This is a genomic window from Autumnicola patrickiae (genome assembly GCF_031846525.1).
GTDB classification, from domain to species: domain Bacteria; phylum Bacteroidota; class Bacteroidia; order Flavobacteriales; family Flavobacteriaceae; genus Autumnicola; species Autumnicola patrickiae.
In genome coordinates this window covers 1-115,343 of sequence record NZ_JAVRHM010000015.1, presented here as the reverse complement: position 1 = coordinate 115,343, position 115,343 = coordinate 1, and the positions used below count along the sequence as shown (strand labels likewise).

110 protein-coding genes and 2 tRNA genes (1 of these 112 running past the window's edge) are annotated in these 115,343 nt (G+C 38.4%); 72 read left to right on the top strand and 40 right to left on the bottom strand.

The window, feature by feature from the left end; all coding sequences use genetic code 11:
* Both RM549_RS13450 and RM549_RS13445 read left to right on the top strand, forming a co-directional pair.
* Positions 1 to 814, top strand: the 3' portion of a protein-coding gene (locus tag RM549_RS13450) for a DEAD/DEAH box helicase (protein WP_311685672.1). It extends 1,706 nt beyond the left edge of the window; 814 of the gene's 2,520 nt are visible here — the last part of the coding sequence; its start codon lies beyond the left edge, outside the window; its stop codon occupies positions 812 to 814.
* Between the two features lie 11 nt (positions 815 to 825).
* Positions 826 to 910, top strand: a tRNA-Phe gene (locus RM549_RS13445).
* Between the two features lie 474 nt (positions 911 to 1,384).
* Here the strand turns inward: RM549_RS13445 and RM549_RS13440 are convergent.
* Positions 1,385 to 1,466 (bottom strand) — tRNA-Leu (locus tag RM549_RS13440).
* A gap of 292 nt (positions 1,467 to 1,758) precedes the next feature.
* Between RM549_RS13440 and RM549_RS13435 the strand changes: the two genes are divergently transcribed.
* From RM549_RS13435 to mgtE, 14 genes are all read left to right on the top strand, one after another.
* Positions 1,759 to 2,232 carry a UpxY family transcription antiterminator gene (locus tag RM549_RS13435; protein ID WP_311685671.1) on the top strand — a complete coding sequence of 158 codons (474 nt, stop codon included), beginning with the start codon at positions 1,759 to 1,761 and terminating at the stop codon, positions 2,230 to 2,232.
* Between the two features lie 171 nt (positions 2,233 to 2,403).
* A complete protein-coding gene (cysC, locus tag RM549_RS13430) occupies positions 2,404 to 3,429 on the top strand; it encodes an adenylyl-sulfate kinase (protein WP_311685670.1) in 1,026 nt (341 codons plus the stop codon).
* 25 nt (positions 3,430 to 3,454) lie between these two features.
* Complete coding sequence (gene cysQ, locus RM549_RS13425; protein ID WP_311685669.1) at positions 3,455 to 4,264, top strand: 3'(2'),5'-bisphosphate nucleotidase CysQ; 810 nt, start codon at positions 3,455 to 3,457, stop codon at positions 4,262 to 4,264.
* 281 nt (positions 4,265 to 4,545) lie between these two features.
* A complete protein-coding gene (locus RM549_RS13420; RefSeq protein ID WP_311685667.1) occupies positions 4,546 to 6,300 on the top strand; it encodes an asparagine synthase-related protein in 1,755 nt (584 codons plus the stop codon).
* A 345-nt stretch (positions 6,301 to 6,645) separates the two neighbouring features.
* Entirely contained in the window at positions 6,646 to 7,587 is a 942-nt protein-coding gene (locus RM549_RS13415; protein WP_311685665.1) for a ribose-phosphate pyrophosphokinase, read from the top strand.
* A gap of 544 nt (positions 7,588 to 8,131) precedes the next feature.
* Positions 8,132 to 8,791 (top strand): 50S ribosomal protein L25/general stress protein Ctc, encoded by a 660-nt coding sequence (locus tag RM549_RS13410; protein WP_311685663.1) that lies wholly within the window; start codon positions 8,132 to 8,134, stop codon positions 8,789 to 8,791.
* 402 nt (positions 8,792 to 9,193) lie between these two features.
* Positions 9,194 to 9,820: an aminoacyl-tRNA hydrolase gene (gene pth, locus RM549_RS13405; protein WP_311685661.1), complete on the top strand. Its 627-nt coding sequence runs from the start codon at positions 9,194 to 9,196 to the stop codon at positions 9,818 to 9,820.
* Between the two features lie 7 nt (positions 9,821 to 9,827).
* Positions 9,828 to 10,766 carry a bifunctional riboflavin kinase/FAD synthetase gene (locus tag RM549_RS13400; RefSeq protein WP_311685659.1) on the top strand — a complete coding sequence of 313 codons (939 nt, stop codon included), beginning with the start codon at positions 9,828 to 9,830 and terminating at the stop codon, positions 10,764 to 10,766.
* Positions 10,756 to 12,078, top strand: a complete 1,323-nt coding sequence (locus RM549_RS13395; protein WP_311685657.1) for an HTTM domain-containing protein — start codon at positions 10,756 to 10,758, stop codon at positions 12,076 to 12,078. Before RM549_RS13400 ends, RM549_RS13395 begins: the two co-directional genes overlap by 11 nt.
* Positions 12,079 to 12,150: 72 nt before the next feature.
* On the top strand, positions 12,151 to 13,422 hold the full coding sequence (gene serS, locus RM549_RS13390; RefSeq protein WP_311685656.1) for a serine--tRNA ligase: 1,272 nt from the start codon (positions 12,151 to 12,153) through the stop codon (positions 13,420 to 13,422).
* A gap of 150 nt (positions 13,423 to 13,572) precedes the next feature.
* On the top strand, positions 13,573 to 15,453 hold the full coding sequence (locus RM549_RS13385; protein WP_311685654.1) for a tetratricopeptide repeat protein: 1,881 nt from the start codon (positions 13,573 to 13,575) through the stop codon (positions 15,451 to 15,453).
* A 33-nt stretch (positions 15,454 to 15,486) separates the two neighbouring features.
* Complete coding sequence (locus RM549_RS13380; RefSeq protein WP_311685652.1) at positions 15,487 to 15,795, top strand: DUF4286 family protein; 309 nt, start codon at positions 15,487 to 15,489, stop codon at positions 15,793 to 15,795.
* A gap of 42 nt (positions 15,796 to 15,837) precedes the next feature.
* Positions 15,838 to 16,671, top strand: a complete 834-nt coding sequence (rsmA, locus tag RM549_RS13375; RefSeq protein WP_311685650.1) for a 16S rRNA (adenine(1518)-N(6)/adenine(1519)-N(6))-dimethyltransferase RsmA — start codon at positions 15,838 to 15,840, stop codon at positions 16,669 to 16,671.
* Entirely contained in the window at positions 16,655 to 18,007 is a 1,353-nt protein-coding gene (mgtE, locus tag RM549_RS13370; protein ID WP_311685648.1) for a magnesium transporter, read from the top strand. The genes rsmA and mgtE overlap by 17 nt, the downstream gene beginning before the upstream one ends.
* 206 nt (positions 18,008 to 18,213) lie before the next feature.
* On the opposite strand, the gene RM549_RS13365 is transcribed toward mgtE, so the two are convergent.
* Entirely contained in the window at positions 18,214 to 18,345 is a 132-nt protein-coding gene (locus RM549_RS13365; protein WP_311685646.1) for a hypothetical protein, read from the bottom strand.
* Between the two features lie 150 nt (positions 18,346 to 18,495).
* On the opposite strand from RM549_RS13365, the gene RM549_RS13360 reads away from it, so the two are divergent.
* Positions 18,496 to 19,488 (top strand): 2-hydroxyacid dehydrogenase, encoded by a 993-nt coding sequence (locus RM549_RS13360; protein ID WP_311685644.1) that lies wholly within the window; start codon positions 18,496 to 18,498, stop codon positions 19,486 to 19,488.
* A gap of 237 nt (positions 19,489 to 19,725) precedes the next feature.
* On the opposite strand, the gene RM549_RS13355 is transcribed toward RM549_RS13360, so the two are convergent.
* From RM549_RS13355 to RM549_RS13330, 6 genes are all read right to left on the bottom strand, one after another.
* Positions 19,726 to 20,376, bottom strand: coding sequence for an SDR family oxidoreductase (locus RM549_RS13355; RefSeq protein ID WP_311685643.1), 651 nt, complete (start codon positions 20,374 to 20,376; stop codon positions 19,726 to 19,728).
* 101 nt (positions 20,377 to 20,477) lie between these two features.
* Complete coding sequence (locus RM549_RS13350) at positions 20,478 to 22,280, bottom strand: GNAT family N-acyltransferase (protein ID WP_311685641.1); 1,803 nt, start codon at positions 22,278 to 22,280, stop codon at positions 20,478 to 20,480.
* A 46-nt stretch (positions 22,281 to 22,326) separates the two neighbouring features.
* Positions 22,327 to 23,577, bottom strand: coding sequence for an aspartate kinase (locus tag RM549_RS13345; protein WP_311685639.1), 1,251 nt, complete (start codon positions 23,575 to 23,577; stop codon positions 22,327 to 22,329).
* On the bottom strand, positions 23,574 to 24,053 hold the full coding sequence (locus RM549_RS13340; protein ID WP_311685637.1) for a GNAT family N-acetyltransferase: 480 nt from the start codon (positions 24,051 to 24,053) through the stop codon (positions 23,574 to 23,576). The genes RM549_RS13345 and RM549_RS13340 overlap by 4 nt, the downstream gene beginning before the upstream one ends.
* A 60-nt stretch (positions 24,054 to 24,113) precedes the next feature.
* Positions 24,114 to 24,602, bottom strand: coding sequence for a GNAT family N-acetyltransferase (locus RM549_RS13335; protein WP_311685635.1), 489 nt, complete (start codon positions 24,600 to 24,602; stop codon positions 24,114 to 24,116).
* Positions 24,603 to 24,767: 165 nt separating this feature from the next.
* Positions 24,768 to 25,193 carry a TerB family tellurite resistance protein gene (locus RM549_RS13330; protein WP_311685633.1) on the bottom strand — a complete coding sequence of 142 codons (426 nt, stop codon included), beginning with the start codon at positions 25,191 to 25,193 and terminating at the stop codon, positions 24,768 to 24,770.
* Positions 25,194 to 25,333: 140 nt separating this feature from the next.
* On the opposite strand from RM549_RS13330, the gene RM549_RS13325 reads away from it, so the two are divergent.
* The 4 genes from RM549_RS13325 (at position 25,334) to RM549_RS13310 (ending at position 31,302) form a co-directional block, all read left to right on the top strand.
* Complete coding sequence (locus RM549_RS13325; RefSeq protein WP_311685631.1) at positions 25,334 to 26,362, top strand: ligase-associated DNA damage response exonuclease; 1,029 nt, start codon at positions 25,334 to 25,336, stop codon at positions 26,360 to 26,362.
* 18 nt (positions 26,363 to 26,380) lie between these two features.
* Positions 26,381 to 27,973 (top strand): ATP-dependent DNA ligase, encoded by a 1,593-nt coding sequence (locus RM549_RS13320; RefSeq protein ID WP_311685629.1) that lies wholly within the window; start codon positions 26,381 to 26,383, stop codon positions 27,971 to 27,973.
* Between the two features lie 184 nt (positions 27,974 to 28,157).
* Positions 28,158 to 28,523 (top strand): endonuclease domain-containing protein, encoded by a 366-nt coding sequence (locus RM549_RS13315; protein ID WP_311685627.1) that lies wholly within the window; start codon positions 28,158 to 28,160, stop codon positions 28,521 to 28,523.
* A 310-nt stretch (positions 28,524 to 28,833) separates the two neighbouring features.
* Positions 28,834 to 31,302, top strand: a complete 2,469-nt coding sequence (locus tag RM549_RS13310) for a ligase-associated DNA damage response DEXH box helicase (RefSeq protein ID WP_311685625.1) — start codon at positions 28,834 to 28,836, stop codon at positions 31,300 to 31,302.
* Here the strand turns inward: RM549_RS13310 and RM549_RS13305 are convergent, their stop codons facing one another.
* A complete protein-coding gene (locus tag RM549_RS13305; RefSeq protein ID WP_311685623.1) occupies positions 31,303 to 31,818 on the bottom strand; it encodes a DUF1440 domain-containing protein in 516 nt (171 codons plus the stop codon).
* 104 nt (positions 31,819 to 31,922) lie between these two features.
* On the opposite strand from RM549_RS13305, the gene RM549_RS13300 reads away from it, so the two are divergent.
* On the top strand, positions 31,923 to 32,702 hold the full coding sequence (locus RM549_RS13300) for an amidohydrolase (protein WP_311685621.1): 780 nt from the start codon (positions 31,923 to 31,925) through the stop codon (positions 32,700 to 32,702).
* Here the strand turns inward: RM549_RS13300 and RM549_RS13295 are convergent.
* Both RM549_RS13295 and RM549_RS13290 read right to left on the bottom strand, forming a co-directional pair.
* Positions 32,689 to 34,302: an Ig-like domain-containing domain gene (locus tag RM549_RS13295; protein ID WP_311685619.1), complete on the bottom strand. Its 1,614-nt coding sequence runs from the start codon at positions 34,300 to 34,302 to the stop codon at positions 32,689 to 32,691. The two genes, RM549_RS13300 and RM549_RS13295, sit on opposite strands and share 14 nt — an antisense overlap.
* Positions 34,303 to 34,359: 57 nt before the next feature.
* Positions 34,360 to 35,040: a ComF family protein gene (locus RM549_RS13290; RefSeq protein ID WP_311685617.1), complete on the bottom strand. Its 681-nt coding sequence runs from the start codon at positions 35,038 to 35,040 to the stop codon at positions 34,360 to 34,362.
* A 60-nt stretch (positions 35,041 to 35,100) separates the two neighbouring features.
* Between RM549_RS13290 and RM549_RS13285 the strand changes: the two genes are divergently transcribed.
* The 6 genes from RM549_RS13285 (at position 35,101) to RM549_RS13260 (ending at position 43,723) form a co-directional block, all read left to right on the top strand.
* On the top strand, positions 35,101 to 35,985 hold the full coding sequence (locus tag RM549_RS13285; protein WP_311685616.1) for a DUF8428 domain-containing protein: 885 nt from the start codon (positions 35,101 to 35,103) through the stop codon (positions 35,983 to 35,985).
* Positions 35,986 to 36,045: 60 nt separating this feature from the next.
* Positions 36,046 to 37,584: a glycine--tRNA ligase gene (locus RM549_RS13280; protein ID WP_311685614.1), complete on the top strand. Its 1,539-nt coding sequence runs from the start codon at positions 36,046 to 36,048 to the stop codon at positions 37,582 to 37,584.
* A 161-nt stretch (positions 37,585 to 37,745) separates the two neighbouring features.
* On the top strand, positions 37,746 to 40,709 hold the full coding sequence (locus RM549_RS13275) for a GEVED domain-containing protein (protein ID WP_311685612.1): 2,964 nt from the start codon (positions 37,746 to 37,748) through the stop codon (positions 40,707 to 40,709).
* 136 nt (positions 40,710 to 40,845) lie between these two features.
* Positions 40,846 to 41,607: an exodeoxyribonuclease III gene (locus RM549_RS13270; protein WP_311685611.1), complete on the top strand. Its 762-nt coding sequence runs from the start codon at positions 40,846 to 40,848 to the stop codon at positions 41,605 to 41,607.
* 11 nt (positions 41,608 to 41,618) lie between these two features.
* On the top strand, positions 41,619 to 42,572 hold the full coding sequence (locus RM549_RS13265; RefSeq protein WP_311685609.1) for an OmpA/MotB family protein: 954 nt from the start codon (positions 41,619 to 41,621) through the stop codon (positions 42,570 to 42,572).
* A 119-nt stretch (positions 42,573 to 42,691) separates the two neighbouring features.
* The gene (locus RM549_RS13260) at positions 42,692 to 43,723 is read left to right on the top strand and encodes an NADP(H)-dependent aldo-keto reductase (protein WP_311685607.1); all 1,032 of its coding nucleotides are present in this window, start codon (positions 42,692 to 42,694) and stop codon (positions 43,721 to 43,723) included.
* Here the strand turns inward: RM549_RS13260 and RM549_RS13255 are convergent.
* The 6 genes from RM549_RS13255 to panC are packed head-to-tail and all read right to left on the bottom strand — an operon-like array spanning position 43,720 to position 49,643.
* Positions 43,720 to 44,850 carry a peptidoglycan DD-metalloendopeptidase family protein gene (locus RM549_RS13255; protein WP_311685605.1) on the bottom strand — a complete coding sequence of 377 codons (1,131 nt, stop codon included), beginning with the start codon at positions 44,848 to 44,850 and terminating at the stop codon, positions 43,720 to 43,722. The two genes, RM549_RS13260 and RM549_RS13255, sit on opposite strands and share 4 nt — an antisense overlap.
* A gap of 43 nt (positions 44,851 to 44,893) precedes the next feature.
* Entirely contained in the window at positions 44,894 to 46,258 is a 1,365-nt protein-coding gene (radA, locus tag RM549_RS13250) for a DNA repair protein RadA (RefSeq protein ID WP_311685603.1), read from the bottom strand.
* A gap of 18 nt (positions 46,259 to 46,276) precedes the next feature.
* Positions 46,277 to 47,425 carry an alpha/beta hydrolase gene (locus RM549_RS13245; RefSeq protein ID WP_311685601.1) on the bottom strand — a complete coding sequence of 383 codons (1,149 nt, stop codon included), beginning with the start codon at positions 47,423 to 47,425 and terminating at the stop codon, positions 46,277 to 46,279.
* Positions 47,426 to 47,460: 35 nt separating this feature from the next.
* Positions 47,461 to 48,426, bottom strand: coding sequence for a lysylphosphatidylglycerol synthase transmembrane domain-containing protein (locus RM549_RS13240; protein ID WP_311685599.1), 966 nt, complete (start codon positions 48,424 to 48,426; stop codon positions 47,461 to 47,463).
* A 4-nt stretch (positions 48,427 to 48,430) separates the two neighbouring features.
* Complete coding sequence (panD, locus tag RM549_RS13235; protein WP_311685597.1) at positions 48,431 to 48,781, bottom strand: aspartate 1-decarboxylase; 351 nt, start codon at positions 48,779 to 48,781, stop codon at positions 48,431 to 48,433.
* A gap of 10 nt (positions 48,782 to 48,791) precedes the next feature.
* Positions 48,792 to 49,643: a pantoate--beta-alanine ligase gene (gene panC, locus RM549_RS13230; RefSeq protein ID WP_311685595.1), complete on the bottom strand. Its 852-nt coding sequence runs from the start codon at positions 49,641 to 49,643 to the stop codon at positions 48,792 to 48,794.
* A 110-nt stretch (positions 49,644 to 49,753) separates the two neighbouring features.
* Here panC and RM549_RS13225 point away from each other — a divergent pair, with 110 nt between their 5' ends.
* From RM549_RS13225 to mnhG, 14 genes are all read left to right on the top strand, one after another.
* On the top strand, positions 49,754 to 50,566 hold the full coding sequence (locus RM549_RS13225; RefSeq protein ID WP_311685594.1) for a glycogen/starch synthase: 813 nt from the start codon (positions 49,754 to 49,756) through the stop codon (positions 50,564 to 50,566).
* Positions 50,567 to 50,576: 10 nt separating this feature from the next.
* Positions 50,577 to 52,127, top strand: coding sequence for a BamH family beta-barrel-assembly machinery protein (gene bamH / locus RM549_RS13220; RefSeq protein ID WP_311685592.1), 1,551 nt, complete (start codon positions 50,577 to 50,579; stop codon positions 52,125 to 52,127).
* Between the two features lie 5 nt (positions 52,128 to 52,132).
* Positions 52,133 to 53,980: a glutamine--fructose-6-phosphate transaminase (isomerizing) gene (glmS, locus tag RM549_RS13215; protein ID WP_311685590.1), complete on the top strand. Its 1,848-nt coding sequence runs from the start codon at positions 52,133 to 52,135 to the stop codon at positions 53,978 to 53,980.
* Between the two features lie 398 nt (positions 53,981 to 54,378).
* Positions 54,379 to 55,452, top strand: coding sequence for an MBOAT family O-acyltransferase (locus RM549_RS13210; protein ID WP_349254674.1), 1,074 nt, complete (start codon positions 54,379 to 54,381; stop codon positions 55,450 to 55,452).
* Positions 55,453 to 56,466, top strand: coding sequence for an alginate O-acetyltransferase AlgX-related protein (locus tag RM549_RS13205; protein WP_311685586.1), 1,014 nt, complete (start codon positions 55,453 to 55,455; stop codon positions 56,464 to 56,466).
* A gap of 350 nt (positions 56,467 to 56,816) precedes the next feature.
* The gene (atpD, locus tag RM549_RS13200) at positions 56,817 to 58,328 is read left to right on the top strand and encodes a F0F1 ATP synthase subunit beta (RefSeq protein ID WP_311685584.1); all 1,512 of its coding nucleotides are present in this window, start codon (positions 56,817 to 56,819) and stop codon (positions 58,326 to 58,328) included.
* A gap of 73 nt (positions 58,329 to 58,401) precedes the next feature.
* A complete protein-coding gene (locus RM549_RS13195) occupies positions 58,402 to 58,686 on the top strand; it encodes a F0F1 ATP synthase subunit delta/epsilon (protein ID WP_311685582.1) in 285 nt (94 codons plus the stop codon).
* 690 nt (positions 58,687 to 59,376) lie between these two features.
* Positions 59,377 to 61,686 (top strand): putative monovalent cation/H+ antiporter subunit A, encoded by a 2,310-nt coding sequence (locus tag RM549_RS13190; RefSeq protein WP_311685580.1) that lies wholly within the window; start codon positions 59,377 to 59,379, stop codon positions 61,684 to 61,686.
* 31 nt (positions 61,687 to 61,717) lie between these two features.
* Positions 61,718 to 62,131, top strand: coding sequence for a Na+/H+ antiporter subunit B (locus RM549_RS13185; protein WP_311685578.1), 414 nt, complete (start codon positions 61,718 to 61,720; stop codon positions 62,129 to 62,131).
* Positions 62,132 to 62,485: a Na+/H+ antiporter subunit C gene (locus RM549_RS13180; RefSeq protein WP_311685577.1), complete on the top strand. Its 354-nt coding sequence runs from the start codon at positions 62,132 to 62,134 to the stop codon at positions 62,483 to 62,485.
* On the top strand, positions 62,482 to 64,005 hold the full coding sequence (locus RM549_RS13175; protein ID WP_311685575.1) for a proton-conducting transporter transmembrane domain-containing protein: 1,524 nt from the start codon (positions 62,482 to 62,484) through the stop codon (positions 64,003 to 64,005). Before RM549_RS13180 ends, RM549_RS13175 begins: the two co-directional genes overlap by 4 nt.
* Positions 64,005 to 64,487 (top strand): Na+/H+ antiporter subunit E, encoded by a 483-nt coding sequence (locus tag RM549_RS13170; protein WP_311685573.1) that lies wholly within the window; start codon positions 64,005 to 64,007, stop codon positions 64,485 to 64,487. Before RM549_RS13175 ends, RM549_RS13170 begins: the two co-directional genes overlap by 1 nt.
* On the top strand, positions 64,484 to 64,759 hold the full coding sequence (locus RM549_RS13165) for a cation:proton antiporter (RefSeq protein ID WP_311685571.1): 276 nt from the start codon (positions 64,484 to 64,486) through the stop codon (positions 64,757 to 64,759). The genes RM549_RS13170 and RM549_RS13165 overlap by 4 nt, the downstream gene beginning before the upstream one ends.
* Positions 64,756 to 65,166 (top strand): monovalent cation/H(+) antiporter subunit G, encoded by a 411-nt coding sequence (mnhG, locus tag RM549_RS13160; protein ID WP_311685569.1) that lies wholly within the window; start codon positions 64,756 to 64,758, stop codon positions 65,164 to 65,166. Before RM549_RS13165 ends, mnhG begins: the two co-directional genes overlap by 4 nt.
* On the opposite strand, the gene RM549_RS13155 is transcribed toward mnhG, so the two are convergent.
* Complete coding sequence (locus RM549_RS13155; protein WP_311685567.1) at positions 65,161 to 65,604, bottom strand: MgtC/SapB family protein; 444 nt, start codon at positions 65,602 to 65,604, stop codon at positions 65,161 to 65,163. The two genes, mnhG and RM549_RS13155, sit on opposite strands and share 6 nt — an antisense overlap.
* A 35-nt stretch (positions 65,605 to 65,639) precedes the next feature.
* Between RM549_RS13155 and RM549_RS13150 the strand changes: the two genes are divergently transcribed.
* The 8 genes from RM549_RS13150 (at position 65,640) to RM549_RS13115 (ending at position 73,677) form a co-directional block, all read left to right on the top strand.
* Positions 65,640 to 66,785: an aminotransferase class I/II-fold pyridoxal phosphate-dependent enzyme gene (locus RM549_RS13150; RefSeq protein WP_311685565.1), complete on the top strand. Its 1,146-nt coding sequence runs from the start codon at positions 65,640 to 65,642 to the stop codon at positions 66,783 to 66,785.
* A complete protein-coding gene (gene bioD, locus RM549_RS13145; RefSeq protein ID WP_311685564.1) occupies positions 66,782 to 67,396 on the top strand; it encodes a dethiobiotin synthase in 615 nt (204 codons plus the stop codon). Before RM549_RS13150 ends, bioD begins: the two co-directional genes overlap by 4 nt.
* A gap of 59 nt (positions 67,397 to 67,455) precedes the next feature.
* Positions 67,456 to 68,757, top strand: coding sequence for an adenosylmethionine--8-amino-7-oxononanoate transaminase (bioA, locus tag RM549_RS13140; protein WP_311685563.1), 1,302 nt, complete (start codon positions 67,456 to 67,458; stop codon positions 68,755 to 68,757).
* An 81-nt stretch (positions 68,758 to 68,838) separates the two neighbouring features.
* Positions 68,839 to 69,426, top strand: a complete 588-nt coding sequence (locus RM549_RS13135) for an SET domain-containing protein (RefSeq protein ID WP_311685562.1) — start codon at positions 68,839 to 68,841, stop codon at positions 69,424 to 69,426.
* A gap of 76 nt (positions 69,427 to 69,502) precedes the next feature.
* Positions 69,503 to 70,657, top strand: coding sequence for a beta-ketoacyl synthase N-terminal-like domain-containing protein (locus RM549_RS13130; protein ID WP_311685560.1), 1,155 nt, complete (start codon positions 69,503 to 69,505; stop codon positions 70,655 to 70,657).
* Positions 70,658 to 70,817: 160 nt separating this feature from the next.
* Complete coding sequence (gene bioB / locus RM549_RS13125) at positions 70,818 to 71,909, top strand: biotin synthase BioB (RefSeq protein WP_311685559.1); 1,092 nt, start codon at positions 70,818 to 70,820, stop codon at positions 71,907 to 71,909.
* Between the two features lie 303 nt (positions 71,910 to 72,212).
* Positions 72,213 to 73,088 (top strand): cupin-like domain-containing protein, encoded by an 876-nt coding sequence (locus RM549_RS13120; protein WP_311685557.1) that lies wholly within the window; start codon positions 72,213 to 72,215, stop codon positions 73,086 to 73,088.
* A 175-nt stretch (positions 73,089 to 73,263) separates the two neighbouring features.
* Positions 73,264 to 73,677 (top strand): ester cyclase, encoded by a 414-nt coding sequence (locus RM549_RS13115; RefSeq protein ID WP_311685554.1) that lies wholly within the window; start codon positions 73,264 to 73,266, stop codon positions 73,675 to 73,677.
* Between the two features lie 11 nt (positions 73,678 to 73,688).
* On the opposite strand, the gene RM549_RS13110 is transcribed toward RM549_RS13115, so the two are convergent.
* From RM549_RS13110 to RM549_RS13100, 3 genes are all read right to left on the bottom strand, one after another.
* The gene (locus RM549_RS13110) at positions 73,689 to 74,114 is read right to left on the bottom strand and encodes a regulatory protein RecX (protein WP_311685676.1); all 426 of its coding nucleotides are present in this window, start codon (positions 74,112 to 74,114) and stop codon (positions 73,689 to 73,691) included.
* 203 nt (positions 74,115 to 74,317) lie between these two features.
* Positions 74,318 to 75,859, bottom strand: a complete 1,542-nt coding sequence (locus tag RM549_RS13105) for an Rne/Rng family ribonuclease (RefSeq protein WP_311685553.1) — start codon at positions 75,857 to 75,859, stop codon at positions 74,318 to 74,320.
* 300 nt (positions 75,860 to 76,159) lie between these two features.
* Complete coding sequence (locus RM549_RS13100; RefSeq protein WP_311483323.1) at positions 76,160 to 76,453, bottom strand: HU family DNA-binding protein; 294 nt, start codon at positions 76,451 to 76,453, stop codon at positions 76,160 to 76,162.
* Positions 76,454 to 76,588: 135 nt separating this feature from the next.
* On the opposite strand from RM549_RS13100, the gene mutY reads away from it, so the two are divergent.
* From mutY to gldD, 4 genes are all read left to right on the top strand, one after another.
* Complete coding sequence (gene mutY / locus RM549_RS13095; RefSeq protein WP_311685550.1) at positions 76,589 to 77,635, top strand: A/G-specific adenine glycosylase; 1,047 nt, start codon at positions 76,589 to 76,591, stop codon at positions 77,633 to 77,635.
* A 103-nt stretch (positions 77,636 to 77,738) separates the two neighbouring features.
* Entirely contained in the window at positions 77,739 to 78,203 is a 465-nt protein-coding gene (locus RM549_RS13090) for a single-stranded DNA-binding protein (protein ID WP_311685548.1), read from the top strand.
* A gap of 22 nt (positions 78,204 to 78,225) precedes the next feature.
* Positions 78,226 to 79,548, top strand: a complete 1,323-nt coding sequence (locus RM549_RS13085; RefSeq protein WP_311685546.1) for a gliding motility-associated protein GldE — start codon at positions 78,226 to 78,228, stop codon at positions 79,546 to 79,548.
* Positions 79,545 to 80,108, top strand: a complete 564-nt coding sequence (gldD, locus tag RM549_RS13080) for a gliding motility lipoprotein GldD (RefSeq protein ID WP_311685544.1) — start codon at positions 79,545 to 79,547, stop codon at positions 80,106 to 80,108. Before RM549_RS13085 ends, gldD begins: the two co-directional genes overlap by 4 nt.
* A 535-nt stretch (positions 80,109 to 80,643) precedes the next feature.
* Here gldD and RM549_RS13075 read toward each other — a convergent pair.
* Both RM549_RS13075 and RM549_RS13070 read right to left on the bottom strand, forming a co-directional pair.
* On the bottom strand, positions 80,644 to 82,704 hold the full coding sequence (locus RM549_RS13075; RefSeq protein ID WP_311685541.1) for a M16 family metallopeptidase: 2,061 nt from the start codon (positions 82,702 to 82,704) through the stop codon (positions 80,644 to 80,646).
* An 18-nt stretch (positions 82,705 to 82,722) separates the two neighbouring features.
* Positions 82,723 to 84,048 carry a M16 family metallopeptidase gene (locus tag RM549_RS13070; protein WP_311685539.1) on the bottom strand — a complete coding sequence of 442 codons (1,326 nt, stop codon included), beginning with the start codon at positions 84,046 to 84,048 and terminating at the stop codon, positions 82,723 to 82,725.
* 180 nt (positions 84,049 to 84,228) lie between these two features.
* Here RM549_RS13070 and RM549_RS13065 point away from each other — a divergent pair, with 180 nt between their 5' ends.
* The 3 genes from RM549_RS13065 (at position 84,229) to rpmA (ending at position 85,588) form a co-directional block, all read left to right on the top strand.
* The gene (locus RM549_RS13065) at positions 84,229 to 84,693 is read left to right on the top strand and encodes a DUF4199 domain-containing protein (protein ID WP_311685537.1); all 465 of its coding nucleotides are present in this window, start codon (positions 84,229 to 84,231) and stop codon (positions 84,691 to 84,693) included.
* Between the two features lie 107 nt (positions 84,694 to 84,800).
* Complete coding sequence (gene rplU, locus RM549_RS13060; protein WP_311685535.1) at positions 84,801 to 85,298, top strand: 50S ribosomal protein L21; 498 nt, start codon at positions 84,801 to 84,803, stop codon at positions 85,296 to 85,298.
* A 29-nt stretch (positions 85,299 to 85,327) separates the two neighbouring features.
* Entirely contained in the window at positions 85,328 to 85,588 is a 261-nt protein-coding gene (gene rpmA, locus RM549_RS13055) for a 50S ribosomal protein L27 (RefSeq protein WP_311685533.1), read from the top strand.
* Positions 85,589 to 85,950: 362 nt separating this feature from the next.
* Here rpmA and RM549_RS13050 read toward each other — a convergent pair whose 3' ends face one another.
* Entirely contained in the window at positions 85,951 to 86,472 is a 522-nt protein-coding gene (locus tag RM549_RS13050; protein ID WP_311685532.1) for a ferritin, read from the bottom strand.
* Between the two features lie 201 nt (positions 86,473 to 86,673).
* Between RM549_RS13050 and RM549_RS13045 the strand changes: the two genes are divergently transcribed.
* Positions 86,674 to 86,880, top strand: coding sequence for a hypothetical protein (locus RM549_RS13045; protein ID WP_311685531.1), 207 nt, complete (start codon positions 86,674 to 86,676; stop codon positions 86,878 to 86,880).
* Between the two features lie 48 nt (positions 86,881 to 86,928).
* Here the strand turns inward: RM549_RS13045 and RM549_RS13040 are convergent, their stop codons facing one another.
* Positions 86,929 to 87,399, bottom strand: a complete 471-nt coding sequence (locus RM549_RS13040) for an Lrp/AsnC ligand binding domain-containing protein (protein WP_311498613.1) — start codon at positions 87,397 to 87,399, stop codon at positions 86,929 to 86,931.
* Between the two features lie 275 nt (positions 87,400 to 87,674).
* Between RM549_RS13040 and RM549_RS13035 the strand changes: the two genes are divergently transcribed.
* Complete coding sequence (locus tag RM549_RS13035) at positions 87,675 to 88,076, top strand: DUF423 domain-containing protein (protein ID WP_311685530.1); 402 nt, start codon at positions 87,675 to 87,677, stop codon at positions 88,074 to 88,076.
* A 154-nt stretch (positions 88,077 to 88,230) separates the two neighbouring features.
* Here the strand turns inward: RM549_RS13035 and RM549_RS13030 are convergent, their stop codons facing one another.
* Entirely contained in the window at positions 88,231 to 88,977 is a 747-nt protein-coding gene (locus tag RM549_RS13030; protein ID WP_311685528.1) for a uroporphyrinogen-III synthase, read from the bottom strand.
* A gap of 15 nt (positions 88,978 to 88,992) precedes the next feature.
* Entirely contained in the window at positions 88,993 to 89,661 is a 669-nt protein-coding gene (locus RM549_RS13025; RefSeq protein WP_311685527.1) for a DUF4271 domain-containing protein, read from the bottom strand.
* A gap of 104 nt (positions 89,662 to 89,765) precedes the next feature.
* Here RM549_RS13025 and RM549_RS13020 point away from each other — a divergent pair, with 104 nt between their 5' ends.
* From RM549_RS13020 to RM549_RS13010, 3 genes are read left to right on the top strand one after another with little or no spacing between them, the layout of a single operon-like run.
* Positions 89,766 to 90,497: a polyprenol monophosphomannose synthase gene (locus tag RM549_RS13020; RefSeq protein WP_311685525.1), complete on the top strand. Its 732-nt coding sequence runs from the start codon at positions 89,766 to 89,768 to the stop codon at positions 90,495 to 90,497.
* Positions 90,497 to 91,840 carry a dihydroorotase gene (locus tag RM549_RS13015; RefSeq protein ID WP_311685523.1) on the top strand — a complete coding sequence of 448 codons (1,344 nt, stop codon included), beginning with the start codon at positions 90,497 to 90,499 and terminating at the stop codon, positions 91,838 to 91,840. The genes RM549_RS13020 and RM549_RS13015 overlap by 1 nt, the downstream gene beginning before the upstream one ends.
* A 1-nt stretch (position 91,841) precedes the next feature.
* Positions 91,842 to 92,357: a DUF4296 domain-containing protein gene (locus RM549_RS13010; RefSeq protein ID WP_311685521.1), complete on the top strand. Its 516-nt coding sequence runs from the start codon at positions 91,842 to 91,844 to the stop codon at positions 92,355 to 92,357.
* Between the two features lie 7 nt (positions 92,358 to 92,364).
* Here the strand turns inward: RM549_RS13010 and RM549_RS13005 are convergent, their stop codons facing one another.
* The gene (locus RM549_RS13005; protein ID WP_311685519.1) at positions 92,365 to 93,375 is read right to left on the bottom strand and encodes an NAD-dependent epimerase/dehydratase family protein; all 1,011 of its coding nucleotides are present in this window, start codon (positions 93,373 to 93,375) and stop codon (positions 92,365 to 92,367) included.
* A gap of 79 nt (positions 93,376 to 93,454) precedes the next feature.
* On the opposite strand from RM549_RS13005, the gene tyrS reads away from it, so the two are divergent.
* On the top strand, positions 93,455 to 94,750 hold the full coding sequence (gene tyrS / locus RM549_RS13000; protein ID WP_311685517.1) for a tyrosine--tRNA ligase: 1,296 nt from the start codon (positions 93,455 to 93,457) through the stop codon (positions 94,748 to 94,750).
* Positions 94,751 to 95,010: 260 nt separating this feature from the next.
* Here tyrS and RM549_RS12995 read toward each other — a convergent pair whose 3' ends face one another.
* The 4 genes from RM549_RS12995 to RM549_RS12980 all read right to left on the bottom strand — a co-directional run bounded on the left by RM549_RS12995 (position 95,011) and on the right by RM549_RS12980 (position 100,882).
* Positions 95,011 to 95,988, bottom strand: a complete 978-nt coding sequence (locus RM549_RS12995; RefSeq protein ID WP_311685515.1) for a LuxE/PaaK family acyltransferase — start codon at positions 95,986 to 95,988, stop codon at positions 95,011 to 95,013.
* A gap of 72 nt (positions 95,989 to 96,060) precedes the next feature.
* Positions 96,061 to 96,399, bottom strand: a complete 339-nt coding sequence (locus RM549_RS12990) for a T9SS type A sorting domain-containing protein (RefSeq protein WP_311685513.1) — start codon at positions 96,397 to 96,399, stop codon at positions 96,061 to 96,063.
* A gap of 219 nt (positions 96,400 to 96,618) precedes the next feature.
* Positions 96,619 to 99,450, bottom strand: coding sequence for a TonB-dependent receptor (locus RM549_RS12985; protein WP_311685511.1), 2,832 nt, complete (start codon positions 99,448 to 99,450; stop codon positions 96,619 to 96,621).
* A 100-nt stretch (positions 99,451 to 99,550) separates the two neighbouring features.
* Positions 99,551 to 100,882, bottom strand: a complete 1,332-nt coding sequence (locus RM549_RS12980) for a hypothetical protein (protein ID WP_311685509.1) — start codon at positions 100,880 to 100,882, stop codon at positions 99,551 to 99,553.
* A gap of 313 nt (positions 100,883 to 101,195) precedes the next feature.
* Here RM549_RS12980 and RM549_RS12975 point away from each other — a divergent pair, with 313 nt between their 5' ends.
* Both RM549_RS12975 and RM549_RS12970 read left to right on the top strand, forming a co-directional pair.
* Entirely contained in the window at positions 101,196 to 101,879 is a 684-nt protein-coding gene (locus RM549_RS12975; protein WP_311685507.1) for a response regulator transcription factor, read from the top strand.
* Positions 101,879 to 102,958 carry a sensor histidine kinase gene (locus tag RM549_RS12970; protein ID WP_311685505.1) on the top strand — a complete coding sequence of 360 codons (1,080 nt, stop codon included), beginning with the start codon at positions 101,879 to 101,881 and terminating at the stop codon, positions 102,956 to 102,958. Before RM549_RS12975 ends, RM549_RS12970 begins: the two co-directional genes overlap by 1 nt.
* On the opposite strand, the gene RM549_RS12965 is transcribed toward RM549_RS12970, so the two are convergent.
* Positions 102,905 to 103,954, bottom strand: coding sequence for a glycosyltransferase (locus tag RM549_RS12965; RefSeq protein WP_311685503.1), 1,050 nt, complete (start codon positions 103,952 to 103,954; stop codon positions 102,905 to 102,907). The genes RM549_RS12970 and RM549_RS12965 overlap by 54 nt on opposite strands.
* A 68-nt stretch (positions 103,955 to 104,022) precedes the next feature.
* On the opposite strand from RM549_RS12965, the gene trmB reads away from it, so the two are divergent.
* The 6 genes from trmB (at position 104,023) to RM549_RS12935 (ending at position 107,768) form a co-directional block, all read left to right on the top strand.
* A complete protein-coding gene (trmB, locus tag RM549_RS12960) occupies positions 104,023 to 104,694 on the top strand; it encodes a tRNA (guanosine(46)-N7)-methyltransferase TrmB (RefSeq protein ID WP_311685501.1) in 672 nt (223 codons plus the stop codon).
* 2 nt (positions 104,695 to 104,696) lie between these two features.
* Positions 104,697 to 105,320, top strand: a complete 624-nt coding sequence (locus RM549_RS12955) for a LysE family translocator (RefSeq protein ID WP_311685499.1) — start codon at positions 104,697 to 104,699, stop codon at positions 105,318 to 105,320.
* A complete protein-coding gene (locus RM549_RS12950) occupies positions 105,317 to 105,658 on the top strand; it encodes an MGMT family protein (protein ID WP_311685497.1) in 342 nt (113 codons plus the stop codon). The genes RM549_RS12955 and RM549_RS12950 overlap by 4 nt, the downstream gene beginning before the upstream one ends.
* Before the next feature lie 201 nt (positions 105,659 to 105,859).
* Positions 105,860 to 106,996 (top strand): Mrp/NBP35 family ATP-binding protein, encoded by a 1,137-nt coding sequence (locus RM549_RS12945; RefSeq protein ID WP_311685495.1) that lies wholly within the window; start codon positions 105,860 to 105,862, stop codon positions 106,994 to 106,996.
* Complete coding sequence (locus RM549_RS12940) at positions 106,997 to 107,239, top strand: NifU family protein (protein ID WP_311685493.1); 243 nt, start codon at positions 106,997 to 106,999, stop codon at positions 107,237 to 107,239.
* Positions 107,240 to 107,432: 193 nt separating this feature from the next.
* A complete protein-coding gene (locus RM549_RS12935; protein WP_311482706.1) occupies positions 107,433 to 107,768 on the top strand; it encodes a 2Fe-2S iron-sulfur cluster-binding protein in 336 nt (111 codons plus the stop codon).
* A 240-nt stretch (positions 107,769 to 108,008) separates the two neighbouring features.
* Here the strand turns inward: RM549_RS12935 and RM549_RS12930 are convergent, their stop codons facing one another.
* From RM549_RS12930 to rplM, 7 genes are all read right to left on the bottom strand, one after another.
* Positions 108,009 to 108,803: a DUF3050 domain-containing protein gene (locus tag RM549_RS12930; protein WP_311685491.1), complete on the bottom strand. Its 795-nt coding sequence runs from the start codon at positions 108,801 to 108,803 to the stop codon at positions 108,009 to 108,011.
* A gap of 428 nt (positions 108,804 to 109,231) precedes the next feature.
* Positions 109,232 to 110,407: an acyl-CoA dehydrogenase family protein gene (locus RM549_RS12925; RefSeq protein WP_311685489.1), complete on the bottom strand. Its 1,176-nt coding sequence runs from the start codon at positions 110,405 to 110,407 to the stop codon at positions 109,232 to 109,234.
* A 134-nt stretch (positions 110,408 to 110,541) separates the two neighbouring features.
* A complete protein-coding gene (locus RM549_RS12920; RefSeq protein ID WP_311685487.1) occupies positions 110,542 to 111,288 on the bottom strand; it encodes a tRNA1(Val) (adenine(37)-N6)-methyltransferase in 747 nt (248 codons plus the stop codon).
* A gap of 164 nt (positions 111,289 to 111,452) precedes the next feature.
* On the bottom strand, positions 111,453 to 112,280 hold the full coding sequence (tsf, locus tag RM549_RS12915; protein WP_311685485.1) for a translation elongation factor Ts: 828 nt from the start codon (positions 112,278 to 112,280) through the stop codon (positions 111,453 to 111,455).
* A 91-nt stretch (positions 112,281 to 112,371) separates the two neighbouring features.
* Complete coding sequence (rpsB, locus tag RM549_RS12910; RefSeq protein ID WP_311685483.1) at positions 112,372 to 113,283, bottom strand: 30S ribosomal protein S2; 912 nt, start codon at positions 113,281 to 113,283, stop codon at positions 112,372 to 112,374.
* A gap of 185 nt (positions 113,284 to 113,468) precedes the next feature.
* Positions 113,469 to 113,855, bottom strand: a complete 387-nt coding sequence (gene rpsI / locus RM549_RS12905; RefSeq protein ID WP_311685481.1) for a 30S ribosomal protein S9 — start codon at positions 113,853 to 113,855, stop codon at positions 113,469 to 113,471.
* Entirely contained in the window at positions 113,855 to 114,310 is a 456-nt protein-coding gene (rplM, locus tag RM549_RS12900; protein ID WP_311498586.1) for a 50S ribosomal protein L13, read from the bottom strand. Before rplM ends, rpsI begins: the two co-directional genes overlap by 1 nt.
* A 340-nt stretch (positions 114,311 to 114,650) precedes the next feature.
* Between rplM and RM549_RS12895 the strand changes: the two genes are divergently transcribed.
* Positions 114,651 to 115,271, top strand: coding sequence for a DUF5004 domain-containing protein (locus tag RM549_RS12895; protein ID WP_311685479.1), 621 nt, complete (start codon positions 114,651 to 114,653; stop codon positions 115,269 to 115,271).
* Positions 115,272 to 115,343 lie beyond the last annotated feature (72 nt).

The window sequence follows — 115,343 nt, the reverse complement described above, 5'->3', positions numbered from 1 at the left end:
AGGTGCATCAAAGTTAATTCTAGATAAAATAGTAGATACTGTAGAATTAACCGACAAGCAGAAGGGCTGGTATTTTGAAAAAGCAGCTAATTATCTTCACTTAGATAATGCACCAAAATCAAATGACCTTCAAATTAAAGCAGCACAAACAACTTCCCATATGCTGCAATCAAAAAATGGACATAGTTATACGAAAATTATGGCTAGTGAAGAGCAGGCATCTCAAGTTTTAAATTTTATCAAGCAATTTGAGACTTCCCAAGACTTTAAAATGTATTTTGAAACCTTATTGGAAAATCTTCAATTTAGTCAAGATATACCTCATACGAAATTTGAGAATGCCTTTGCTGAAATTGGTAGGCTTATAGGTTTTTATACTCAGGAACCCGAAGCGGAATTTGGAAATGGCCCTGATGTACTATGGGTGATGACTGGAAATCATTACCTCGTTTTAGAAGCCAAGTCTAGAGCCATACACGATGAAATCACCAGAGATAATATTAATCAATTGTTAGGTTCAGGTGAATGGTTTAAAAAACTCTATGGGGGTGCTGCAAATTTTAATTTGGTTACCATTCAACCTCCAAATATAAAAGGATGGAATGTAAATACTAGTGAAAATACACGAGTGATTGATGAAGAATCATTAAATTTATTAAAAGATAATCTTAGAAGATTTGTTGACGGAATCAATAATTCAGGTTTCACGGCAACTAGTACTAAAGAAATAGCTAACTTATTGGGCACACACAATTTAACAACAAACGGTTTTTTGAAAAGTTTCTTAAAACCTGTAATTTCTAAAAAGGGATAATCTTTTAAAATATAGGTGGTCGAGTGGTCTAAGGCACCTGATTGAAGATCAGGCGTACGGGGAACTGTACCGGGAGTTCGAATCTCCCTCTATCCGCAAATACGTAAGTATTATAGCCCGCAGCTTCTGTTGCGGGCTTGTTGGTTAATTCAAGACCGTAAAATATTGAAAAAACCGTTTTTTATTTAATCCTTAGGAATAATTATGACTCACCTTTTGGGTTTTATAACATTTTTGGAAAAGGAATGTTTCAGATGAATTATTAAACAGAATTATCTTTTTGTAAGATAATTAGACCTGTTCTTCCTACAATTTTGCATAAACACAACAATTAGGGATGATCCGCTCTTTGCCCGATATGGAGCTTTTTCTGCAGAATGCAGGGAAATGTGCTAAAAGGGGGATTATGAATACCAGATCTTACTACACAAAGGCTGTGAAAATAGCATTTATTAGCTTTTAATAGCAAAACAGATCAAACTTAAAGCCAAGAAGAAAAATAGCAAAATGTTGTACCTATGTTGTACCAAGTCATAAAAAAAGCCGAGATTTTCATCTCAGCTTTTTTCGTACCGAAGGAGGGACTCGAACCCTCACGCCTTATCAGCAAAGGATTTTGAATCCTTCGTGTCTACCATTCCACCACTTCGGCATATCATTTTGCGCCTTTCTAAATTTGGATTTTGAATCCAGCGCGTCTACCAATTCCGCCACTCGAGCAAAATGGATCGCAAAAGTAAATAAAATTGATGTAATTATCGAATTTTTAAATTTTTTTCTACTATTATTCTTGTTTTTAAATGTCCTCTTATAAAAGTATCATAAAAAAATAACAGCTTGTAAAAATCCCTGTGCTTTATCTATAAATTGTACTAGCTTTGTTAATAATAAATTCTAAATCCCTTCTTCGCCCTACTACTGAAGGATCAAATTAGACATCGCTTATGCAGTGGTACGTTTTGTATACAAAACCAAAATGGGAATTAAAAGTTTTTGAAAACCTCCAGAAGAAAAACATACGGGCTTATTGCCCCACGATTACAGAGGTAAAGCAATGGAGCGACCGGAAGAAAAAAATCACAGTTCCTCTTTTCAGATCCTATTTATTCGTTCATCTTGCTGAGAAAGATCGTAACAATGTTTTCGATGTACCGGGAGTGGTCCGTTACCTTTATTGGCTGGGAAAACCAGCTATTGTTCGCGATGCGGAAATTGATACGATACGTGACTGGCTGGATGATGAGAAAGTAGATGAAGTAAAGGTTGAAGCAATTTCTGTTGGTGATAATGTGAAAATTTCCCAGGGAGCTTTTAAGGATCAGGAGGCTTTCATTAAAGAAATCGGAAAAAAATATATGAGGTTGCTACTTCCTTCTATGGGTTGCATCGTTACCGCAAAAATTTCAGATGTTGTATAGAGTCTGGTTTTACTAAATGCTTTGCTCATGTTCGGATATTAAGTAATTCCGTATAAAAGCATGAGATTTCCCTAGAATAATTATTTTTGGTGCTTGTGCAGAGTCTCAAATCTGCACCGGTAGAAAAGCTTTACCCAAATCTTAATCATTATTAATCCGTAGCTGGACGAATTGAAAGAAGTCTCACATAAGCGGCATATCGCTAAGGCCATTACCTGGAGGTGTATTGGTACCCTCGATACCATTCTCCTTTCCTGGTTTATTACCGGCGATCCATTTATGGGTCTGCAAATTGGTCTGGCCGAAGTCCTCACAAAAATGCTGCTGTACTATTTCCATGAGCGGCTATGGATTAGGATAAACCTGGGGAAACAAGTAATTAGCCAGTGGCGGCATATTCTTAAAACTATCAGTTGGAGAGTTGTGGGAACTCTGGATACTATGCTTCTGGCCTGGCTTATTTCAGGAAATCCGGTGGTGGGTCTTCAAGTGGGAATGGTAGAGGTAGTGACGAAAATGCTTCTTTATTATTTACATGAAAGAGTCTGGTATAAAGTTGATTATGGGATTAAAGACAGGAGCACCAAAGAACATGTTTTAGCCCAAGATAACCTCCTCCCGCAAGAATATAGCGTATCTCAAAAATATAGATCTCAACTCAAAAGGCACCAACCATTGGTGGTCTGGTTTAGCGGTCTCTCTGGTTCTGGAAAATCGACTCTTGCCAATTTGGTGGAAAAAAAATTAGCTGAAAAAGGAATTCATACCTATTCTCTGGACGGCGACAACATTCGCACAGGATTAAATAAAGACCTCGTGTTTACTTCAGAAGAAAGATCTGAGAATATTCGTAGAATAGCTGAAGTAGCCAAGCTATTTATCGATTCTGGAACTGTCGTTATTGCCGCTTTTATCACTCCTTTGAAGTCTGATAGGGAAATTATTAAACAAATAGTTGGCGAAAGGTTCGTGGGAATTTTCGTAAAAACTTCCCTTCAGGAATGTGAAAGGAGAGATGTAAAAGGTCTTTATAAAAAAGCCCGTTCCGGAGAAATTAAAAATTTTACAGGTATCGATGCGCCTTATGAAGAACCCGTTGACTTTGATATTACCATAGATACAGAGAACTGTACTGCTCAAGAAGCAGTAGAGCAAATTATATGTGTAGTTGAGAGAAGGATTGTAAGCAGGAAATAACGTCAATAATTAATAGTAAAATAATATGACCAAACTTTTAGAAACAGCAATCCAGGCTTCTATCGAGGCGGGAAAGCGTATTATGGAAATTTATAAAAATGAGGATTTCGAGATCGTGGCAAAAGAAGATGATTCCCCGCTAACCAAGGCAGATTTGGCTTCGCATAATATCATAATGAGTTATCTGGAGCAACTGGAAATCCCAATCCTTTCAGAAGAAGGTAAGGATCTTTCTTACAAGAATCGTAAAGATTGGTCGAAGTTATGGATAGTAGATCCTATAGATGGTACAAAAGAATTTATTAAAAGGAATGGCGAATTTACTGTAAATATTGCGCTGGTAGAAGATCAAAAACCTGTATTGGGAGTGATTTACGTCCCCGCTTTAGAAGAACTTTATTTTGCTGCAAAAGGAGTTGGCTCTTATAAAGTAGATAAAATAACGGAATTTTCGGGAGTGCAGGAGTTGCTGAAAACTGCCATTAAACTTCCTATAACTTTTGAAAGGGGAAATTATACTGTTGTGGCAAGTAAATCTCATCTTTCTTCTGAAACAAAAGAATATATAAATTCTTTGGAAAATGAACATGGAAAAGTAGATACTATCTCTGTGGGTAGTTCTCTGAAGTTGTGCATGGTGGCAGAAGGCAAAGCCGACTGTTATCCGCGTTTTGCACCTACAATGGAATGGGACACCGCGGCAGGCCAGGCAATCTGTACCTATGCAGGAAAAAAGGTAATTGATTACGAGACAAAAGAAGAAATGCTTTATAACCGCGAAAATCTGCTAAATAACTGGTTTCTGGTTGTGGATGAAGATAATTTGAAGGTTTAAAAGTTTCTCGTGAATGGTGAAGAGGCAGAGTTCAGTTCAATATTCATTATTTGCTTCTCTCGTAGTTGTGGCTTTAAAGAATTAAGAAGGAAAAGTGTCATAAAGTATTATGAACTTCTTTAAGGTCGATAATTGGCATTTCTGGCATAGGATTTATGCAGGGGAGAGGGAAGGGTGGAGAAGTTTTTCAGCGTAAATCTGCAAAGTCCAATCACAAAATTAAATTTGTTTCCGAACTTTTAAATTCTAAACTTTTTACTCTTTAACTATTAAAAAAAGCCATGTCCGATTTTATTTTTTCTAAAAAGTCTTTTCTAAAAGATCAGCTAGCGCTGGAGATAAAAAAGATTCTGACGGAGGAAAAACTTGAGATAACAGAATTCCACGGAAGTTGGGGGTCTTTGGCAGTTAGTAAGAATCTGTACAACGGATTCTTGCCTATTGAGACAGAGGAGCATATTTTTGTTGTTTTAGGAGGTCCCGTGCTTAATTTTACTGCCAATTCTTTTATTTCTTCAGAAAATGGAAACAAAGGTACTAGGCAAGTTTATGATCGGTGGCAGAAAGGAAAAATTAAATGGGATGAGGATCTAAGCGGTGCGTTTGCCCTCCTGATTGTCGATAAGGGCAGAGGAGAACTTTTATGTGTAACCGATTTATTATCATTCATTCCGGTTTATCTTTTTAAGGATAAAAATGATCTGTTTCTTTCTTCCCACGTGGATGTGCTAGCAAATGTTGCGGATAGGCAGATGGATATTGATGTTGTATCCCGCGCAGACTTTATTCTTACCGGGGTGGTAACTTTTCCGTTTACTATGTATACCTCAATTAAACAATTATTGCCCGCCACGGTTTACGTCCACAAAGAAGATGAAGAAACTTTTAACTCTAAAACTTACTGGATCCCCACCGAAACAAACTTTTATACTTCTGTTGAAACGGCCGCGACAGATGTCAGGGAGAGTATAGAACGATATATAGAAATAGTTTGTGATAAAACAATAGAAGTGGCACAATTTATAAGTGGTGGCGAAGATTCCAGATTAGTTGCGGCACTTTTACCAGAGAATATAAAGCGGGATGCCTTTGTTTTTCTGGACTCGATGAACCGGGAAGGAATTTTGGCTCAAAAAGCTGCTAAAATTTATGGTGCAAATTTTAAGTTGGCAAGCCGTACTAAAAATCATTATCTTCAAATTCTTCCTGCTGCTTCCCGACTTGTGGGCAGCGGGGCCGAATATATGCATGCCCATTCCTATGGATTTCATCAAAGTTGTCAACTGAAGAAATATAATGCAGTGTTCGGCGGCCTTTTTGCTGATGCTTTTCTGAAAGGTGCACGAATACCAAAAGAACCAAAAACCCGATTTGGAGCCAGGGTAAAACAACAAAATCCACAATTAAAAAAGGTTCAACATAAGCTTTTTTCGACTGAAGTTTTAGAGGAAGTAAATAAACGACGGAAGACGCATATTGACCTAATAGAGAAAATGCGACCCCAATCTGCTACGGAATGGTTTAATTTCTGGCCAATATCAATGCATGAGAGTGCGCCCAATATCCATGCGAACCGAAGACTTTTTAGAAGCTATGAACCTTTTACCTCTGGTGAAATAGTAAAAATTTCGGCTCGTATCCCTCAGGAATGGAAACTGAACCGGCTGCTCTTTCATAGAGTAGCAAAACCCTTATTAAAGCCTTCTAAATGGCTGATGCACAATACTGGCAGGTTACCTTATTTCCCAGACATGATTAATCGGTTTATAGCGCTTCCTTTAAGATATATGAGGAAATTGAGAGAAACAAGGGAATTTCGTCGCAGGAATCACGGTCCCTGGGCGCAGTGGGACGTTCTCGCACAGAGTAATGAATGGAGGAAAATGATCGAGAAATATTCAGAGGGATTGGAAAAAATAAACGAAAACTTTAAAGGAAAAAGTGCCGAAGAGATATACCGGCATTTCAATGTGTCCCAAAAATTCAGGCTACTACAGGTAACGGAGGGAATTTCGTCTGCGAAATCCAAACCTTGAACTTTTTTTCAAATGTCTACAACGACTAATTCGGTTCGGACTATATTTTGTTTATTTATACGTAAAAAGGAAAAGATATTCCTGTTTTTCTTCTGCATAAATCTGGGGAATTAGCGGGAGATTTTCTAATTTCAAAAAGGAAATAGTTAAGAAGAGAAAAGAGTAAAGTAGACTAGGCTAATATCTTTTAAGCATGTCTACCGTCTACCGTCTACCGTCTACCGTCTACCGTCTGCTAATTTTTAAAAAGAACACAAAACAGCCACCGCATATCAATAGAAATTATTCCTAAATTTGCAGCGCTTACAATTTCAACTATATTTACTCTCAAAATAATTATCCACTATGTCTACCGTAGTAACTGACGCGAAATTCTTTAATTGTACGCAAAGCAGGGAACTCGCCGAAAAAATTGCAGCTGCTTATGGCAGCAAACTTGGGAATGTGATTACCTCTACTTACAGCGACGGGGAGTTTCAGCCTTCTTTTGAAGAATCTGTACGTGGTGCCAGGGTATTTATTATTGGCTCGACCCATCCTGGTGCAGACCATCTTATGGAGATGCTTTTAATGCTGGATGCTGCAAAACGTGCCTCTGCGCGTCATATTACAGCGGTAATGCCATATTTTGGATGGGCAAGACAGGATAGAAAAGATAAACCGCGTGTACCTATCGCGGCGAAAATGATTGCCAGTATTCTCGAAACCGCAGGAGCTACCCGAATAATTACGATGGACCTGCATGCAGATCAGATCCAGGGCTTCTTCGAAAAACCTGTAGATCATCTTTTTGCTTCCACTGTATTTTTACCGTATCTCAGAAATCTGAATCTAAGTAATCTTACCATAGCATCTCCCGATATGGGAGGTTCAAAGAGAGCTTATGCCTATTCAAAAGCCTTAGAAAGTGATGTGGTTATTTGCTATAAGCAACGTGGAAAAGCCAATGTTGTTTCCCATATGGAACTAATAGGTAATGTGGAAGGAAGAAATGTTGTGCTGGTGGATGATATGGTAGATACTGCCGGAACCCTTACCAAAGCTGCTGACCTCATGATGGAACGCGGTGCAATTAGTGTCCGGGCAATCTGTACCCATCCCGTACTTTCGGGAGAAGCTTATGAGCGGGTTGAAAATTCGAAATTGCAGGAATTAATTGTAACCGACTCAATTCCGCTGAAAAAGGAAAGCAGAAAAATTAAAGTCGTTAGCTGCGCCGATTTATTTGCTGATGTAATGAACAGAGTGCATAATAACAGGTCTATCAGCTCTAAATTTATAATGTAGATATTGAGTTGAAAGTTGAAAAGTCTGAAAGTTCAAAGCGTAAAAGCTTTTAAAACGGAGATTGGCGTAGAGGAAGGTCTGTTTAAGTTAAAGAGTTAAAAAGGGAAGGAGTTAAATAAAAGGGAAAATCTTTAAACCGCTGTACCGGATTTCGAATTTTGAACGTTCTGCGGGATCAGAGGTGAGAAGCTAAACCTGAAACTTTAAACTTTTCAATCAACTGCAAACTCTGAACAACAAACTTCCTAGCGTCTGCGCGATCAGCGGGACTTCAAACCTAAAACCTGAAACTTTTCTTCTCCAAATCCCAAGCTCCGTACAAATAAACTGACAACCGGTAAACCACAACTGCGGAATAATGAACTTCCCACTCTCCTCTTCCCACTTTAAATACAACCCAGAACAGGCAACAGAGATCTAAACTCCCAACTCCGAAACACCAAACACCAAACAATCCACAACTGAAAGACCTCCAAACTTTTAAACAATAACTTTTTATAGAAGCGAAAAAAAATTTACTTTTGCAGCCTAAAAATTAATAATAATGAAGTCAATTACGATCAACGGATCTAAAAGAGAAAGCGTAGGCAAGAAATCAACGAAGGCCTTACGTAATGCTGGACAGGTTCCTTGCGTATTGTATGGTGGGGGGCAGGAGCCTTTACACTTTGCTGCCGAGGAAATTGCATTCCAGAATCTAATTTACACTCCAGATGTTCACACAGTGGAAATTCAATTAGAAGGCGGTAAGAAGTATAACGCTGTATTGCAGGATATTCAGTTTCATCCTGTAACAGATGCTATCCTTCACATGGATTTTTATGAAATCTTTGAAGACACTCCAATTACTATGGAAATTCCAATCCACACTGTAGGAATTCCGCGTGGGGTTAAAAATGGTGGGGTTTTACGTTATAACCTACGTCGTCTGAAAGTTAAAGGGCTTCCTGGAGACTTACCAGATTTTATCGAAGCAGATGTTACCAAACTTAAGATTGGACAGAAGCTTTATGTTACTGCTGTTGAAAGTGATGATTTTAAAATTCAGCACCCAGATAACACAGTAATTTGTCAGGTTAGAACTTCACGTAATATCGTTGAAGATCTTGAAGACGAAGAAGATGAAGACGAAGTAGCAGCAGATGAAGTACCAGCTACTGAAGTAGATGATGCAGCCGGAGCTGAAGGAGATAGCAAAGAATAAATAGCTGATTCTCAAAATAAATTAAAGCATTCCTGTTTCGGTTTTTCCGGAATTCGGAATGCTTTTTTTATTGAAATAAGTTAACATTTTAAAGGTTTTAAAGCGCAAAGTCAAAGAGTTAAAGAGCGAAAGAGTAATGGAGTGAAAATGTTAAATTTGGTTTTAATAAAATCGGCTTCAGTAAAAGGATGTTTCATCCGGCTTAGTTAGAAAGGCTTTAACTTTCCTCTCTCCATAATAAGAGCATTCAAAAATGCCAAATATCGATTTCCAGTATAAAGAAAAAAGAGTTAAAGAGGAAAATTTCACATTCCAATCGTGCTCAATCACCAAATCATCAAATCTTTAAATTGTTTCCACTTTCCACTTCATTTTTAATTTTATCTTTACCAAAAAGAGCATATGTTGTCTTTCTTCGGAAGAATATTAAGTAAAAGAAAGCCTCAGGAAGAAATTGATCCCATGAAGAAATTTTTAATAGCTGGTCTCGGAAATATAGGCAGCGAATATGAAAATACAAGACATAACATAGGCTTTAAAATTGTAGATTATCTTGCTTCACAGGAGGAAATCTCCTTTTCTACAGACCGGCTGGGAGATATCGCTCAATTTAAATTTAAAGGCCGCACTTTTATTCTATTGAAACCCAGCACTTACATGAATCTTAGCGGAAAGGCTGTGAATTACTGGATGACGAAGGAAAAAATTCTTCCGGAAAATCTGCTGGTTGTGACAGACGATCTCAACCTCGCTTTTGGAACATTGCGTTTAAAAACAAAAGGTAGTGACGGCGGCCATAACGGATTAAAAGATATCCAGAACGTCCTTAATACCACAAAGTACAACAGGTTTAGATTCGGAATAAGTGATGAATTTTCTAAAGGAAAACAGATCGACTATGTGCTGGGGGAATGGACAGACGAGGAAAAGAGAAACCTTCCGGAGAGGTTGAAAAAATCTGCAGAACTTATAAAATCTTTTGGAACTGCCGGTGTTTCAAATACAATGAATAATTTTAACGGAAAATAAGCCGACTTTGAAAGAACATCAGGGAGCACATGCCTTTACCAGTGAGCGCCAGACCACTGTAACAATAGGGACTTTTGACGGAGTGCATGCAGGGCATCAAAAAATTATTGAACGGCTCGTAAATACAGCAAAAGCTAATAACCTGGAATCTGCTATCCTTACTTTTTTTCCGCATCCAAGGATGGTGCTGCAAAAGGAAAGCGGACTTAAATTAATTAATACCATTGCTGAAAGGAAGCAAATGCTGGAGACTACAGGCGTTGATCATTTGATTATTCATCCGTTTACGCACCAGTTTTCCCGGCTTTCCGCTCTGGAATTTGTTCGTGAAATTCTTGTGAACAAGCTAAAAGCAAAAAAGGTAATCATTGGTTACGATCATCGTTTTGGAAGGAATCGTACTGCAGATATTCACAACTTGAAGGAATTTGGGGAGCAATTCGGTTTCGAAGTCGAGGAGATTAGCAAACAGGAAGTGGAAGCTGTAGCGGTCAGTTCTACAAAGATTAGAAATGCGCTGTACGAAGGAAGGGTGGAAAGGGCAAATAATTACCTTCAGCATCCATTTACCTTAACCGGAAATGTGGTAAAAGGCCGCGGACTCGGTAAGGACTTTGGTTTCCCTACTGCAAATCTCGAAATTAAGGAAGATTATAAATTGATTCCCAAAAACGGAGTTTACGTTGTGAAATCTGAAATTGATGGAAAAGTTTACTTTGGAATGATGAATATAGGAACCAATCCTACCGTTGGCGGGGAAGATCAGACTATAGAAACATACTTTTTTAAACTGGATCAGGATCTTTACGGTAAAAAGCTTCAGATTCAACTGTTGGTCCGTATCCGGGACGAGAAAAAATTTGATTCTGTAGATTCACTAAAAATTGCGATGAAGCAGGATCAGGCTTTTTCCAGGCAGTATATACGTGATAACTATGCTGAATAGGTGGCTTTTTAAACACATAGATAATTCTGCTCTTGTAGTTTTCAGGATTCTTTTTGGATTGCTAATCACCCTTGAAGCCTGGGGTGCAATATTCTCCGGCTGGATCCAAAGAACTCTAATAGATCCACCAAAATTTACTTTTAATTTTATTGGCTTCGAATTTTTACAGCCGTTACCTGGCGATCTTATGCTCTGGTATTACGGTTTAATGGGGCTGTTCGGTGTTTTTGTGATGCTGGGTTTTAAATACCGGCTAAGCATATTTTGTTACGGGCTTATGTGGGCGGGAGTGTACCTCATGCAAAAATCTTCCTATAATAATCATTACTATCTGCTAATGTTGTTGTGCATGATTATGCTTTTTTTACCTGCACACCGGCATATTTCCCTGGATGCTATCCGGAATCCCTCGCTCAGGAAAATTTCGATGCCGCGCTGGGTTTGGATATTTATAGTACTACAATTGTGGATTGTTTACACCTACGCTTCTGTCGCCAAATTTTATCCCGACTGGCTGGATGGTACGGTGCCGGATATTCTAATGAAGAGTAAGCAGGATTACTGGCTGGTGGGCGATTTTCTACAACAGCAATGGATAAGGCCGGTAATCACATGGTTTGGACTTATATTCGATCTGTTAATAATTCCGTTGCTGTTATGGCGAAAGACGCGGGTACCGGCTTTTTTGCTGGCAATTTTTTTCCACCTTTTCAACAGTGTAATTTTTCAGATTGGAATTTTTCCTTACCTCTCGCTGGCTTTTATACTTTTCTTTTTCCCTACGGAAAAAATCAACAAATGGTTCCTTCGGAAAAAAAAGCCGCACTACGACAAAGGAGAAATCATTGTTCCATCTTATAACAAGGCGATAATTGGCATTTTGGCGTGCTGGTTTATAATTCAGATTTCTTTGCCGCTAAGACATTGGTTTTTTCAGGATAATGTGCTGTGGACAGAAGAAGGACATCGTTTGAGCTGGAGGATGATGCTGCGTTCCAAAAGCGGAAGCAGTCGGTTTAAACTTGTTGAAAAAGGCACTTCAGATACGCTTATTGTTAATAAATTCGATTATTTAAGCAAAAAACAACGGCGGGCAATCAATTCTAAGCCCGATATGCTCTGGCAGTTTGCACAGCGGCTTGAAGAAGAATATGCAGAGCAGGGAAAGGAAATAGAAATTTACATTGATGCTAAAGTAAGCGTTAATGGTCGAACCGCAAGGCGACTTATCGATCCAAAAGTGGATATGGCTAAGGCAGAATGGAGCCATTTTAGCCATAATGACTGGATTTTACCTTCAGATTTAGACTAGAACTTTTAAGCGCTTTTGTTACATTTGCTCCTTCAAAAATAATTAACCGGCACTTCTAAAAATAACGGCCTTATGTTACAAATCAGCACTATCAGAGAGCAGAAAGATGTTTTTATAGCAGCTTTAAAAAAGAGAAATTTTGATGCTCAGGGTATTTTTGACGAGCTTTTGCAGCTGGACGATATGCGCCGTTCTACCCAAACAAAACTGGACAAAACTTTAGCCGAATCTAATAAACTATCTAAAGAAATTGGAAATCTTTTCAAGAATGGGGAAAAGCAAAAGGCTAATTTATTAAAAGAGAAGACCGGAAGATTAAAAGAGAATTCTAAAAATTATTCAGAGTTGCTTGCCAATACGATTATTGAAATGGAAAAGCACCTGTACACGATTCCCAATATTCCGCATGAATCTGTTCCCGCGGGAACTTCCGAAGAAGATAATGAAGAGGTTTTTAAAGAAGGGGATATTCCGGTTTTAGCTGAAGGTTCTTTGCCGCACTGGGAACTGGCAAAAAAATACGATATTATAGATTTTGAACTGGGGAACAAAATTGCCGGTGCTGGTTTTCCTGTGTATAAAGGAAAAGGAGCAAGATTGCAACGCGCCCTCATCACGTATTTCCTGGATAAAGCTGTGGAAGCTGGTTATACTGAATATCAGTTGCCGTTAATGGTAAATGAAGCTTCTGGTTATGGTACAGGACAGTTACCCGATAAAGAGGGCCAGATGTACCATATTGCTGAAGATGATCTGTATATGATCCCGACTGCAGAAGTGCCTATGACCAACATGTTTAGGGATAATCTGCTAACCGAAAAGGATTTTCCTATCAGTTGCACCGGTTATACGCCGTGTTTTAGAAGGGAAGCAGGGTCTTACGGAGCACACGTACGCGGATTAAACCGTTTGCACCAATTTGATAAGGTAGAGCTGGTAAGACTTGAAAAACCTCAGGATTCCTATGCTGCCCTGGACGGAATGGTAGAACACGTGAAAGATATTCTTAAGGACCTGAAACTGCCTTATCGTATTCTGCGACTTTGTGGCGGTGATCTTGGTTTTACTGCCGCCCTCACTTATGATTTTGAAGTGTTCTCGACTGCACAGGATCGTTGGCTGGAGATTAGCTCTGTGTCCAATTTTGAAACTTTTCAGGCGAACCGATTGAAGTTGCGCTATAAAGACAAGGATAATAACAAAGAGCTGGTACATACCTTAAACGGAAGTGCATTAGCCTTACCACGAGTGCTTGCCGGAATTCTGGAAAATTATCAGACTCCGGAAGGTATTAAAGTTCCTGAAGTACTCGTTCCATACACGGGGTTTACGGTAATAGATTAGTTGCGCTGTCTAATTTAGTAAAGGTCGAAAATTGCCAATTTTCAGCCTTTTTTAGGTAAAAAATTAAGAAAAGTAGAATATATTACCCTCGTAGCGCTTTTTATTTTTTATCAGGCTTACCTGAAATTTAATTTCTGTTGAAGCAGTAGAATGAAGAACTCGGTATGGATTTGTTCCTGCAGATTTTATAAAAGATCTACGTCTATAAAATCATCATTAAACAGCACAAATCCTTATATTTACGCTATGCGTTATGTGCTTTCCTTTTGCCTGTTTTTGTTCGTCAATTTTTCGCTGTATTCCCAGTCAGAGCAATTGGCAATGAACTATTTTGACCAAGGGGAATATGAAAAAGCTCTGAAAACTTACCAGCAGCTTTTAAAGGAAAATCCTGCTAATCCGATGTTTTTTGAAGGAGTAGTATCTTCTTACCAGCAACTTGAAAATTTTGAAGCAGCAGAAAAGCTTTTGTACGATAAGCTTAATAATTCAGCGAATAATCCGAATGTGCTAATAGAGCTGGGACATAATTTTGAACTGAAAGGAAATGAATCCAAAGCTAATCAATTTTATGAGGAAGCTTTGGGGGCCATAGAAGGTAGGCCCAATTATGCTTATTCTATATCCCGCGGATTTGAAAAATACAATCTGCTGGATTTCGCTTCCAAAGCCTATGTAAGAGCGATGGAACTTAATCCGGAAATGAATTTTAACCTTCAGCTTGCCAGATTATATGGAGAGCAGGGTAAAACTGAAGAAATGTTCCGGAATTACCTGGATCTTATAGATGCCGATCCTAAGTTTTTTCCGGTGGCCAACAGGGAATTTAATCGATTTATTTCTGAAGATGCTTCTTCAGAAGCCAATACGATCTTTAGAAAATTACTACTGAAGAAGCTTCAGGAAAATCCCTCTTTGATCTATAACGAAATTTTGAGCTGGCTTTTTGTTCAGCAAAAGCAATATGATCGCGCATTTATTCAGGAGAAAGCTATGTATCGCCGGGGAGATGGCGGGTTGCAAGGCATCATAAATTTGGCAATTATCGCCCGTGATAACGAGGATTTAGAAACAGCAAAAGAAATTATTGGTTACGTAATAGAAGAATCACCTTCAGGAAATATTATTCTGCAGGGAAATCAGTTATTACTGGCTTTAAAGCTGGAAACCGCAAAACCTGAGGAGTATGAAGATCTTGATGCTGAATTTCAGCAGTTATTATCTCAATTTGGTTATAGTTTAAACACTTTGTCGCTTCAGATTGATTATGCTTCGTTCCTGGCCTTTAAAAGAAATAGAAATGAAGAAGCGGTGCAGTTGCTCAAAGACTTATCAGAAAAGGCAAATAGCGATTTTGACAAAGCTTCGGTGAAAATGACACTTGCCGATATTCTGGTGTTGGAAGAAAAATTCAATGAAGCTTTGATCTATTATTCGCAGGTGCAAAAACTGGTCAAGAATGATGAGATTTCTCAGAATGCACGTTTTAAAGTGGCAAAAACCAGCTATTACAAAGGCGATTTTGAATGGGCAAAGAATCAGCTGGATGTTTTAAAATCTTCAACTTCTCAACTAATTTCCAATGATGCGATGGAGTTGAGTTTGCTTATTGAAGATAATTCTATTGAGGATTCTACACAGGCAGCTTTAAAGCAATATGCAAGGGCAGACCTGCTGGCATTTCAGCAAAAAGATTCTGAAGCTGTAATCGTGCTGGATAGTGTGCTTACACGTCATAAAGGGGAAAAAATTGAAGACGAAGCGCTTTTAAAACAGGCAAAATTGCATGAAAAATTAGCCGACTATAAAAAGGCAGAGGCTAATTATCTACAAATTATTGAGCTTTATAATGAAGATATTCTGGCCGATAATGCTAATTTTTTCCTAGCAGAATTATATGCTAACTATCTTAATGAGCCAGAAAAGGCAAAGGATTACTATGAGCAGATAATTTTTAATTTTGCCGACAGTATTTATTTTGTGGATGCCAGGAAAAGTTTCCGCACATTACGGGGAGATCAGATCGAATAGTCCGTAATTTTCAGACTCAAATAATAGAATTCTATGTACATATATAACGTCACTGTTAATGTCCAGGAGGAAATCCATGATAAATGGGTAGACTGGATGAAAAAAGAACATATTCCGGATATGTTAAACACCGGAAAATTTTCAAAGGCTTTAATGACCAAAGTAATGGTAGAGGAGCCAATGGGGGGTATTACATATTCTGTTCAATATACTGCTGAAAATAAGGAAATGCTTCAGAAATACTACGAAGAAAATGCGGAGGAGCTAAGGGCTAAAACTAAACCTTTTGAAGGAAAATTCGTGGCTTTTAGAACAGAACTTGAGGTGATTTCTGAACAATAATCCTTCCCAAACTGCCATAAAGGAGCAGGTAAAACTACAGTTATGAAAAAGCAGAAAAAATTTAAATCCTCCTTTAAACGGGAGGAGAACCAGGATGCGGTAAGAGCTAAAAAGCATCTTGGTCAGCATTTTCTGAAAGACGAAACTATAGCTGAAAAAATTGCGGATACTCTAAGTTATTCCGGTTACAACAAAGTGCTGGAAATAGGTCCTGGAATGGGAGTGTTGACTAAATATTTGCTTCAAAAGAACGTAGAAGTTCATGTTATCGAAATAGACACCGAAAGTGTGGCTTATCTCAATGAAAATTATCCTGCTTTGCACGGCAGGATACATGAGCAGGATTTTTTGAAATACGATCTTTCTCAGGTTTTTAATCAGGAGCCGTATGCTGTAATTGGCAATTTTCCCTATAATATTTCTACACAAATTGTTTTTAAAGTGCTGGAAAATCGAGATCTGGTACCGGAATTTTCAGGAATGTTTCAGAAAGAAGTTGCAAAACGCATTTGTGAAAAAGAAGGAAATAAAACTTACGGAATTTTATCTGTACTTACTCAGGCTTTTTATGAAGCAGAATATCTTTTTACTGTACCACCTTCAGTATTTAATCCGCCGCCAAAAGTAGATAGCGGGGTACTTCGATTAAAACGCAAGGAGGATTATTCCCTTTCATGCGACGAGCGGCTGTTTTTTCGTGTGGTAAAAGCAGCTTTTAATCAGCGTCGCAAAACGTTAAGGAATAGTTTAAAAACCTTTGATTTGCCAGATAGTCTAAGGGAAGATACTATATTTGGGCAGCGTCCGGAGCAACTGAGTACAGAGGCTTTTATGGATCTGACTTTAAAAATTCAGCCCTATGCAATTTCAGGTTAGTGATGAACTTATAGAAAGAATAGAATTTCTCATCGAAAATCAAAAAGATGAGGAATTGCTGGATCTTCTGGAGGAAATCCATCACGCTGATATTGCAGAAATTATTACCGAATTAGACCTGGAGCAGGCAACCTACCTGGTTAAATTGCTGGACAGCCAGAAAACGGCCGAAGCTTTAATGGAGCTGGATATCGGCGTTCGGGAACGTATCCTGGAAACACTTTCTTCAAAAGAAATTGCCGAAGAGCTGGAGGAAATGGATACCGATGATGCTGCAGATATTATCTCTGAGCTTTCCCTCGAGCGCCAGCAAAATGTAATTGCCGAAATTCAGGATGAGCAGCATGCCGGTGATATTGTCGAGCTTTTGCGCTACGATGAGAATTCTGCCGGAGGTTTAATGGCAAAAGAGCTTGTAAAAGTAAATGAAAACTGGAGTGTGACAGGCTGTATGACCGAAATGCGTGCCCAGGCAGAGAATGTTACCCGCGTTCACTCCATTTATGTGGTGGATAATAGAAACAAATTAAAAGGTCGGCTTTCGCTTAAAGATCTTCTTACGGCATCCAATAATGCCAATATTAGTGATATTTATATTCCAAACGTAGACTATGTAAACGTGCATACCGAAGGCGAGGAAGTCGCCCGTGTTATGCAGAAATATGATTTGGAAGCCATTCCCGTGGTAGATGAAATGGGCCGCCTGGTTGGCCGCGTAACCATTGATGATATTGTAGATTTTATAAGGGAAGAGGCAGAAAGGGATTATCAAATGGCGGCTGGTATTTCTGAAGGTGTAGAAGCAGATGCAAGTATCTGGAAACTTACCCGTGCGCGTTTGCCATGGCTAATTCTTGCCCTTTTTGGTGGATTTATAAGTGTAACGGTGCTGGGAACTTTTGATGCGGCAATGCAAAAACATGCTGCACTTTTCTTTTTTGTACCGCTAATCGCGGCTATGGCGGGTAATGTGGGCGTTCAATCTTCAGCAATCGTTTTGCAGGGTCTTGCAAACCAGACTTTAAGAGGTTCACTCTTGAAACGGCTGATAAAAGAAGTTTTGCTAAGTCTTTTAAACGGATTTGTGCTGGCTACACTTCTTCTTGTAGGCGGAATTATTTTTTTGGGCTTCGATTTTCTTTTCGGGTTAACCATTGGAATTTCCCTTATTTCGGTAATTATAATAGCCTCGCTAATAGGAACATTTGTGCCTATCATTCTCGATAAATTCGGAATAGATCCCGCCATGGCCACCGGTCCTTTTATCACCACCAGTAATGATATTTTCGGGATAATTATCTTCTTTTCGATCGCGAAGGCGATATTGGAATTTTAAGAGACTCCCAAAAATTGACAAATATGGAATCTTTTATATCCTGAATTTTTTTCCTTTTCTTCAGATCTCAGGTTAAGAGGAGTTGAAGCCCGTCTTTCTTTTCTGAAAGTCCTTTAAAAACTTTTCTCTAAATTTTTTCTGAAGGGACCATTCTAAAATGGCAATTATGACCTATTATGTCACCAATGCACGAATTTATTTTCATTTCAATCTTTGGATTTCTGGTTTAGCGGATTAGAACCTTTTTTCTTTTCTGAAGGCGGTGTCTCAAAAATGGCAGTTATCGGCCATAGTTCACAATTAGTTTTAGGAGTACAATCAAAATCTAAAACACTCATGATCGAAAAATTTCTGATCTATTCCTCTCTGATTTTCTTAATTAAAATCATTCTTTAACTTTGTAATGCTTAATCTTTAATTAGAAATTTCTTCTTTTCAGGAGAGACAAAGAGAATTAACTGAGAGATCTAAATCTAAAATAACCAAAAATGATTATTCTACACGCAGATACCAATCATCCTATATTGCTTAAAAAACTTGCTGAAGCCGGGCACCACAACATCGAGGCTTACGATCAAAGCAGGGAAGAAACTTTGGAAAATCAGCATTTATATGACGGGATAGTAATAAGGAGCAGGTATACGATAGATAAAGAATTTATAGACGCAGCACCAAATTTAAAATTTATTGCCAGGGTAGGCGCCGGACTTGAAAATATAGATGTTCCTTATGCTGAAAAAAACGGAATAACGCTTTTTTCTGCGCCCGAAGGAAATATGAATGCCGTGGGAGAACATACACTGGGAATGTTACTTTCCCTTTTCAATAAGCTGAATAAAGCCGATAAAGAAGTGAAAGAGGGGCTGTGGCACCGGGAGGAAAACCGGGGGATAGAATTGGATGGTAGAACAGTGGGAATTATAGGTTATGGAAATATGGGCAAATCCTTTGCCAAAAAACTCAGGGGTTTTGATGCTGAGGTTCTTTGTTATGATATTAAGGAAAATGTAGCCGATCAAAATGCGAGGCAGGTAAGTCTGGAGGAATTTTGTGAAAAGGTAGATGTGGTTAGCCTGCATACTCCATGGACAGAGAAAACTCACCAAATGGTCAATAAAGAATTTGTTGGGAAATTCAGGAAACCATTCTGGTTTATTAATACCGCACGAGGCAAAAATGTGGTGACTGAAGATTTAGTGGCCGCTATTAAAGACGGTCGAATTCTTGGTGCCGGACTGGATGTGCTGGAATATGAAAAAGCCTCTTTTGAAAGTCTTTTTGCCAATAAGAAAAGTGTGGCAATAAGTGCAGCAGAGCCATTACCGGAAGCTATGCGGGAATTAATGTTCCTTCCAAAGGTAATACTTAGTCCGCACGTTGCCGGATGGACGGTGGAATCTCACGAGCGGCTGGCAAGTGTTATTGCTTCAAAAATCACATCGAAATTCGGAGTAGGGGAGAAACAGAAAGAAGAAGCCTGAAAATTGCCATTTTGTACCACTACCTTTTTTTATATTAATGTGGGTCAGGTTGAGCCTGTCGAAACCTCATCTCGGGTTTCAGAATTTTATTTTGAGAAGAGGAACGGGAGCTAGTCTGAAAAACATTTTTTACAAGCTCAATGTGACAGAGTTAATAAACAGTAACAAAAAAACCTCCCGGATTTTGTTAATCCGGGAGGTTTTTTTGTCTATTTCAGAATAGATCAGCGCAACTTATTAGCCTAATTTGCTCAATTCAATCATTGCAGATTTAATAGATTCTTCACCTTCAATGGCTTCAAAAGACATATTTTTCGCTAATGGATCTGCAAGACTCATCACCAATAAAAAAGCAACATCATCCCGGGAGATTTCTCCCTGCTCATTAAGCTTTTCAGCAAGTTTTACTTTGGCAAGACCCATATCATCAGTAAGAGCCCCCGGCTGTACAATAGTGTAAGGGATTCCGCCTTCTCTTAAATGATCATCTGCAGTTTTTTTAGCCTTTAGATAGTGCTCAAGATCTCCGAATTTCTCGGGAGTATCTGTGCCCATTGCGCTTAGCATCACGAATTTCTTGACATTGGCATTTTTAGCAGCATCTATAAGTTTTATTGCTCCATCCTGGTCTACTGCCGTAGTTTTTTCGGGACCGGTATGCCCACCAGATCCGGCTGCAAAAATCACTTTATCTATTCCCTGCATTGTATGGCTCACATCTTCTTCAAGATCTGCAAGTATGCTTTCTACTTCCATATCTTCAAAAATCTGCTTTTGCTCTTCTTTTCTAATTAATGCCACAGGGGAAAAATTTTCTGTATTTTTAAGTATTTCAACAATTCTTTTTCCTGTTTGGCCGTTAGCTCCGGCTATAAGTATATTTTCCATTTTTATTCAATTTTTTTGTGCCTGTTAAGGTAATAATCAAAAGGCGGGACTCCTAAGTGAAAGCCTGGAATAACATGAAATTAACAAGTCCTGAATACTTCTTATTTCTTCGAATTCAAGTCCTGTTCCAATTCCTTCTGTAGTTCTTCCATCACTGGTTTTACAGTACTTTCAGGGAGGTCTGCGATACGAATATACATCAATCCATCTACGGCATTGTTAAACAGTGGATCTACGTTAAATGCGACAACCCTTGCGTTCTGCTTAATGTACTTTTTAATTAAAACCGGAAGACGCAGACTTTCAGGCTCAATTTCATCAATTATTTTATCGAATTTATTGAGATCTGCCTGGCTGGAGTCGAAAACAAGGTCTTTATCATCATCTTTCAGCTTTACTTTAAACTCCTTTTTCGGCTTTACATATTGGGCTATAGAAGAATCGTAGTAATGGGATCTCATAAACTCGATCATCAACGATTTAGAAAAATTCGAAAATTTATTGCTGATGCTTACTCCGCCAATAAGATAATTATGTTCTGGAAAACGTAAAGTGCAATGCACAATGCCCTTCCAAAGCAGGAATAAAGGCATTGGTTTTTGTTGATATTCTTTGGTAATAAAGGCGCGGCCCATCTCTATAGACTGGCTCATCATCTCGTGCAATTCGGGCTCAAACCTAAAAAGATCCTGAAGGTAAAATCCGCTTATTCCGTATTTCTTAAATATTTCGGCACCCATTCCCATACGGTATGCCCCGGCAATCTTTTTAGCTTCATTGTCCCAAAGAAAAAGATGATAATAATAATCATCGAATTTATCCAGATCTGTAGCATTGTTTGTGCCCTCGCCAATTGCGCGAAAGGTGATTTCTCTTAAACGGCCAATTTCTTTTAAAATATTTGGAACGATTTCTTTTTTGGCCAGGAAAACTTCATAATTTTTGCTTATCAAAAGCCTTTTATCAAGTTTTCTGCAGGTTTCTACCTCGCTCTCCATTAGCGCCTCGTTTGTTTCTATCGCTATTTTCTTCGGAACTTTTGGTAGCTTCAGGGTTTTCGGGATTTTATCGAAAATGTTCTTTTTTTCAAAAACATTCGCCAGCATATAGGTTTTTCTGCGTAAAAAAGCAGTAAAAGCTTCAATATTGGTATGCTGCACCTGGTCTTCTACAGAAATAGGATTGCCAATACGAACCCTGATTTTCCTTTTTTTCTGGGAAAGCATTTCGCTGGGCAGTTTCGCGGTGCGCAGGATGTCGCTCATCGAGGCCAGCCTGTAAAAAAAAGTGCTGTTCTTGGCGTGAAAATAAATTGGAATTACCGGAACTTTTGCCTTCTGAATAAGTCGCATTGCCGAAGGTTCCCAAGGTTTGTCCACGATCATGCGCGGGTCCCGGTAAGTAGAAACTTCTCCTGCGGGAAATATTCCCAAAGGATTTCCTTCGCGTAAATGTGCGATAGCCGCTTTAATTCCGCTCACACTGGACTTAGCTTCCTTGTGGTTTTCAAAAGGATTTACAGGCATAATGTACGGCCGCAAAGGATCCAGGCGGTGCAAAAGAAAATTGGCAATAATCTTATAATCGGGACGTTGGCTGAGCAGGATTTTCATCAGTATCATTCCGTCAATTCCGCCTAGCGGATGATTGGAAATGGTGATAAAAGGGCCGGTTCTTGGGATCCTTTTCAGATCCTTTTCGGGAATATCAAAATCTATTTCAAAACCTTTAAGGATGGAGTCTATAAATTCTGTCCCTTCCAGGTTTTTCCTTTTTTCGTATTCTTTGTTAAGGCGTGAAAGCCTGGTGATTCTAAGAATAACCCATCCAAGCGAAGTACCCAGAAATCCAAGTTTCTCGAAATTCATGACTTTGGCGACTTCCCTGGAATTTACAATACCCATATCAAAAAAATTATCTTTCTAAATATAATTATTTAGATGCTGTTTCCTACTCTGCAGTAACCATCTGTACGGTATTCTGGGTAACTTGTTTTAAAAGTACTTCTTTATCTTTTTCCAAAGTTTTTACGGCTGCATCTGTAAAATGCCGAATAGTATATAACGAGACTCCGGTAGTAAAACTTACTTTATATCTTGCCTTTAAATGCTGAATAAGTTTTTCCAGATTTTTGAATTTATTGTCCACACAAACTGAAAAGCTAATTGCAGAATTCTGAATAAGATCTACCTTCATCTGATATTGGTGAAAAAGCCTGAAAATTTCACTAATGTTTTCTTCTACCATAAATGAAAAATCCAGCGAAGAAAGGGAAATCAACACCTGATTTTTCTTTACTATAAAACAAGGAATCAACGGAATAATATTTTGTCCCTTGCTCACCGCGGTCCCGGGATCATTGGGGTTTAAAAAGGATTTTACGTACAGCGGGATTTCCTTGCGCTGTAGCGGCTGCAGGGTTTTTGGATGAATTACAGATGCGCCGTAAAATGCGAGTTCAATGGCTTCTTCATAAGAAATTTGCTCCAGCAACTGCGTCTTTTGGAAAATCCTGGGATCCCCGTTTAAAACTCCGGGTACATCTTTCCAGATAATCACACTTTCGGCATTTAAGCAATAAGCGAAAATTGCAGCTGTATAATCGCTCCCCTCCCGTCCCAAAGTAGTGGTGAAATTATTAGGATCTGAAGCTATAAATCCTTGTGTGAGATTTACTTGATCTTTTTTAATTTTCTGTTTGATTTCTTCCTGGGTTTCTTCCCAGTTTACCTGAGCGTCCCGGTAAGTAGCATCGGTCTTTATTAAGGTGCGGGCATCCAGCCAGTTATTAGAAATCCCTGAAATTTTTAGAAATTCACTTACAATGGTGGTCGAGATCAATTCGCCATAACTTACTACCTGGTCGTAAACAAAATCGTACTTGCTGGATTTGTTATGAGCTAGAAAGTTTTCCAGATCGATAAAAAACTCCTCAATCTTTTTATATACTGAAGCAGTTTGATTCGGAAATAATTCTGTTACAATTTCCTGGTGATATTCCTTTACAACGGAGAGTTTAGGCCGATAATTGCCATTTTTGAGGTATGCCTCTACAACTTCTTCCAGGGAATTGGTTGTTTTTCCCATGGCAGAAATCACCACAAGTTTGCTGCTGTTTCCTGATTTTTGTAAAACGTGGTAGACGTTTTGAACTCCTTTGGCATCCTTTACAGAAGCTCCTCCAAATTTGAAAACTTTCATTTTCTTTTTTTGAGGTTTTTCCTGATTCCGGTTTCGCCCATATGCACGGTATACCAGTTTTTCTTAATGTCGGCACCGGTATTTTCGTAGAATTCGATCGCGTTTTTATTTCCTTCAGAAACTACCCATTCTACCCTTTTTACACCATTTTCATGACCGTATTCCACAACCCTCTGGTAAAGTGCTCCGCCCAGTCCGGTTCCTCTCATAGATTCCCGCACAATAAGATCTTCCAGGTGCACGGTTCTTCCTTTCCAGGTAGAAAACCTGAAATATACCAGTGCCATTCCTTCAATTTTCCCGTCTACATCTGCGACAAAACATTTAAAATTGCCATTTTCGAAGCCCTCTTTTTCGAGATCTTCTACTCCAATTTCAACTTCACCCGGGGATTTTTCGTAAGCGGCGAGTTCTTTAATTAACTCAAGAACTGCAGCCATATCTTCTTTTCGGGCTTCGCGTATTTTATAGTCCATAATTATTGGCGGTTTTACACAAAAGTAGGAATAGATTTTTAGAGAAGACAGATAATCAGCTTAGTTTCCGGCGCTTTTGCTTAAAAACTTTTTCATTCCGCCTTCGTCCATTTGCACCGTCCACCAATCCCGAAATACAGTTGCCCCGCTGCGCTCGTAGAAATCTACAGCGTTTTTATTCCAGTCCAGCACCACCCATTCTGTACGTTTTACACCTTCTTCTTCTGCAAAAGCAATTACTTTACTGTAAAGAGCGCTTCCCAGCCCTTTTCCGCGGTATTTTTCCCTCACAATTAGATCTTCGAGGTGAACCGTCTTTCCTTTCCAGGTAGAATATCTAAAATACAGCAAAGCCATTCCTTGAATTTTGCCTTCAACTTCTGCTACAAAACAGGTAAACAGCGGATTTTCACAAAAACCATCACGTTTAAGATCTTCAACATCTATAATTACTGCTTCAGGTTCTTTTTCAAAAATTGCCAGTTCGTTTATTAACTCCAGCACCTGTGGCATATCTTCTTTGGTGGCCTCGCGAACGGTAAATTTCATAAAATTTCATTTAGGTTTTCAAAAAAAAAGCAGTTCCTGAAATGCTACAGGCCGAAAATTGTCATTTTTTAGGCATGACTTTTTTTGCCACTGTAAAAGCATCAGCATCCTTATTTTCTTCCGAAGAAAAGACGATGAATTTAAATAGCACTGAAATGGTTGCTCTTATTTTTTATTCAGAAGATAATGATAATCCTCAAAATCAATTTGTCCGCTAAAAATCTGAATAGATCTTTTTATAATCCCTTCAGAAACTTGACTGGAAAAGCCCAGGCCAATAGCGTACTTTTTCAGTAAAACTGTTTCTTCTTTATCCATTTCATGATCTGCGTAGATAATCTTAAAAAGATCATGCAGCCGTTCCAGTCTTTGCTCTACACTGTTATAGGCGATAACGGGAAAAGAATTGGGATTTTCTATCACTTTCTCGTATTCCTCCTGATCGATATCCAGTTTTTTTGCGAAGCGCTTGAGCATAGCTTCTTCTTTCTGATTAATTTCTCCGTCGCTTGCCGCTAAATTTACAATAGCTGCAAAATGACTTAGGTTGCGCAAGTGCTCTCCCGAGCCGAATAAATCTGAAAATGACATCTCTAAAGTTTTTAAACAAATATAAATAAAGGCATAATTCTTTTCCTGAAAATTATTTTAAAAGCCACAGGGAACATTCGCTAATGTTTTCTTAATCGCTTTTTTTAAGCTTTCATTTTAAGTAATTTCATCATTAGCCCATGAAAAATTCAGCTACACCTTTACTTGCTTTCAATAAAAAAGGAATTTACTGTGCCGCGGCAGATGTTTATCTGGACCCCTGGAAGCCGGTGGAAAAGGCAATTATTTCCCATGGACATGCAGACCATTCCCGCTGGGGCCACAAAAAGTATATTACACATCACACCAATGTGCCAATTATCAGGCACAGGCTGGGTGATATAGAAGTTTCAGGCAAAGAATGGAACGAGACATTTACGATCAATAATGTGAAATTTTCACTGCATCCTGCGGGACATATTATTGGTTCTTCCCAAATTCGGGTGGAGCACAAGGGGGAAGTCTGGGTGTTTACCGGGGATTATAAAGTAGAAGATGATGGCGTTGCGGTTCCTTATGAATTGGTGAAATGTAACACTTTTATTACCGAATGTACTTTTGGTTTGCCTGCATTTAAGTGGCAGCCCCAGCAGGAAGTTTTCGAAGAAATTAATAACTGGTGGGAGCAAAACCGGGGTGAAGGCAGGACCTCAGTTTTATTCGGATATTCCCTCGGAAAAGCACAAAGATTGCTGAAACATCTTAACCCTGAAATTGGAAAAATTTATACCCATGGTGCGATAGAGAATATGACTGAAGTCGTGCGTCCACTTTGTGATTTTCCTGAAACTACCAGGATTACCCGCGAAACGAAAAAGGAAGAATTAAAAGGAAATATGGTGCTTGCGCCGCCAAGTGCTCATGGTTCCCCGTGGATCAAAAAGATGGTCCCGTACGTTACAGGTTCGGCCAGTGGCTGGATGACCTTTAGAGGCGCCCGAAGGAGGAGAGCTATAGATAAAGGCTTTGTACTTTCAGACCATTGCGACTGGCAGGGTTTGCTGACTTCCATTGAAGCAACAGGCTGTGAAAAAGTAATTTGCACCCATGGATATACGGATATTTTTTCACGATACCTCTGTGAAAAAGGTTACGATGCGAGGACCGAAGAAACACAGTATGAAGGCGAAGCGGGAGAACAGGAAGCTAAGAAAGAACAGGAAGATTAAGTCCGGAGAAAACCAACAATGAGACGATTTGCTGAACTTATAAAAAAACTGGATAGCACCAATAAAACCAGTCTCAAAGTAGAGGCGCTAACAGAATATTTTAAAGCGGCTCCAGACAAGGACAAGGTTTGGGCAATTGCGATTCTATCCCATCGCCGGCCGCCACGGCCAGTGAATACTACGCTCATGCGAAGCTGGGCCTCAGAATTGGCAAATATCCCGCTCTGGCTTTTTGAAGAATCCTATCATATTGTAGGTGACCTGGCAGAAACTATTGCGCTTGTGATTCCGCCGGCAGAAGATCCTTCAGAAAAAAGTCTGAATCAGTATCTGCAGGAAATTATAGATCTAAAACCAAAGTCTGAGATAGAAAAGAAAGAATATCTTTTTACAAATTGGCTCGCTCTCAATTACTACGAGCGCTTTGTTTTTACCAAATTAATAACAGGTAGTTTCAGGATTGGAGTGAGTCAGAAGTTGATGACACGAGCATTGGCCAAAGCCACAGAAATAGATGAAGATATTCTTGCCTATAAATTAATGGGAAACTGGGAGCCGGCAACGACCTCTTTCACAAAATTAATTCTTGAAGAAAATGAGGAAGATTACCTCTCAAAACCATATCCGTTTTACCTGGCGTATGCCATAGAAGGTGAACCTGGGGATTTGGGCGATGTCTCAGAATGGAGTGCAGAGCATAAATGGGACGGCATCCGTTCGCAGGCCATTGTTAGAAATGGCGAATTGTTCGTGTGGAGCCGGGGCGAAGAACTGGTTACCGATAAGTACCCGGAATTCCAGGCAATGGTCGAAAAAATTCCTGACGGAACCGTGATAGATGCCGAAATCCTTCCTTATTCTGAAGGGGGAATCGGCACTTTTAATGATTTACAAACCCGAATTGGCCGAAAGACTGTTTCCAAAAACCTGCTGAAGAAAACTCCGGTGATCCTGAAGGCTTACGATATTTTGGAGTGGCAAGGAAAGGATATACGAAAATTGCCATTTTCGGAACGTCGCTTTATTTTGGAAAAACTCTATGCTGAAGTTGCTGCGGAAGATTTTCCGTTGCATTTATCTGAAACCATAAACTTCAACACCTGGAAAGAAGCCGCCGCCGAAAGGGAAAGAGCCAGGGAAGAAAAATCTGAAGGATTAATGCTAAAGCGGCTTGATTCACCATACCTGGTGGGCAGAAAAAAAGGAGATTGGTGGAAATGGAAGGTCGATCCGCTTACAATAGATGCTGTGCTCACTTACGCAATGCGTGGCCATGGTCGCAGGAGTAATCTTTTTACAGATTATACTTTTGCGCTTTGGGACAGGGAGAAAGAAGAACTGGTAACTTTTGCAAAAGCATATTCGGGGTTAACAGATGCTGAATTCCGCAAACTGGATGCGTGGATTAAGAAAAATACGCTGGAACGTTTTGGCCCGGTGCGAAGTGTAACTCCGCATCACGTCTTCGAAATTGCTTTTGAAGGGATAGCAGAATCTAAAAGGCATAAAAGCGGAGTTGCAACAAGATTTCCAAGGATGCTGAGGTGGCGAACCGATAAAAAAATTGAAGAAGCAAACACTCTGGAAGATTTGAAGGCATTAATTCCCTGACCTGCTGCAGGGGATAATGAATAATTTTAGGAAGAAGTAAAGACCACCCCGTCCTTCGGCCACCCTTCCTTGAAAAGGAGGGGAGCTATTTAGCAGAATCCCAAAAAGCTCCTTCCCTTTTTTCAAGGGAAGGTGGATTAATCAGCGGGAGCTGATTAGGACGGAAAGTTTTAAAACCACAATTATGAAACAACCAATCCACAACAAAAAGTACCTGGAAACCTTCAGGAAAACGTTGAGGAATAATTCAACTGCTGCCGAATCATTCTTGTGGAAGCAGTTGCAGAACAGAAAACTGGACGGCAGAAAATTCCGAAGGCAACATAGCATTCATAAGTATATTGTAGATTTTTACTGTGCAGAAGAAAAATTAATAATTGAACTGGATGGACAAATCCATAACAACGCAGCTGCAGAAGAAAAGGATATTAAAAGAACAGAAATATTAGAAAGCCTGGGGTTTACAGTTATCCGATTTGAAAATAAAATGGTATTTGATTTTTTGCCTTCTGTGTTGCAGGAGATAAAGGATAATTTTAGGAGGGAATAAAAACCACCCCGACCTTCGGCCACCCCTCCTTGAAAAGGAGGGGAGCTATAAAAAAAGCTCCTTGTTTTGTAGGTAATAGGTAAAGTGGGATAATTAGCGGGAGCTTGATTGTAATGGAAACTTTGAAGGTACTTTAGAAAAGAAATGACCATCCCTCCATGAAAAGGAGGAGCTATAAAAAATCTGAAGGTAAACAGGATTATCAGCTGAAAGCTGATTTGGTAGGAGAATCAAAAAGAGCTCCTTCCCTTTTTTCAAGGGAAGGTGAATTAATCAGCGGGAGCTGATTAAGACGGAAGGGTTAAAAAACATGAATAAAACTCAACTCATAAAATTAGCAGAATCCTGGTTTTCCAAACAGAACTGGAGAGCTTTTCCTTTTCAGAAACAAACATGGAATGCCTATCTCAAGGGCGAAAATGGACTTTTAAATGCCCCCACCGGGAGCGGAAAAACCTATGCGCTTTGGATTCCGATCGTCCTGGAATACATAAAGAAGAATCCCGACTACAAAGAGAAGCACAAAAAAGGGCTGAAAGCGATCTGGATAACTCCGCTACGTGCTCTTTCTGTAGAAATTGAGCAGTCGGCGCAGCGCTTTGCTGAAGAAATGGGAACAAATTTTACTGTGGGTATTAGAACCGGTGATACTCCGCAAAAAATAAGGGCAGCACAAAAAAGGTCGATGCCAGATCTGCTCATTACCACCCCTGAGAGTCTGCAGTTGCTCCTTTCCTCCAAAAATTACGGCAAAATTTTTAAAAATTTAAATGCTGTGGTTGTAGATGAGTGGCATGAACTGCTGGGCACAAAGAGAGGAGTGCAGGTAGAATTAGCCCTTTCCCGCTTAAAAACCGTTTCTAAGCAACTGAAAATCTGGGGAATTTCAGCAACTATAGGAAACCTTCAGCAGGCACGGGAAGTTTTGTTGGGACCAGAATCTGAAGCTTTCAAAAATTCCATATTAATAAAAGCGAACCTGGATAAAAAGATCACAGTAAGATCTGTAATTCCGGAGAAAATGGAAAAATTCCCCTGGCGCGGACATTTGGGACTTCATCTAATTGATGAGGTGGTGCCGATTATCAAAAACTCACGTACCACGCTCCTTTTCACAAATACAAGATCACAATGTGAAATCTGGTTTCAGAAACTAATCAATAAATATCCCGAATTTGCAGGAGATGTGGCGATGCACCATGGGAGTATTAACAGGGAAACCAGGTTGTGGGTCGAGCAGGCAATTAGAAATGAAAGTCTAAAGGCCGTGGTTTGTACTTCCAGCCTGGATTTGGGTGTAGATTTTGCTCCGGTAGAAACCATAGTACAGATTGGCGGGCCTAAAGGAGTCGCAAGATTCCTGCAAAGGGCGGGTAGAAGTGGTCACCAGCCGGGAAAGGAAAGTGTTATTTATTTTTTGCCTACACACGCGATAGAACTTATTGAAGCTTCAGCTTTGCAAAAGGCGGCAAAGAAGACAGCGGTGGAAGATCGTATTCCGTACCTGCTCAGTTTTGATGTGCTGGTGCAGTACCTTACCACTCTGGCCGTGTCTGACGGATTCCTTCCGAAGGATATTTATCCTGAAATAAAATCCACTTTTTGCTTCCAGTCCATTACTGAAGATGAATGGCGCTGGATCCTGAATTTTATTACCAAAGGAAGTCAGAGCCTGCAGGCTTACGACGAATATAAAAAAGTTGAAATTGAAGAGGATGGCAAATTTAAGGTAAGCGATAGAGGTGTTGCCATGCGACACCGTTTGCAGATAGGCACCATTGTTAGCGATGCGATGCTTAGCGTAAAATACGTTACGGGTGGATATATAGGAACTATTGAAGAGTGGTTTATATCTAAACTTAATCCTGGCGATGTTTTCACGTTTGCCGGCAGAAATCTGGAACTGGTGCGGATTAAAAGCATGCAGGTACAGGTAAAGAGATCCAGCAAAAAAACTTCAAAAATCCCTAGCTGGATGGGTGGAAGGATGACATTTTCAGCACAAATGAGTGAATTGCTCCGGCAGGAAATGTATGAAGCCGCGGCTTCAGTTTCACAAGGGACAGATTCCGTAGAGCTTAAGGCGTTAAAACCGATCCTGGAAAGACAGCAGAAAGAATCTATTGTACCCGATAATGGTCAATTTTTAATAGAGACTTTTAAAACAAGAGAGGGCTATCACGCTATTTTTTACCCTTTTGAAGGTCGCTTTGTTCATGAAGCGCTGGCCAGTTTGCTGGCCTACAGGATCAGTCTTTTATCACCCATTTCATTTTCTATCGCTTATAATGACTATGGTTTTGAGCTGCTTTCTGATCAGGAAATAAACATGCAGCAAGTTTTGGATAATGACCTTTTTTCTGCGGAATTTCTTATGGATGATCTTTATAAGAGCTTAAATGCTACCGAAATGGCACGAAGAAAATTCCGTGATATCGCTGTTATAGCAGGATTGGTTTTTGCGGGTTATCCTAACAAAATGATTAAAAATAAGCATCTTCAGTCCAGCTCTCAGCTTCTTTTTAGTGTTTTTAAAGATTATGAAGATGATAATCTACTTTATCAACAATCCTTCAGGGAAACTTTTGAACATCAACTTGAAGAAGGCAGGTTGAGGTTGGCTTTGGAGAGGATAGCTTCTCAGAAGGTTATATGGAAAAATTGCGAAAAACCCACACCGTTCTCCTTTCCAATTATTACAGACCGGCTTCGGGAAAAGTTATCTTCAGAAAAAGTAGAAGACAGGATCAGGAAAATGCTGAAGCAGCTGGAGAAATAATTATTCTTTTAATTTTTTATTTACATAATCCCTGACCAATTCTGTAGTTACACCAAAAAGAACATGCGCAAAAAGCTCGTTTGCCTGTAAGCGAAGGGGGATTTCTGTAGGACTCTCCTTTAATCCAAGTAGCGGAAAAGATGTTTCGTGAGTGGATGCCCAAGTAGAGCTACCGAGAATTACACCATCCCTAATGTTTAATTTATCTTTTTTCTTTTTTCCGTAGCCATAAGCCGCGCCAATACTTACCCCAACAGGGAAATTTACGAGTTGTTCTGCCAGGGCTTCATTATGTACACTTATTGGACTTCCTGTAATTTTAGTGGAAAGCTCATCCACAATTTTAATTTGTGCAGATCGCTGCTCAACCTTTCTTACTTTGAGAAATTTTTCTACCAGGCCTTTTACTGCTGTTCCTGCCAACCCTCCAATAGCCCCTGCGATTAGACTGCGACTTGTGCTGGAAGAGAAAGTGTCTCGTTGAAAAAATGAAGTAGTATCTTGATTGGAATTCATAAACTATAAATTTTTGGAAGAATAAAGCTATTTATTAGCATGCTTTTCTGCAATGATTTAACAATGAATTGGGAGCGATTTTTTTAATTTTTATAACTTTACGTATGGCTCAAAATTTAAAAATTGCAATGCTTCAGGTTAATCTTAACTGGGAGCATCCGGAAAATAACCGTAGTCTTTTTAGTAAAGAGATTAAAGCACTTTCAGAGGATGTCGATCTGGTGATCCTGCCGGAAATGTTCACCACCGGCTTTAGTATGAACGCTGAAAAACTTGCTGAAGAAACGAAAGGTCCAACATTGCTCTGGATGAAAGAAATAGCCGAACGGCAAGATCTAGCCATCACCGGAAGCGTTATTATTACCGAAAATGGTAATTTTTACAATAGGTTATTTTTTGTTTATCCCGATGGATCCTATAAAACCTATGATAAAAGACACACCTTTACCCTTGCTAAGGAGGATGAAACCTATACTGCGGGAACAGAGCGGCTCATAGTAGAATACAAGGGCTGGAAAATTTGTCCGCTAGTGTGTTATGATCTTCGGTTTCCGGTTTTTTCAAGAAATACGGTTGATTATGATTTGTTGATTTATGTTGCTAATTGGCCGGAAAAAAGAGTCGCAGCCTGGGATGTACTGTTAAAAGCCCGCGCTATAGAAAATATGAGTTTTTGTATAGGTTTAAATCGTACAGGTAATGATGGTGCGGGCCATAATTATAATGGCCACAGCGTAGTTTATGATTGCCTTGGGCAAAACCTCACAGAGTTAGATGTGGAAGAGCCGTTTTCCAAAGAAGTTGAATTGGATCACAGCCATCTTATTGAAACGAGAGAAAATTTTAAGTTTTTATTGGATAGAGACAAATTTATTCTAGAATAAATAGTTCATCCATATCCCAGTTTGCACGTATGGTTAAGGTATCGGGAAAATATTCGATTTTTTCCGGCTTTAATTTTTTCAGGTAATTACCCGTGTCCCATTTGCTGTTTTCATTACGATCATAGATTATTCTCATAAAGTAGTTGCCGGGATTTACATTACTAAAGCTAATAACACTTTCTCCTGTGGAATACTTTTCTGCTATTGGAACACCTTTAAGGTCTGTTATTTGAACAATAATTGGATATTGTTCTACATTCTGAAGCCTGAAGGTGATATTGCCAAATTCTGAAAAGGCTTTTGTGGTGACTCTTTGGGTCAGCGTATCGTTTGTTGCTTCAAACATATCTACTACTGTACCGGGTAAAGCTCTTATAGAATACTGGCTACTCTCCTCTTTTTCAAATGATATTCGTAATTCATTTTCAATTAAGCTTAGTTCCGTAGAAAAAGGGATGAAAATAGAATCTTGGTTAACAACAGAGATAAGGCTGTCGTTGCTCTCCACCAGGGGCGTATTTGCTCTAAGAATAACTTCCTGGTCAAATGCGATATTACCGCTGGGGGTAGCACTTACCGTTAGCGAATCTCTGGCCATTTCTGATATCCTTGCAATGAGTGTATCTCTGCTTCTGGGACTAATAACTTCAAAATAAAGACTATCTGTTTCCAGTTGCGGTTCGTACCAATAATAAAGAGAATCTGTTTTCCTGTCTTTTACAATGCGGGAAGTAAAATTATCTGGTTTTGGGTTGAGTAGCTCAATACGCACACTGTCCAGAGCTGTAACTCCTTCGTATCCAAATAAGATTTGCTGTCCTTTTAATTGTTTTGGGCGTTGTATTTCAAATTCTAACTCCTCTTTAAAGAGTGTCATTTCATAAGTAGAATCTGTAGGGATAGTAACATAATTATCTATAAACCCAATTTTCTCACTTTTTGGATTAAAAAGGTAATTATCGTTGTTATCTGTTATGGCGACCATTTGATATGTGCCGGCCTTTAAATTTTCAAGCTGAAAAATATTTGTGCTGTCGAGTGTGTAGGTAACATAGCGTGGAGTTTTTTGGTAAACCACAGAATCTGAATATGTAGAATCTACTTCATATAAGAAAACGGAAATAAAATCTTCAGGGTTTTTTAAATAAGCGTCTTCCACAGTTCCGCCTACTTCTAGAGAATCGATATAATCTCCGGTAGAAAAAACATATTTGAAATAATTTAAAGGATTGCTTTCGTTGTTGTCAATAATACTTTTTCCGAAGTTTATCGCATAGGTAGTGTTTTCTTCCAGGGTATCAAAAATCTCTATTTGTACATCCCTCCTTGCACTGCCAAGTGGTAAAATTGAAGGCCTTGGATCCATGGGGGGAGAAATGATTATCTGTTGCTGCGGATTTTTTAACTTCACATATTCATCAAAAAATATTCTTATCTCCTTTTTGTTGAAGTTAGTAGTGTAATTTTCGGGATTAGCTCTTATAAACTCTGGCGGCTCCTCATCTTTTGGGCCACCTTCAGGCATTCCTTTTTTTGCACATTGTACCAACGTTAAAAGAAGAATAATTACAATTAGATAGCCCGGAATTCTATTTCTCATTAATGGAAGCTAATTTTTGAAGCAAAGAAACAATTATTTTAAGTTTTAACGCGAAATTCAATTTGTAATTGCCATTGTAGCTATACTCACTTTTACTCCTCCAACCTGTTTAAGTTTTTCTATGCAAGCTTCCAGTGTTGCGCCTGTTGTGATAATATCATCTACAAGCAAAACATTTTTATTTTTAATTTTTTCCGGGTTTTCCACTAAAAAAGTTTCTTCCATATTTCCCCATCTCGAAAGCCGGTTACGGAGCGCCTGCGTATTGCCGGGAGATTTTTTGACCAGAACATCGTCTATGAATTCAGCGTCTAATTTTTCAGCAATTTTTCTGGCGAAACCTTCCACCTGATTAAATCCGCGTGATCTTAGTTTGTTTTTATGCAAAGGCACAGGAATTACACTGTCCATACTCTGGTATTTTTCAATTTCAGCTAATTCCGTACCCATCCACTCCCCAAGGAAAGCACTTATTTCTTCATTTCCACGATATTTTAAATTATGAATTAAAGATTGGACCATTCCTTTTTTTCTGAAAAATAGTAGCGAAGTAGCATTTTCTATCTCTGCACGTCCATAAAATACTTTTTTGGCGGGATTCTCGTTGTAAAGGTGGTAATTTGTGACGGGTAATTCATGCAGGCATGAAGTGCAAACGGTATGTTCATTCCTAGCCAATTCTATGCTGCAACAATTGCAGGCTCTGGGGTAGAACAGGGAAACTAAATCGTGAAACATTTGTTAATGCATTGTGTTTTACTTGGTTAAAACATAAATTTACAAACTAAAATCATAAGTATGATGACCGAAAAGAAAAACAATAAAGCATTAAAAATTTTAACCGCAGTGCTGGCTGTGGCATTAATCGCTTTGAGTATCTATACTATAAAATTTTACAATGAAGAGAAGGAGAACAAAGAAATTCTTCAGAAAGAAAAAGCTGTAATAGAAGATGAACTTAATGACCTTATCATCAAGTATGATGAAGCTATTGAAGAGAATGAAATAATGGACCAGAACATGGTAGAAGCGCGGGAGCGGATAAACAGGCTGCTGGATTCTGTAAAAGACAACGAGGCAAACCTTGCACTTATTTCCCGATACAGAAGGGAAATAGGAAATTTAAGAGCTGAAAAAGACAGGCTTTTTAGGGTTGTGGACAGTTTGAGTTCCCAGAATCAGCGTTTAACTACTGCAATGGACAGTACAAATATAGTGCTTGAAGAACGCACAAGGCTGTCAGATTCTTTGCAGGATACCAATCAAAACCTTTCTTCAAAAGTAGATCGTGCTTCAAGATTAAAAATCACCGGATTAACAGGAGAAGGTGTGATCGTAAGAAATAGTGGTAAAGTTGTTGAAAACGACAGGACAAGAAGAGTGGACCAGATAAGAACCTGCTTTACAATTTCATCTAACGAACTGGCAGAGCCGGGGGAGAAAACCATTAATGTACAGGTTTATAATCCGGAAAATGAACTGGTGGGGGACGAAATTATTGTTCAGCATGAAGGCGGAGTAATGGTTTACAGTGCAACTTCAAGAGTTTATTATGAAAATGAGGAACTGGATGTTTGTATTCTTGCCAATGCTAGTGAGGACAGGCTAATTGAAGGGGAGTTTAAAGTCTATGTATATTCAGACGCTTACCTCATAGGCACTTCCAATTTCAGTTTAAGATAATTTAGAACAAAAAAGGGGCCGCCTTGGTGTATATCAGGGCGGTTTTTTTATTTTTGCTCTATGGCAAAAAACGAAGATTTATTCAAGAATGTAATATCCCATGCTAAAGAGTATGGGTATATTTTTGCATCAAGCGAAATATACGATGGGTTGAGCGCAGTTTATGACTATGGTCAAAACGGTGCGGAATTAAAGAAAAACATCAAGGAGTACTGGTGGAAAAGTATGGTGCAGATGCACCAGAATATTGTGGGCATAGATGCTGCAATTTTAATGCACCCTACTACCTGGAAAGCCTCTGGACATGTCGATGCTTTTAACGATCCCTTAATTGATAATAAAGATTCCAAACGGCGTTACCGCGCAGATGTGCTTGTAGAAGATCATGCTGAAAAGCTGTTGCAAAAAGCACAAAAGGAGATAGATAAAACAAAAAAACGTTTTGGAGAAGAATTTGACGAGGAGCAATACAAAGCTACCAATCCGCGGGTAAAAAGATATTTAGGTGATCGGAAAGAAATCCTGGAACGTTTGGGCAGATCTTTAACAAATGAAGATCTTGCTGATGTAAAATCGCTTATTGAAGAACTTGAAATTGCCGATCCTGAGACAGGTTCCAAAAACTGGACAGATGTAAGGCAATTTAATTTAATGTTTGGAACCAAATTAGGGGCTTCAGCAGATTCTGCAACTCAACTATATCTTCGTCCTGAAACTGCACAGGGAATTTTCGTTAACTTTTCTAACGTACAAAAAACAGGAAGGATGAAAATCCCTTTTGGAATTGCACAAATAGGAAAAGCTTTCAGAAATGAAATTGTAGCGCGGCAGTTTATTTTTAGAATGAGGGAGTTTGAGCAAATGGAAATGCAGTTTTTTGTTCGTCCGGGAGAAGAATTAAAGTGGTATGAGCACTGGAAAGAGGTGCGTCTAAAATGGCATTTATCGTTAGGGCTTGGAGAGGAAAATTACCGTTTTCATGATCACGATAAACTTGCTCACTATGCCAATGCAGCGGCAGATATAGAATTTGATTATCCGTTTGGATTTAAAGAGCTTGAGGGAATCCATTCCCGTACAGATTTTGATTTAAAAGCTCACGAAGAACATTCGGGTAAAAAATTGCGATTTTATGATCCTGAACTGAAGGAGAATTATGTGCCTTACGTAATTGAAACTTCCATTGGGCTGGACAGGATGTTCCTTTCTGTACTTGCGGCATCTTTAAAAGAAGAAGAGCTGGAAGATGGCAGTAGCAGGACAGTTTTAAAACTTCCGGCCGTACTTGCCCCAACAAAAGCAGCAATTTTGCCTTTGGTGAAGAAAGACGGCTTGCCAGAACTTGCCCAGGAAATTTTTGATGAATTAAGATGGGAATTTAATATTCAATTTGATGAAAAGGATGCTATTGGTAGAAGATACCGGCGCCAGGATGCTGCAGGAACGCCTCTTTGTATCACTGTAGATCACGATTCTCTTGAAGATAAAAAGGTTACCGTTAGATTTAGGGATTCTATGGAGCAAAAGAGGGTTGAAATTTCGCAATTATCGGCAATTATAAGAAAAGAAACGGATTTTAGAAGCTGGCTCGAAAGTTAGAATTTCCTGTTTCATTATATAGTTATTATTAACCGTTATAAATCTTCGGTAAAGAGTCTGAAGAGATAAGTAAGAAATTTCTGAATTATATTATTAACTTTAGCTTTCTTCTTTTAGTCGAAAACAGCATTGATTTCTTAAAGAAGGGGATCCCATATACAATGAAAAATTTACTTTATCTTTTAGTTCTCCTATTCCTTTTTCATCCTGATGTAGAAGCACAAAATAAACAAATTTCAGGTCCTGTTTATGTAGATTCTGCCAGGGCTGTAGCTTCAGGGGCGCTGTCTAAAGGCAAATTAATAGCTCCTTCTTCAGAATTTAAAGTATTTAATCCACGAAACCGTGGTATTAATTCTATAGTTCCGGGAAAAGGATTGCCTAAAACTATAGATCCTGCCTTACAAAATAAAATGGGGGAGGTGCCTTCAAAAGCACCAATATTGTCCTACGAAGCTGTAAGTACAAGATCAACACCTTCAGACCCTACTGGTTCTATCGGCCCTAATCACTACGTAAATGCGTGGAATTCGGCTTTTTCAATTTGGGACAAAAGTGGAAATCAGTTATTGCCGCCTGCATCTTTAGCAAGTATCGGTGGGGAATTTGCCAATGAAACTTTGGGTGATCCTATTGTGGTTTATGACGAATTTGCAGACCGATTTTTAATAAGTCAATTTAGTGATACTCCAGAAAGTTTTCTTATAGCTGTTTCCCGTGGTCCGGATCCTTTAAATGATGGCTGGTTTACTTACAGATTTACAACAAATGGAGTGCTGCCGGATTATCCTAAAATCTCAGTCTGGGGTGATGGTTATTATATTACCACCAATAAAAATGCAAGTACTGCAGATCAAAGTCAGGTTATTTACGTGGTTGAACGGGACCAGATGTTAAAGGGAGAGACTGCAGGAATTGTATCTTTTCCTTTGCCTGGAATCCGTACAAATGGATTTTACAGTCCGGCGGGTTTTCATGCCATAGGAGATATTTCGCCGCCCCGAGGAAATGCACCAATTGTTTTTATGCAGGATGATGCATGGGCAGGTGTTATTGAAGACCATTTAAAAATCTGGCTGATTAATATGAATTGGGATAATCCTTCTTCTTCAGAAATTTCAGAATCACAGGAGCTTGGGCAGGCAGATGGTGTTTCACCTTTTATGGCGACTTTTGACGGTGGCTCCTTCAGCAACCTTTCTCAGCCTGGTAATGCTCCCGAGATTGATGCACTCCAGGCGACAATGATGTATATGACGCAGTATAGACGTTTTGATACACATACTTCTGTAGTAATGAATTTTGTTGTAGACGTGGACCCCACTGCTGCAGAACATGCCGGTATCAGGTGGTATGAGCTTAGGCAGGAGGTCAATGGTGGATTATGGTCGGTTTATCAGGAAGGGACCTATGCGCCGGATAAAAGTGACAGGTTTAGCGGGAGTATAGGAATTGATGGACAGGGTAATATTGGTCTTGGGTTTACCATCCTGGATGATAGCCCTGAAACGCCTATTTTTCCATCCATAAGATATACCGGAAGGTATGCAAACGATGAATTAGGGTTGATGACTCTGGAGGAGCAGACTATAGTTGAAGGAGAAGATCCTGACCCTAACAGCAGGTATGGCGATTATGCTCATCTCTCTGTAGATCCTGAAGATGATTTAACTTTCTGGCATAATGCTGAGTACTTCGAAGGCGTGAATCGTAAAAATCGTGTAGGGGTTTTTAGAATTGCAGCCGATAATGGCAATGATGTAGGAGTAACAGGGCGCGTAACTCCTCAAGATGCGACTTTGGGAAATGCTGAAGAGATTACCATCAGAATAAGAAATTTTGGTTCTAATGCACAATCTGGTTTTCCTGTTAGCTATACTGTAAATGGGGGACAAACAGTTACAGAAACTTTTACTGAAAGCATTGCGGCAACCGAATCGGTTGACTTCACCTTTTCTGAACCTGCAGATTTTTCAGAAATTGGAGAAACCTATGAAGTTGTTTTTAGTACCGGTTTAAATAATGATCAGGATACTGAAAATGATGTTCTAATAGCTCAAATAAAAAATCTGCCGCCCAGGGATGTAGGTGTAACTTCTATAGATGTGCCTGTTACCGGACAAAATTTAGCGTCTACAGAGGTGGTTAGTATTACTATTGAAAATTTTGGAGGGGAGCCACAATCTAATTTCCCTGTTTCTTACCAGGTTGGAAATAATATTCCGGTAAAGGAAATTTTTGAGGGGACTGTAGAAGTTGGAGAAAATGAAGTATATACTTTTAATCAGCCAGCAGATCTTAGTCCTTCGGGAAGTTACCGGATTACCGCCAGAACACATCTTGAAGAAGATTTCAATCCTACCAATGATCCCACTGTAAAATCTATTGCTAATCTTAATTGTATTCCCGAAGGTTCGGATTGTTCTTATGGAGACGGACTTTTTTATTTCGAATTGGAAGAAATTTTAAATGAACGTATTCCCTGTGGGAATGGTTACATAGATTTTATTGGCTCCAACGCAACATTGGATCGCTCACAAGGCACCTTTACGGTTACTGTAAAATCTTTGTTTGCAGAAGAGGAAAGGGAACAGTTTTCTATGTGGATTGACCTGGATGATGATGCTGTTTTTGATAATGATGAGAGATTTATAAGTTCTGAGGTAATTCCCAGAGCCAATACAGCGCTTTCTGTAGAATTTACCCTTCCTGATGATGCTGCTCTTGGTCAACATCTTTTAAGAGTAAGAGCAGGAGATACGAATTTTGAAGGAAGCCTTAATAATCCATGTGAAGTAATGGATTATGGTACAACACACGACTATTCTGTAAACGTTACCGACAGTACTTTAAATATTGAGGATTTTATACTTAATGAAGCAGAACTTCTTGTAGTTAATGGTGAAAATGGACAATATCGTGTGGCCATTGAAACAGATTATGATGAAACGCTGAGAATTACCGTTCATAATATGCTGGGGCAAAAGCTTATTGAAAACCAGATAGAGAATAACGGGTACGGTTATGTCTATGATCTTGATATGTCTTATGCCGCAAGAGGAGTTTACCTTGTAAGGGTGGGTACAAGGGAATTTGGAAAAGTGAAGCGGTTTATTGTAAAGTAAGATCAAAAATAATCTCTTATGTGTAAGTGCAGAAGATTTTTACAATAGGCTTTTTTCTTCTTCATTAGATTCACCAGTCTGAGGGTTTGCAGATGTTTCGAATAAAATTATTTTTGCAAAAATCTGAACATACTAGATGCGAATTATTTCTTACAATGTTAATGGTATTAGGGCAGCAATTAGAAAGGGGTTTCTGGAATGGCTGCAACAAGCCAGTCCCGATGTTATTTGTCTTCAGGAAATAAAAGCTAATCCAGATCAATTAAACCTTGAAGAATTTGAAGAAGCGGGCTATCCCTACCATTACTGGTATCCTGCGCAAAAAAAAGGCTATAGCGGGGTTGCGATTCTTAGTAAAGTAGAACCTCTGCATGTAGAATATGGTACCGGTATAGACTATATGGACTTTGAAGGGAGGAATCTGCGAGTAGATTTTGAGAATTTTTCGGTGATGAGCCTTTACCTTCCTTCGGGAACAAACATTAAAAGGCTGGATCACAAATTTCAGTACATGGCAGATTTTCAGAAGTATGTTGATAAGCTGAAACTTGAAATTCCAAATCTCGTTATTTGCGGAGATTACAATATTTGTCATGAAGCTATTGATATTCACGATCCTGTTCGACTAAAGAACGTTTCGGGATTTCTTCCGGAAGAAAGAAAATGGATTAATAACTTTATGAAAAGTGGCTTTATAGACTCCTTCCGGTACTTTAATGAAGAAGGAGATAACTATTCCTGGTGGAGTTATCGTGCAAATGCCAGGAATAACAATAAAGGTTGGCGTATAGATTATAATCTTGTTTCAGCACCCTTACAAGAAAAAATGAAGCGCGCCGTTATATTACCTGAGGCATATCACAGTGATCACTGTCCGGTTTTAATTGAGTTGGAATAAAAATTATAGAAATGGTTAAAAAATATTTCTTTATCATAGCTGCAATGTCTTTAATATTAAGCTCGTGTGTTTCTTCTAAAAAATATGGGGAGCTCGAGAATCAGCATTCCGATCTTAAACGTGAAAACAGGGAAATGTCTGTAGATCTGGAGCGGTACAGAAAAATGGAAACAGCATATAATACGTTGCAGGAAGAGCATAAAAATTTAACTGCAGAACGAAATAAACTAGCTGAAAGCCTTTCTTCCCTTCAATCTAAGTACGATAATTTGAAAAATTCGTATGACGCTTTGGAGCAGAATAGCTCTGCTGCTATTGCTGAAAATTCCAGACAAAACCGGGAGTTACTTGCTCAATTGGAGGAAAAAGAAAATGCACTGGCAGCTGAACAAATAAGACTGGAAAAGCTTCAGAAGGATTTGCAGGCCCGTTCCAACCGCATAGATGAACTTGAAGGACTCATCGCTGCAAAAGATGCTAAAATGAACGCTTTAAAAGAAGCTATTTCCAAGGCACTTACTAATTTTGAAGGAAAAGGACTTACTGTAGAACAGCGCGATGGAAAAGTATACGTTTCCATGGAAAATAAGTTGCTGTTTGGCTCCGGAAGCTGGGCAGTAAATTCTGAAGGAAAGAGAGCAGTTCAGCAGCTGGGGGAAGTGCTGGCTCAAAATCCGGATATCGCGGTGCTAATTGAAGGACATACCGATAATGTGCCTTACGGTGGAAGCGGTCCGTTAACCGACAACTGGGATCTTTCTACAAAACGAGCAACTTCTATTGTGCAAATTCTGAAGGAGAATGGTAAAATCGATCCGCAGAACCTTACTGCAGCCGGAAGAGGGGAATATGCACCAATTGCCAGCAACGATACTGCTGAAGGAAGAGCAAAAAATCGGAGAATAGAGGTTATTCTCACACCAAAGCTGGATGAGGTAACACGTTTACTTAATGAAACCGAATAACAAAAACTTCCAATAGAAGATATAATGCGAATCAGTGATTCCGGAAGGAATAAAGCCAAACTAATGAGTAGTTGATGATGTAAAGTGAACTGGCAGCATGATTTTTAGAAGTTAACAAAATGAAATATACCACCTTACCTAATACTGATATAAAAGTTAGTAGAATATGCCTGGGCACCATGACCTGGGGTGAGCAAAATACTGAAGCCGAAGGTCACGAACAGATCAATTATGCTCTGGAACAGGGAGTGAATTTTCTGGATGCTGCAGAAATGTATCCTGTTCCTGCAAAGCCGGAAACCCAGGGAAGAACTGAAGAAATAATCGGAAGGTGGCTCAAGAAAACAGGTAGAAGGGAAGATGTGGTTCTTACTTCAAAAGTAGCAGGACCGGCAGAAATGGTAATTCATATCAGACCCAGGCTTGGTTATCATAAAGAAGCTGTAGAAGAGGCTGTAAATAAGAGTCTGAAACGACTGCAGACAGATTATATAGACCTCTATCAGCTACATTGGCCGGAACGACAAACAAACTTCTTCGGAAAAAAAGGTTATACACATGAAGAAGAGGAGTGGGAGGATAATTTCAGAGAGGTTCTGGAGAATCTGGATCAGATGATCAAAGCCGGAAAAATCAGGCATATAGGCTTGTCTAATGAAACTCCATTTGGTTTAATGAGATTCCTTGAGGAGAGTAAAACTGGCTTGCCTAAGGTGATAACAGTACAAAATCCATATAATCTTTTAAACCGAAAGGATGAGATTGGCCTTACCGAGATACTTCATCGGGAAAATGTGGGACTGTTGCCTTATTCTCCATTGGGAATGGGAGTCTTAACAGGTAAGCATCTTGATGGGATTAAGGAAAATACAAGATTAAGTTTATTTCCCCAGTACAAGAGGTATTCAGGAGAAGAAGCAGTTAAAGCAACAAAGGCTTATAACGACATCGCAAAAAAGCACAATATCGGCCTTACCCATTTAGCTTTGGCTTTTATCAATAAGCAGCGTTTCGTGACCAGTAATATTATTGGAGCTACAACAATAGATCAGTTAAGTGAGAATATCGAAAGCATCAATGTAAACCTTTCCGAAGAGATCCTTCAGGAAATTGAAGAGGTGCACAAAGCGATATCAAATCCTGCGCCTTAAATAGGTTTTACAAGGCTTTGGTGAATAAACGAAGCTTTGTTTTCAGGCGTTCTAATATGATACCAGTCTTTTGACTTTCCTAGAATCTGCAGTGTATCCTGTGCTTTGGAAGAGCCAATAATTTTTGATCCCGAAGTTGTTGGTTTGTTCCTAAGGTTTGCTGTAACAGCTTTGGTAAGGATCTTATGTGGTATCTCATCCTCAAGATCATCAAGGTTTAATGGCTCTGGAAGAAAAACAAAGTTAAGCGGATCTATTGCACCCTGAAAATTTTTATAAATACCGAAATGGAGGTGTGGCGGTGTGGTTTTGGCATTCCCGGTATTTCCCACAAAACCTAAAGTGTCTCCTACCTTTACGCTTCCGGAAACGAGATTAATACTGTCCAGATGAGCATAATACAGCGACTGTCCTCTGCGACCATCTCTTAACCAAACCTGTTTCCCGCCAAGACCTTTTTCACCGGTATAAGTTATGCGACCAGAAGTGGCTGCAACAACGGGAGTGCCTCGCTCTGCAAATATATCAATACCTTCATGGTTTCTTGCTCCACCATCCCGCTGCGCTCCCCAAAAGCTTTGAATAGCCGAGTTTGAATAAGATGCGACAGGAAAGAGATAGACTGGACTCTTTATCATTTTTAATAAAAAAGGAGAATTTGCCTCAATAGCAGGTTGAATTACAATTTTGTATTTTCCTTTGCTCTTGGCTTCAAAGGTGAATTGTTTCTCACCAAATTCTGCACTCTCAAGTTTTTTGTAAGGATTAAGAGAGTCTTCAGTTTTTCTGAAAACATCAATAAAAACAAGTTCTTTAATAGAATCGGTTTCAATTTCCAGATTAAAAAGTTCTCCGGGAGTTAATGCTATTTCGTAAGAGTACACAGGAAAGGTGCGGGGAAGAAATTTGCCTTTTTCGGCATATGGCAATTCAACCTGAATACTATCTTCTAAGGCAAGATCAACCTGATTTTCCCAAAGGGTAAAGAGGGTATCTGAAAGATTAAAATCTCTTTTATAAACTTCTTTTGCAGTGGGATTTGCTATATAATCTGAAGCTTTGTTAAGCTGGGAACAGCCTGTAAGAATTACCGCTGTTAATATTACTAATAATTTTATTACTCGCATATAATTACTTTTCAGCAGCTTAAGAACATTAATTATGCCATTTTTATTCAAATAAATGGGTTACGACATCTTCAATTTTTGCTAATTTAATAATTTGAATGCTATAATTGGTTTTTGGAACTTTACTTTGTTTTGAAATTAAAATTTTTCCAAATCCCAGTTTTTCGGCTTCAATTATGCGCTGTTCAACACGGGTTACAGGTCGTATTTCTCCTGCCAATCCCACTTCTGCAGCAAAACAAACATTTTTTTCTACTGCAATGTCTTCATTAGAAGAGAGGATAGCCGCTACCACAGCCAGGTCTATTGCGGGATCATCGACTGAAATACCTCCGGTAATATTTAGAAAGACATCTTTTGCACCTAGTTTAAAACCAGCGCGTTTTTCCAGTACTGCAAGTATCATATTGAGCCTTTTGGCATTGTAGCCTGTAGTAGAACGCTGGGGAGTACCATATACTGCTGTGCTTACCAGCGCTTGAATTTCAATCATTAAAGGGCGCATACCTTCCAGTGTTGCGGCAATGGCGGTTCCGCTAAGATCTTCATCATTTTTCGAAATAAGGATTTCCGATGGATTACTCACTTCTCTAAGTCCGCTGCCCTGCATTTCATAAATTCCCAGCTCATGCGTAGAACCGAATCTATTCTTATGTGCCCTTAGAATCCTGTAAACGTGGTTACGGTCTCCTTCAAATTGAAGAACGGTATCTACCATATGCTCCAGTACTTTCGGACCGGCAATACTTCCTTCCTTAGTAATATGTCCAATTAGAATAACCGGAACGCCACTCTCTTTTGCAAATTTTATAAGTTCTGCGGTGCATTCCCTTATTTGTGAAATACTTCCCGGTGAACTTTCAATATAATCGCTATGAAGGGTTTGTATGGAATCAATAATAACAACTTCGGGAGAAATCGCCTCTATTTGCCTAAATATGTTTTGCGTTTTTGTTTCGGTAAGAATATAGCAGTTCGCGGGATTGGGATCTATACGTTCTGCCCGCATTTTAATTTGCTGCTGGCTTTCCTCTCCCGAAACATATAACACCTTCAATTTAAGTTGAAGTGAAATTTGCAATAAAAGTGTACTTTTTCCAATTCCTGGCTCTCCACCCAAAAGTGTAAGGGAGCCGGGAACAAGACCGCCTCCAAGTACGCGGTCCAATTCATTGTTTCCGGTTTTCCATCTGTTTTGAGGGGAATTTTCTATTTCGGCAATTTTTAAAGGTCTGGAAGTCCTCTTTGCCTCCTTTGCAGCAGGGGACTTCCAGTCTTTAGGGTCGGGTTTCTGAACAACTTCTTCTACAATTGTGTTCCATTCATTGCATGAAGTACATCTGCCCTGCCACTTAGAATATTGTGCCCCGCAATTCTGGCAATAGAATGTAGTTTTTACTTTTGCCATTTACAATTCTTCATTAGTTTAATAACCAAAATCTCTTTTTATAGCGTTTGCTTTTTCTAGCATAAAATCAACGTCCAAAAAAGCAATTTTTTCCTGACCGTATGCGTTTTGATAAGTCTTCATTGCTCTTTTAGGGTTCCCCGTTTCTTCTTCATAACGAGCTTCAAAATAAGTGCCGAGCATTGTGCCAGGGAAATGTTCGCTGGCAAGTTTGCTTAGTTCATCATATTCTTCCCATCTTCTTGTTTTTTCAATGGCCTGGTGGATAGCAAGAAAATCATTTAATCTAATTTGTTTTTCAAGACCAAAAAGTTCTTCAATAGATTTATATTTCTCAATGAGATATTCAGAAGGAGAAATTGAGGTTTGTAAAAGAACTTCATTATACTCTTTTTGAGAAATAGGACTGTAAACATTGAAGATACTTTCTATTGCTGAAGGAATTGCTCTTCCTACAAGGGAATAATGACTGGCATTATCAAAATTGTCAAATTTATAGAACACCAGATCGTTGTCCAAACCGTTAATTTGATTATTAAGAGAAAGTATACTTTCTTTTAGCTGGGGGATGTCTTCACTTCCTGTAGCCATGTAATACCACCTTTTGCTTTCGGTTTTAGAAAGAATATTAGTTATTCTGTTTGCCATTTCGGGAGCAAGGTCTGGACTAAGGCTTATATATCCTTCAAAAATTGGTTCAGGTTTAAGCAAATAATAATTTAAAAAATTTGCAGTAAGATCATGGCCAACAATAATTTGGAAAGGTGCTGTCCTGTATTTTTCATCCATGCTTTTTAAAAGTTCCATTCCAAGAAATTCAAAGAAAGCAGCTCCTTTATCTGCGGGTAAAAAACGCTCATTGTCGTAGCCTGCATCTTCATTTCGTAGGCCTGCCTGATTAACGCCTACCACAATCATCTCCGGGATATTTTCCCAGTAAGAGTAGTAATCCACAATTCCCGCTACAGGTTCAAAAAGATAATCCCCGTCAAGTACCACAACCACCGGATAATGTTTTTCCTTATTTTCCTCGTAATTGCGGGGTAGCTGAATTTTAATTTCACGTGTTTCCTGCAATTTTGCAGAGGAAACCGTTTCATAAATAATTTGTGCGGAACTGATAATGGGGAATACCAGAACCACAAGCATAAGTAGTTTTTTCATCATAGGTTATAGATAGGTTAATAATGGCAAGATAGGGATTATTTCTTTCGGTTTAAAAGTGGCAAAATAATGAAGGACAGCCCTCCAAAGACGAGTACCATCAATGTTTGTGAACCCCATAAGATCCAGCCAAAGGCTTCACCACCTTGTTTACTTATTCCGTAAAGCATTAAAATCGCACCAATTGCTACAGGATAAACGCCAATTCCCCCGTTGGTGGCAGAAATTGCAAAAGATCCAACTACAAAAGCCGCCATTACCGCACCTACACTGGCATTAGCAGTTTCGGGAACAGTGAAGACGATAACATAGAACATTAGTACATACATTACCCAGATAAAGATGGTATGCAGGATAAATTCCCATTTCTTCCTCATCTTTAGAATGCTTTTCATGCCCTCCAATAGCCCTTTTGCTAATTCCCTAACTTTCATAGCAATAGACCATTGGGACCTTTTGATAAATTGCAGAACCAGAACGCCTATAAAAACTAATACAAATAATATCCCGATGCTCACTAAGGGATTTATGTTATTAACTTCAAAATAGGTTAAAAGATTATCTGTTTGTAATGCAATTGTAACAGCTACAATGAGTAGAAGGATTAGCATGTCTGCTATTCTTTCAGAAATTATTGTCCCAAACCCTTTTTCAAAGGGGACTTTTTCATAAGAAGAAAGAGTGACAGCGCGTAAGACTTCGCCTGATCTTGGAATGCCGAAGTTTGCAAGATATCCTACCATAACAGCCATAAAACTATTTGCAAGACCTGGAGTATAGCCTAATGGTTCAAGAAGGAACTTCCACCTGTATGCCCTGGAAAGATGGGATAAAGCTCCAAAGGTCATAGAAAGCATTATCCAAAAAGGGTTGGCAGTTAAAATATTATCAAGCAATTCCTCACGTTCCGAAGGTGTAGCGCTTTGAAGAGAATACCAAATTAAAAAAATCCCCAGCGAAAGGGGGATGATAATTTTTAATAATTTGATGGTCCTCTTTTTCAAAAGATCAGGTCAATAAATTTGTGTCTTCATTTGGAAAGACAAGGGAAGGCTTAAAACTTTTAGCTTCTTCAAAGTCCATAATGGCGTAAGCAATTAGAATCAGGATATCCCCTTTCGCCACTTTTCTTGCAGCAGCACCATTTAAGGTTATTTCTCCGGAATTTCTGGGGCCGGGAATAACATAGGTTTCCAGTCTTTCGCCATTATTATTATTCACGATCTGCACTTTTTCGCCTTCAATAATATTGGCCGCTTCCATAAGATCTTCATCTATAGTAATGCTTCCAATATAATTGAGGTCGGCTCCGGTAACTTTTACCCGGTGAATTTTTGATTTTACTACGTGCACCTGCATTTTCAAGAAATTAATTGTTTAAAGGCATGTTGTCTATTAACCTAATATCATCAGCATACGCTGCAATAAAAGCCCTGTAATTTGCCCCTTTTTGTTTTCGGTTGGCTTTTTTCAATGTTCGGGTATCTGCAATTTCAAAATATTCCAGTTCCAAAAAAGGATGGTTCTTAAATTCATCTATAACCCATTGGGTCACATAATCTGCACTTTTTGTGCCAAAAAGCTCTCTGGATTTTAGCAGGGTGTTATAAATAAACGCTGCTTTTTCCCTGCTTAAACTGCTTAGTCGTTCATTTCTGGAACTTCTTGCAAGACCCGATTCCTCCCTTTCTATAGGACAACCAACAATCTCCACCGGTAATTCAAGTATTTCGGTTAATTTCCTGATAATCTGAAGTTGTTGGAAATCTTTCTCCCCAAAGAAAGCCTTATCAGGTTCAATTATTGTAAAAAACAGTTTAATAATAGTGCCTACACCGTCAAAATGGCCGTTTCTGTATTTACCCTCCATTACATTTTCCAGACCCTGAAAGTCAAATTGTTCTGAAATAACTTTATCTCCGTACAATTCACTCGCATTTGGGGCAAAAACAATTATATTGTCGTGAGCCTGTTTTAACAAATTTATATCCTGCTCCAGAGTTCTCGGGTATTTTTCCAGGTCGTTCGGGTTGTCGAATTGCGTAGGATTTACGAAAATACTTACGACCACTATTTCACACTCCTGCAGAGCCTGCTTTACGAGAGATAAGTGTCCTTGGTGTAGGGCTCCCATTGTAGGGACTAACCCTAGAGTGTTCCCGGTAGATTTGTAACTCTGGAGGGTGGCAATTAGCGGTTGTTTTTCCTTAAATATCTGCACTTTATTATAAAATTAACAGCGTGCAAACTTAATATATTACTGGCAATCTGCATAAATTTTTGTAATTTTGCGTGTTTTTTATTCGCAATCGCAATTAAAGCAAAGATTTTATGAAAGATAAGAGAGTATTGTACGTCTCCTCTGAAGTTATACCCTACCTGCCTGAAACTGACATTTCATCCACCTCTTTTGAAGCCGCTAAAATGGTGAATAACCAGGGAGGACAAATTCGAATTTTTATGCCGAGGTTTGGGAATATAAACGAAAGGCGTCATCAATTACATGAAGTAATTCGACTTTCAGGAATCAATCTTGTAATAAATGATCTGGATATGCCCTTGATAATCAAAGTGGCATCTATTCCAAAGGAGAGGATGCAGGTTTATTTTATCGATAATGAAGATTATTTTAAAAGAAAAGCTACGCTCACCGATGAGGAGGGGAATTTATTTGATGACAATGATGAGCGTGCAATTTTTTTTGCAAAGGGAGTGATTGAAACGGTGAAAAAATTAAACTGGTCTCCAGATATAATTCATGTCCATGGCTGGCTGGCTTCCCTTCTTCCTTTATACCTTCGGAATTATTACGGAAATGAGCCTCTGTTTAGCAATGCAAGAATTGTTACCTCTATATACAATCAAAGTTTCGATGAGACGTTAAGTACAGATATGCAGGAAAAAGTTTTGTTTGATGGAATGGAAGATGAGAGTGTAGAGCATTTGGCAGAGCCAAATTACGTTAACCTTATAAAAACGGCTGTGGATAACTCTGATGCCATTATTATTAGTGGTGATAATGTGCCGGAGGATCTTAAAGCGTATGTAAATAGATTAAATAAGCCTGTTTTGCCATATAAAAACAGAGAGGAATTTACTCAGGCTTACCAGGACTTTTATGCTACAAAAGTTTTGAAACAGTAAAAAACAGCGAATGAATTTTGAAAGAGTGACTTTAAAAATAGCAACAGCCCTTGTTGTTATTTTTTGTTTTATAGCCTGCGATGAGGATTATAGCGATATTGGAGGTGAAGTAATAGGAAATCCTACAGAGGTTGATTACCGGGAAGTAGACGTAACCGCGTGGTCGAGAAAAATTAAATCTGTTCAAACCAACATTTTGCCAAACCATCTTTTGGGAGCGTACCATAATGAGATTTATGGTCTAACAGAAGCAAGTATTTTGGCCCAGGTTTCTCTGGCCAATGGGAATCCCACTTTTGGTGATGAGCCGGTGCTGGACAGCGTAGTACTTAATATTCCATTTTTCAGCCAGGCTGTAGAAGATGCTGAACATCAGTATAAGCTGGATTCCATTTATGGAAATGCTCCTTTTAAGATTTCTGTATATGAATCGGGTTACTACCTGAATAATCTTGATCCCGGAAGTAATTTTGAACAAAGGCAAAAATATTATTCCGATCAGCAGGAATTGTTTGAACAATATATACAGGGAGACACCTTGTATCAAAATGGCAATTATCGACCTTCAGCTCAACCGATTGTTTCTTATGAACCTACTGCTGGAGGAGTGGAATCTGATACAGTCGTTTCTCCACCAGCTTTAAGAATGAAATTACCTGTTGAATTTTTTCAGCAAAAAATCTTAGACAAACAAGGTGCTTCTGAACTTGCAAACAATGATAATTTCAGAAATTACCTGAGAGGACTTTTTATAAAGGCTGAAGCTGTTAATAATGATGGTAGTATGATGTTGCTCAACCTTGCAGCAAGTGGAGCAGGAATAACTCTTTATTATAAATATGATCGCGCACCTACAAATGAGGAGGAGGAAACTACTAGAGCAAGAAGGAGCTTTAAACTAAACTTTGGTAACAATGTCGTGAATACTTTTGAAGGTGAATATCCCGATGAGGTTTTGCAGGCTATTCAAAGCTCCGGAAGCCAGGGTGGTGCCGAGAATCTTTACATCAAAGGAGCTGAAGGTAGTATGGCGATTATTACTTTATTCTCAGATGCTGCTGAACTTGAAGAATTAAAGCAGAACAATTGGCTGGTAAACGAGGCAAATCTTAATTTTTATGTTAATCAGGATATGACTGAAGGAGTAAATGAACCGGAACGTATTTATCTTTATGATTTAAACAATAACAGAAGATTGATTGATTATACGTATGACACTGGTGGAAGTAATACAAATCCCCTAAACTCTGTAACAAGTCATTCTACACGCCTGGAAAGGGATGAGGATGGTAGCGGTGTAAAATACACACTACGTATAACTCAGCACGTAAACAACATTCTCAATAAAGATTCCACTAATGTGCGTCTTGGGCTTGTAGTTACACCTAATATTAATATTACGGCAAACGCTGCAGTAAGAGGATCTGAAAATGATACTATAAATAGAGTGCCCCTAACTTCGGCATTGACTCCGCTTGGAACTGTTTTGCATGGAAACAGATCTGAGGATGAAGAAAAAAGGCTGAAGCTAAGAATTTATTATACAGAAACAAACGAATAAGAATTATGTGTGGAATTGTAGGTTATATTGGCCACAGGGATGCTTATCCCATAGTTTTAAAAGGACTTCAGCGATTAGAATACCGTGGGTATGATAGCGCCGGAATTGCCTTATTTGAGGAGGGTGAACTTAAGCTTTGTAAGACAAAAGGAAAAGTTTCAGACCTCAAAGAGAAAATGGAAAATTCCATTGATTTATCTGGAAATGTAGGAATTGGTCATACACGTTGGGCTACTCATGGGGAGCCCAATGATGTGAATTCCCATCCACACTATTCAAATTCCGGAGACCTTGTGATAATTCATAACGGAATTATAGAAAATTACGATTCTCTTAAAAAGGAACTTAAAAAACGAGGTTACAGCTTTAAGAGTGAAACAGATACGGAGGTTCTTGTTAACCTTATTGAAGATGTAAAACTAAAGGAAGGGGTTAAACTCGGCAAGGCAGTGCAAATAGCGCTAAACCAAACAATTGGTGCTTATGCAATTGCGGTTTTTGATAAGAATAAACCAGATGAAATAGTGGTCGCAAGGTTGGGTAGCCCTCTTGCAATAGGTGTTGGCGAAGAAGAATTCTTTGTAGCGTCAGATGCTTCTCCTTTTATTGAATTCACAAACAACGCAATTTACCTGGAAGATGGTGAGATGGCAGTTGTTCGTCTTCATAAAGGAGTGAAAATTAGAAAAATTAAAGATGACGCACTTGTGGATCCTTATGTTCATGAACTTCAGATGAACCTGGAGCAAATAGAAAAAGGAGGTTACGAACATTTCATGCTTAAAGAGATCTACGAGCAGCCAAGTGCTATAAGTGATACTTATAGGGGTAGGATGTTACCAGACCAGGGTATAATTAGAATGGCGGGTGTAGATGATAATATTGAACGAATTTCCAATGCCCGAAGAATCCTTATTGTTGCCTGCGGAACCTCATGGCATGCAGGGCTTGTTGCAGAATATATTTTCGAAGACCTTGCAAGGATACCTGTAGAGGTAGAATATGCTTCAGAATTTAGGTACAGGAATCCAATAATTTCAGAAAATGATGTGGTAATTGCTATTTCCCAGAGTGGGGAAACGGCAGATACTATGGCTGCTATAAAACTGGCTAAAGAAAAAGGTGCTTTTGTGTTTGGGGTGTGTAATGTCGTTGGCTCTTCAATTTCAAGGGAAACGCATGCAGGTGCTTACACTCATGCCGGTCCGGAAATAGGAGTGGCTTCAACTAAAGCTTTTACCACACAAATTACAGTTTTAACTCTAATGGCTTTAAAGCTTGCGAAGCATAAAGGAACAATTTCTAATTCAGATTTCCGTTTCCATCTGCAGGAGCTGGAAAGAATTCCGGAGAAAGTGAAAGAAGCGCTTAATTCTGACGAGCATATTCGTGGAATTGCAGATATTTATAAAAATGCAACTAATTGTCTTTATCTGGGAAGAGGTTTTAATTTCCCGGTTGCGTTGGAAGGAGCTTTAAAACTAAAAGAGATTTCCTATATACATGCTGAAGGATATCCCGCAGCAGAAATGAAGCACGGACCTATTGCCCTTATCGATGAGCAAATGCCAGTGGTGGTAATTGCTACCAAGAAAGGACATTACGAAAAAGTTGTAAGTAATATCCAGGAGATTAAATCCAGAAAAGGAAAAATAATTGCTGTGGTGACTCATGGCGATACCGAAGTTCGTGAACTTGCAGATCATGTTATTGAAGTACCGGAGACCATGGAATCTCTTACGCCGCTTCTTACTACAATTCCGTTGCAGTTACTTTCTTACCACATAGCAGTAATGCTTGGAAAAAATGTAGATCAACCAAGGAATCTGGCTAAATCTGTTACTGTAGAGTGAAAATTGGCTGTAAAAGCTAGAGAAATTATAGGAAGTAAATGCTGTTTAATTCTGTCGAATATTTAGTTTTTCTTCCTGTAGTTTTTATATTATACTGGTATTTAAATAGCAAAGCTCTTGTAGCTCGAAATGTTCTATTACTTCTTAGCTCCTACTTCTTTTATGGTTGGTGGGACTGGAGATTTTTACTTTTGATTCTTCTTTCTACGGTTGTGGACTATTTTTGCGGCATCTACATTGAGAAAGGAAATACAAAGAAACTTAAATTAATATTTCTGTGGTTAAGTATCTCTACCAATCTAGGAATCTTAATTTTTTTTAAATATTTTGGGTTTTTTATTGAATCCTGGATCAGTTTACTCAATTCTTTAGGATATCAGGCTGTTTCTTACTGGACTATGAATATTGTTCTTCCAGTAGGTATTTCTTTTTATACCTTCCAAACTTTATCTTATACTATAGATGTATATAAAAGGAAAATTCCTGCAGAAAAAGATTTTATAGCTTTTAGTGTCTTTGTTTCTTTCTTTCCTCAATTAGTTGCAGGTCCAATAGAAAGAGCAAAAAGTCTTCTTTCTCAAATTAAAAAAAGGAAAAATTTTAAATATTCCCAGGGAGTATCTGGTCTGCGATTAATTTTGTGGGGGTTTTTTAAAAAGATCGTCATCGCTGATTCTTTAGCTCCTCATGTGGATAGAATATTCTCAAATTATTCCAATCTACACGGGGGTATCCTTTTCCTGGGCGTAATTTATTTTGCTTTTCAAATCTATTGCGATTTTAGCGGATATTCAGATATCGCAATAGGTACTGCGAAATTATTCGGGATCAATCTTATGGTGAATTTTAGATTTCCATACTTTTCAAGGAATATCAGTGAGTTCTGGAGACGTTGGCATATATCTCTTACAACTTGGTTCAGGGATTATCTTTATATTCCTCTCGGTGGATCCAAAATCTCAAAAATAAATAGTGTAAGGAATGTTTTTATTGTTTTTGCAGTAAGTGGACTGTGGCATGGTGCAAATTGGACTTTTTTGATGTGGGGGGTAACACATGCTGTATTTTATCTGCCTTTTTTTTTAACAAAGAAAAATTCCAGATTTTCCAAAATAGTAGCCTGGGAAAGATATCTACCTACTATAAAGGAAGTACTTCAAATAATAACAACATTTTTTATAATTTGTCTTGGTTGGATTTTCTTTAGAAGTGAAACTATTTCTGATGCTTTCCGTTATATTGAAAGAATGGTTTTTGATTTTCATATCCCATATAGTTATCGTTCAGGAATCGAATATGTGGTAATAATAGTAATTTTAGATTGGCTGCTGAGAAAGGATGAAAATGGCGATTTGTCTGTATTGGATGAGATAAACCGTATTTTTAGATGGGTTATATACCTGTTTTTCGGTTTTTGGGTAATGAGCTCTTTTAACACTTACGAAGCCCCTTTCATTTACTTTCAGTTCTAGATGAAACAATTTATAAAACATATTTTTATTTTTTTAGGTTTTGTTTTTTTAGTTCTATCGTTCGAATATTTTATGTCGGGTGTTTATAGGGATTTCAGAAGACCAGGTACAAACTTGTTCTATGATACTTTTTTCTATCCTAATGAAAATGTGTCTTCATATGTATTACAGGAAGATTTATCGAAGAAAGAGCGTAAAACCAATCTTATTACAGATCCTTTTGGTAATAGGAATAGCAGTAATTTTAATAACCTCGACATATTAATCTGTGGGGACTCTTTTTCCAGTTTGGTTATGCTTAAGCAAGACGAGACAATTCAGGCTCATATAAATTCCAAATCAGATTATAAAGCTAATGCTATTAGGATAAAAGGTAGTTTGAGTTTTGCAAATAACCTCAAATATGTATCCGATAGATACCCTAAGCCAAAACTATTAGTGTATGAAATTATAGAAAGAAATATGCACGCTATTTCTGTACCTGATGTAGACTTTTATATTCAATTTGAAAACGAAAGGGAGATTAGAAAAAATATAGTTTTGCATTCTGTCCAAAAATTTCTAAATGAAGGGTTAGATCTTCCATCAGTTGCTAATTTGAAGTACCAGCTACAGCGTATAGATAAACAATACCCGAAATCCAATGGTGGGGAGGGGATTTCTTTTTTTGAGGGTAAGGCTGCTAAAAGATATTCAGATAAAGAATTAGCTAAACTGGCAGAAGATATTGAAAGAATGCAAATGATTTGCAGGAAAATGGACATGGAATTTCTGTTTTTAGCTATTCCGAATAAAGAAACTGTTTTCCATGATTTGCTGTCAATGGAAAAGAAGCCAGATAATTTGTCAAGGCTATTCTCTATATTAAGCCATAAAGAAGTGAACTATTTAAATGCCGAAGAGATATTAACCTCCTCTAAATATAACACATACCTTAAAGGAGACACTCATCTTAGTAATCTCGGTAGTTCTTTGATCTCAGAGGGTATTATACGGTTTTACTCCGAGCTTTAAGTTCGCTTATAGAGTAATTCTTTATTAAAAATATAACTTCTCCTTGTGCAATATAGTATAGAGAAATGTTTTATGTAATTTTCTGGTATGAGCTTTTACAACTATTCTCAAAATATTATTGCTTCTGGAAAAAGGTACAGAAGATGATTCTTAGAATAAAAAGTCTTTTTGCATTTCTACGCTTTATCACGTCATATATTATAAAAAAACTTCTTTATTGCGGTATATGAATTTATAAAGAAAAAACTATCTTTGCACCCTGAAATTTACCTCTTTCAGGTTTAGGGAATTATTAATCAGGCCTGTAGGTTTTTTCATATTTAAATATTAAAACAATAAAGAATTAGATAATGTCTAAAGTCACAGGTAAAGTTGCTCAAATTATTGGTCCTGTAGTTGATGTTTCTTTCGACTCAGAAAATGCTGAACTGCCAAGGATTTACGACTCTTTGGAAATTACAAGAAAAGACGGTTCCATTCTGGTACTGGAAGTTCAATCTCACATTGGTGAAGATACTGTAAGAACTGTTTCCATGGATTCTACAGATGGATTGAGTAGAGGTGTGGAAGTAGTTGCCACAGGATCAGCAATTCAAATGCCGGTTGGTACAGATGTGTACGGCCGTTTGTTCAACGTTATTGGTGACGCCATAGATGGTCTGGGGAATCTGCCAAAAGCAGGAAAAGACGGACTGCCAATTCACCGTGAAGCACCAAAATTTGAAGATTTATCTGTTTCTACAGAAGTTCTATTTACAGGTATAAAAGTGATCGATCTGATTGAGCCTTATTCAAAAGGGGGTAAAATTGGTCTTTTTGGAGGTGCCGGGGTAGGTAAAACCGTACTTATTCAGGAACTTATTAATAACATAGCGAAGGGTCATGGTGGACTTTCTGTATTTGCGGGAGTTGGTGAGAGAACGAGAGAAGGAAACGACCTTTTGAGAGAAATGCTTGAATCTGGTATTATTAAATACGGAGAAGATTTTATGCAATCTATGGAAGAAGGTGGATGGGACCTACAAAAGGTTGATAAAACCGCGATGAAGGATTCTAAAGCAACTTTCGTTTTTGGACAAATGAACGAGCCACCTGGAGCACGTGCGCGTGTTGCTTTATCTGGACTTACCATTGCAGAATATTTCCGTGATGGAGCCGGGGAAGGGCAGGGGAAAGACGTTCTTTTCTTCGTAGATAACATTTTCCGTTTTACACAGGCAGGATCAGAGGTGTCAGCACTTCTTGGACGTATGCCTTCTGCGGTAGGTTATCAGCCAACTCTGGCAACAGAGATGGGTGCGATGCAGGAGCGTATTACTTCAACTAAAAATGGATCCATTACATCTGTACAGGCGGTTTACGTACCTGCAGATGACTTGACAGATCCGGCGCCGGCAACAACGTTTGCCCACCTGGATGCAACAACGGTACTTTCCCGTAAAATTGCCGAGCTGGGTATCTATCCTGCTGTAGATCCATTGGATTCTACTTCGAGGATTCTTACACCAGATATTCTTGGTGACGATCATTATAACTGTGCGCAACGGGTAAAAGAGCTATTACAGCGATACAAAGAATTACAGGATATTATTGCTATTCTTGGGATGGAAGAACTTTCTGAAGAAGATAAGCAGGCAGTATCCCGTGCAAGACGAGTACAGCGTTTCCTTTCACAGCCTTTTCATGTAGCCGAACAGTTTACTGGTTTAAAAGGTGTGTTGGTTGATATTAAAGAAACTATTAAAGGTTTTAATATGATCATGGATGGCGAGTTAGATCACCTTCCGGAAGCCGCTTTTAACCTTAAAGGTACTATTGAAGAAGCTATTGAAGCAGGAGAAAAAATGCTTGCTGAAGCATAAATAGTAATGAGTATAGAGTAGTTAGTGTGAATCTAACTACTCTATACTCAATTCTTACTACTAAAAAAAAAATATGTATTTAGAAATAGTTACTCCTGAGGCAGTGGTTTTTAGTGCTGAAGTGGATGCGGTAAAAGTACCCGGGCACGATGGCGAATTTCAGATGCTTAACAATCACGCACCTATCGTCTCAACCCTTACTAAAGGAGAAGTGAAAATAAATCTCACTGGTTCTTCAACGGAAAAGCTTCACAAGAGTGTCAGAAAATCATCATCAGACTCTAAAGAGCTATTTTATGATATTGATGGAGGGGTTTTAGAGTCAAAAGATAATAAGGTGATTATTTTAGCTGATTAAGTTTTAAAAAATCATTAGAATAAAAGAAGCCTGTTGTGAATCCACAACAGGCTTTTTATTTTTTAAACGTATGTGAGAACCTGGTGCTGAAAATGCCAAATTTCGCCATCCACTTTAAAAGTCGGGCTCAAAATCTCTCATTTTGTTGTTATTCATCTACTTCTGAATATTTTTTTAATCATTTTCACTGTGATTGTAGCCGTTGTGCTCAGTTTTCGGCTCCGAAATATTATTTTATACCGATAATTGCCATTTTGAAGGTTCTCTATTATTCAGAATACTTCAGTAGCAGAAATAGGCTTCCGATTTTTAGTTAGTTATAGTTATACCTTCAAAATGCCAATTACTTGTGTTCAATTAAATAATCATGCATTCTATTCCTCAGGGTTCACTGCTCCTGCACCTTTCAGAAATCTGCATTATCGAATGTTAAAACTAAGTATTTTTCATGGTGAATTCGACGTAGAAAATATTGTTTTGTTCTTTATTTAGCTTGATGATCTTAAAAAGCGTCTACTATCTTACATAATTTGATGAATTTTAAGGAACCTGATGATAATTATACAAAATAAAAGAAGAATTTTCCTATCCATCTAATCCGATTTTTTACAGGTTTAAGTATTTCCATAAAATCGAAAAACTTAAATAATACTACTATATTTGTCTGAACACTGAACTTTTTTTGAAAATATGCTAGCAGCAATACTCTTAGGGTTTATATTTGCTTTTTTTCTAATTTTTGCAGGAAAATTATTCAAGGGAAAATTTTCTGTACTTGCTTCCCTGGTTCCGCTAGGATTATTTATCTATTTCTGCAGATTTATTCCAGCCATTTCCAACGGAGAAGTTATCAGAAGATCCTATGAGTGGGTGCCGTCGTTTGGTGTAAACCTAAGTTTTACCCTGGACGGTCTTTCATTGCTATTCTCATTAATGATTACAGGTATTGGCTTCCTTGTATTCGCCTATACTTCAGCTTATCTCAAGAATCATGAATACCTGGATAGATTTTACGGCTATCTGAGTGCTTTTATGGGAGCGATGCTCGGGCTGGTACTTTCAGATAATGTTATTTCTTTATTTACTTTCTGGGAACTCACGAGTATAAGTTCCTTTTTCCTGATCGGTTTTAATAATACCAATCCCGCATCTAGAAAATCGGCTTTAACAGCATTGGGAATTACCGGAATTGGTGGTTTGTTCCTGCTGCTTGCAGGTTTAGTACTGGGAAATATTTCCGGTACTTATTCAATTTCCGAAATGCTTTCCATGAAGGAGGCTATTGCGGGACATGAATATTATGTTCTTGCAGTTGTTTTTATTTTTGTTGCCGCTTTTACAAAGTCTGCGCAATTTCCTTTTCATTTTTGGCTTCCGGGAGCGATGAAGGCCCCTACACCGGTTTCTACGTATCTCCACTCGGCAACTATGGTGAAAGCTGGAATTTATCTTTTAATGAGATTTACACCGGTTTTGGGGGATCAGGATATCTGGAACACCACCCTTATAATTGTTGGTGCGGTAACTATGGTTTATTCAGCAATACATACACTTTTCAGAACGGATTTGAAGGGAATACTTGCCTACTCCACAATTTCGGCGTTAGGAATCCTTGTCTTTCTGGTCGGGATGGGTACCCGTGACACACTTTTGGCTGCGGCCGTTTTTATCATCGTACACGCATTATACAAAGCGACGTTATTCCTTATCACGGGTATTATTGATCATGAAACAGGCACAAGGGACATAACTGCCTTGTCTGGACTTCGAAAGGTGCTAATGCCGGTAGCTATCGCCGGATTTCTAGCAGCTGTATCCAGTGCCGGGATTCCTCCGAGTATCGGTTTTTTAGGAAAAGAACTTACGTATGAAGGTACTCTTCATTCTGAGACTTTTAACTATATCTTAATCGGTTCTATTGTATTAACTAAGATTCTACTATTCTATGCTGGTTTTGTTGCCGGACTCAAACCCTTTACCGGGAAATTACCGGAAAAGTTTTCCAACCTGCATATGCCAGGGCCCTTAATGTGGGTGCCTCCGGTATTTTTAGCCCTATTGGGGATGACTTTTGGGATTTTCCCCGCGCTTATTCAGGATTCGATCATAAAACCGGCAGTGACTGCTTTGGGGGCCAATGCACAGGATGTCCATCTGGCACTGTGGCATGGCTTTAATACAGCCTTTATTCTAAGTTTGGTTACCATTGTTGTTGGGGCTATTCTATATTTTGTTTTAAAACCTTCAGCTAAACTGGAATCTTTTATTGGTAAATTTGAATCTGTTTCACCAAAAAGTATCTTGGAAAGGATCAACGGAGTTTTTGTCATTTTTTCCAGATTCTGGACCAACACTTTTCAGAATGGTTACCTCCGTAATTATGTCTCTACCATTGTTTTCTTTCTTGTGGTACTGGTAGGATACACTATGATAGGAAATACCAAACTTAATATTGACTACGCGTCCCTTTCAAAAGTCACTTTCTATGAAGCCGCGGTAACGCTGATTCTTATATTCGGAGTTTTTTATACCGTTTTCACGAAATCCAGGCTTGCAGCTGTAGCCGCGATGGGAGTGGTAGGATTGGCAATTTGTCTTTTGTTTGTTTTTTACAGCGCACCAGATCTTGCGATGACGCAATTTTCTATTGATACTTTAACGGTTATTCTGTTTGTATTGGTACTATATAAATTACCGAGATATCTGGAGTTGGCAGATTATAAGGTGAGGATTAAAGATGGGATACTTTCTATTGCTTTTGGCACTGTAGTGGCAATTTTAGCATTGGAAGTTTTATCTGAGCCGGTACATACTGAAGTTGGAGATTTTTACGCGAAAAATGCTTATGTTCTTGCTCATGGAAAGAACGTGGTAAATGTAATTCTGGTAGATTTTAGGGGGTCTGATACTTTTGTAGAAATTTCTGTGCTTGCTATTGCTGCAATTGGAGTTTTTGGTCTGTTGAAGTTGCGATTAAAAAGTTCAGATCGCGTAAAATAAACCTTAAAATAGCTATTTCAAATTAAAAAGAATGAAAACTTTAATATTAAAAACAGCATCAAATTATCTTTTACCGCTACTATTGCTGTTTTCTGTATTTATATTATTACGAGGTCATTACCTTCCCGGAGGAGGTTTTGTGGGTGGTTTAATAGCGGCAATTGCTTTTGTCCTTCATTCCTTTGCCAATGGTTTAAATAATACAAAAAACCTTCTAAGAATACACCCCGGTTTCCTGATGCCCATTGGTCTCGCATTATCTTTTTTAAGCGGAATGACTCCGGTTCTCTTTGCAGACATGCCTTTTATGACAGGTCTTTGGATGCATGGCGATGTTCCGGTGTTGGGTTCTATTGGTTCTGCTTTATTTTTTGATATAGGAGTGTATCTGGTAGTAATTGGAGTTACTCTTACTATAATTTTTACAATATCAGAATCTGCATAAATGGAAATACTTATAGCAATAATAATAGGTGTGCTTTATGCTTCAGGAATTTATATGATCCTGCGGCGTAGCCTGGTAAAGCTTATTATTGGGATTATACTTTTTGGAAATGGAGCTAACCTTTTAATTTTCCTATTAGGAAGGATTACCAAGGGGGCTCCGCCGATAATTCCTGGAGAGTCCGATGTATTTGTGGAAGCATATGCAGATCCCGTTCCCCAGGCGTTAATATTAACTGCTATTGTTATAAGTTTTGGTCTTCAATCTTTTGCTATAATTTTGGTGAGAAGGGCGCACAAGGTAGTTAAAACCGACGATTTAGATGAAATGAACGCAACCGACGAAGATTCATGACACAACAATTAATTATATATCCTTTATTTCTACAGATTCTGCTTGCGATTTTGTTGATGTTCTTTTGGAACAGGATTAATTCTCAGCGCATCATTAGTATTCTAGGAAGTACAATAAATCTGGGAATCTCTATCTGGTTGTTTGCTGCTGTATGGGAACATGGAACTTACACTGTGCAGGCAGGGAATTGGGAAGCTCCATTCGGGATTACATTTGTTGCAGATATGCTTTCGGCTACTCTGGTGCTGTTAACCGGTATTTCAGGATTGGCAGTATCTGTATTTTCTTCGGGTTCCATTATCCCGGACAGGTTGCGGTTTGGGTATTTTCCGATATTTCACTTTTTGTTACTTGGATTAAATGGGGCGTTTTTAACCGGAGATATTTTCAACTTGTATGTATGGTTTGAGATAATAATTATTAGTTCGTTTGTTCTTATAACTATTGGAGGGGAAAAAGCACAATTGGAAGGTGCTGTAAAATATTTCACGATGAATATTCTGGCCTCGATGATCTTTCTTACTGCCATAGCAGTTCTATATGGATTAACCGGAAGCCTCAACATGGCCGATCTCGCAGGTAAAGTTGCTGCAATAGAAAATCGTGGTTTGGTCGAGGTTACTGCTATTTTGTTCCTGATAGGCTTTGGAATAAAAGCAGCCGTTTTTCCGCTGTATTTCTGGTTGCCGGCATCTTATCATACTCCTCCTTCTGCAGTTTCAGCAATTTTTGGTGGTTTGCTTACTAAAGTAGGGGTCTATGCTTTAATCAGGATTTTTACTTTGATTTTTGTTGGAGATGCATTTTTGGATCAAATTTTAGTGGTTATAGCTATACTTACCCTGTTTAGTGGGGGTATTGGAGCGTTGGTTCAGAATAACGTTCGGAAAGTATTTTCGTATCTTATAATTTGCCATATTGGATACATGATTGCGGGTCTGGGAATGTTTACTGAAGTAGCTATAGCAGGAACGATATTCTATTTGATTCACGATATTGTGGTAAAGACAAACCTGTTTATGGTAAGTGGGTTAATCTATAAAATTAAAGGATCAAATAGTATGCGGGCACTGGGCGGCTTTTACGGAGAATATCCCAAACTGAGCCTGCTTATCTTCATTCCGCTGTTTTCCCTGGTGGGAATACCACCGCTGTCGGGATTCTGGCCTAAAATTTCCCTGATTAATGCAGGTTTTACAAACGAAAGCTACTGGACTATTGGCGCTATAATTTTTGCGAGTTTTATTACACTTGTAGTCATAGCGAAACTATGGGCAGAGGTTTTCTGGAAAACACCAGAGGACCGGCCAAGAATTGCCAGCTTTGAATATTTTAATGAAATAAGTAAATTAAGGAAAATTCAATTTATAGTTCCAATTGCATTCCTTAGCTTGGTTTCACTATACATTGGCTTTGGAGCAGAGCATATTCAGTTGCTTTCTTCAAGAATAGCTGAGGAATTAGTAGATAATCAACAGTATATTGATGCTGTTTTAAATAAACAGGAAACACTAAACTAATGAAAGGAAGGTTTGTATCAAACATATTGCTAACCTTTGTGTGGGTGGCCTTAACAGGGAATTTTGCATTTGCCAATTACCTGTTTGGCTTTGTGCTGAGTTTCTTTATCCTTTGGGTGATTACCAGTGCCAACGGAAAAGGCGATTCTAAATATTTTACATTACTTCCTAAGATCATCAGTTTTATCTTCTTCTTTTTCTATGAACTTTTTAAAGCAAACCTGCAGGTCGCATACGAAGTAGTTACACCTGGTTTTAGAATGACGCCGGGAATTGTAAAAGTGCCGCTTACCATACAAACCGACCTGGGGATAACATTCCTGGCTAATATGATATCACTTACACCAGGTACACTGAGTTTAGATGTTTCCAATGATAAAAAGGTTTTGTATGTACACTCTATGTATATAACCGATAGAGAAGAATTTATAAGCGGGATAAAAAACGGTTTTGAAAAACGTATACTCGAAATTTTGCAATGACGCTAACAGAATATTTATATTATATCATCCTACCAATACTGGCATTTTCGGTATTGCTTATTTGTTATAGGTTTTTAAAAGGGCCTACTATTGCAGATAAGATTATCGCCCTGGATGTTCTAATAACCACAGGAATAGGTATTATAGGTGTGTACAGCATTGTTCACGGCAGGTCAACCTTTTTGGATATCGCCATGATCCTTGCCTTAATTGCATTTTTAAGTACAGTGGCTTTTTCTTATTACCTGGAAAAACGAAACAGAAAAAAATGAGTTCAATATTAATTGTAATTTTAGTAACCTTAGGTACCCTTTTCGTACTCTTATCGGCTATTGGGTTGGTTAGAATGCCAGATACCTATATGCGAATTTCTGTAAATACCAAAGCAGCAACCCTTGGTGTGGGACTAATCCTGGTGGGAACAGCAATCTTCTTTAATGATCTGTCTACAACTTCAAGAAGCCTTGTGATTATTCTGTTTGTATTTTTAACCGCGCCGGTAAGTGCGCATCTCATTGGGAGAGCCTCTTATTTTATGGGGGTTAAGATGTGGAAAAATTCAATAGTGGACGATCTGGAAGGAAAATATCAGAAACACTCCCACGTTTTAAAAAGCGAATCTGATGACACACCAGATGATAATGAGAATTATCGCGACAAGGATGATGAATTATTATAATTCTGATTCTTTTTCTTTCTCCTCATCAGACATTAATTTTCTTTCAATAAAGCTGAAACCCAGATTAATCCCCAGCACCAGAACGCTTAAAGCAATAAGCTCTTCAAAAAGTCCAAAGCCAGCCACACAACCAACCGCAGCACTACACCAGGTAGTGGCTGCAGTGGTAAGACCTTTTACATCTTTACCGCGCTGTATAATGGTGCCTGCCCCAATAAAGCCAATACCTACTACTACCTGCCCAAGCACACGGGTTATGTCAACTTCATCATTACCAAGAAATCTTAGTGAAAGTAAAATAAATACGCAGGATCCTACTGCCACAAGGCAATTTGTTCTTAAACCTGCACTTTTACCTTTTACTTCACGCTCCAATCCAATAACTAAACCGGCGACCGCAGCTAATCCTATTCGTAGAGCAAATTCTTGCCAATCCATATCATCAGACTTTTCTAAAGTTGTAATTTTGTTTCATGTCCAGACATCCTTTAAATTTAGAGAAAAGGCTTGAAAATAGAAAGAAAGACGCGGCTTTTCGCACTTTAGGCGAAGCTAATGATCTCGTGGATTTTTCTTCAAATGATTACCTCGAATTTTCTTCTTCTAAAGAAATATTTAATGCTACGGAAGAAATCCTGAAGAGTTACAATCTTTTTAAAAACGGTGCTACAGGTTCAAGATTGCTCTCGGGAAATCACAATTTATATACTGTTACTGAAGATTTTCTGAAGGATTTTTACAAATCTGAAGCTGCACTTATCTTCAATTCTGGATATGATGCCAATATTGGGCTTTTTTCGGTGGTGTCTCAGCGGGGGGATTTTATATTTTATGATGAACTTGTGCACGCTTCCATTCGGGATGGAATAAAAATGAGTAATACCAAATCTTACAGTTTTCGGCATAACGATCTTGAAGACCTTAAGAGGAAAATCAGCAGGCTTGAAATGGCAAATTTTGATATTTTTATTGCTACGGAATCTGTTTTTTCTATGGATGGCGACTCTCCAGACTTAAAATCGCTTTCGAATTATGCTTCGGAAAATAATTTCTTTCTGATTGTAGATGAAGCTCATGCTACAGGCGTTTTTGGACAAAAAGGAGAAGGTTTGGTTCAGGAATTGGAGCTGGAAAACGGCGTTTTTGCCAGAATTGTCACTTTTGGTAAGGGAATGGGCTGTCACGGTGCAGCAATATTAGGTAGTAATACGCTAAAGGATTATCTAATTAACTTTTGCCGGAGTTTTATTTTCACCACTGCCTTGCCACCGCATGCTTTAGCCACTATTTTAAGCGCCTATCAAAATTTGGCAAATATCGGCCTGCAGGATCTTCAGCGGTTAAAAGGTAATATTGAATACTTTAAAGGTCAGCTTAAAATTCAGGATTTGGAAACTTATTTTATTGCCAGCGATTCTGCAATTCAGTCGTGTGTTATTCCGGGTAATACAGAAGTTAAATCAGCTGCTGAAAAGCTTCAAAAGCACGGATTTTCAGTAAAACCAATTCTGTCACCAACAGTGCCCAAAGGAAAGGAAAGATTGCGGTTTTGCCTGCATTCTTTTAATTCCGAAGAAGAGATTCAAAAAGTTATAAAATCACTTTCAGAAATAATATGAAACATAAATATTTTGTCACCGGGATTGGAACCGAAGTAGGAAAAACCATTGCTTCAGCAATTATTACCGAAGCTTTGCAAGCCGATTACTGGAAACCGATCCAGGCGGGAGATTTAGAAAACTCCGACACCCATAAAATCGAAAAACTTATTAGTAATTCCAGAACGGAATTTCATCCAAATTCCTTTGCACTAAAGAAGCCAATGAGTCCGCATGCTGCGGCGGCAATAGATAAGGTTAAAATCACTTCAGAAGAAATTAAGGAGCCGCGGACAGATAATCATCTGGTAATTGAAGGAGCCGGCGGACTTCTGGTGCCGATCAACGACCACGATACAATAGCAGATCTTATTAAACCCGATTACCGGATCATCCTGATTTCCCGGCATTATCTTGGAAGTATTAATCACACGCTTTTAAGCCTGGAGCTTCTTAAAAGTCGCGGACTCGAATGCTTCGGAATAATTTTTAGCGGGGATGAAAATCCAACTTCCGAAGAAATTATAAAGAAGATGGGAAAGGTGCCGATAATTGGAAGAATTGAGCACGAACCTTACTTTGACCGGAATGTGGTAAAGGAGTATGCGGAAATTTTTAAATGTAAATTATAAAGTTTTAGCGAAAGACCTGACAGGTTTTTAAAACCTGTCAGGTCTGAATAAGAAATAATATGGCCGACCTTAAACAAAACATAGAGGAACAAAACCTCTCAGAAAGAGATAAAAAACACCTTTGGCACCCTTTAACGCAGCACAAAATTTCCCCGGAAATGCTGGCGATAGAAAAAGCAAAAGGTGCAAAACTGTATGATGAAGCGGGTAAGGAATATATCGATGGCATTGCCTCCTGGTACACCTGCATGTACGGCCATTGTAACGAATTTATAACTTCACGGGTGGCAGAGCAGATGCAAAAGCTGGATCAGGTGGTTTTTAGCGGATTCACACACCGGCCCGCGGTAGAACTTTCTGAAGCTTTAATGAAGATTTTACCTGCCAATCAGCAGAAATTATTTTTTAACGACAACGGTTCTACAGCAACAGAAATTGGGATAAAAATGGCGTTGCAGTACCATCACAACCAGGGCAACGACCGCAAGGTGATGCTGGCTTTTGAAGATGGTTTTCATGGTGATACTTTTGGCGCAATGTCAGTTTCAGGCCTTTCGGTTTACAACGGTGCTTTTGAAGATCATTTTATAGAAGTGGTGCGCATTCCCACGCCAGACGGCACCAATAATTCTGCAGTTATCGATAAACTAAAAAAGTTGATTTCAGAAAATAATCTTGCCGGGTTTATTTATGAGCCTTTGGTGCAGGGCGCTGCGGCTATGAAAATGTATGATGCAGAAGGTTTGGAACAAATCCTTCAAATATGTAAACAGCATGAAATTATTTGTATTGCAGACGAGGTGATGACGGGTTTTGGAAAGACAGGAAAGTATTTTGCTTCAGATTATCTGGAGGCGCAACCGGATATCGTATGTATGTCCAAAGCACTTACCGCGGGACTTTTGCCAATGGGGCTTACTTCCTGCACCCAGGCAGTTTATGATGCATTTTATTCAGATGATATTGCGAAGGGGCTTTTTCACGGCCATACGTATTCGGCTAATCCGCTCGCTTGTACCGCGGCTTTGGCGGGAATAGAATTGCTTACTTCTAAAGATATTCAGGAAGATATTTCCAGAGTAATAAAGTCGCATCAGGATTTTAATGCAAGGATAAAGGATCATCCAAAAGTCACCAATGCGAGGCAACTCGGAGTGATTTACGCATTTGAGCTGAATGTAAAGATGGAGCGCTATGGAAATCTTCGGAATCAATTATTTAAACATTTTATGGACGGCGGAATCTTCCTGCGACCGCTTGGGAACACGGTTTATATTCTTGCACCTTACATCATTTCTAATGAGGAATTAAACAAAATTTATAGTTCCGTAGAAGAAGTTCTGGAGAAATTCGGAAACTGAAAATTTAACTTTTACGGCTAAAAAATCCTGACTTTCGTATTCTTTTATTTGCTTAATTTATAAGAACGAATTCTGAAAGTTATGATGCATCCCGATACGGAAGTCCGATTTATTAGTGATGAAATAGGTTACGGTGTAGTAGCTAAAAAGTTGATTCCTAAAGGAACAATAACCTGGGTGCAGGACGATTTAGATCATATTTACACGCTCGAAGAGGTGGAGACTATGAGCTCTTTTGCCCGGGAAATGCTTGATAAATATACTTTTAGAAATAGTAAGGGCAATTTTATTTTATGCTGGGACATTTCCAAATATGTGAACCATAGCTTTCGGTCAAACTGTCTTTCTACGGCTTACGATTTTGAAATTGCCATTCGTGATATCCAAAAAGATGAAGAGCTTACTGATGATTATGGATATTTGAATGTAACGGAAGAATTCAAGGCTAAGGATGAAGGAACTTCCCGTACAACTGTGTACCCGGACGATCTTCTTAATTTTCATGAGGACTGGGACCGGCATTTGCAGGAAGCTTTTCTACAGCTAAATAAAATTCCTCAACCTCTTAAAATTTTAATTTCTGTGGAAGTTCAGCAGGAAATAAAGCAGGTTTTAGATGGCGATAGGGAAATGAAGTCTATACTTAATTGCTATTATTCTGGAAAGTAATTAATTCAGTTAAACTTTTTGGCCCAAAATTTAGCAGAAGAAGCCTTAGGGCTTATTTTTGTCTAAAATTCAGGATTTGAAAAAATCGATTTCAATTACTTCAATGGCTTCAGTTTCTCCACTGGGGAAAACTTCAGAAGAAAATTGGGAGAACTATTTAAATCTGAAGCATCACCTTTCAAAAGGTAATTTCGGAGAGAATGAGGCTTATGCGGGTTTTCTTCCGAAGAAACTCGCCGAAGAGGTAGAAAAGTTACGTGCTGAAAATGTCAATTATCGGCATATAGATAAGTCAGTGTTGTTTGCAATCCTTTCCGCAAGGGAAGCAATGAAAAAAGCCGGATGGGAGAATGATAAGAACATTGGGATTAATATTGGAAGTTCACGGGGCGCTACCGAGCTTTTTGAGAAATATCATACATCGTTTCTGGAAAACGGAAAAGGAGAAACACTCGCTTCTCCAACCACGACACTGGGAAATATATCTTCCTGGGTTGGACAGGATCTCGAAACCACAGGCCCGGAGTTTTCCCACAGCGTCACTTGTTCTACCGGACTGCATGCTGTACTGAATGGCATTGCATGGATACAGGCAGAACTATCTGATAAATTCCTGGTGGGAGGCAGTGAAGCAGCTTTAACGCCCTTTACAATGGCGCAGATGAAGGCAATGAAGATTTATGCTTCAGAAGATTTGGATTATCCGTGCCAGGCACTTAATATGGATAAATCCCGGAATTCTATGGTGCTTGGTGAAGGTGCAGCAATGATTTGCATGGAAGCGGGCAATGCTGCAAATGCAATTGCACAAATCACCGGAATGGGCTATGCGACCGAGAAACTGAAACACAGCGTTTCAATTTCGGCAAACGGAGAATGTATGCAGGATTCCATGAAAATGGCCATGGCAGGAAAAGATCCTTCAGATATTGATGTTGTGGTGACCCATACACCGGGAACTATAAAAGGAGATTTAGCCGAAATAAATGCAATTAAGGAAGTTTTTGGAAAGGAACTGCCGGCGATTACCTGTAACAAATGGAAGATAGGGCATACTTTCGCGGCATCTGGAAACCTGAGTCTTGAAATGGCCATTTTGATGCTTCAGCACCAGCAATTTCTTCCGGTTCCTTTTTCAGAATTTGATAAAGTTCCGCAGAAACTGGAAAATATACTTGTAAATGCTGTGGGTTTTGGGGGCAACGCGGTTTCAATATTGGTAAGTAGGTAAACTGGGGCAAACCGGAGAGAAAATATTTGAAGGTCTAAAGCATTTTCACCTGAAGCCTGGATGTGCTAAATCTCACTTAGTGAGTAAATCTCAAATTCTTTAGCAGAGGAAGGCTAATAAACTTCAGTTTTAGTTATTTTTGAATACAAATTAAATTTTCATGGCTACAAAACACGACTGGACCAGGGAGGAAATCCTTAAGATATATAATAAACCTTTGATGGAGCTACTTTATGAAGCGGCTACTATCCACAGGCAACATCACGATCCTAATACAGTTCAGGTTTCAACATTATTGTCTATAAAAACCGGAGGCTGCCCCGAAGATTGCGGATACTGTCCCCAGGCAGCAAGATATCATACAGATCTGGAAGGAAACGACCTTATGAGTGTAAACCAGGTAAAGGCGCAGGCACTAAGGGCTAAAGCAGCCGGGAGTTCCCGTGTTTGTATGGGTGCGGCATGGAGAAATGTGAAAGACGGGGAAGAGTTTGACGATGTGCTGGAAATGGTGCGCACCATCAACAAACTGGAAATGGAGGTTTGCTGTACGTTGGGAATGCTTACAGAGAACCAGGCGCAGCGTCTTGCAGAGGCAGGACTTTACGCTTATAACCATAATTTGGATACTTCAGAAGATTATTATAAAGAGGTGATTTCCACCAGGGGTTTTGATGACAGGTTAAAAACCATCGATAATGTTAGAAAAACGAATGTAACCGTTTGTAGCGGCGGAATTATTGGAATGGGGGAAAGTGCAGAAGACCGTGCAGGAATGCTGGTAGCGCTTTCTACTTTGAATCCGCAACCGGAATCGGTACCAATCAATGCGCTTGTTCCTGTAGAAGGAACTCCAATGGAAGAGCAGGAGCCTGTTTCGATATGGGAAATGGTGCGAATGGTGGCGACTGCAAGAATTGTAATGCCGGAAACACAAGTTAGATTATCTGCCGGAAGAACCCAAATGAGCAGGGAAGGGCAGGCAATGTGCTTTTTTGCAGGGGCAAACTCGATTTTTGCCGGTGATAAGCTTCTTACCACACCAAATCCAGATGTAAGTGAAGATATGGAGATGTTCAAGGCATTAGGATTAAATCCGCAGAAGGCTTTTGAGAAAAAAGAGCAGCCAAAAAGCGTAGATGCTGAACATTCGCAGTATAAAAACCTTGGGGAAAAGCCAAAATGGTCAAGACCCGGTCATAAAATTGAAAGAAACCTTCAGGCCCAGGAGAAACGTAAGACTAAAGCATGATAATTGCCATTTTGGAGCATGCACTAATTTTTAGCAATTCCATAACCGAGAAAATCAGTAAGATAAAAGAGGGAATTTTTATATAATTTTCCTCTTTTTTTTCTTCAGATCTAACTGAATTTACGCTTCTTTTTCTAAGAATTAACCTCCTTTTATATAAAAATAGAAGTTTATCATTAAATTTGCACGCACTTTCGAAGGGGTGCATTAAAACTTTCCTTTTACTTCGGAAGAGAGCATTTAGAAGAGTGAAACCGGAACAGCAGAACTATAACCAATACGCATAAGTATAGAAATTAACTGATGATGAGCGATGGCCTACAACTTGCGGAAATTCCAAGGGAAAAGCGAATTTCTAAAGCTGATTTTCTTAAAAAATACGTGCGCCCTCAAAAGCCGGTAGTGATTGAGCAGCTTATAGAAGACTGGCCGGCCTATGAAAAATGGAATCTTGAATATATAGATGAAGTTGCGGGAGATAAAATTGTGCCGCTTTACGACGACAGGCCAATATCTTCGGAATACAAGTTTAATGAGCCGCATACGAAAATGAAAATGTCCGAGTACATTAAGTTGTTGAAATCAGGGCCCACAAATTATCGTATTTTTCTTTACCACATGCTCAAGGAAGTGCCGTCACTTCAGAAGGATTTCTGGTTTCCAGATTTGGGAGTACGGTTTTTAAAACAGCTTCCAACATTGTTTTTCGGAGGAGAGAATTCGAAGGTTTTTATGCACTATGATATCGATTTTGCAAATATTCTTCATTTTCATTTCCACGGAAAGAAACAATGTATCCTATTTCCTCCTTCAGAAAGCCAATACCTTTATAAAGTGCCACATGCACTTATTTCCCGGCAGGATATAGATTTTGTAAACCCAGATTTTGAAAAATTTCCGGCGCTGAAAAAAGCAAAAGGTTATATAACCGAATTAAATCACGGGGAAGCATTATATATGCCGGAAGGTTACTGGCACCAAATGACCTACTTAACTGCCGGCTTTTCTATGAGCCTGCGAGCCACACCAAGGAGTGTAACTAACTTCTCCAAGGCTGTCTATAATGTTTTTTTTATGCGCCATTTTGATAACTACATGCGCAAATGGAAAGGACAGAAGTGGATCGATTATAAGAATGAGCAGGCCATTAAAAAGACTCACCAGAAGAACAAAATTTAGCGGTAGGATTTTTCTGCACAAAAGGCATTTTTTAAAGTTTTCGAATTGTAAGACCAGGGATCAAGGTTTGCTTGCATACGTTAAACCTTGCTTAAGCAATGCCTAAAACTATCAGTAGATATTTTTATTTACTCCGGATTTTGGTGAACTTCATGAATAATAAAAAATCCAAGATATGAGTAAAGAGAAAAATAAGGAAATTCAAAAGAAATTTGGTGAGGCTGTAAATTCCGGGGACTTGGAAAATCTAAGGAACCTTGTAGCAGATGATGTTAAGGATCATGATCCTGCGCCAAATCAGGGACCCGGTCCACAAGGATATATCGACTTTTTTACGATGATGAGAAATGCTTTTCCCGATATGAAAACAGAAGTAGAGCAGTTAGTGGCCGATGAGGATAACGTCTCTTTTGCGTATACCTTAACAGGAACGCATAAAGGTGATTTTATGGGAGTTGCCGGTACCGGAAAATCCATTAAAGCACGAGGAATGCAAATTAGCAGGTTCGAAAATGGAAAAATGGTAGAGCGATGGGGAAGTAGCGATGAACTGGGAATTCTTAAACAAATAGGCGTAGAGCCAGTTTAAACATATAGAAATTAATTGATGTAATCATCAGTAATTTCATAAACAAGACTCGCCTCATAGCCTCTGCGGAGTAAGTGATCGGCGAGTTTTTTCTTTTTTTTAAAGGTATTGGGTTCCTTTATGAGCTTCGATTTCTTTTCGGCTACTTCATGTAGCGTAGAGAGGTAGTCTTTTTCCTCAATTTCAGTAAGGGCGAGTTTTATTATGGGATTAGAAATATCCTTCAGTTTGAGTTCCTGGTTTATCTTTACCCTTCCCCATTTTTTTATTCTGAATTTTCCGCGTACAAAACTTCTGGCAAAGCGTTCTTCATTTAAAAAATTATCCTGCATTAACTTAATGATGATTTGTTCCTGGGCTGCAGGAATCATATTCATTTCCTTCAGTTTTTCTTCTACTTCCTTATGTGACCGGTCGCGATAGGCACAAAACTGCATCAGTTTAACAGTAGCTTCTTTAACCGTGTAGGATTTATGTGTTTTATTCAAAGTTGAAATATTTGAAAGTTCAAAAGTAGAAAGAATAAAATATTTTCACCACACAGAAATCGACTGCAGGAAAGAATTCAGAAAAAATTTGAGAAGAGAAGAAATAGAGAAACAAAAAACGCCTCCCGAACTAACGAAAGGCGTTTCTGAAATTATATGATTACTTTCCCGTCTTTATCGTGAAAGTGGTATTCTAAATACGTGTAAGCGTCTCTAGGTAAAATTTTCACCCAACGTTTATGGTCCATAAACCATTGCGATCGGGGAGATGGAAAGCCTTTGGTTAAAAAGGCTGCAATAAATGGATGCGCACTTAAAGTAATCTTTTTGTGATCCTTCTTAAGTAACTTTTCAAAATCGGCCTTTATCTTGTTTATTAAAATGATTGGTGCCTCAATTTCACCAGTTCCACCGTTAGGATTTACCTCACGTGTTTTAATATTCATTTCGGGCCTTACGCGTTGTCTTGTAATTTGAATCAATCCAAATTTACTCGGTGGCAAAATTTTATGTTTTGCTCTGTCATCACTCATTTCGTTACGCAGATGGTCGAAGAGCTTCTTGCGATTTTCAGCTTTATTCATATCGATAAAGTCTACTACAATAATTCCTCCCATGTCACGAAGTCGTAACTGGCGGGCTATTTCGGTAGCACTTATCATATTCACCTCGAGTGCGGTATCTTCCTGGTTTCGTGATTTGTTGGACCGGTTTCCACTATTCACGTCTATAACGTGCATGGCTTCGGTATGTTCTATAACCAGATAGGCGCCTTTACTCATGGAGACGGTGCGCCCAAAAGAAGTTTTTATTTGTCTTTCGATACCGTATTTTTCAAAGATTGGTACATTGGATTGGTACAATTTTACAATTGATTCTTTTTCTGGGACGATCTCGCCCACATAATCTTTAATTTGCGTATAAAGCGCTTCTTCATCTACTATAATAGAAGTAAAGCTATCGTTAAAGATATCTCTTAACAGGGAAGAAGCCCTGTTTAATTCTCCTAATACTTTTGACGGATGATTCGGTTTATACAATTTTTTACACATTGCTGTCCAGCGCCCCATTAAATTTTGGAGATCTCTGTCCAGTTCTGCTACTTTTTTGCCTTCGGCTACGGTTCTTACAATAACACCAAACCCTTTAGGTTTAATGCTCTTAACCAATCTTTTTAATCGTTCTTTTTCTTCCTTGCTTTCGATTTTTTGTGAAACCGAAACCCGGTTGGAAAAAGGGACCAGCACTATATAACGTCCCGGGAGGGAAAGCTCTGAGCTTAACCTGGGACCTTTAGTGGAGATTGGTTCTTTTACTACCTGAACCAGTAGCGACTGATTTGATTTTAAGACATCGGTAATACTACCGTCTTTGTCTATGTCTTTTTCAAAAGAAAAATTCTGTAAAGAATAATCCTTCAGTTTACCTGTGCTTACACGTTTTATGAACTTAAGCAAAGAAGATACTTGAGGACCCAGATCGTGATAGTGTAAAAAACCATCTTTTTCATAACCAACATTTACAAATGCGGCATTTAGACCGGGGACAGCTTTTCTAATTTTGGCGATAAGTATATCACCAACATTAAATTTGTTGTCATCTTCTTCTTTGTTGAGTTCAATAAGTTTTCCATCTTTTGTTAAGGCAAAATCTACAGCAGAGGATTCGGACCGGATAATTAATTCTTTGTCCACTCTTTTAGATTTTAATCTATACCTGCCAAAGCAGACACAGATGGATTAAACATTATTTTCTCACAGGGTTTTCAATCCTGAAGAAACTAAAACCACAAGGGCCTAAGTTTCGATTTCAATGAACGTTTTAAAATAAAAAAAGTAGTTTTAGAACTACTTTTTCTTGTGACGGTTAGCTCTTCTTCTTTTTTTACGCTTGTGCGTGGCTACCTTATGTCTTTTTCTTTTTTTACCACTTGGCATAGTGTTTACTTTTTAATTAATAATTCTTTGTTGGTTTCTGTTTCCAATTAGAAACAGTTATTCTTTCACCTCTACATTACTTTTAACACCTTCTACAAAAATCTTTGCAGGTTTAAAAGCAGGAATGTTATGAGCTGGTATTTTAATAGTAGTGTTCTTAGAAATATTTCTTCCGGTTTTCTCTGCTCTTGTCTTAACAACAAAGCTTCCAAAACCTCTCAAATATACATTATCTCCACTTTCCAGGGAAGTTTTAACTTCTTCCATAAAGGATTCAATAGTAGCCTGAACATCTCCTTTTTCCATTCCTAATTTTTCTGAAATGTTTGCTACGATATCTGCTTTCGTCATTTTCGTGCTATTTTATAATTGGGGTTTGAATTTTCAAGGGGGCAAATATAAGAATTATATCTTCAATATTTCAAGCCTAATACATTAAATAATAACGGAATAAAGATTTTATATTGCAGGCAGATGATTTGATGTATGGAATTTTCCAAGATATTGATTAACTGGTATTTACAAAATAAGCGAGAGTTGCCATGGCGTAAAACGAATGACCCATTTAAGATTTGGCTGAGTGAGATTATGCTGCAACAGACACGGGTGGAGCAAGGAATGCCGTACTATTTTCGGTTTATTGTAGCTTTTCCTACCGTTTTTGATCTTGCTGCAGCTTCCCAACAGGAAGTTTTGAAGTTGTGGCAGGGTCTTGGGTATTATTCGAGAGCCAGGAATTTACACGACACAGCAAAATACGTTTCAAATGAATTGGGAGGGAAATTTCCCGACAGCTATAAAGGTCTTCTTAAGTTAAAGGGAATTGGCGATTATACCGCCAGTGCAATTGCTTCTATTTGTTATGATGAGCCGGTGGCAGTGGTAGATGGAAACGTTTACCGGGTCCTGGCTAGATATTTTGGCAGTGCTACGCCGATAAATTCTTCCGAAGGCATTAAAGAATTTAAGGCTCTGGCTACTGAATTGCTGGACAGAGATAATCCTTCAGCTTTTAACCAGGCTTTAATGGAGTTTGGGGCGCTGCAATGCAAACCTAAGAATCCTTTATGCGTTACTTGTCCTTTTAATAATAGTTGTCTTGCATTAAGGGATAACAGGATTTCAGAATTACCTGTAAAGCTGAAAAAGGGCAAAATCAGGCATCGGTATTTTAATTACCTGGTTTTCAATTCCGAAGAGAATACAACGCTTCTGCACCAAAGAAAGGGGAAGGGGATTTGGAACGGCTTGTATGAGTTTCCGTTAATTGAAACAGAAAAGCAGCTGACTGCAGCAGAATTTCTTTCTGAAGAAGAATTGCAGCAAAAAGTGGGTGCAAATGCTGTTGTTAGATTATATAATGAAAAGCCTGTAGTGCATAAATTATCCCATCAGCATATTTATGCACGTTTTTGGATAATTGAGCCGCAGAAAGTATTTGAAAATGCTATTCCTATATCGAAAATTGCCAAATATCCGGTTCCGGTTTTGATTCAGAATTTCCTTAATGAATATGAGCCTGCTGACTACTGAAGAAAATTTCTTTAAATTTTATAACTTTTACATTATTAAGCCGCTGAATTTTTCAGTATTTTACATTATAATTGAAAACTTACATTTTTAAAAATAGAAAGTAATGACAGGAACACTTAACAAAGTAATGCTCATTGGGCATACAGGAGATGATGTAAAAATGCATTATTTTGAAGGTGGTGGCGTTATTGGCCGTTTTCCCCTGGCAACAAACGAAAGTTACACCAACAGGACCACCGGGGAAAAGGTAAGTAATACGGAATGGCACAATGTTGTGGTACGGAATAAGGCTGCAGAAATTTGTGAGAAATACCTTAAGAAAGGAGATAAAGTTTATGTAGAAGGTCGCATAAAAACCCGTAAGTGGCAGGATGAGCAGGGAAATGAAAGATATTCTACTGAAGTCCAGTGTACTGATTTTACTTTTCTTACTCCTAAAGGTGAAAGTAGTTCAGAAAGTCATTCGCAAAATTCACCTATTTCAGAAACAAAAAGCCAGTCAAAAAATGATAACTTTGCAAATCAACCGATTGGTCAAAACGAAGAGGAAGACGATTTGCCATTCTAGAGTTTAACTAAAACATTTGCCTTTGGATCCGGAACCTCCCAGTTTGCTATTGCTTTGGGCCGCTTTCGACATAACCGATGTAATAAGTATTTTAATCTTATTACTGCTATTGCTATGTTCTGCGCTAATTTCTGGGGCAGAAGTTGCATTCTTTTCCCTTACCCCGTCTAACTTTGTTACAGAAGATGGGAAAAGAACAAAGACACAGGAAATCGTTATCAAGCTTCTGGATAAGCCCAAGAAGTTGTTAGCTACAATTCTGGTGGCAAATAATTTTATAAATATTGCCATAGTTCTACTTTTTGATTCCCTTGTGACAGAGATGTTTGGAGAGACAAATATGGAGTTTTTGGGAATTGATTTCAGGTTAATAGTAGAAGTGGGCCTTGTTACTTTTCTTATTTTGTTATTCGGGGAAATACTTCCAAAGGTCTATGCCAGCAGGAATAATGTGAAGTTTTCAAATAGTATGGCATATCCAATCAATGTTTTGGATACCGTTTTTTCTCCGCTTAGTACTCCAATGCGCGCGGTAACTTTGTATATTCAGGATAAATTTGGAAGAAAAAGATCTTTTATCAGTATAGATCACCTGTCCCAGGCGCTGGAGTTAACCAGTGAAGAGGATACTACCAGAGAAGAACAGAAGATTTTGAAAGGGATTGTATCTTTCGGAAATACCGATACCAAGCAGGTTATGCGTCCCAGGATGGATATTTTTGCCTTAAATGAAGGTGATACTTACAAAGAAATAATACCTGCAATTATTGAAAATGGCTATTCAAGAATTCCGGTATATAAGGAGAACATAGATAATGTTTCCGGAATTTTGTACGTGAAGGATCTGCTGCCATACTTAAACGAGCAGGAGTTTGAATGGACAAGTTTATTAAGAGAACCTTATTTTGTGCCGGAAAATAAGAAGCTGGATGATCTTTTGAATGATTTCCAAAGTAAAAGGAATCACCTGGCGATAGTGGTGGATGAGTATGGGGGGACTAGTGGTTTAATTTCCCTGGAAGATATTATAGAGGAAATTGTTGGAGATATAAGTGATGAATTTGATGATGAGGACTTGATTTATTCTAAACTGGATGAAAATAATTTTATTTTTGAAGGAAAAACATCCTTAAAAGATTTTTATAAGATCATAAGACTTGAAGATCCAACTGCTTTTGAAGAGCAAAGGGGAGAAGCTGAAACACTGGCCGGCTTCTTGCTGGAAATTTCCGGCGGTTTCCCCAAAAAAAATGATGAAATTATCTTCCTTAATTACACTTTTAAAGTAGAAGTGATTGACGACAGGCGCATTAAGCAAATAAAACTTAATATAGCACCGGTATGAAATTAAGGAAAATTTTGTTCCTAATATTCCCGGTGCTCATCTTTGCATGTGCCGATGATCCAAAACCAAAACCGAAAGGTTTTCTGGCACTGGAATATCCAGAACCGGAATATTCCCGCCTTGACATCAATTGCCCCTTTTCCTTTGAAAAAAATGATATTGCCACGCTGGCTCCTGCCCGTGTAGATAATCCATGTTGGTTGAACCTCGAATATGGGTTAATGAATGGGTCTATTTATCTTACTTATCAAGAGGTGAACAATAATCTTGATTCTCTACTTAGAGACGCTCAAAAATTACCATTACAGCACACTATTAAGGCCGATGCCATTGAAGGTGATATTTATACAAATGATATCCGTAGTGCCTATGGGATGTTTTATGAAGTATCAGGAAATGCAGCCTCACAGGCTCAATTTTATGTAACAGATAGTACAAACCATTTCTTGACAGGTTCGGTATACTTTAATAGTCTGCCAAATTATGATTCGATTGCACCTGCGGCAGATTATCTTAAAAGAGACATTCGCTATCTTATGGAAAGCCTGGAGTGGAAATAAATTCTGGTCTTTTTCTTTAAATCCCATAGGAATATCGTTTTATCACCTTTAAAAAATCGATATGCCTGTAAATTTTAAATTGATCTGTCTTATTTGCTTTCTTTGGTTTAGGATATTTTCCTTTATTCTAATTAAGAAGGGTCTCATAGGTCTTTTTACAATTGCTGCAGGATTTTATGCTATAAGTATAAATATTCTGAAGATGTATATGTATGGTATTTCAGCTTAAGGAATAGCTGCAGGTTTTCGTGCTTCTTTTTCCGGCTCTGGAAATTTTTTACTTCTCCGGCTTCTTAAGTATTACCTTCAGTGAAGTGGCTAATTGTCGATATTGGGCAATTTTAACACTGGGCTGGGGCCATGGATGGGGAGCTTTTTTATTTCTGGATGCTTTTTCTCTGCGTTTATTATTCTTATTGCTGCATTCATTTTAAATCAAACCAAAAGTATCTAAAACAGGGGTGAAAAGGATGATCGTTAAAACAAAAGAGCCGGTTTCCCTGAGAAAACCGGCTCTTTTAACATTAATAAAATTCTATTCCTGGAAATCAGTTTCGCTAATTCCTTCATTAATAAGGATTTCAATTACATCAAATTCAAATGTCTGCGGGCCTGCGGCCTGGGTCATCTTAAAAGGAAATTTCACTCCTTCCACTTCCTGATAATCGCTGTATCCTGTTGGGATGGTCATTGTTTGTCCCGCCTGGGAAACTGTCTGCACAGTTTGTATTTTTAATCCACTGTCTACGCTGTAGTAGGCTTTATTATTGTCAGTTAAAGCCACAACATAAGCATCAACGCCTTCAACAGTCTCAATTCCTTCTAAAGTTGCGTCTCCTGCTTCCAGTTCAGGAAAGGGGTTGGCGTCTACTTTAGCAGCTGTGATCTGCTCTTCGCTGTAAGGAATTTTTTGTCCCTGTGCCACAACAAATCCTGCTGTACCATCAAATACCTGCTTGCTCATTACATTTCCACCAACAGATACTTCCTGATTCAATTTACCATCCATAGTTCTTTTTAGAACCAGGTTTAAAGTCATTCCCTGCACAGAAGCTTCAGCTTTCATAACTACACTTTCAACTTCTTCTACAGCATCACGACCACCAATGGCTTCAATATAATCTGCGTAAACCTTTTCTACAGTTACTGAAGCATCAACTTCTTTAGCCTGAGGTTTTTCGACTTCTTCACCAAGTTTATTGTAATACTTAACCGGGATTGTTTTTCCTTCAAAGTCAATTTTTTCGAGGTTTTCACCAATTTCTGAAGCTTTACCGGCAACTACAATTCTCATATTATCGGTTTGATAGTATTTATTGGCCACACGTTGTATATCTTCTGCAGTAACAGCATTGATGTTTTGAAGAAAAGTTTCGTAGAAGTCTTCAGAAAGATCATTAGTTTTTATATCGAGAGCGTAATTTGCAATAGTAGATGGTTGCTCAAGATCCAGTACAAAATCACCTGCAAATTTACTCTTCGCGTTTTCCAGCATTTCGGCATCTACAGGTTCGGTTTTAATCCTTCTAATCTCTTTTAAAGATTCTACAATTGCGCTATCGGTTACTGCATTTCTTACACTGGCCTGGGCAACAAATCTTGAAGCATACTTATCGGCTCCGGTGCTTGTTCTTGCTCCATAGGTATAGCCTTTGTCCTCCCTGAGGTTCATGTTAAGGTAACTGCCAAAACTACCACCAAGAATTTGGTTTGCAACCAAAACCGGAAAGTAATCTTCATCAGACATTTTAAGGTCAATAGTGTTTTGAAGTCTCAGCTCACTCTGTACTGCGTTTGGCATATCCACCAGGTTGATCTGTGTTTCATTCGCGTTGGTAACCTGAGGTAAATCCTGCTCATTTGGGGCGCCGGCTTCCCAGCTTCCAAAGTGCTTCTCGGCAAGTTCTTTTACTTCAGCGGTTTCAATATCACCAACAACCACAAGGTAAGCATTGGCAGGTTTAAAGTAGCTGTCATAAAAACTTTCCACATCTTCTAAAGAAACTTTTTCAGTATTTTCTACGGTGGCAAATTCCCCGTAAGGGTGATTAGCTCCATAAGCTAAAGCTGCGCTTACGCGGCTGGCAATGGAACCAACATCCTTGTTAACAGATTTTAAGCTTTCAATTTGTTTGTTTTTTTCAGCTTCAAATTCTTCCTGTGTGAACTTTGGTTGTAAAGCTCCTTCCGCCATTAACTCCATTACCCGTGGGAAAAATTTTGAAAGGGAGCGTGCGTAAACACTTTCTGATCCAAAACTGATATCAGCACCTAAAAAGTCTATTTCTTCATTAAATTCATCTTTAGACATATTCTCTGTTCCTGTTCCTAATAAAGAAGAAACAAGGGTAGAGGTGGCTGGTTTTTCTTCGGCGTGAGGTTTGTTATCAATGATTAGGGAAGCAGAAACCCTTGGCAACTTGTGGTTCTCTACCACTAGCACCTTTAAACCATTGTCTAATGTAAATTCATCTGGCTGTCCAAGGTTGATTTTTGGTGCCGGTCCTGGTTCAGGTTGTTTAGAACGGTCTACCTGCGCAATTGTCGCTGTGGTCAAAAAGCAGGCTATAAATAATGTGAGAATATTAAATTTCATTCTATAATTTTTTTAAAGTTATTCCTTTTCACTTTCCGGAAGGTAATCCAATTCTAAACGTTGGTTCTCATTTAGATATTCATTAGCGACCCTTTTAATGTCTTCTCTCGTGATATCCCTATAGATATCAATTTCCTTATTGATGAGGTCGGTGTCGCCGTAAAGAACATTATAAGTGGCAAGTGAAGATGCGATTCCCTGAATGCTGCTATTTGAATTTACAAAACGATTTTCAAATTTATTCTGAAGTTTTTCATACTCCTTTTCTGAAATTAACTCGTTTTGAAGTTTTTCAATTTCTTCATCCATAGAAGAGGCAAGCGTGCCTAACGGAGTTTCTCCTAAAGCAAGAGCACCCATTACATACGTGCCATAATCTTCCTGAGACCTGGGGAAAGCCAGTACCTGAAGTGCCGTTTTTTCTTCGTCAACCATTTTTTTGTACATCCTGGAGCTTCTGCCATCTGTAAGAATAGAAGAAATCATATCTAAAACGTAAGCATCTTTTTCTACCATAGAAGGTGTACGGTAGACAAAAAGTTTTGCAGGGATTTGAATGTTGCTATCGTATTCTGTAGCCGTAATCGTTTCAGCAATAGGTTCTTCTTCAATTGAAACCCGTTCTACTTCATTTCCTTTTGGAATTTCCGCGAAATAATTTTCAATCATTTCTTTAGTTTCTTCGATTTCAATATCTCCGGCAACAACTAAAGTTGCGTTGTTTGGTCCGTAATATTTATCAAAGAAGGCCCTGAATTCCTCAAGTTCGGCTGCATCAAGATCTTCCATGGTGCCAATTACAGAATTTTTGTAAGGATGCTTATCAAAAACGTATTTGTTGATTCCGGTAGAGTAGATAATCTTACCGTAAGGTGCGTTATCTATACGGGAGCGTTTTTCCTCTTTTACTACTTCATTTTGAGTTTCCACACCAATCTCATTTATAACCGGGTGAAGCATTCTTTCAGATTCCATCCATAGGCCAAGCTCCAGGTTATTAGAAGGGAATGTTTCATAATAATAAGTTCGATCCTGTGTAGTATTGGCATTATTACTACCGCCATTAGCAGCGACAATGTCAAACCATTTCCCGCGTTCAATGTTCTCGGTACCTTCAAATAAAAGATGCTCAAAGAAATGAGCAAAGCCAGAACGACCTGCTTCTTCGTCTTTAGCACCTACGTGGTACATCACTCCAACCGTAACGACCGGAGCTGTATTGTCTTGATGTAAAATTACATGTAATCCATTGTCCAGGTCATATTCGGTATACTCTACCTCCTGTCCAATTGCACAGACCCCCAAAAAGAGGGCGATGGCGGTGGTTTTAATCTTGTGGATCATTTTTAAGTGGTTTTTTTATTAATGTCTAAATATAAGTAATTGAAAAGCTTAATTTGTTACAGCAAAAAGAGTTTTATTGAAAACGCCCTATTTTATTGGCCTCGGAAGGAAAATTAACACGCTATTAAGGCAAAAAATGCAAGTTTTTTCTCAAATTTACTTAGGTAAAATTAAATAATCATGAATAAGATAAGTACTCCAGTAAAATACGGGCTCGGTATTGCAGCCGCTTTAATTATATATTTTTTGATTTTGTCCATTTTTGGACTTCATCAATATCCGGCTTTTAGTATTTTTAATATGGTAATTCTCGGGGCAGGACTTTATTTTGCTATTACAGGATATAAAAAGGAAGCGGGCGCCAAGTTTAAATTTCAGCAAGGATTCAAGGTGGGTATAACTGCCGGATTTCTTGCTACCGCTATATTTACAGTCTTTTTTCTGGTTTATGCTACAGAGATTGACCAGGATTTTATGGTGGAGTCTATGCCAGTGTGGGTGACCGATTGGTCTTCTACTGTAGGTTTTTTATTGGTAGGGGTCGCATTAGCCGGTTTTGCCAGTACTCTGGTTCTTACTTTTGCCTGGGTGCAATTGAATAAGGTTTCCAGGAATACAGAAGAAGGTAAAGAACATACACTGTAAATTAAGATGTAAAATTGAGAAAGACTTTGTCAATTAATTATTTAGGAGTATATTTGCACCCGCTTTAAATAAGCACAATTATCTTTAAATAATTAACAAAATACGCTATGTACGCAATTGTAGAGATAGCAGGGCAGCAATTTAAAATTGCAAAAGACCAGAAAGTATTTGTAAACCGTTTGCCAGGAGAAGAAGGAGACAGTGTTTCTTTTGATAAAGTTCTTCTTATCGGTGATGGTGAATTTATTACTTTAGGCGCCCCGGCTATAGAAGATGCTCTCGTTGGAGCAAAAATTACCCGTCACTTAAAAGGGGACAAGGTTATTGTTTTCAAGAAGAAAAGACGTAAGGGTTACCGTGTAAAGAATGGACACCGTCAATCTTTAACAGAAATTCAAATTGAGGATATTACCATAAACGGTCAGAAAAAATCTTCTTCTTCGGAAAAAACTGAAAAGAAAGAAGAGGCTAAAGCTAAGTCTGGCAATCAAACTGAAGATTTAAACAACTATACAGTTGTTGAATTGAGAGAAATGGCTAAAGACAAAGGTGTTGAAGGATACTCTTCAATGAAGAAAGCAGAGTTGGTGGCTGCATTAAGCTAATTTTAATAATATACTAAAACTTATATAAGATGGCTCACAAAAAAGGAGTTGGTAGTTCCAAGAACGGTAGAGAATCAGAATCAAAACGTTTAGGCGTGAAGATCTTTGGAGGACAAGCTGCCGTAGCCGGAAATATCATTGTAAGACAAAGAGGTACTGCGCACAATCCAGGTGAGAATGTGTATGCAGGAAAGGATCATACTTTACATGCCAGAGTAGATGGCCTTGTGAAATTCACAAAAAGGAGAGACAATAAATCTTACGTTTCTATTGAACCGTTTGAAGCATAATTAGATTTCTTTTTGAATAAAAAAAGCCTTCAGTCAAACTGAAGGCTTTTTTTATATCTTTTTTTGAAAACCGAAAACTTACCATACAATTTACAGTACCGCTGACGGCGGAGAAATCGTTATTATTAAAATCTGCCGATATAGGAGGTGTACCGTATAACTCCTTTGGGTGAAACTATCAATTCTTTAGCTGGCATAGCCGCATCGGGAAATAAAGGTGTGGAAGTAGAGCTTTAGGAAACAACAGGGGAGGGGACAATGCAGATTTTTGCTGATACCGGCTTCCTTGATCCCTCAGTAACTTCTAATAAGCCTTTCTGAATATATCTACTTTCTGTTGATATTTCTGAGGTTAATCATTTTTAGATTTCGCGAATCTGCGGAATTCTTTCATCTACAAACTTTAACGCTAAACCTTCGGTGCCCATGAGATCAAACAGATCGAGAGCCCTTCTCATTGTTTGCTCTTCTTCAGCTTGTTCGGAGACAAACCACTGTAGAAAATTTTCAGTATTAAGATCCTGCACTTTACGGCATTTATAAACAATGTTGTGGATGGACTTAGTAATAGTAATTTCCTGATCCAGGGCAATTTCAAAAACTTCCTGCAAAGAATTATAGTCGTGATCTATTCCCTGAATTTCCGGAGAATACGCAGTACCTCCATTATCATTTATAAATTTGAAAATCTTAAGCATGTGCTCACGCTCTTCGGAAGATTGTTCGTAGAAAAATTTTGCGCTGTTAGTTAAAGCATTTTGGTCGCACCAGGACGCCATAGCCAGATATGCAGAAGATGAATGTGCTTCTTTTTCTATTTGTTTATTTAGAAGATCCATGATCTCTACATGAATGCTCAATTTTTGTCTTACCAGATCTTTCATAGTCTCTTTTTCTCTTTGTTTAAAATTACACAAAAAGAAGCTAACCTACTAAAAAGAAGCTGAATTTAGAAGCAGTCTAAATCTGGGAAGAAAGGTGGCTTAAACCGGCGCGCTTAGCAGGGAATTTAGTTCTAGCATTCCAAAGGTTCCGTTAACCAATTCCTGAAGATCGATAGCATCTAATGTGTCGAGAATAAATATATGCTCGCGGTTACAAAGCACGAGGATTTCGATACCGCTTCTATTTTCTCCGTTAAAATGATTTTCTGGATTAATCTTTTTTACTTGCTGCCTGAACGCAAGAAGCTGGCAAAAGCTAAATTTTACAATTTTGTGGTTAAAGTCCACGTAAAAGCACCGGCTTTTGTCGCACTGGTACGAGGAAAAATGACGGGAAGTGTACAGTAGCTTCATTGTGGAGCCAAAGCTAATTCTTATTTAGAATAAATACAAATATTAAATCTTAATCTGTCGGTTTATTTGCTGATTAAGGGAAATGAATGTTTCCGTTCTTGATACGCCTTCAATCCCCTGGATGTTTTTGTTAAGCACCTGCATTAAATGTTCGTTGTCTTTACAAAGAATTTTGAGGAAAATTGACCAGTTCCCGGTAGTGTAATGGCATTCTATTACTTCTGTTATCTCCCGCAGCTGATTAACAGCTTTAGGGTTACTCACTGCTTTGTCCAGGTAAACCCCTACAAAAGCCATAGTTTTGTAACCGAGGATCCGCGGATCAATCATGAGTTTTGAACCTTCTATTAACCCCGACTTTTCAAGTTTCCGTAACCTCTGGTGGACAGCAGCACCAGTTATTCCTATGCCGCGGGCAATTTCCAGAATAGGTTTTTTTGCATCTTCCATTAAGGCGTTAAGGATGGTTTTGTCTATACCATCTATAACAACATCCTGATCAACAATTTTCATCTTGGATTTTTTGATTAATTATCTAAAATAAGAAATTTCAATTAAGGTGTTAGCTAAACTTCATTTTCTTGTACGAATGTATAACTTATGAAGCTGTTTTGAATTTCTCTTTCAGCTTCATCGGTAATACTCGCGTATTCAAGGATTGTTCTACCTTATTTATATATCGATTGTCCGCAGAAATTGAGCTAAATTTGCTTGCCTCGTCGATCGCGTATAAATTGATCGATTAATATCATCGTTTGATGAGGGAAAAAACTTACGAATTCTATATCATGGATAAAAAATTTTTAATCGCAGGGGCATGTTTTGGTTTAATTGGAGTAATAACAGGAGCTTTTGCTACTCATGGTTTACAGCCGATATTAACAGAAGCTTCGATGAAATCTTTTGAAACCGCTGTAAAATATCAGATGTATCATGCGCTTCTTTTGCTTCTGTTAGGTGCGAAAATTTTGCTGACACCTAAATTGCGGGATGTTATTTTTTATCTCTTTATTTTTGGAATTATTTTCTTCTCCGGCTCAATTTATTTACTCGCAACTAATAACCTGACGGAGATTGATTTTAAAAGTATAGCATTAGTCACACCGTTTGGTGGCAGCCTTTTAATTCTTGGCTGGATTTTAATGCTGGTGAGTGTTCTTAAATTAAAAAAAGAGGATTTAAGGCAGTAAAAGAATATTTTATAGCGGAAGATCGAAAATTGCCATTTTTGCTTCCTCTCTAATCCAGCTTAAATGAATAATTAGTAGTAGTAGTAAGGTTTAAAAACATAAAATCCGGTAATTCAGAAGAAGTACCGGATTTAATTATTTCCTTCAGAGGTAATTATTTCTTGTTAGTTTGAGCAATATATTTATCTAAAGCCATAGTCATTGAAGGTGTTTCTGCGGTAGGTGCTTTAATATTCACCTTTAATCCATGCTCCTTTGCGGCTTTAATGGTTGTATTTCCAAATGCTGCTATTCGGGTTTCATTTTGACTAAAATCGGGGAAATTTTCAAATAAAGATTTGATTCCGCTTGGACTAAAGAATACAAGGATATCATAAGTGACATCTCTTAAATGTGAAAGATCGCTTACCACGGTTTTATAAAAAGTGGCTTTTTTCCAGGTAACCCCCAGTTTATTTAAAGTTTTTGGAACATCCGGCTTCAACATATCCGAAGAAGGAAGCAGGAACTTCTCATTTTTATACTTTTTGATTAATGGGGATAATTCTGCAAAAGTTCTCTTTCCTACATAGATTTTACGCTTTCTGTAAACTACATATTTCTGGAGGTAGTAAGCGACTGCTTCACTTAAGCAAAAATATTTAAGGGTGTCCGGGACTTTATATCGCATTTCTTCAGCAATTCTGAAGTAATGGTCAACAGCATTTCTACTGGTAAGTATTATTGCGGTATATTCGGTTAGATCAACTTTTTGTTGTCTTACTTCTTTAGAAGATACCCCCTCAACATGAATAAAAGGAATGAAATCAATTTTTACTCGTTGCTTTTCTTCCAGCTCAAAATAAGGAGAATTCTCGACTTTTGGTTCTGGCTGAGAAATCAAAATTGTTTTCACTTTCATATATCTTTACTTTATTTATTCCCAATTATTTATAAACAGCTTGTATAAAATAATATAAGGGGCAATTTCGAGAGCGCAAAGGTACAAAATAAAATAAAACAAGTTTATTGAAATAATACTTTGATTTTGTCTATAAATTACAATAAGACTTATCACATTGCTCACGATAAGAAAACCAAGGATACTGTAGAGTATTGGACGCGTGGGAGTAAAAGAGTAGGTAAGTAAAATGGCTGCCAAAAGAACAAAAAGAGAGATAAAGTTACGATACCCCAGCTTTCTAAAGAGGTAATAATCGATTTTTTCATCAAGCTCAAATACATTTGCAATAATTTTTTCTATTCCCATCTTAAGAAGAACAAAGCTTCCATACGCAGTCGCAATACGTATATAAATAATTATAGAGGAGTCGTCTTCTGGAGTAGGAAAGAAAAAATTTAATAGAATTAAAAGGAAAAGGGAAACAGCGGCGATATTTACGAAGAACATCAAAATGTTAAAAGGATGAAAAGCCTGATTCTCCTTTCCTTTAAACATCATAAATTTGCTTGAGGTCAGCAGGGACATAAACTCCTGAAAACGCTGCGGATATATAATTTTAATTGCGGCCAGCATAACAATACAGGTTAATAGGATTAGTGTCATCCAATCTGTAGTATCAACCTGTCTTTCTATTGCCTGCAAGGAGTAAATTTTTTACAAATGTATGATTAATGAAATAAAAACTTGACCGTAAATCCAAAGAAACGATTGTATAAAATGCCTACATTTGTGCAAAATTTTACGGGATGGTAAAAGGGCTAATTATTATACCCACCTACAATGAAATTGAGAATATTGAGCGCATAATTAGGAATGTGTTCTCGCAGCAACGTAAATTTCATATTTTGGTGGTAGATGATAATTCTCCCGATGGTACAGCTACAAGAGTCCGCACCTTACAAGCAGAATTTCAGGATTCACTATTTTTGCAGGAAAGAGAGGGAAAACTAGGGCTTGGTACTGCTTATATTTTAGGATTTAAATGGGCGTTGGAACGGCATTATAGTTATATTTTTGAAATGGATGCCGATTTTTCCCATAATCCCAATGATCTTATAAGGCTGTACAATACCTGTAAAAGAGATAATGCCGATGTTGCTATAGGTTCCAGGTACATCACCGGGGTGAATGTGATTAATTGGCCAATGAGCCGGGTGCTTATGTCCTGGCTGGCATCAAAATATGTGCAGTTTATAACAGGAATGGATATTCAGGATACCACAGCTGGTTTTGTTTGTTACAAAAGGGAAGTGCTGGAAAGGATAAATCTGGATAAAATACATTTTGTGGGTTATGCTTTTCAGATCGAAATGAAATTTAAAGCTTACCTGTTAAATTATAAAATTGTGGAAGTGCCGGTAATATTTACAGATAGGACTAAAGGCACATCTAAAATGAGTGGCTCAATAATTTCTGAAGCCGTTTTTGGGGTAATAAATTTGAAGATGAAAAGTCTTTTTAATAAGGTTGAAGTGTAATGAAAAAGGTTTTAATAAAAAACGCCAGAATTGTCAACGAGGGGAAAATCAAAGAAGGTGATGTTTTTATAGAAGATGGAATTATTGTTGAAATTGCTGAAAGTATAAGTGCTAAATCGCCCGATGTTATTATTTATGATGCAGAAGGGAATCACCTTTTGCCGGGTCTAATAGATGATCAGGTTCATTTTAGGGAGCCGGGTCTTACGCACAAAGAATCAATTGAAACGGGGTCCCGTGCCGCCGTAGCAGGAGGGATTACTTCGTATTTTGAAATGCCTAATACCTTGCCACAAACTACAACTATAGAGTTACTGGAAGAAAAATTCCGGTTGGCAAAAGAATCCTCATACGCTAACTATTCTTTTATGTTTGGTGGTACTAATAACAACCTGGACGAAATTGTAAAAATTGATCCAAAAACTACGGCAGCCTTAAAATTGTTCCTGGGATCTTCTACCGGAAATATGTTAGTAGACGATGAAAAAGTACTTGAGCAGATATTTTTGAAGTCCCCTTTGTTAATCGCAGCACATTGCGAAGATGAAGAGACTATTCGGAAAAACCTTGAGGAGTGTGTGGAACGTTATGGGGATGATATTCCTATAGAAATGCATCCAAAAATAAGAAGTACCGAAGCTTGTTATAAATCTTCTTCCAGGGCTGTGGCACTGGCAAAGAAGACAGGAGCGAGATTACACGTCTTCCACGTTTCCACAGCTAAAGAGATTAGCTTGTTCAGCAATAAAAAACCACTAAAGGATAAAAAAATAACAGCAGAAGTTTGTATCCACCATCTTTGGTTTAATGATTCAGATTATGCTAAAAAAGGAACTTTTATAAAGTGGAATCCTGCGGTAAAAACAGAAAAAGATCAGCAGGCGCTTTTACAGGCAGTAAAAGATGATCATATAGATGTTATTGCAACAGATCATGCTCCTCATACCCGTGAGGAGAAGAAAAATGTTTACACCAAAGCTCCAAGTGGAGGCCCTTTGGTACAACATGCATTACCGGCTTTGCTTCAGCTTCATCACCAGGAAAAAATAAGTCTTGAGAAAATAGTGGAAAAAATGTGCCACAATCCGGCAATTCTGTTTCAGATAAAAGACAGGGGGTATATAAGAGAAGGATATAAAGCAGATCTTGTGTTGGTGGATCTAAATGCGCCTTGGGCGGTACAGCCGGATAACACTGTTTATAAGTGCGGGTGGTCCCCATTTGAAGGAACAACTTTTAAATCACGGGTCACACATACTTTTGTTAATGGCCACCTGGTTTATAAAAATTTTAAACATCAGCCTTTTGCCAAAGTTGCAGAGCGGTTAACGTTTGACAGATAAGATGAAAAATTTTCTGCTTCTTTTTCTTGTTATCATTGTTTCTTCTGGCTGCCGGAATATCGAGCAGACAGAGAAGCCTGATGATTTAATAGCGGAAGAGAAAATGGTAGATGTACTCACAGAACTTGCTATTTTACAATCGGCTAGAAATGTAAATAAGAGGATTCTTGAAGATGCCGGCATAAAACCTTACCAGTACATTTACGAAAAGCACAATATTGATAGCCTGCAACTGGAGCGCAGCAACGCTTATTATACCGAGAATTTGTCAACTTACGAAGGCATTTTTGAACGAGTGAGAGATAGGTTGCAGGGCATAAAAGAGGTGCGGGATTCCATCCAGAAAGAAGAAGAGCGTATGCAGGATTCTATTTCAGAACTGGATTCTATTGTAGAACCTGATTCTGTTTCAACCGGTTCAATAAGAGAACAGGATTTCTTAAGGGGTGTTAGAGATATACGGCGTAGAAATTTTCTATCCAGGGATAGTTTGGTAACGTCCGGCGAAAACAGGTAATTAAAAATTAATTCTCTTTTTTGTAGATTTTTCCGGTGTTCCTAATGCTTTCAGCTATCGGCTGGAATCGAAAATTAAGGTCATTCATTATTTTTTCATTGCTGAAATGCCACTCATCATAGAGAGTTTTTGTAGAATCACTGCTAACTTGCTTTTTGTAGCCAAAAATACTTCCAATGCTCTGAAATATCCACGCCAGAAAGATCATCCATTTCTTTAATTTTTTTCTCGGTGCAGGTTTGTTGATGCTTGCTGCAGCTTCTTCCAGTACATACTTGAAACTTCTATTTTCGGAAACCAGAATATACTGTTCGTTCTTAATTTCCGAAGCCATTAATTGCTGCATGGCTTTAACAACGTCCTTTACATTCACAAATCCCGTTACCTTCGGAAAATGATAATTAAGTCCGTTATCCAGTTTCTTAAATATTGGACCAGATCCCGCGTCCCAGAAGCCGGGACCAATAATAATTCCCGGATTTACAATTACAGCATCTACGCCTTCCTGTGTTCCCCGCCAAACCTCAATTTCAGCTCCATATTTGGAAATTGCGTAATCGCGATGATTTTCTTCAGGATTCCATGCAGTTTTCTCTGTAACGGTATTTCCAACCAAAGGTTTCCCCAGGCTGGCTGTACTACTTACATGACAAAGTTTCTTAACCGAATTTGAAATACAAAGATTTACGACATTTGCTGTGCCCGTAATATTTATTTGCCGCAATTTGTTGACATCACCAGAATCAAAAGAAACCAGGGCCGCACAGTGATAGACAAAGTCAATCCCCAAAAATGCCAATTTTAAGGCGGGAATGTTCAGAATGTCTGCCTTAACCCATTCTATAGTGTTAAAAAGTTTTTTTGCTTCCGCAGCAGGAGCGTAGTAGGAGAAAACTTTCTCCACCGTATCAAGGTTGCTGCTCTCTCTATGGATCGCACGAACTTTCTCTCCCGATCTCGCGAGATCGAACAGCAAATGTGAACCTACAAGTCCTGTACCTCCGGTTACTAGAATCATGTGGTAAATATAGGGAAAGCGCTTAGGAAAAATAGCAGTTTATGGTATCTTTACGGCTGTTTTAGAAGATTTAGAGACCATGAATAAAAATTTTGTAGAAGAACTTACGTGGCGGGGAATGTTACATGACGCCATGCCGGGAACCGAAGAACATTTAATAGAAGAAATGCGTTCTGCTTATGTGGGGATAGATCCTACGGCAGATTCACTGCATATTGGCCATTTGGTTGGGGTGATGATGTTGAGGCATTTTCAACTCTGCGGCCATAAACCCTATGCACTTGTTGGAGGTGCCACCGGGATGATTGGAGATCCTTCGGGGAAATCTGCAGAGCGTAATCTATTGGACGAGGAAACCCTGAGGCATAACCAGGAAGCTCTAAAAGCACAATTATCGAAGTTTTTGGAGTTTAAAGGTGATGCTGCAAATACTGCAGTTTTGGTCAATAATTACGACTGGATGAAGGATTTTTCATTCCTTGCTTTTATTCGTGATGTGGGTAAACATATTACGGTAAACTACATGATGGCGAAGGATTCGGTGAAAAAGCGATTGTCTTCTGATGCTGCGGAAGGAATGTCTTTTACAGAATTCACCTATCAAATGGTTCAGGGGTACGATTTTCTCCACCTGTTTAGAACGCACCAGTGTACTTTGCAGATGGGAGGAAGCGATCAATGGGGAAATATTACCACAGGAACCGAACTTATCCGAAGGATTGGAAATGGAAAAGGCTATGCTTTAACCTGTCCTTTAATAACCAAAGCAGACGGGACGAAATTTGGCAAAACGGAAGGGGGAAATGTATGGCTGGATCCACAGCGTACATCACCTTACAAATTTTACCAATATTGGTTAAATACCAGCGATGCCGATGCAGAGAGATATATAAAGATTTTCACTTTTTTAAGTAAAGAAGAAATTGATGATTTGGTGAAAAAGCATACTGATGCACCTCATCAAAGGGAGCTTCAAAAGGTTTTAGCCAGAGAAGTGACGACAATGGTGCATTCTGAAGAAGATTATAACAATGCTGTAAAAGCTTCGGAAGTGCTCTTCGGAAAAAGTACTGCTGAAGATTTAAAAGGATTAAATGAAGCTACTTTCCTGGACGTTTTTGAAGGAGTACCACAAGCTGAAGTTTCGAGAGCAGAAATTGAGGAAGGATTGGATATGATAGCGGCCCTTGCTGCAAAAACAAATTTTCTTAATTCTAATGGGGAAGCAAGAAGGGCTTTAAAGGAAAATTCGGTTTCTGTAAACAAGGAAAAGGTCAAGGAAGATTATGTAATTACAACTTCAGATCTTCTCAATAATAAATATGTAATTTTGAATAAGGGTAAAAAGAATACATTTATAATAAGGGTGGTATAAAATGCAAATCCCTCTGTCACGTAGGGTGTACAGAGGGATTGCAACTAACTAACCAACCAATTTATTATGAAAAACCAACTAACCTGTAAGAGAGGAAATAATTTCACTTTCTTACACTTATTAGGTCGGAAAATCTTCTCTACATTACATCAGATTGACTAAAAATCAAAATTATTTTCCAGTTCTTCTTTTAGCCCAGTATTGGTAAGGATTACGTAAATAAATTTTTTTTCATTTTTTTCATTCTGCTACTAATCAGGTTATAAAATCATAAGATTACAACCCCGGATATCACTATTATCAAATCTCCCAAGGATTTCTGTGGTGTTTCCCGAAAGGTTTTTTCCCAAATCCTGCGTGGCAAGGAAAGAACAGGAATTCAGGTTGGCCAGATCGATTACATTTATTCCGCCGTTTTTGTTTTCCGGAAGAATTTCCAGCGCATCTTCTGGATCACGTATTAAAATCTTCATCCATGGCGGGCATTCAAAAACGCCAGATCCTTTTGAGTATGCCTGCGAAAGCAATTCCGTCATTCCGTATTCACTATGGATATTATCAACGCCAAAACCTTTAGAGAGGATCTGATGCAGCTCTTTTCTTATCATTTCTTTGCGTCGGCCTTTCATTCCGCCGGTTTCCATAATAATCGTGTTCTTTAAGTTGAAGTTAAAATTTTCCACCAGATCCAAAAGGGCAAATGAGACTCCAATAAGCAGGATTTTCTTCCCTGCGCGGTCGAGTGCTGTAAGTTTTTCCGCTAATTCCCGAAGTTCGTTGAGGTAGAAGCCGCTTTCCGGATGTTTGCTTCTGGAAATCAGGTTTTCTGCCATGTAAATAAGAGAAGAACCCTGCCGTTCAAGATAAGACGGTAAAAGGGCAAATATCACCAGGTCTTCAGGATTGCCGTAAAAATGCTTAAATCCTTCGGTAAAACTAGCCTCATAGAGCTTTAAATCGGTCACATGATGTTTGCTAGTGGTGCTTCCGGTTGTTCCGCTACTTGTAAAGGTTATTTCCGGTGCTTGTTCAGAAGAAAGTATGCTGTGGGACTTAAAAAATTCGATAGGAAGAAAAGGAATGTCTTTAATACTACTAACCGAGCTGGTGTCTTTGCCCAATAATTGGCAAAATTGATGGTATACTTTATTTTGAGTGTACTGAAAACTAAACACCTCGAGTGCAATTTTCTGAAATTCAGCTTCAGAAGAAATCTTAAAAATCTGGTCCTTTAACATAAGTATGGAATCGTCTGAAAATAAAAAAGCCTCTATAAATAGAAGCTTGCTGTAATGTGAAGTTTTCCCGTATTATTTAATTACAAGCTTTCTTGTGGCTTTGTTTTGTTGTTCTTCAATTTTAAGGATATAAATCCCGGGATTTAATGAAGAAACATCGAGTTCTTTTCCTCTTATTTTTGTCTTTTGAACCGGTTTTCCAAGAACATTGTAAATTTCAATCTTCTTTTCCAAATTTCTGGTTGTACTAATATAGACTTTACCGCCAGTCACCGGATTAGGATAGATCGATAATCCTGAAATAGGAATTTCGGTTCTATTGCCCGTGCTTGTAGTGTCCTGAGCCGCTACGGGAGTGGCAAAAGACAAAAAACATATAAATATGAAACTTAAAAAGTATTTTTGCTTCATTCGTTCTGGCTGATTATTACAAATTTACAAATTAATTTTCAAAAACCCTGCCATAAAAATACCCTAATTAGGTTAATTAATTTAACAGGAAAAAGGCCGCTTTTGGGCGGCCTTATCTTTGAAAATCAGATTATTATATCATCAGGCTAATTCAAATAGAAATATCTTCTTTTCATATAATAGGTGCTTGTAACTTAAATAGGTGTAATAATTACACTTTTAAAACTTATAGCTGTAGCTTAAAGCAATTGGCATTCCTGGTTTTCTCAAAGAAAAGATTTGATCTTCTGCTCCATAGGACTGAAATCTACTTTCTATATCATCCTGAAGAATATTGGTAATTTTAAAAGAAATAGTTGAATTTTGATTTTCGCCAAAAGATTTATTTAGGTTAAAGTTAAGGCTATGAAAGGGCATAGTATAAACATCTGGAACAGTTCCTAGACCTACCAACTCCAGGGTTTTTCCCTGACTGTTATAAAATAAGCCAGCCTGCCACCCTGTTTCGGGATCTGAATAATCCAAACCGGCATTAATAAGGAATGGGGATTGGCCCTGTAATTCTCTTGTTCCGTCAAAATCTTCGCCTGGCCGTAAATTCCTTTGTCTTGATTCGTATTCGCCACTTGGGCTTCTGTCCATTTCTACTTCAGAATCTATTACCGACACATTTAAATTTACACTCAATTTTCTTAAATCTTCAGCAATAAAACCAAAGTTCTTTCTTAGTTCAATTTCTGCTCCAATTACGGTAGCGTCATTTACATTACGTGGCTGGATATTGTCTGCAGAAAAGTCACTGTAAACAGAGAGTTCTATTGGATCTGTAAACTTTTTGTAAAATGCGCTTACGGCAAAAAGCTGGGCATCCTGGCCGTATAATTCATACCTTAAATCCATGTTATCCACATAGGTAGGTTGTATGTCTATGTTTCCAATAAAGGTTCTATTGGTGAGAGGATCATAAATCTGGGCAATGGAAGCTTCTTTAAAAGAAGGCCTTGCTGTGGATTTTGCGTAAGACAACCTAATATTACTTTCCGTGTTAAGGCTATAAATAAGATTGGCGGAAGGGAAAAAGTCTGCTTTGTCCAAAATTTGTTCTTCATCCAACACTACATCACCCAGGTTGTTTTGTCCTGAATAGAAAAGATCGAATTTCTCGAATCTTAAACCTAATATAGCTTTCAAATTTTCTAAAACATTAAATTCTTCTGAAACATAAGCTGCCGCGTTAGAAGTATAGGCATCAAAAGTATTTGCTGGTTCATAAAAGCCATTTATATAGGAGCCGGCACTATTCTCCGGAGTCCAGATATTAGCCGGTGCCAGAACCTGGTTTGGATCACCTCCAAAATTCTGACTTATAGATCCCTGTATAAGGATTTGGTATTGATCTATACTAAAATCCCGCTGTTTATAAGTGTAGGCTCCTCCAAATTTAAGGTTTGCGCTTTCTCCCAGTAATTCATGTTTATAAGTAAAATCCACTTTTCCTGCAAGGTTGGTCTCTTCGAGATCTCTCCAGATCCTGGTAGGACTTTCAGAAGAACTGGGGCGAATGCTGTAAGTATCATTGCTGGGATTATATTCAAATGCTGTAATTCGGACATCTTTATCATAAACGCGGGAAAGACTTGGTGATAATTTCCATTCTGTAGTCCAGCTTGCATCTTCATTTGTGTGCTTTCCAGTAAGCAATGCATTCGTTATAGAACGTTGCGTATACTCCAGGTTATCCCGAAAAACTTCTATAGCATCTGAAATAAAAACCTGCTCATAAAAATTTCCTGCAGAAGATTCGCCATTTTGTATGTGTAAAAGATTCAGTTGATATTTTGATCGGTCTGTTTTAAAAGCCAGTCCTGCCAGTGCACTAATTAGCGCATTTTCTCTGCCTACATCTCCTGTAAGAGTCCGGCTTGGTCTAAGTTCCAATTCACTGGTCTCTCTTGGTTTTAGGTAAGAGTTATTCTGAAAATCTTCAAAGTATTCTGAAGTATTTTTATAAGATAGAGATGCGAAATAGCCCAACTTATTGTTATTGCTTCCTACGTCATACTGGTTTCCGGCAGTAAAACCTGCGCTAAAATTCATTAAGTTGCTCTTTCTGGTTCCTCCTAAAGTAGGATTAAACCTTTCGGTTATTCTGGTAAGGGCAATGTCATTATCAAAAGGCCTTGGAAAAACCTGTTGCCTGTTAACAGGACGATCCCTTGTACCATCGTCAAAACCAAGAAAATCTGTATCGCCACCTTCATATTGAAGGAAATCTGGATTAAAATGCATATCCGGGTTATAAGTCGCACCTACAGACAAGCTGTATTCCTGGCTGGACGGAAAATCTTTGGTAATTATGTTTACCATTCCTCCGGTAAAATCGGCAGGCATATCTGCGGTAAGGGATTTTACAACTAAAATGTTGTCGAGAATATTTGTAGGGAAAATATCCATTTGCAGGGTATTCCTGTCGGGATCAAGTCCCGGGACATCCATGCCATTTAGGATGGTTTTGGTATATCTGTCTCCCAGACCTCTAACATAAACATATTTGCCACCCTGTACAGATACTCCTGGGATTGTTCGTACTGCGGAAGACACTTCCCCTGCACCAATTTTGGCAAAAGTTTGAGAGGATAACCCGTCAGTAAGGTTTACTGCATTTTTCTGAATATTTAGAACTGAAGCTTCAGTATCCCTGGCGGTTGTAGTAGTAATTAAAACCTCATCCAGCGCGCCGGCAGATGATTTCATTTCCACATTTACCGTGGTAACTTCATTTTCTTTTACTTCAACCTCTGTAACTTCCAGGGTTTCATAACCCATAAAAGAATAGACAAGTGTGTAAATGCCAGGCTCTGCATTAAGACTATAATCTCCTTCAAAATCTGATGTGGTACCGGTATTTGTACCTTTTATAGCAACGTTGGCAAAAGGCATAACATCATTCACTTCAACATCAAAGATTGTTCCTGATATTTTTCCGGTCTGTGCCTGTGCCAGGTTTATAAATAAAATAAAAAATAAAACTAATGAAAGTTGGGTTTTCATAATGTCAATTATCGATTAAAATCTTAATATCAAATTGCCCGCTCCGTGAAAGGAGCGAGCAATTTAAAAAGCCATTTATCTGGTCTTATTTATAATCTTTTTAAAATGCACCTTTGAAGCTAGCGTAAGTCCATTCAAAAACCGAAAGGTCTGCACCTACGGTTTCCTGGTCTCGATCTATTGCTGTAGCAAACTCGGTAGCGTCACTAGAGAAATCTGTACTTTCTGTAGTATCAACAAAGATTGAAGAAACACTTTCTACGCCTTCTGGTAATACAATTTCCCAATTGGATAAAATTATGTTACCATCAGCATAACTGTCGGCAGTATTTTGTCCATCTAAATCAACGTCTTGAGTCGAATTGAAGCCCATTGCTAAAACGTTGTTTAAGCTTCCTGTTGCACCATCCCTGAAACTAGCCATTTCTCCTGATGGAGAATCAGCATAACCTATAAGGGTCAGGTCTTCTATGGTAAAGGAACCTTCTAGCGTTCCTTCAGGACCATCGATTTCAAGACCGTGATCAGACTCAGCACCCTGGATCACAACAGCATTGGAAATAGTTCCGGAATAGGCCTGATCTATATCAAGACCATCATCCCCTCCTGCAAATACTACGATATTGCTGGAATTTACGGTGCCTCCAAACCATTCTACACCATCATCAACGTTACCTACTACTTCTATGTGATCTATTACAGTACCACTACCAACACCACCAAGTGTAAGTCCGTTAATTTCGTTACCTGAACCAATTAGAGCGCCACCGTGACGGATAGAGACATATTTAAACACACCAGAATTATCATCGGCAACATCTCCTCCATAACGGCCGTAATCGTCATCTGCAGGAATACCTTCTATTTGTGATTCTTCTGAGTCACCTTCAAAAGAGCTTGGCGCATTTCCTAAAATAAGAACACCACCCCAAAGACCACGGTCGTTTTCATCAAGGTTAGATCCTTGTTTTTGTCCAACTTCAATGTTGTCATTAATAGACGTGAAAATAATTGGCTCTTCAGCAGTACCTTCAGCCATAATTTTACCACCACGAGCTACAATAAGAGCAGAAGCTAGTGAGCCTGTTCCTTCGCGACCCTTAATAATAGTTCCTGGTTCGATAGTAAGGGTTGCTCCATTTCCAACTACAAATTTTCCGTTTATCTCCCATATGAGATCATTGGTTAGCGTAAAATCTTCAGTTAATAATCCAGAAAGATCTTCGTCCTGCGGAGTTTCACCTCCTGGAGTCTCACCCGGATCTTCATCACAGTCAGCACAAGGGCCACCGCAATCAACCCCGGTTTCATTTCCATTTCTAATGCCATCTGTACAAGATGCTATAGGTTCGTTAGTTGCATCATCATCATCGCTACAACTGGTTAGTCCTAAAGCCGCAATTGCAAAACCTGCAATAATTAGTTTTTTCATAATCTCAATAGTTTAGTTTAAATAGTGAGTTTTAAATTCACGGCAAATAAACAAGCTTAGGTTAAGTAGGGTCTTATGTGAAGTTTAAGCTTGTGTTAATACAGAAAGGGAAATGTTATAAAATAGTTTAGCAATAGTCCCTTTTGAGTGAGGTTGCTCTGCTGTTAATTGCTGGTATTCGGGAAAATGCCTACTTTGGCAAAGGTTCTACCTGTTTTAGATGTTAATTTAAGGTTATGGGGCCCCTGGAGCTCAGTAAGTTTAATTGAAATTTATATTTACTTTTACCTTGAAATTTTAACTGTTATAGAAAATGAAGAAAAAAGACATTCTTATCCTTCTGGTGGATGATGAACCGGATATCCTGGAAATAGTGAGCTATAATCTTTCTTCTGAAGGATATAAAGTTATTACTGCAGATAATGGCGCCGATGGTGTAAAGCTTGCAAAGAAAAAGAACCCTCATCTCATCATTCTGGATGTGATGATGCCGGGAATGGATGGTATTGAAGCCTGTGAAAAAATCAGGAAAATACCCGAACTGGAAGATACTATCATTACCTTTCTTACTGCCAGGGGTGAAGATTACTCCCAAATGGCTGGCTTTGATGCGGGTGCCGATGATTATATAACCAAGCCTATAAAGCCGAAGGTGCTTACCAGTAAAGTAAAAGCGCTTTTAAGACGGTTTAAAGACGATACTTCTAATGCCAGTATTGTAAAGATTGGTGATCTTACCATAAATAGGGAAGAGTATAAAATTATTAAGGACAACGAGGAAATGCTGCTGCCCAGGAAAGAATTCGAATTACTTTCCCTTCTTGCTTCCAAACCAGGAAAAGTTTTTAAACGGGAAGACATTATGGATAAAATCTGGGGAAACGATGTTGTAGTTGGAGGTCGTACTATAGATGTTCATATAAGGAAACTTCGTGAAAAAATTGGGGATGACAGTTTTAAAACCGTAAAAGGAGTTGGGTATAAGTTTGTAGTTTAATGGCAAATAAATTTAAGCGTTCATATAAATTTGCAATAAAGACATCGATCTACATTACTATTTTTGTAGGTTTTTTACTGGCTGTTTTCTTGTATTACATGGATACTTTTCTATGGGTGCCTTTTCTTATATTTTTATTCTTATTATATATTTTTTCCTTTTTTATCATTCAGCAGCGGGTAGAATATTTTATTTACCGGCGTATTAAAAAGATTTACGACAACGTGTCATTGTTAGATTCTACCACGCTGCGGCCCAGCCAGGTAACGACAGATATGGCTACCCTTACCAGAGAGGTAGAAAAGTTTGCCGAAAATAAAAAGCTGGAAATCGAAGCTCTTAAGATTAGGGAGGGCTATAGAAAAGAATTTATGGGCAATGTGTCCCATGAGTTAAAAACTCCGCTCTTTACCGTACAGGGTTATATTCTCACTTTGCTCGATGGTGCAATGAAGGATAAAGCTGTAAGGAAGAAATATCTTACCCGTGCCAGTAAGGGAGTAGAAAGATTGATATATATCGTCAAAGATCTCGATATGATTAGTAAGCTGGAAGTAGGGGATTTGCATTTGCAATTGGAAGATTTTAATATCGTGGAACTTATTCAAAATACTTTTGATCTGCTTGAAATGAAAGCAGCCAAAAAAAACATTACCCTTACGTTCGATACCGATTATCAAAAGGCAATTTATGTTTACGGGGATAGGGAGCGAATCCAGCAGGTACTTACAAACCTTGTGGTAAATTCAATTAAATACGGTAAAAAAGATGGAACTACAGAAATTACAATAGAGAACCTAATCAAGAACAAAGTTATCGTAAGGGTTACCGATAATGGGGAAGGTATTGCAAAAGAGAATATTCCAAGATTGTTTGAACGTTTTTACAGAGTGGATAAAAGCGGTTCCAGGAAAGAAGGGGGGTCAGGCCTTGGTTTGGCGATTGTAAAGCACATTATTGAAGCCCACGAGGAAAAGATTTATGTAGAAAGTGTTTTTGGAGTGGGAAGCGAATTTTCCTTTACCTTAGAAAAGAGCGAAGAACTCCCGGAAACTGTTAGTGAAGCCGATATCTTTTAATCCTTTGTATTTTCTGATTTCTTCCAGATGTGAGAGTTTAAAGTCATTCTGTTTACACGAAGGAGCTATACCCAGGTTCATAAGTCTTTCTGCAAGGTATTCCTGTTCAAACTGTCCCGGTGTGGGAATAAAAAAGGCTTTTTTCTCCAGCTTTGCCAGGTCCAGGAGCGTGGTATAGCCCGATCTGGAAATAACAACTTCAGAAGAATTAACCGCTTCTTCCAATTCTTTACCATACCTGTAATTCTCAATGTCGATATTTGCCATTTTAGAGGGCCGGTTATTTTCCTCAATGACACCTCTCACCAGTATAATTTTTGCCTTGCTTTCTGCGAATTCTTTGAGCAACAGCTCTTCCAGGATAGTTCGTTGCGGTTCGGGGCCAGACAATAAGAGAAGGTAATCATACTTCTTTGGCAAATCCTTTTTCTCAAATCTGCTTATTGGTCCAAGGTATTTTACGCTCTCATCAGGCTTATTCAGGTGACCAAGAATCCCGCTGAGGTTTTTTTTACCTTTAGCATCTGGAATCCAGCATTCATCGAACTTCCTGATGTATTTTTGGTGTAGTTTACTGCTGAAGTAAGTGGTTGTTCCGCTTAAAACATTTAATTGATGGGTAATAAAGACGCATTTTAAATGTTTATACCTCACTCCAAAGCGATTATCTGAAATTATTCCGTCCAGGTTAAGATCTTCTACCAACTTCTTTGTGACTTTTTTTTCAGCTTTAATTGCATTAAGGAGTTTAGGAGTATCCCACATCATTTTCCACTTAAAATTGCTTCCGTTTTTGGTGTATTCAACTTTATAGGAAGGTAGTTCAAAGGATTTTAAATGGGGAAATTCCTTTTGAAGAAGTAAAAGTGCATTTCCGTCTGAAGCTAAAATGGGCTCAAAATTTTCTGCTTCCAGACCCTTAATAATTGGTATGCAACGAGAGGCATGGCCTAAACCCCAGTTCAATGGTGCGACTAAAATCCGTTTCTTTCGCATTTAACAAATATAATCTTATCGGCCTGTGACCTATTTTCTTTAATTTTACCAAAATATTAAATTATCACGTGGGAAGTAAAAATAAGCTTAAACGATTCAGGGAAAATGAAAATTTTTCAAATGTCATTCAACCCTCCCGAGAAGAAATTACCGATAAAAAGTTTGAATGGAAAGGAAGGTGGAATGAATTTTTTAAAAATGACAAACCTATTATCCTGGAATTAGGTTGCGGAAAAGGTGAGTACAGTGTAGGTCTTGCTCAACAAAATCCCGATGCTAATTTTATCGGGATAGACATTAAAGGTGCCCGTTTCTGGAGGGGTGCGAAGACTGCGCTGGAAGAAAAACTGGAAAATGTAGCTTTTCTACGCACGCAGATCGAACTCATTACTCATGTTTTTGCTGAAAATGAAGTAAGCGAAATTTGGATAACCTTTCCAGATCCTCAGATAAAGTATAAAAGGACCAAACACCGACTTACAAATTCCGAATTTCTTCAGAAGTATAAACAAATTTTAAAAGACGACGGACTCGTAAACCTGAAAACCGACAGCGAGTTTATGCATGGTTATACGCTGGGGTTGCTGCATGGAGAGGGGCACGAGGTTATTTATGCGCACCACAATATTTATAAAAATGAGTATTCTCCAAAGGAAGTGCGGGAAATCCAGACTTTCTATGAAAAGCAGTACCTTGAGAAAGGAAAACCAATTACATACATTCAGTTTAAGATAAAATAGGCTTGGAAGAAGCAAAACTTTTTCTCATCACATATTTCGCCGCTTTTCTGGGGGTTATCCCTCCTGGTTTGGTCAATATGACAGTTGCGAAAACCTGTGTGGAACAGGGAAAGAAAAACGGACTTTATGTTGCAGTGGGCGCTTCATTCATTGTTCTTCTTCAGGCGTTTATTGCCGTGCTTTTGGCAAATTATATTTTTTCGAATCCTTTTGTTCAGAATATTTTATTAAGGGCGGGCCTTGTCATTTTTATTATCCTTGGAATTTATTTTTTTGTAAAAGCTAAACGAGAAGAAGGGATTGAGCACCAATCTGAAACGGCTAAATCCAATAGTATCTTTAAAGGGATGCTTATTGCAGTTCTAAATGTTTTTCCTATTCCGTATTTCGTGGCAATTGCTGGAGCATTAAACATAGGTGTTGGAGCTTTTTATCCATGGCTAAAGATTTTTTCCTTTACCCTGGCCGGCGCCATAGGAACTTTTACCAGCCTTTATCTTTATGTGGTTTTTTTTAATAAGATTGAGGGCAAAACAGAATCCTTCTCCCGGTTTTCCAACTATTTTATGGCGCTTCTTATGTTGGTGCTAATCGTGATTACCTTATTTAGAATATATACTTCATGACAAAAGACGCCGGGTTTTTTGAAAAGGTTTATTATGTGGCTGCTAAAATTCCACGTGGAAGGGTTACTTCCTATGGTGCAATTGCCCGATTTTTAGGCTCTCCGCAAAGCGCCAGGATGGTAGGCTGGGCTATGAACGCATCTAAAGAAAAATCCGATGTTCCTGCACATCGGGTTGTAAACAGAAACGGACTCTTAACCGGGAAAAGTCATTTTAGCGGTACTCACGCCATGCAGCAGCTTTTGGAAGAGGAAGGGGTGGCGGTGAGAGATCTTAAAATTCAGGATTTCGGGAAACATTTCTGGGATCCTGGAAAAGAACTTAATACGCAAGAATAACTGTGTTTCCCCCAGTTGTGGTGGACCTTAGAGAGTGGGAATCAATTCTGGTCAAAAGCTTCGTTTTCTTAGCTTTTCAACCTATATTTGCGTTTAGAATCGATCTATATAAGAGCTATTGGATCAAATAATTTTAAGAAATTTTCATTTTTTCTGAAGAATCAGAAGAGCTGAATTTTTCTTCTGAAAAAAAGGAATATCGTGGTATTGAAGAAGAAAGATATTTTAGAAGCACTCGAGACCATCTCAGTAGCCGGGGAAGGTAAAAATATGGTGGAATCTGGTGCAGTACAAAACATAATGATTTTTGGTGATGAGGTGGTTGTGGATTTAGTTCTTGCTACGCCTGCACTTCATATAAAAAAGAGGGCAGAGGTTGATATTTTAAAAGCCATACACGAGAAGGTTTACCAAAAAGCCAAAGTTAAAGTTAATATTAAAGTTGAAGCACAGGAACAGAAAAAACCTGAAATAAAAGGAAAACCTATTCCTGGTATTAAAAATATAGTAGCTGTTGCCTCCGGAAAAGGAGGGGTTGGAAAATCTACGGTAACAGCAAACCTGGCTGTTACATTATCTAAAATGGGTTTTAATGTTGGTATTCTTGATGCAGATATTTATGGCCCGTCGACGCCTATGATGTTCGATGTAGAAGCTGAAAGGCCTCTTTCTGTAAATATTAATGGAAAGTCCAAGATGAAGCCTATTGAGAATTATGGCGTGAAAATTTTGTCTATAGGTTTCTTTACAAAACCCAATCAGGCAGTTGTATGGAGAGGACCAATGGCTGCCAAGGCGCTCAACCAGATGATTTTTGATGCTGCGTGGGGAGAATTGGACTTTCTTTTAGTAGATCTTCCTCCGGGAACAGGTGATATTCACCTTTCCATCATGCAGTCTTTGCCAATCACCGGAGCTGTTGTGGTTAGCACACCTCAAAATATGGCGTTGGCAGATGCAAAACGGGGAGTGGCAATGTTCCAACAGGAAAGTATAAACGTTCCAGTGCTGGGTATTGTTGAAAATATGGCGTATTTTACTCCGGAAGAATTGCCTGACAATAAATATTATATCTTTGGGAGAGAGGGGGCGAAAAATCTGGCTGAAGATTTAAAGGTTCGGTTTTTGGGAGAAGTTCCATTGGTGCAGAGCCTTAGGGAATCTGGAGATATTGGACGTCCTGCTGCTTTGCAGGAAGATACTCCGTTAGAAAATGCTTTTAAAGAGATTACAAGGAACATGGTTGAAGAAACTGTGAAAAGAAACGAAAATCTGCCGGCAACCGAAGCTGTTAAGATCACCACAATGGCGGGATGTAGTGCAGTTAAAAAGAAATAAATGACGAGCGAAGAAGTTAAATTAAACGTAGAGAAGGCTTTGGCCGAGATCCGTCCGTTTCTAATAAGTGATGGAGGGGATATATCTTTAGTTTCCATTGAAGATGATCGCCTGGTAAAAGTTCAGCTGGAAGGCGCATGCGTAGGCTGTTCTGTTAATACAATGACGCTCAAATCTGGCGTGGAGATGACGATCAAGAAATACGTACCACAAATTGAACAGGTGATTAACGTAGAAGGGTAATTTTCCTTTAATGAAATCCTGAATATTTATTCGGAAGAATAGCTACGTTAACTGTGATTCGGAATAAAATCCTATAATTGATAAATAATTAGATGGTTTAATCAAATTAGCTGAAATTGTCTGCTTTAATTTTTAAGTGACTATTTCAGCTTTATCATTTTAAACACGAATAAGATCTTTTTTTACTTAAAATATGTCTGATATTAAAATTACGATTATCGACCGTGAAGGCGAAGCACATTTGGTAGATGCTCCCACAGATATGAATATGAACCTTATGGAAGTAGTTCGCTCATACGAGCTTGCTCCTGAAGGCACAATTGGAATTTGCGGCGGTATGGCTATGTGTGCCTCCTGCCAGTGCTACATCCTTAATCTGGAGCATATGTTGCCGGAACAAAGTATCGAAGAAGAGGACATGCTGGATCAGGCATTTTTCGTGGAGTCCAATAGCCGTTTAAGCTGCCAGATTCCAATTACCGAAGAACTGGACGGGCTTGAAGTTAAGTTGGCTCCGGAGTCTACTTGATAAATTCAATACCTTACAGCTTTTGAAGTTGGGAGGTTTTTATTTCTTAAAAGTTTAATCTGGAATTTGCCAATTATCAACTTATTGTAAACGAAATGTCCTTTTTGCAAGGAAACAGTCATTTCAAGCCAGACCTGTTAGGTTTTAAAAACCTGACAGGTCTTTTTCTTTAAAACCTATTGGACGAAAATTGCCATTTTCAGGCATCTGCTTAAAAGCATATATTTTGAAGAATTCACTTTAAATCCTTTGCAGGTTTTCAGAATCTATGTTCTCTAAAATACATTCTTCTATTCCATTCCAAAGTTCTATTCTGCTTGAAAGCGCGTTTTCTGCAGTTTGTGTGGCTTCTTCCCATTTTACGGGATCATTTCCGCAGAGTTTTTCTATCATTTTAAATGCCATAGGACCATGTTCGTCGCCATCGAGTTCGATGTGTCTGTCAAAGTAATATTTAAATAATTTAAGATCGTTCTCAGGAAACTTCTTCTGGATATTCTGAATAATAGAGGAGAACATTTCCGGAATAAGACCTTCCCGGCCAAAGGCAAATGAGGCGGCAATATTATGCGGTTTCCCTTCAGAAATTACATCGAAGGTGTTCTTTAGAAATTGTTTTATACTTATCGGAATTTTGCTCGCAGCTATAATTAAAAAGATATCGGTGCCGTGATTTACCTGAAGCAGAAAATCTTCAATTTTTCGCGTTTCCGCACCAGCCGATGCCATTGCCTCAAGATACATCTCGAAATGACTTTGGTGTTCACCTTTTAAATTTACATCGGTATCTTCAGCGAGGATTATCTCGTGAATAAGGTATCTTATTTCGGGATCACCTGTAGGAAACCAGGGTTGTGTGGTTTTGGTAAGTTTTTCCTGAAGCGCGGTTAGCAGCGACATAAAATCCCATACCGCAAATACATGGTGCTCCATAAAAATCCTTAGCTGTTGCGGGGAGGTGATTTTTTGGTACAGGGAATGATTTAAAAGCTGTTCTTTTTTCGGTTTCAGGCTACTATTTATTTCCTTTATCATAAAAATCTCGGTTTTTGCAAAAGTAACAGGTGAAGACGGATTTTTAAAAATATATGAATACTTTAAAGTAGATTTAACCCTAAAATTGCTCTTTTTGCAATAACTTTAAAAATATGAATACCTGCTTTACAACTTCATTTAACATCATTGTTTTTTACTCTAAAAAGTCTAAGGAGTATCTGAAAATAGATGGCGTGGTTGCAAAAAAACCTAAAGCGCTGAAGAAAAAGTGTTGTGAGAGTTACAAAAAAGGTAAGCGTTGTAAACGCTGCCCCTGTTTTGATCTACAATAGAGATCCGAATTCTGAGGAAGGATTTAGTTTGACTATTATTTTAATCCTGATTTTTCATGAGGATTTATGTAAAGAAATCTGTAATTTCCTCATTCTCTCTTTAACTCTTTTCCTCTTTAACTTTTTTGTAAAAATTTAAAACGCTGCGTGTCCCGTAATATCCATTCCTGTTATTAATAGATGAATATCATGTGTGCCTTCATAAGTAATTACACTTTCCAGGTTCATCATATGCCTCATAATGCTATACTCGCCGCTTATGCCCATTGCACCCAAAATCTGTCGGGCTTCCCGGGCTATTTTAAGCGCCATTTCCACATTATTCCTTTTGGCCATGGATATTTGTGCCGAAGTTGCTTTTCCTTCGTTTCTGAGTACTGCCAGTCTCCAGGCCAATAATTGTGCTTTAGTGATCTCTGTGACCATTTCTGCCAGTTTTTTCTGTTGAAGTTGTTTTGCTGCAATTGGTTTATTAAACTGAATACGTTCTTTCGCATAGCGTAGTGCAGTATCGTAGCAATCCATAGCCGCGCCAATTGCTCCCCAGGAAATTCCGAATCTTGCCGAGTCGAGACAGCCTAATGGTGCTCCGAGTCCGCTCTTATTTGGTAGTAAATTTTCCTTCGGAACTTTCACATTGTCGAAAACCAGTTCTCCGGTGGCACTTGCACGTAATGACCATTTGTTGTGAGTTTCGGGGGTGGAAAATCCTCGCATTCCGCGTTCCACAATAAGGCCGTGAATTCGCTCATTTTCATCCTTAGCCCATACGATGGCGATATCTGCAAACGGAGCATTAGAAATCCACATTTTCGACCCATTTAGCAAATAATGATCTCCTTTGTCTTTAAAGTTTGTTGTCATTCCGGCCGGATTGGAGCCGTGATCAGGTTCGGTTAAACCAAAAGAGCCGATCATTTCCCCGCTGGCAAGCTTCGGAAGATATTTCTTGCGCTGCTCCTCTGTCCCGAATTTCAGGATTGGATCCATCACCAGCGAAGTTTGAACCGAAGCTGTAGAACGGATTCCGCTGTCGCCACGCTCAAGTTCCTGCATAATGAGTCCGTATGAAATTTGATCCAGGCCGGCACCACCATATTTTTCTGGGATAAAGGAACCAAAAGCACCAATTTCGCCCAATCCTTTTAAAAGCTGTTTCGGAAATTCAGCTTTTTGAGCCGCTTCTTCAATTATAGGAGAGATTTCTTTTTTCACAAAGTCTCTTGCGGCTTTGCGAACTATCTTATGTTCTTCGGTAAGCAGCTCGTCGAGATTGTAATAATCGGGAGCCTGGAAAAGATCTTCTTTCATGCTGGTGGTTTATACACAAATATAACCAGGACTTTTGCAGCAAACAATTTTTTAGCGAAATGCCTAAAATGGCAATTTTTGGTATATAGATCAAATACTTGTACTAAACGGAAATCATAATCCTTTCTTAGCCGTTATAACTTCAGGTAAAACGGAGCGACCAATTCTTTATAAGCTTCAGTATAATTATGTCTGGAAATTTCGATGATTAACTCATCTGTCACCGGTTCGGTTTTTTTAAAGGAAAATGCCAATAATGACCTTTTTAAGGTAGAGTCTTTAGTTCCTCTTACCCGGGTTATTTTCTTCGGAAAAAGATGTACTTGGGAAGCAAGATCAATAAATTTTTCTTCTTCGGAAAAAGGGATAATCACGCTGAAGATTCCTTCTTCAGAAAGTAAAACGGAGACACCGCGAAGCAGATGCTCGAATGGAAGAGAATCTGAAAATCTGGCCATTTTCCTGGCACTGCTCATTTTTTCCTCATTTTCGTCTACTTCTGAAGAAAAGGGAGCAGCATAAAAAGGCGGATTGGATATAATGAGGTCGTATTTTTCCTCATCCTGCATTTCTTCAGCAAATTCATTTAAATCTGCGTGATAACAGAACAATCTGTCTCCCCAATCACTGTTTTCAAAGTTTTCGACTGCCTGTTCATAAGCATTTTCTTCAATTTCTATGGCGTCGATGTTAAAAGCGGCAGATCTTTGAGCCATCATTAGAGCAAGTAGCCCTGTTCCAGCCCCAATATCGAGTATAGACTCCGGATTATGATCCAAAGGTGTCCAGGCGCCCAGTAAAACGCCGTCTGTACCTATTTTCATCGCAGCTTTATCCTGAGCGACGGAAAATTCTTTGAATTTGAATATTTGATCAGGCATAGAGAGTACAGAATTAGAAGTTTTCAGCAGAACAAAAGACGATGGTCAAAAATGGCAATTATCGACCTGTAGTAAATCTAAAGCTAAACAAGGATTATTTAGCTTAAAAATAAAAAACCGCTTCCTAATAAGAAAGCGGTTTAAAATATTTTCTTCAGAAGAAATTACTCACCAAGAGCAACTCTTTCGAAAGCAACAACTTCAAGTTGAGAATCTACAGATTTTACATAGTCTGCAACACTTTCTTTATTGCCTTTTATGTAATCCTGGTTCACTAAAGTGTTGTCTTTAAAGAAACGCTGAATTTTTCCTTTTGCAATTTTATCAAGCATTTCTTCAGGTTTTCCTTCCTGGCGCAATTGATCTTTTGCAATTTCAATTTCTTTATCAATTGTAGTTTGGTCTACTCCGTCTTCATTTAAAGCAACGGGATTCATTGCAGCAGCTTGCATAGAAACGTTTTTAGCAGCTTCATCTGCACCGTCTACGTTTGCAGAAAGACCTGTAAGAACAGCGATTTTGTTACCTGCGTGAATGTAAGAACCTACGAAAGGAGCTTGTAAAGTCTTAAAAGCACCAATCTCAATTTTCTCACCGATAACACCAGTTTGCTCAGTAAGTTTTTCCTGAACAGTAATTCCTTTATAGTCTGCAGCCAAAAGTTCTTCTTTGGTATTGTAATCAAGAGCAAGCTCAGCAAGACTTTGTGCAAGAGCTACGAAATCTTCGTTTTTGGCAACGAAATCTGTTTCACAGTTAAGGGAAATAACGGCACCTTTAGTACTGTCGTTATTTACTTTTGCAATTGCTGCACCTTCACTGGATTCTCTGTCTGCTCTCTTTGCAGCAACTTTTTGGCCTTTTTTACGAAGCACTTCAATTGCTTTGTCAAAATCACCATCAACTTCTACCAAAGCTTTCTTGCAGTCCATCATTCCTGCACCGGTAGCTTTTCTTAGTTTATTTACTTCTGCGGCGGATATCTTAGCCATAGTCTTATATTTTATTTAGAATTAACAAGTCGTTTAGTCAAGTATAATGAAATGAACTAAACGACTTATAAAATTTACCAAACTGTTATATTTATTCTTCTTCTCCGTTATCGTCTGAAGCTTTATCTAAAGTCTTTTGTTTAGATTGAAGCTTCACGTCTTGTTTAGCTTCTCTCATAGCCTTTTGATCTTCGGGATCCTGAGAAGGAACTTCAGCTTTCTGCTTTTTCAATTTTGGAGCCATTTCTGATTTTGCAACCTTACCACCTCCATCTTCATCATTCTCGTCTTTCTTCTTTGAATCTTTGCTTGTCTTTCTGTCTGATAAGCCTTCAACAATAGAATCTGCAACATAAGAAATTACTTTGCTGATAGATTTTGAAGCATCGTCGTTAGAAGGGATCAAATAATCTACTTCACGTGGATCTGAATTGGTATCCACCATCGCGAAAATTGGAATGTTTAATTTTTGAGCTTCTTTAACTGCAATGTGTTCACGTGTAATATCAACAATAAACAAGGCTGCCGGAAGTCTTGACATGTCTGAAATAGAACCTAAGTTTTTTTCTAACTTAGCTCTAAGACGATCTACCTGCAAACGTTCCTTTTTGGAAAGCGTGTTAAACGTACCGTCTTTTTTCATTCTATCAATAGAAGCCATTTTCTTAACAGCTTTACGGATAGTTACGAAGTTGGTAAGCATTCCACCAGGCCATCTTTCTGTGATGTAAGGCATGTTTGCTCTCTCAGCTTGTTCAGCTACAATCTCTTTTGCTTGTTTTTTGGTAGCTACGAATAGTATTTTTCTACCACTGGCTGCGATTTTTGCCAAAGCCTCACCGGCTTCCTGCATTTTAGCAGCACTTTTGTATAAGTTAATGATGTGAATCCCGTTGCGCTCCATATAAATATAAGGAGCCATATTTGGATTCCATCTTCTTGTAAGGTGTCCAAAATGTACACCTGCGTCAAGTAATTCTTTTACTTCTACTTTGTTTGCCATTTTTGTAATAGTTTACGTTCTGTTGAAGATAGCAACAGGCAAGTGGCTATTTAATAAAATACGGCCTTGCTTGTTTAGATGCTAAACTAACTCCCAATGATGCTTTGACCAGCGCAGCATCACAAAGGGTAACAACAAAAATCTTTTTTAATTTTAAATGAACTTTTAGGGCTGTGCCCAAACAATTAACGTTTAGAGAACTGGAATTTCTTACGGGCTTTCTTCTGTCCGTATTTCTTACGTTCTACCATACGAGGATCTCTTGTTAATAAACCTTCCGGTTTAAGAGTAGTACGGTTTTCTTCGTCCAGTTGAACCATTGCTCTGGAAAGTGCAAGACGAATAGCTTCTGCCTGTCCTGTAATTCCACCTCCGTAAACGTTTACTTTTACATCAAAAGTTTTATCGTTGCCGGTAAGAGTTAACGGCTGATTAACTTTGTACTGAAGCGTACCTGTAGTAAAGTAATCGTTCATGTCTTTTTTGTTCACGGTGATGTTCCCATTTCCATCAGAAACATAAACACGTGCAACTGCCGTCTTTCTACGACCAATTTTGTGAATAACCTCCATTACTTAAGATCGTTTAAGTTAATAGTTTTAGGTTTTTGAGCTTCCTGATCGTGGTCAGATCCCGCGTAAACCTTTAAATTTCTGAATAGGTCTGCTCCTAATTTGTTTTTAGGCAACATTCCTTTTACCGCTTTTTCCACCAAACGCTCAGGAGCTTTGTTGAATAATTCGGATGCTGTAAGACTTCTTTGTCCACCTGGATAACCGGTATGGCGAATGTATTCTTTAGAATCCCATTTCTTTCCGGTTAAGTTGATTCCGCTGGCGTTGGTAATAACAACGTTATCTCCGCAATCAACGTGTGGGGTGAAGTTTGGTTTGTACTTCCCTCTTAGTAATTTTGCTACTTTAGAAGCAAGACGTCCCAGTGTTTGTCCTTCAGCATCTACGTGTACCCATTCTTTGGTAACGGTGGCCTTATTGGCCGATACTGTTTTGTAACTTAATGTGTCCACACTAAATAGTTTTACTTAATAATTAAACATTCCATTCCTGTAATCCCGAATATAGTATCGGGAAAACAGGGGTGCAAATGTACAATTATAAATTCATATAGCAAATAGGACTTTCATTATTTTAAATAGGTGGAAAAGACTGATTGTCAGAAGTGTCGGGTGACTTTAAAAAAGCAGGAAAGAAGACTGCCAAGATAAACTACAAATGGCAGGAACAAAAAGTTAGGGTTACTTGCAAACGTCAAAAAGTATAAAAAGATCGATAAAGAGTATTTTTAATGTTAATAAAGTTATAAATGATTATTTACTGCCCTACATTTGCATTTCCAAATCTTAATGAATGAAAATGAATAGATTAAAGAAATTGACCGGAGCATTTGGTATGATTGTGATGGTTGCAGGTTTAACGATTTCTTGTGAGCCTGAAAATGATGAAATGGCAGTTGCAAATACAGATGTTTTAAAAGTAAGCAACGCTACAATAGAGCAAAGCACTCTTGTTGGCAGATGGGAACTTTCTGCTATGACTTCAGATGCGGAGGTGAACCTCAATGATGGTGATCCAGATACGAGTACAAATATATTAGAAGAAACTACTTGTTTTGATGATATGTACTTTATCTTTAATGAAGACGGGACGGTTAAAACAGGTCAGGCGAAACTGGATTTTAAGAATAATGGATTTAGCTGTAGTTACGGTATATACCTCGCGGAATATGATGTTATTAGTGTGAATGACGACACCAAACTAGAGGTGACATTTGAAGTAAACGGACTAACTTATGTCGATTCAAAAACTATTGATTTAATAACTGAGAATGGACAGGAATATTTACACGTTATAACTACAGTTACCGAAGTTAATGAAGGTGTCGAAGCAGGTTACATTAATGACGGCCGCGAAACCACTATTGTTTCAGCGGTAAAAACATTAGAAACGGTATATATAAAAGTACAATAAAAAATTAGACGATTAGTTTAGTGTTTGTCTAGTCCTAAATAATCGATACAGATTATTAAAGGATTAAATTTA

Bases quoted from the DNA above. Each gene is read 5' to 3' on its own strand.
- RM549_RS12940 (WP_311685493.1), top strand. From the start codon at position 106,997: ATGACGAGCGAAGAAGTTAAATTAAACGTAGAGAAGGCTTTGGCCGAG.
- RM549_RS13380 (WP_311685652.1), top strand. From the start codon at position 15,487: ATGTACATATATAACGTCACTGTTAATGTCCAGGAGGAAATCCATGAT.
- RM549_RS13435 (WP_311685671.1), top strand. From the start codon at position 1,759: ATGCAGTGGTACGTTTTGTATACAAAACCAAAATGGGAATTAAAAGTT.
- RM549_RS12950 (WP_311685497.1), top strand. From the start codon at position 105,317: ATGACAAAAGACGCCGGGTTTTTTGAAAAGGTTTATTATGTGGCTGCT.
- bamH (WP_311685592.1), top strand. From the start codon at position 50,577: ATGAATTTTGAAAGAGTGACTTTAAAAATAGCAACAGCCCTTGTTGTT.
- RM549_RS13305 (WP_311685623.1), bottom strand. From the start codon at position 31,818: ATGAATTCCAATCAAGATACTACTTCATTTTTTCAACGAGACACTTTC.
- bioD (WP_311685564.1), top strand. From the start codon at position 66,782: ATGAAACATAAATATTTTGTCACCGGGATTGGAACCGAAGTAGGAAAA.
- RM549_RS13120 (WP_311685557.1), top strand. From the start codon at position 72,213: ATGATGAGCGATGGCCTACAACTTGCGGAAATTCCAAGGGAAAAGCGA.
- RM549_RS13335 (WP_311685635.1), bottom strand. From the start codon at position 24,602: ATGAAATTTACCGTTCGCGAGGCCACCAAAGAAGATATGCCACAGGTG.
- RM549_RS13255 (WP_311685605.1), bottom strand. From the start codon at position 44,850: ATGCGAGTAATAAAATTATTAGTAATATTAACAGCGGTAATTCTTACA.
- rplU (WP_311685535.1), top strand. From the start codon at position 84,801: ATGTACGCAATTGTAGAGATAGCAGGGCAGCAATTTAAAATTGCAAAA.
- RM549_RS13185 (WP_311685578.1), top strand. From the start codon at position 61,718: ATGAAAACTTTAATATTAAAAACAGCATCAAATTATCTTTTACCGCTA.
- RM549_RS12920 (WP_311685487.1), bottom strand. From the start codon at position 111,288: ATGCCTGATCAAATATTCAAATTCAAAGAATTTTCCGTCGCTCAGGAT.
- rsmA (WP_311685650.1), top strand. From the start codon at position 15,838: ATGAAAAAGCAGAAAAAATTTAAATCCTCCTTTAAACGGGAGGAGAAC.
- RM549_RS12980 (WP_311685509.1), bottom strand. From the start codon at position 100,882: ATGAAAAAACTAATTATTGCAGGTTTTGCAATTGCGGCTTTAGGACTA.
- RM549_RS13340 (WP_311685637.1), bottom strand. From the start codon at position 24,053: ATGGACTATAAAATACGCGAAGCCCGAAAAGAAGATATGGCTGCAGTT.
- RM549_RS13260 (WP_311685607.1), top strand. From the start codon at position 42,692: ATGAAATATACCACCTTACCTAATACTGATATAAAAGTTAGTAGAATA.
- RM549_RS13065 (WP_311685537.1), top strand. From the start codon at position 84,229: ATGAATAAGATAAGTACTCCAGTAAAATACGGGCTCGGTATTGCAGCC.
- radA (WP_311685603.1), bottom strand. From the start codon at position 46,258: ATGGCAAAAGTAAAAACTACATTCTATTGCCAGAATTGCGGGGCACAA.
- RM549_RS12925 (WP_311685489.1), bottom strand. From the start codon at position 110,407: ATGAAAGAAGATCTTTTCCAGGCTCCCGATTATTACAATCTCGACGAG.
- RM549_RS13245 (WP_311685601.1), bottom strand. From the start codon at position 47,425: ATGATGAAAAAACTACTTATGCTTGTGGTTCTGGTATTCCCCATTATC.
- RM549_RS13395 (WP_311685657.1), top strand. From the start codon at position 10,756: ATGCTGAATAGGTGGCTTTTTAAACACATAGATAATTCTGCTCTTGTA.
- RM549_RS13135 (WP_311685562.1), top strand. From the start codon at position 68,839: ATGATGCATCCCGATACGGAAGTCCGATTTATTAGTGATGAAATAGGT.
- RM549_RS13320 (WP_311685629.1), top strand. From the start codon at position 26,381: ATGAGACGATTTGCTGAACTTATAAAAAAACTGGATAGCACCAATAAA.
- bioA (WP_311685563.1), top strand. From the start codon at position 67,456: ATGGCCGACCTTAAACAAAACATAGAGGAACAAAACCTCTCAGAAAGA.
- RM549_RS13155 (WP_311685567.1), bottom strand. From the start codon at position 65,604: ATGGATTGGCAAGAATTTGCTCTACGAATAGGATTAGCTGCGGTCGCC.
- RM549_RS12895 (WP_311685479.1), top strand. From the start codon at position 114,651: ATGAAAATGAATAGATTAAAGAAATTGACCGGAGCATTTGGTATGATT.
- RM549_RS13050 (WP_311685532.1), bottom strand. From the start codon at position 86,472: ATGAAAGATCTGGTAAGACAAAAATTGAGCATTCATGTAGAGATCATG.
- RM549_RS13150 (WP_311685565.1), top strand. From the start codon at position 65,640: ATGTCCAGACATCCTTTAAATTTAGAGAAAAGGCTTGAAAATAGAAAG.
- RM549_RS13175 (WP_311685575.1), top strand. From the start codon at position 62,482: ATGACACAACAATTAATTATATATCCTTTATTTCTACAGATTCTGCTT.
- RM549_RS13035 (WP_311685530.1), top strand. From the start codon at position 87,675: ATGGATAAAAAATTTTTAATCGCAGGGGCATGTTTTGGTTTAATTGGA.
- RM549_RS13040 (WP_311498613.1), bottom strand. From the start codon at position 87,399: ATGAAAATTGTTGATCAGGATGTTGTTATAGATGGTATAGACAAAACC.
- RM549_RS13110 (WP_311685676.1), bottom strand. From the start codon at position 74,114: ATGCAGTTTTGTGCCTATCGCGACCGGTCACATAAGGAAGTAGAAGAA.
- mnhG (WP_311685569.1), top strand. From the start codon at position 64,756: ATGAGTTCAATATTAATTGTAATTTTAGTAACCTTAGGTACCCTTTTC.
- RM549_RS12995 (WP_311685515.1), bottom strand. From the start codon at position 95,988: ATGTTAAAGGACCAGATTTTTAAGATTTCTTCTGAAGCTGAATTTCAG.
- RM549_RS13280 (WP_311685614.1), top strand. From the start codon at position 36,046: ATGGCAAAAAACGAAGATTTATTCAAGAATGTAATATCCCATGCTAAA.
- RM549_RS13195 (WP_311685582.1), top strand. From the start codon at position 58,402: ATGTATTTAGAAATAGTTACTCCTGAGGCAGTGGTTTTTAGTGCTGAA.
- RM549_RS13045 (WP_311685531.1), top strand. From the start codon at position 86,674: ATGCTCGCGGTTACAAAGCACGAGGATTTCGATACCGCTTCTATTTTC.
- RM549_RS13090 (WP_311685548.1), top strand. From the start codon at position 77,739: ATGACAGGAACACTTAACAAAGTAATGCTCATTGGGCATACAGGAGAT.
- RM549_RS13420 (WP_311685667.1), top strand. From the start codon at position 4,546: ATGTCCGATTTTATTTTTTCTAAAAAGTCTTTTCTAAAAGATCAGCTA.
- RM549_RS13290 (WP_311685617.1), bottom strand. From the start codon at position 35,040: ATGTTTCACGATTTAGTTTCCCTGTTCTACCCCAGAGCCTGCAATTGT.
- mgtE (WP_311685648.1), top strand. From the start codon at position 16,655: ATGCAATTTCAGGTTAGTGATGAACTTATAGAAAGAATAGAATTTCTC.
- cysQ (WP_311685669.1), top strand. From the start codon at position 3,455: ATGACCAAACTTTTAGAAACAGCAATCCAGGCTTCTATCGAGGCGGGA.
- RM549_RS13005 (WP_311685519.1), bottom strand. From the start codon at position 93,375: ATGATTCTAGTAACCGGAGGTACAGGACTTGTAGGTTCACATTTGCTG.
- RM549_RS13170 (WP_311685573.1), top strand. From the start codon at position 64,005: ATGAAAGGAAGGTTTGTATCAAACATATTGCTAACCTTTGTGTGGGTG.
- RM549_RS12985 (WP_311685511.1), bottom strand. From the start codon at position 99,450: ATGAAAACCCAACTTTCATTAGTTTTATTTTTTATTTTATTTATAAAC.
- RM549_RS13180 (WP_311685577.1), top strand. From the start codon at position 62,132: ATGGAAATACTTATAGCAATAATAATAGGTGTGCTTTATGCTTCAGGA.
- atpD (WP_311685584.1), top strand. From the start codon at position 56,817: ATGTCTAAAGTCACAGGTAAAGTTGCTCAAATTATTGGTCCTGTAGTT.
- rpmA (WP_311685533.1), top strand. From the start codon at position 85,328: ATGGCTCACAAAAAAGGAGTTGGTAGTTCCAAGAACGGTAGAGAATCA.
- rpsI (WP_311685481.1), bottom strand. From the start codon at position 113,855: ATGGAGGTTATTCACAAAATTGGTCGTAGAAAGACGGCAGTTGCACGT.
- RM549_RS13365 (WP_311685646.1), bottom strand. From the start codon at position 18,345: ATGAGTGTTTTAGATTTTGATTGTACTCCTAAAACTAATTGTGAACTA.
- RM549_RS13030 (WP_311685528.1), bottom strand. From the start codon at position 88,977: ATGAAAGTGAAAACAATTTTGATTTCTCAGCCAGAACCAAAAGTCGAG.
- RM549_RS13350 (WP_311685641.1), bottom strand. From the start codon at position 22,280: ATGGGTATTGTAAATTCCAGGGAAGTCGCCAAAGTCATGAATTTCGAG.
- tsf (WP_311685485.1), bottom strand. From the start codon at position 112,280: ATGGCTAAGATATCCGCCGCAGAAGTAAATAAACTAAGAAAAGCTACC.
- RM549_RS13300 (WP_311685621.1), top strand. From the start codon at position 31,923: ATGGCTCAAAATTTAAAAATTGCAATGCTTCAGGTTAATCTTAACTGG.
- RM549_RS13225 (WP_311685594.1), top strand. From the start codon at position 49,754: ATGAAAGATAAGAGAGTATTGTACGTCTCCTCTGAAGTTATACCCTAC.
- RM549_RS13190 (WP_311685580.1), top strand. From the start codon at position 59,377: ATGCTAGCAGCAATACTCTTAGGGTTTATATTTGCTTTTTTTCTAATT.
- RM549_RS13265 (WP_311685609.1), top strand. From the start codon at position 41,619: ATGGTTAAAAAATATTTCTTTATCATAGCTGCAATGTCTTTAATATTA.
- RM549_RS13270 (WP_311685611.1), top strand. From the start codon at position 40,846: ATGCGAATTATTTCTTACAATGTTAATGGTATTAGGGCAGCAATTAGA.
- rpsB (WP_311685483.1), bottom strand. From the start codon at position 113,283: ATGGCAAACAAAGTAGAAGTAAAAGAATTACTTGACGCAGGTGTACAT.
- RM549_RS13410 (WP_311685663.1), top strand. From the start codon at position 8,132: ATGAAGTCAATTACGATCAACGGATCTAAAAGAGAAAGCGTAGGCAAG.
- RM549_RS13355 (WP_311685643.1), bottom strand. From the start codon at position 20,376: ATGGAAAATATACTTATAGCCGGAGCTAACGGCCAAACAGGAAAAAGA.
- RM549_RS13415 (WP_311685665.1), top strand. From the start codon at position 6,646: ATGTCTACCGTAGTAACTGACGCGAAATTCTTTAATTGTACGCAAAGC.
- bioB (WP_311685559.1), top strand. From the start codon at position 70,818: ATGGCTACAAAACACGACTGGACCAGGGAGGAAATCCTTAAGATATAT.
- mutY (WP_311685550.1), top strand. From the start codon at position 76,589: ATGGAATTTTCCAAGATATTGATTAACTGGTATTTACAAAATAAGCGA.
- RM549_RS12990 (WP_311685513.1), bottom strand. From the start codon at position 96,399: ATGAAGCAAAAATACTTTTTAAGTTTCATATTTATATGTTTTTTGTCT.
- gldD (WP_311685544.1), top strand. From the start codon at position 79,545: ATGAAATTAAGGAAAATTTTGTTCCTAATATTCCCGGTGCTCATCTTT.
- RM549_RS12965 (WP_311685503.1), bottom strand. From the start codon at position 103,954: ATGCGAAAGAAACGGATTTTAGTCGCACCATTGAACTGGGGTTTAGGC.
- RM549_RS13100 (WP_311483323.1), bottom strand. From the start codon at position 76,453: ATGACGAAAGCAGATATCGTAGCAAACATTTCAGAAAAATTAGGAATG.
- RM549_RS13015 (WP_311685523.1), top strand. From the start codon at position 90,497: ATGAAAAAGGTTTTAATAAAAAACGCCAGAATTGTCAACGAGGGGAAA.
- RM549_RS13360 (WP_311685644.1), top strand. From the start codon at position 18,496: ATGATTATTCTACACGCAGATACCAATCATCCTATATTGCTTAAAAAA.
- RM549_RS13020 (WP_311685525.1), top strand. From the start codon at position 89,766: ATGGTAAAAGGGCTAATTATTATACCCACCTACAATGAAATTGAGAAT.
- RM549_RS13115 (WP_311685554.1), top strand. From the start codon at position 73,264: ATGAGTAAAGAGAAAAATAAGGAAATTCAAAAGAAATTTGGTGAGGCT.
- RM549_RS13345 (WP_311685639.1), bottom strand. From the start codon at position 23,577: ATGAAAGTTTTCAAATTTGGAGGAGCTTCTGTAAAGGATGCCAAAGGA.
- panD (WP_311685597.1), bottom strand. From the start codon at position 48,781: ATGCAGGTGCACGTAGTAAAATCAAAAATTCACCGGGTAAAAGTTACC.
- RM549_RS12930 (WP_311685491.1), bottom strand. From the start codon at position 108,803: ATGATAAAGGAAATAAATAGTAGCCTGAAACCGAAAAAAGAACAGCTT.
- RM549_RS13325 (WP_311685631.1), top strand. From the start codon at position 25,334: ATGAAAAATTCAGCTACACCTTTACTTGCTTTCAATAAAAAAGGAATT.
- RM549_RS13205 (WP_311685586.1), top strand. From the start codon at position 55,453: ATGAAACAATTTATAAAACATATTTTTATTTTTTTAGGTTTTGTTTTT.
- pth (WP_311685661.1), top strand. From the start codon at position 9,194: ATGTTGTCTTTCTTCGGAAGAATATTAAGTAAAAGAAAGCCTCAGGAA.
- RM549_RS13310 (WP_311685625.1), top strand. From the start codon at position 28,834: ATGAATAAAACTCAACTCATAAAATTAGCAGAATCCTGGTTTTCCAAA.
- RM549_RS13330 (WP_311685633.1), bottom strand. From the start codon at position 25,193: ATGTCATTTTCAGATTTATTCGGCTCGGGAGAGCACTTGCGCAACCTA.
- tyrS (WP_311685517.1), top strand. From the start codon at position 93,455: ATGAATAAAAATTTTGTAGAAGAACTTACGTGGCGGGGAATGTTACAT.
- RM549_RS13385 (WP_311685654.1), top strand. From the start codon at position 13,573: ATGAAGAACTCGGTATGGATTTGTTCCTGCAGATTTTATAAAAGATCT.
- RM549_RS13295 (WP_311685619.1), bottom strand. From the start codon at position 34,302: ATGAGAAATAGAATTCCGGGCTATCTAATTGTAATTATTCTTCTTTTA.
- RM549_RS13315 (WP_311685627.1), top strand. From the start codon at position 28,158: ATGAAACAACCAATCCACAACAAAAAGTACCTGGAAACCTTCAGGAAA.
- RM549_RS13070 (WP_311685539.1), bottom strand. From the start codon at position 84,048: ATGATCCACAAGATTAAAACCACCGCCATCGCCCTCTTTTTGGGGGTC.
- RM549_RS13010 (WP_311685521.1), top strand. From the start codon at position 91,842: ATGAAAAATTTTCTGCTTCTTTTTCTTGTTATCATTGTTTCTTCTGGC.
- glmS (WP_311685590.1), top strand. From the start codon at position 52,133: ATGTGTGGAATTGTAGGTTATATTGGCCACAGGGATGCTTATCCCATA.
- RM549_RS12975 (WP_311685507.1), top strand. From the start codon at position 101,196: ATGAAGAAAAAAGACATTCTTATCCTTCTGGTGGATGATGAACCGGAT.
- RM549_RS13210 (WP_349254674.1), top strand. From the start codon at position 54,379: ATGAATATTGTTCTTCCAGTAGGTATTTCTTTTTATACCTTCCAAACT.
- RM549_RS13275 (WP_311685612.1), top strand. From the start codon at position 37,746: ATGAAAAATTTACTTTATCTTTTAGTTCTCCTATTCCTTTTTCATCCT.
- RM549_RS13165 (WP_311685571.1), top strand. From the start codon at position 64,484: ATGACGCTAACAGAATATTTATATTATATCATCCTACCAATACTGGCA.
- serS (WP_311685656.1), top strand. From the start codon at position 12,151: ATGTTACAAATCAGCACTATCAGAGAGCAGAAAGATGTTTTTATAGCA.
- RM549_RS13285 (WP_311685616.1), top strand. From the start codon at position 35,101: ATGATGACCGAAAAGAAAAACAATAAAGCATTAAAAATTTTAACCGCA.
- RM549_RS12935 (WP_311482706.1), top strand. From the start codon at position 107,433: ATGTCTGATATTAAAATTACGATTATCGACCGTGAAGGCGAAGCACAT.
- RM549_RS13075 (WP_311685541.1), bottom strand. From the start codon at position 82,704: ATGAAATTTAATATTCTCACATTATTTATAGCCTGCTTTTTGACCACA.
- RM549_RS12970 (WP_311685505.1), top strand. From the start codon at position 101,879: ATGGCAAATAAATTTAAGCGTTCATATAAATTTGCAATAAAGACATCG.